75 protein-coding genes, 3 tRNA genes and 1 riboswitch are annotated in these 86,457 nt (G+C 39.3%); of the genes, 47 read left to right on the top strand and 31 right to left on the bottom strand.

Annotation, left to right across the window (positions count from 1 at the left end):
* The first annotated feature begins 331 nt into the window (after positions 1-331).
* Both J5X91_RS08785 and J5X91_RS08790 read left to right on the top strand, forming a co-directional pair.
* Positions 332-955: a DUF6088 family protein gene (locus J5X91_RS08785; RefSeq protein ID WP_208834439.1), complete on the top strand. Its 624-nt coding sequence runs from the start codon at positions 332-334 to the stop codon at positions 953-955.
* On the top strand, positions 952-2,004 hold the full coding sequence (locus J5X91_RS08790; protein WP_208834440.1) for a nucleotidyl transferase AbiEii/AbiGii toxin family protein: 1,053 nt from the start codon (positions 952-954) through the stop codon (positions 2,002-2,004). The genes J5X91_RS08785 and J5X91_RS08790 overlap by 4 nt, the downstream gene beginning before the upstream one ends.
* 340 nt (positions 2,005-2,344) lie before the next feature.
* On the opposite strand, the gene J5X91_RS08795 is transcribed toward J5X91_RS08790, so the two are convergent.
* The 6 genes from J5X91_RS08795 to J5X91_RS08820 form a co-directional block, all read right to left on the bottom strand.
* Positions 2,345-3,499 (bottom strand): site-specific integrase, encoded by a 1,155-nt coding sequence (locus J5X91_RS08795; RefSeq protein ID WP_208834441.1) that lies wholly within the window; start codon positions 3,497-3,499, stop codon positions 2,345-2,347.
* A 263-nt stretch (positions 3,500-3,762) separates the two neighbouring features.
* Entirely contained in the window at positions 3,763-5,049 is a 1,287-nt protein-coding gene (locus J5X91_RS08800; protein WP_208834442.1) for a hypothetical protein, read from the bottom strand.
* 10 nt (positions 5,050-5,059) lie between these two features.
* Positions 5,060-7,837 (bottom strand): site-specific integrase, encoded by a 2,778-nt coding sequence (locus J5X91_RS08805; RefSeq protein ID WP_208834443.1) that lies wholly within the window; start codon positions 7,835-7,837, stop codon positions 5,060-5,062.
* The gene (locus J5X91_RS08810) at positions 7,830-9,407 is read right to left on the bottom strand and encodes a hypothetical protein (protein WP_208834444.1); all 1,578 of its coding nucleotides are present in this window, start codon (positions 9,405-9,407) and stop codon (positions 7,830-7,832) included. The genes J5X91_RS08805 and J5X91_RS08810 overlap by 8 nt, the downstream gene beginning before the upstream one ends.
* 13 nt (positions 9,408-9,420) lie before the next feature.
* Positions 9,421-9,894, bottom strand: a complete 474-nt coding sequence (locus tag J5X91_RS08815; RefSeq protein WP_208834445.1) for a hypothetical protein — start codon at positions 9,892-9,894, stop codon at positions 9,421-9,423.
* Positions 9,895-10,784: 890 nt separating this feature from the next.
* Entirely contained in the window at positions 10,785-11,177 is a 393-nt protein-coding gene (locus tag J5X91_RS08820; RefSeq protein WP_197108480.1) for a hypothetical protein, read from the bottom strand.
* Positions 11,178-11,611: 434 nt separating this feature from the next.
* Here J5X91_RS08820 and J5X91_RS08825 point away from each other — a divergent pair, with 434 nt between their 5' ends.
* Positions 11,612-12,058 (top strand): antitoxin Xre/MbcA/ParS toxin-binding domain-containing protein, encoded by a 447-nt coding sequence (locus tag J5X91_RS08825; protein ID WP_208834446.1) that lies wholly within the window; start codon positions 11,612-11,614, stop codon positions 12,056-12,058.
* A gap of 345 nt (positions 12,059-12,403) precedes the next feature.
* Here J5X91_RS08825 and J5X91_RS08830 read toward each other — a convergent pair whose 3' ends face one another.
* Complete coding sequence (locus J5X91_RS08830; RefSeq protein ID WP_208834447.1) at positions 12,404-13,336, bottom strand: LysR family transcriptional regulator; 933 nt, start codon at positions 13,334-13,336, stop codon at positions 12,404-12,406.
* A 130-nt stretch (positions 13,337-13,466) separates the two neighbouring features.
* Between J5X91_RS08830 and J5X91_RS08835 the strand changes: the two genes are divergently transcribed.
* From J5X91_RS08835 to J5X91_RS08855, 5 genes are all read left to right on the top strand, one after another.
* Complete coding sequence (locus J5X91_RS08835) at positions 13,467-16,166, top strand: TonB-dependent receptor (protein ID WP_244363802.1); 2,700 nt, start codon at positions 13,467-13,469, stop codon at positions 16,164-16,166.
* Positions 16,167-16,225: 59 nt separating this feature from the next.
* Positions 16,226-17,074, top strand: a complete 849-nt coding sequence (locus tag J5X91_RS08840; RefSeq protein WP_208834449.1) for an N-formylglutamate amidohydrolase — start codon at positions 16,226-16,228, stop codon at positions 17,072-17,074.
* Positions 17,075-17,076: 2 nt separating this feature from the next.
* On the top strand, positions 17,077-18,468 hold the full coding sequence (locus tag J5X91_RS08845) for an AbgT family transporter (RefSeq protein WP_182684074.1): 1,392 nt from the start codon (positions 17,077-17,079) through the stop codon (positions 18,466-18,468).
* Between the two features lie 670 nt (positions 18,469-19,138).
* The gene (locus J5X91_RS08850; RefSeq protein ID WP_208834450.1) at positions 19,139-19,345 is read left to right on the top strand and encodes a hypothetical protein; all 207 of its coding nucleotides are present in this window, start codon (positions 19,139-19,141) and stop codon (positions 19,343-19,345) included.
* A gap of 386 nt (positions 19,346-19,731) precedes the next feature.
* Positions 19,732-20,568, top strand: a complete 837-nt coding sequence (locus J5X91_RS08855; protein WP_208834451.1) for a hypothetical protein — start codon at positions 19,732-19,734, stop codon at positions 20,566-20,568.
* A gap of 375 nt (positions 20,569-20,943) precedes the next feature.
* Here the strand turns inward: J5X91_RS08855 and J5X91_RS08860 are convergent, their stop codons facing one another.
* The 4 genes from J5X91_RS08860 to J5X91_RS08875 form a co-directional block, all read right to left on the bottom strand.
* Positions 20,944-21,087, bottom strand: coding sequence for a helix-turn-helix domain-containing protein (locus tag J5X91_RS08860; protein WP_244363804.1), 144 nt, complete (start codon positions 21,085-21,087; stop codon positions 20,944-20,946).
* A gap of 163 nt (positions 21,088-21,250) precedes the next feature.
* Positions 21,251-22,195, bottom strand: coding sequence for a hypothetical protein (locus J5X91_RS08865; RefSeq protein ID WP_208834452.1), 945 nt, complete (start codon positions 22,193-22,195; stop codon positions 21,251-21,253).
* Positions 22,196-23,340: 1,145 nt separating this feature from the next.
* On the bottom strand, positions 23,341-24,087 hold the full coding sequence (locus J5X91_RS08870; protein ID WP_208834453.1) for a hypothetical protein: 747 nt from the start codon (positions 24,085-24,087) through the stop codon (positions 23,341-23,343).
* Between the two features lie 1,056 nt (positions 24,088-25,143).
* On the bottom strand, positions 25,144-25,410 hold the full coding sequence (locus tag J5X91_RS08875; RefSeq protein WP_208834454.1) for a hypothetical protein: 267 nt from the start codon (positions 25,408-25,410) through the stop codon (positions 25,144-25,146).
* Here J5X91_RS08875 and J5X91_RS08880 point away from each other — a divergent pair.
* The 7 genes from J5X91_RS08880 (at position 25,409) to J5X91_RS08910 (ending at position 36,033) form a co-directional block, all read left to right on the top strand.
* Positions 25,409-25,666, top strand: a complete 258-nt coding sequence (locus tag J5X91_RS08880) for a hypothetical protein (protein ID WP_208834455.1) — start codon at positions 25,409-25,411, stop codon at positions 25,664-25,666. The genes J5X91_RS08875 and J5X91_RS08880 overlap by 2 nt on opposite strands.
* A gap of 270 nt (positions 25,667-25,936) precedes the next feature.
* Complete coding sequence (locus J5X91_RS08885) at positions 25,937-27,916, top strand: Calx-beta domain-containing protein (protein WP_208834456.1); 1,980 nt, start codon at positions 25,937-25,939, stop codon at positions 27,914-27,916.
* 819 nt (positions 27,917-28,735) lie between these two features.
* Complete coding sequence (locus J5X91_RS08890; RefSeq protein WP_208834457.1) at positions 28,736-32,467, top strand: ATP-binding protein; 3,732 nt, start codon at positions 28,736-28,738, stop codon at positions 32,465-32,467.
* A complete protein-coding gene (locus J5X91_RS08895) occupies positions 32,460-33,092 on the top strand; it encodes a hypothetical protein (protein WP_208834458.1) in 633 nt (210 codons plus the stop codon). Before J5X91_RS08890 ends, J5X91_RS08895 begins: the two co-directional genes overlap by 8 nt.
* Positions 33,092-34,339: a hypothetical protein gene (locus tag J5X91_RS08900; protein ID WP_208834459.1), complete on the top strand. Its 1,248-nt coding sequence runs from the start codon at positions 33,092-33,094 to the stop codon at positions 34,337-34,339. The genes J5X91_RS08895 and J5X91_RS08900 overlap by 1 nt, the downstream gene beginning before the upstream one ends.
* Positions 34,326-35,198: a hypothetical protein gene (locus J5X91_RS08905; protein ID WP_208834460.1), complete on the top strand. Its 873-nt coding sequence runs from the start codon at positions 34,326-34,328 to the stop codon at positions 35,196-35,198. The genes J5X91_RS08900 and J5X91_RS08905 overlap by 14 nt, the downstream gene beginning before the upstream one ends.
* Complete coding sequence (locus J5X91_RS08910) at positions 35,191-36,033, top strand: WYL domain-containing protein (protein WP_208834461.1); 843 nt, start codon at positions 35,191-35,193, stop codon at positions 36,031-36,033. The genes J5X91_RS08905 and J5X91_RS08910 overlap by 8 nt, the downstream gene beginning before the upstream one ends.
* Before the next feature lie 169 nt (positions 36,034-36,202).
* On the opposite strand, the gene J5X91_RS08915 is transcribed toward J5X91_RS08910, so the two are convergent.
* Positions 36,203-37,570: an MFS transporter gene (locus J5X91_RS08915; protein ID WP_208834462.1), complete on the bottom strand. Its 1,368-nt coding sequence runs from the start codon at positions 37,568-37,570 to the stop codon at positions 36,203-36,205.
* A 367-nt stretch (positions 37,571-37,937) separates the two neighbouring features.
* Entirely contained in the window at positions 37,938-39,362 is a 1,425-nt protein-coding gene (locus J5X91_RS08920) for an MBL fold metallo-hydrolase (RefSeq protein ID WP_089367730.1), read from the bottom strand.
* A gap of 286 nt (positions 39,363-39,648) precedes the next feature.
* On the opposite strand from J5X91_RS08920, the gene J5X91_RS08925 reads away from it, so the two are divergent.
* Complete coding sequence (locus J5X91_RS08925) at positions 39,649-40,815, top strand: nucleotide sugar dehydrogenase (RefSeq protein WP_011327154.1); 1,167 nt, start codon at positions 39,649-39,651, stop codon at positions 40,813-40,815.
* 129 nt (positions 40,816-40,944) lie between these two features.
* Here J5X91_RS08925 and J5X91_RS08930 read toward each other — a convergent pair whose 3' ends face one another.
* Together J5X91_RS08930 and J5X91_RS08935 are read right to left on the bottom strand one after the other, a co-directional pair.
* Positions 40,945-41,949, bottom strand: a complete 1,005-nt coding sequence (locus tag J5X91_RS08930; RefSeq protein WP_208834463.1) for an acyltransferase family protein — start codon at positions 41,947-41,949, stop codon at positions 40,945-40,947.
* Positions 41,950-42,243: 294 nt separating this feature from the next.
* A complete protein-coding gene (locus J5X91_RS08935; protein WP_182684086.1) occupies positions 42,244-43,170 on the bottom strand; it encodes a manganese-dependent inorganic pyrophosphatase in 927 nt (308 codons plus the stop codon).
* A gap of 119 nt (positions 43,171-43,289) precedes the next feature.
* Between J5X91_RS08935 and J5X91_RS08940 the strand changes: the two genes are divergently transcribed.
* The 3 genes from J5X91_RS08940 (at position 43,290) to J5X91_RS08950 (ending at position 45,132) form a co-directional block, all read left to right on the top strand.
* Positions 43,290-43,796 (top strand): hypothetical protein, encoded by a 507-nt coding sequence (locus J5X91_RS08940; protein ID WP_208834464.1) that lies wholly within the window; start codon positions 43,290-43,292, stop codon positions 43,794-43,796.
* A 26-nt stretch (positions 43,797-43,822) separates the two neighbouring features.
* Positions 43,823-44,632, top strand: a complete 810-nt coding sequence (gene mutM / locus J5X91_RS08945; RefSeq protein ID WP_208834465.1) for a bifunctional DNA-formamidopyrimidine glycosylase/DNA-(apurinic or apyrimidinic site) lyase — start codon at positions 43,823-43,825, stop codon at positions 44,630-44,632.
* Between the two features lie 152 nt (positions 44,633-44,784).
* Complete coding sequence (locus J5X91_RS08950; protein ID WP_208834485.1) at positions 44,785-45,132, top strand: four helix bundle protein; 348 nt, start codon at positions 44,785-44,787, stop codon at positions 45,130-45,132.
* 224 nt (positions 45,133-45,356) lie between these two features.
* Here J5X91_RS08950 and J5X91_RS08955 read toward each other — a convergent pair whose 3' ends face one another.
* Genes J5X91_RS08955 through J5X91_RS08965 form a run of 3 tightly spaced genes read right to left on the bottom strand, consistent with a single transcriptional unit; the run spans position 45,357 to position 47,799 of the window.
* Complete coding sequence (locus tag J5X91_RS08955) at positions 45,357-45,857, bottom strand: DUF3299 domain-containing protein (RefSeq protein ID WP_011327159.1); 501 nt, start codon at positions 45,855-45,857, stop codon at positions 45,357-45,359.
* 11 nt (positions 45,858-45,868) lie between these two features.
* On the bottom strand, positions 45,869-47,116 hold the full coding sequence (locus J5X91_RS08960; RefSeq protein WP_179807851.1) for an ABC transporter permease: 1,248 nt from the start codon (positions 47,114-47,116) through the stop codon (positions 45,869-45,871).
* Positions 47,113-47,799 carry an ABC transporter ATP-binding protein gene (locus tag J5X91_RS08965; protein WP_182684089.1) on the bottom strand — a complete coding sequence of 229 codons (687 nt, stop codon included), beginning with the start codon at positions 47,797-47,799 and terminating at the stop codon, positions 47,113-47,115. The genes J5X91_RS08960 and J5X91_RS08965 overlap by 4 nt, the downstream gene beginning before the upstream one ends.
* Positions 47,800-48,159: 360 nt before the next feature.
* On the opposite strand from J5X91_RS08965, the gene J5X91_RS08970 reads away from it, so the two are divergent.
* The 8 genes from J5X91_RS08970 (at position 48,160) to J5X91_RS09005 (ending at position 56,231) form a co-directional block, all read left to right on the top strand.
* Positions 48,160-48,450 (top strand): helix-turn-helix transcriptional regulator, encoded by a 291-nt coding sequence (locus tag J5X91_RS08970; RefSeq protein ID WP_041454642.1) that lies wholly within the window; start codon positions 48,160-48,162, stop codon positions 48,448-48,450.
* Positions 48,440-49,735, top strand: a complete 1,296-nt coding sequence (locus J5X91_RS08975; protein ID WP_208834466.1) for a type II toxin-antitoxin system HipA family toxin — start codon at positions 48,440-48,442, stop codon at positions 49,733-49,735. The genes J5X91_RS08970 and J5X91_RS08975 overlap by 11 nt, the downstream gene beginning before the upstream one ends.
* A gap of 149 nt (positions 49,736-49,884) precedes the next feature.
* A complete protein-coding gene (locus J5X91_RS08980) occupies positions 49,885-50,988 on the top strand; it encodes a phosphoribosylaminoimidazolesuccinocarboxamide synthase (RefSeq protein ID WP_208834467.1) in 1,104 nt (367 codons plus the stop codon).
* Positions 50,989-51,109: 121 nt separating this feature from the next.
* Positions 51,110-51,787: a methylamine utilization protein gene (locus J5X91_RS08985; protein WP_208834468.1), complete on the top strand. Its 678-nt coding sequence runs from the start codon at positions 51,110-51,112 to the stop codon at positions 51,785-51,787.
* Entirely contained in the window at positions 51,780-54,095 is a 2,316-nt protein-coding gene (locus J5X91_RS08990) for an EAL domain-containing protein (RefSeq protein WP_208834469.1), read from the top strand. Before J5X91_RS08985 ends, J5X91_RS08990 begins: the two co-directional genes overlap by 8 nt.
* A complete protein-coding gene (locus tag J5X91_RS08995) occupies positions 54,082-54,915 on the top strand; it encodes a DUF3034 family protein (RefSeq protein WP_208834470.1) in 834 nt (277 codons plus the stop codon). Before J5X91_RS08990 ends, J5X91_RS08995 begins: the two co-directional genes overlap by 14 nt.
* Positions 54,915-55,334, top strand: coding sequence for a group 1 truncated hemoglobin (locus J5X91_RS09000; protein WP_179807844.1), 420 nt, complete (start codon positions 54,915-54,917; stop codon positions 55,332-55,334). Before J5X91_RS08995 ends, J5X91_RS09000 begins: the two co-directional genes overlap by 1 nt.
* 66 nt (positions 55,335-55,400) lie before the next feature.
* A complete protein-coding gene (locus J5X91_RS09005) occupies positions 55,401-56,231 on the top strand; it encodes a sulfurtransferase (protein WP_208834471.1) in 831 nt (276 codons plus the stop codon).
* Position 56,232: 1 nt separating this feature from the next.
* Here J5X91_RS09005 and J5X91_RS09010 read toward each other — a convergent pair whose 3' ends face one another.
* Positions 56,233-56,583 carry a DUF5522 domain-containing protein gene (locus J5X91_RS09010; protein ID WP_208834472.1) on the bottom strand — a complete coding sequence of 117 codons (351 nt, stop codon included), beginning with the start codon at positions 56,581-56,583 and terminating at the stop codon, positions 56,233-56,235.
* Between the two features lie 42 nt (positions 56,584-56,625).
* On the opposite strand from J5X91_RS09010, the gene J5X91_RS09015 reads away from it, so the two are divergent.
* Positions 56,626-56,946, top strand: coding sequence for a hypothetical protein (locus J5X91_RS09015; RefSeq protein WP_208834473.1), 321 nt, complete (start codon positions 56,626-56,628; stop codon positions 56,944-56,946).
* A gap of 213 nt (positions 56,947-57,159) precedes the next feature.
* Here the strand turns inward: J5X91_RS09015 and J5X91_RS09020 are convergent, their stop codons facing one another.
* On the bottom strand, positions 57,160-58,128 hold the full coding sequence (locus J5X91_RS09020; RefSeq protein WP_192532545.1) for a class 1 fructose-bisphosphatase: 969 nt from the start codon (positions 58,126-58,128) through the stop codon (positions 57,160-57,162).
* Between the two features lie 154 nt (positions 58,129-58,282).
* Here J5X91_RS09020 and J5X91_RS09025 point away from each other — a divergent pair, with 154 nt between their 5' ends.
* Both J5X91_RS09025 and J5X91_RS09030 read left to right on the top strand, forming a co-directional pair.
* Positions 58,283-60,712: a zinc-dependent metalloprotease gene (locus tag J5X91_RS09025; RefSeq protein ID WP_208834474.1), complete on the top strand. Its 2,430-nt coding sequence runs from the start codon at positions 58,283-58,285 to the stop codon at positions 60,710-60,712.
* Between the two features lie 210 nt (positions 60,713-60,922).
* Positions 60,923-61,696, top strand: coding sequence for a YggN family protein (locus J5X91_RS09030; RefSeq protein WP_011327175.1), 774 nt, complete (start codon positions 60,923-60,925; stop codon positions 61,694-61,696).
* Positions 61,697-61,863: 167 nt separating this feature from the next.
* On the opposite strand, the gene wecB is transcribed toward J5X91_RS09030, so the two are convergent.
* A complete protein-coding gene (gene wecB, locus J5X91_RS09035) occupies positions 61,864-62,979 on the bottom strand; it encodes a UDP-N-acetylglucosamine 2-epimerase (non-hydrolyzing) (RefSeq protein ID WP_208834475.1) in 1,116 nt (371 codons plus the stop codon).
* Positions 62,980-63,120: 141 nt separating this feature from the next.
* A complete protein-coding gene (rsuA, locus tag J5X91_RS09040) occupies positions 63,121-63,819 on the bottom strand; it encodes a 16S rRNA pseudouridine(516) synthase RsuA (RefSeq protein ID WP_089367748.1) in 699 nt (232 codons plus the stop codon).
* 59 nt (positions 63,820-63,878) lie between these two features.
* Between rsuA and zapE the strand changes: the two genes are divergently transcribed.
* Entirely contained in the window at positions 63,879-64,988 is a 1,110-nt protein-coding gene (gene zapE, locus J5X91_RS09045; RefSeq protein WP_208834476.1) for a cell division protein ZapE, read from the top strand.
* 181 nt (positions 64,989-65,169) lie between these two features.
* On the opposite strand, the gene galE is transcribed toward zapE, so the two are convergent.
* On the bottom strand, positions 65,170-66,183 hold the full coding sequence (gene galE / locus J5X91_RS09050; RefSeq protein WP_089367750.1) for a UDP-glucose 4-epimerase GalE: 1,014 nt from the start codon (positions 66,181-66,183) through the stop codon (positions 65,170-65,172).
* Positions 66,184-66,457: 274 nt separating this feature from the next.
* On the opposite strand from galE, the gene J5X91_RS09055 reads away from it, so the two are divergent.
* Positions 66,458-66,949: a DUF3016 domain-containing protein gene (locus tag J5X91_RS09055; protein ID WP_182684102.1), complete on the top strand. Its 492-nt coding sequence runs from the start codon at positions 66,458-66,460 to the stop codon at positions 66,947-66,949.
* A 79-nt stretch (positions 66,950-67,028) separates the two neighbouring features.
* Here J5X91_RS09055 and J5X91_RS09060 read toward each other — a convergent pair whose 3' ends face one another.
* Positions 67,029-67,319, bottom strand: a complete 291-nt coding sequence (locus J5X91_RS09060) for a hypothetical protein (protein ID WP_011327181.1) — start codon at positions 67,317-67,319, stop codon at positions 67,029-67,031.
* A gap of 168 nt (positions 67,320-67,487) precedes the next feature.
* On the opposite strand from J5X91_RS09060, the gene J5X91_RS09065 reads away from it, so the two are divergent.
* A complete protein-coding gene (locus tag J5X91_RS09065; RefSeq protein ID WP_089367752.1) occupies positions 67,488-67,697 on the top strand; it encodes a hypothetical protein in 210 nt (69 codons plus the stop codon).
* Positions 67,698-67,705: 8 nt separating this feature from the next.
* Here the strand turns inward: J5X91_RS09065 and epmB are convergent, their stop codons facing one another.
* Complete coding sequence (gene epmB / locus J5X91_RS09070; protein ID WP_179807836.1) at positions 67,706-68,719, bottom strand: EF-P beta-lysylation protein EpmB; 1,014 nt, start codon at positions 68,717-68,719, stop codon at positions 67,706-67,708.
* 41 nt (positions 68,720-68,760) lie between these two features.
* Here epmB and efp point away from each other — a divergent pair, with 41 nt between their 5' ends.
* Both efp and epmA read left to right on the top strand, forming a co-directional pair.
* Positions 68,761-69,327, top strand: a complete 567-nt coding sequence (gene efp, locus J5X91_RS09075; RefSeq protein ID WP_011327184.1) for an elongation factor P — start codon at positions 68,761-68,763, stop codon at positions 69,325-69,327.
* 59 nt (positions 69,328-69,386) lie between these two features.
* On the top strand, positions 69,387-70,361 hold the full coding sequence (epmA, locus tag J5X91_RS09080) for an elongation factor P--(R)-beta-lysine ligase (RefSeq protein ID WP_182678887.1): 975 nt from the start codon (positions 69,387-69,389) through the stop codon (positions 70,359-70,361).
* A 141-nt stretch (positions 70,362-70,502) separates the two neighbouring features.
* Here the strand turns inward: epmA and J5X91_RS09085 are convergent, their stop codons facing one another.
* Complete coding sequence (locus J5X91_RS09085; protein ID WP_208834477.1) at positions 70,503-72,602, bottom strand: TonB-dependent receptor; 2,100 nt, start codon at positions 72,600-72,602, stop codon at positions 70,503-70,505.
* A 102-nt stretch (positions 72,603-72,704) separates the two neighbouring features.
* On the opposite strand from J5X91_RS09085, the gene J5X91_RS09090 reads away from it, so the two are divergent.
* The 8 genes from J5X91_RS09090 to J5X91_RS09125 all read left to right on the top strand — a co-directional run bounded on the left by J5X91_RS09090 (position 72,705) and on the right by J5X91_RS09125 (position 80,392).
* Complete coding sequence (locus J5X91_RS09090) at positions 72,705-73,106, top strand: acyl-CoA thioesterase (RefSeq protein ID WP_208834478.1); 402 nt, start codon at positions 72,705-72,707, stop codon at positions 73,104-73,106.
* Between the two features lie 122 nt (positions 73,107-73,228).
* Positions 73,229-73,627 (top strand): META domain-containing protein, encoded by a 399-nt coding sequence (locus J5X91_RS09095; RefSeq protein WP_041454338.1) that lies wholly within the window; start codon positions 73,229-73,231, stop codon positions 73,625-73,627.
* 162 nt (positions 73,628-73,789) lie between these two features.
* A riboswitch (TPP riboswitch) is annotated at positions 73,790-73,902 on the top strand.
* A 172-nt stretch (positions 73,903-74,074) separates the two neighbouring features.
* Positions 74,075-76,027, top strand: coding sequence for a phosphomethylpyrimidine synthase ThiC (thiC, locus tag J5X91_RS09100; protein WP_011327189.1), 1,953 nt, complete (start codon positions 74,075-74,077; stop codon positions 76,025-76,027).
* A gap of 57 nt (positions 76,028-76,084) precedes the next feature.
* The gene (locus J5X91_RS09105) at positions 76,085-77,086 is read left to right on the top strand and encodes an FAD-dependent oxidoreductase (RefSeq protein ID WP_208834479.1); all 1,002 of its coding nucleotides are present in this window, start codon (positions 76,085-76,087) and stop codon (positions 77,084-77,086) included.
* 7 nt (positions 77,087-77,093) lie between these two features.
* Positions 77,094-77,288: a sulfur carrier protein ThiS gene (thiS, locus tag J5X91_RS09110; protein ID WP_011327191.1), complete on the top strand. Its 195-nt coding sequence runs from the start codon at positions 77,094-77,096 to the stop codon at positions 77,286-77,288.
* A 5-nt stretch (positions 77,289-77,293) separates the two neighbouring features.
* Positions 77,294-78,085: a thiazole synthase gene (locus tag J5X91_RS09115; RefSeq protein ID WP_011327192.1), complete on the top strand. Its 792-nt coding sequence runs from the start codon at positions 77,294-77,296 to the stop codon at positions 78,083-78,085.
* Positions 78,086-78,096: 11 nt separating this feature from the next.
* Positions 78,097-79,623, top strand: a complete 1,527-nt coding sequence (thiE, locus tag J5X91_RS09120) for a thiamine phosphate synthase (protein ID WP_208834480.1) — start codon at positions 78,097-78,099, stop codon at positions 79,621-79,623.
* A 22-nt stretch (positions 79,624-79,645) separates the two neighbouring features.
* The gene (locus J5X91_RS09125; RefSeq protein ID WP_208834481.1) at positions 79,646-80,392 is read left to right on the top strand and encodes a HesA/MoeB/ThiF family protein; all 747 of its coding nucleotides are present in this window, start codon (positions 79,646-79,648) and stop codon (positions 80,390-80,392) included.
* Positions 80,393-80,560: 168 nt separating this feature from the next.
* Here the strand turns inward: J5X91_RS09125 and asd are convergent, their stop codons facing one another.
* Entirely contained in the window at positions 80,561-81,427 is an 867-nt protein-coding gene (gene asd, locus J5X91_RS09130; RefSeq protein ID WP_041454339.1) for an archaetidylserine decarboxylase, read from the bottom strand.
* 15 nt (positions 81,428-81,442) lie between these two features.
* The gene (rsgA, locus tag J5X91_RS09135; protein WP_011327196.1) at positions 81,443-82,501 is read right to left on the bottom strand and encodes a small ribosomal subunit biogenesis GTPase RsgA; all 1,059 of its coding nucleotides are present in this window, start codon (positions 82,499-82,501) and stop codon (positions 81,443-81,445) included.
* A gap of 122 nt (positions 82,502-82,623) precedes the next feature.
* Here rsgA and orn point away from each other — a divergent pair, with 122 nt between their 5' ends.
* The 4 genes from orn (at position 82,624) to J5X91_RS09155 (ending at position 83,737) form a co-directional block, all read left to right on the top strand.
* Positions 82,624-83,169 (top strand): oligoribonuclease, encoded by a 546-nt coding sequence (gene orn / locus J5X91_RS09140; protein WP_058372577.1) that lies wholly within the window; start codon positions 82,624-82,626, stop codon positions 83,167-83,169.
* A 175-nt stretch (positions 83,170-83,344) separates the two neighbouring features.
* Positions 83,345-83,420, top strand: a tRNA-Gly gene (locus tag J5X91_RS09145).
* Between the two features lie 37 nt (positions 83,421-83,457).
* Positions 83,458-83,533, top strand: a tRNA-Gly gene (locus tag J5X91_RS09150).
* A gap of 128 nt (positions 83,534-83,661) precedes the next feature.
* Positions 83,662-83,737: transfer RNA gene (locus J5X91_RS09155), tRNA-Gly, on the top strand.
* 291 nt (positions 83,738-84,028) lie between these two features.
* On the opposite strand, the gene J5X91_RS09160 is transcribed toward J5X91_RS09155, so the two are convergent.
* From J5X91_RS09160 to J5X91_RS09170, 3 genes are all read right to left on the bottom strand, one after another.
* The gene (locus J5X91_RS09160; protein ID WP_208834482.1) at positions 84,029-84,457 is read right to left on the bottom strand and encodes a secondary thiamine-phosphate synthase enzyme YjbQ; all 429 of its coding nucleotides are present in this window, start codon (positions 84,455-84,457) and stop codon (positions 84,029-84,031) included.
* Positions 84,454-84,921, bottom strand: a complete 468-nt coding sequence (locus J5X91_RS09165; RefSeq protein WP_208834483.1) for a chemotaxis protein CheX — start codon at positions 84,919-84,921, stop codon at positions 84,454-84,456. The genes J5X91_RS09160 and J5X91_RS09165 overlap by 4 nt, the downstream gene beginning before the upstream one ends.
* 63 nt (positions 84,922-84,984) lie before the next feature.
* Positions 84,985-85,422, bottom strand: coding sequence for a transcriptional repressor (locus tag J5X91_RS09170; protein WP_208834484.1), 438 nt, complete (start codon positions 85,420-85,422; stop codon positions 84,985-84,987).
* Between the last annotated feature and the right edge of the window lie 1,035 nt (positions 85,423-86,457).

Below are 86,457 nucleotides of genomic sequence, written 5' to 3' on the forward strand. Positions count from 1 at the left end.
ACGCTATAGGTAACACGTTTCAATGAAATCGTACTCGTACGTGACACCGTTAGATAATGCTCGGTGTAATTGACGCTGCTCTACTGCGTATTTATCACTTAATAGTCGATAAAAAGAAACGGCTTATCATAATTCATTTTTAGCCATTAAAAAACATCGACATACATCTGCTCATGTTATCAAAGAATAAAATTCTATCCTTTTAATCCTAAAACAAGATTTTAAAACCAGTAGTCGCCATGTCCATCCTGACAGTGATGGTCTTGCAACCCATGCTATATATAGGTTATAGTTATCTAGTGCTTTTGTTTTTGTCAGTTTGGAGGGTTGTATGTCAGTTTCAGCTTTAGTCGCTAATAGAGTGTCTCGTATGAGGCGAGGAACTCCATTTTCTATCGAGGGCTTTTATACCCTAGGAACGACTGCGTCTGTACAAAAAGCAATGAGTCGTTTGGCCAAAGAAGAGAAAATAATTCGTGTGGCTAAAGGCATATACTCTCGCCCAAAACCTCTAAAGAGCATTCCGTCTATTAAGATGATTGCTAAAGCAGAAGAAGTTGCTAAAACTTGGGCACGAATACATCATTATAAAATGGTTCCTCAAGGGTTAGAAGCTGCCTATAGATTAGGGATGCAAACACAAGCACCTATGAAATCTATCTATTGGACAACAGGGCCAACACGCGAGTTTAAGGTTGGAAATGAGGTTGTACAAGTGCACCATGTTGCTAAAAATAAATTTCAATGGGCTAACAAGCCTGAAGGTGCGTTATTTAGAGGATTGCTCGCACTATCTCCTGAACATACTTCAGAGTCATCGTTAAGAATAGCTTTAATACGCTTACAGTTAACTAAAGGTGAAGCATTAAAGGTCATTTCTAAATTACAAAAAAACGCAATGCTAGCATTGTGGAAACATAAACTCGAGAACGTAGAGCGTAGTCTATTTCCATGAATATATTTGAGTTATATGCTGATAAATCTCGACATGAAGAGCTAAGCGAAATATTAACTTTTGGTGCTCAACATCATCCCAAAGGTTTGGCTGCTAACTTTTTAGAAAAAGATGTTTGGGTTACGGAAATTCTTCGACTCCTCTATGACGAAAAGTTATTAGGGGAATTTTCAGTAGCATTTAAAGGTGGAACAGCATTAAGTAAATGTTGGGAAGCTATTTCTCGATTTTCAGAAGATATTGATTTATCAATCCACTGGGCTGATCTATCTGGGCTTACTGAAGAAGAAGAGTTAGACGAATGGCTCAAAAGTACTAAAAGTAGAAGTCAAAATGATAAGTTTAGAAAAACTCAGCAAAAGCTATTACTAGCTTGGAGTGAAAATTTAGTTACTATTCTTAACGAGCGATTGTCTCAGTATAAAATTGAAGGTTTGTATGCGGAGATAGAAGGTGATTCAAGAGGTGAGAAAATTGATATTCATTTTCCTCGAGTTACAAGGGGGACGAATGATTATCAATTAGATCATATTCTTCTTGAGTTTGGCGGTAGGAATAGAGGAAAGCCCACTAACACCATCGCAGTTGATTGCTACTTGGGTCACACTCCGGGGCTCGAAGGATTAGTATTACCCCAAGCGCATGTAAATGCCTATCAGGCAGAGTATATTTTGTGGGAAAAACTGACAGCCTTACATCAATTTTGCACTCAAAACAGCTCACCTAATCCAGACAGGTTGGCTAGGCACTGGTATGATGTGGATTGCTTGTTAACTATGGCATTTGCAGATCCTCTAAATTCTGAAACGGCTAGAAACGATGTTATTGAAATGAAGAAACATCGATGGGCTAGTCTCGGTGTTGATTACGAGGGAATTCTCACAGGGGATATTTTGTTAACACCTGATGATGAAAGGCTTGTTGATATCGAAAAAGATCACGAAAATGCGATCAAAGGAGGTATGTTTTTTACAACACCAGATTCATTCCCAGTGATACTTAAACGATTGAGACTTATTCAAGACAAAATTACCAAGAAATTTAAATAATTAGAGTAACAGAGGGAAGTGTGTCTTTTTAGCAATGTCAGTCTAGTTTTTGGCAGCAGCATTTAGGTACTGTGGTATAACAAGTCTGTGGTTCATACTTTACATAACCTACTCTTTGTGGATCAGACATTGGCCATCCCCAACATTTAAATATGAGCGGTTAACGTGCAGGTCCAATCAAATCTGATCGTTTTACCAATCAAAATATTAACTCAACACATTAACCTAATTCGTTTTATTTGCGCTAATAAAAAGTCTTTTTTCCATCAAATGTTACATCGTTTTTGAGTGAGTGGTAACACACGGCTTTGCAAGTTTATGTGTGGCCGTTTCAATCGCTTTACGCAATCCCGCGTTCAATCATCATTTCATTAAACGCAAAACCATCTTGCCTTGACGCATTGGCAACATAAGGTGCGTATACGTCAAACAATAAACGTGTATCGCTATGCCCCAGCATATGAGATATGTACAGCGGGTTTTCATGCGCTGCTATATGCAGTACAGCAGCGGTATGGCGTGTTTCGTAAGGGCGGCGACGTGCAAGCCCCGCTTTATTAAGTGTGGGGTACCACAGTTGAGTGCTTACAAAGTGGGTATCAAGCGGTTTACCTTTGTGAGTAAACACAAATTCACTGGTTGTTTGTTTTTGTAAGCGTTTAAATAGCGAAAAGAGTGTATTACACATTTTTAAGTCGCGGCGAGACTTAGGTGTTTTTACATCCCCGAGTTCACCATTCACCCAATTGTGACGAATACGAATAAGGCGATGATTAAAGTCGATATCTTCCCAGCGCAGGCCGTGTATTTCACAGCTACGCATACCGGTCCAAAATCGCACCGTAAAATAATCGCGCCATTGTGTAGGAGTACATTCTAAAAAGCGTTGTACTTCATCTGCGGTTAGTGGCAGTGAATTGGCGCGTTCTTCTTTTAAGGTTTTATAGCGGCGTAATGGGTAAGTAAAGTCATGCTCTTCGGCGGCTAAACTTAAAATAGCCACAAACGGCCATAAAATACCGTTAATGCGTTTATTAGAAAGTTTACGGGCCCCTTTGGTATCGCACACCATTAAGCTTTCGCGAAAATAGTCCACATTAGCCAGCTTGATCTCATTAACTAATATATTGCCAAACTCAGGAATAAGGTAACGGTCGAGGGTATTACGTACCACGCTTTGATAGCTGCTTTTCCATTTTGCTTTTTGGCGATCGAACCATTCATTCGCGTAATCGTTAAAAAACGGATAAAGGCGATCGGGATCTTTAGCCCGTTGCAAAGCTTCAAACTTAGCGACCTTTTTACTTTCAGGAAAATAATCACGGTACTGAAACGTATCTAAATCAATCTCAGCATTGATTTTTTTAAGCGTTGCATTGGCTTTTTTAATATTAACAGGGGTCGCCATGAGCTTAGTGCCTTCACGAAAGCGCTGCCCATAAATGTGTAAATCAAATTGAATACGCCCATTGGGGCGAATGCGAATGTGAGCCATAATGGCCTCCATCAGTTAATGGATCTATAAATAGATCTATCCCTCACCGATGGAATTCGTTAGAATTGGATCATCGGCTGGATTCGGTTAAAAGCGGTGCAGCCGGTACGGGGTAGGGAGGTTGCCGCCTCTTTACCCCAACTGCTTATTTTATCTTCAGTTACACCAATACCATACACTAAGTACGAAATCACGCAACTGATTAGAATTTCATTATTAAAATATAGCAAGTGCTGTCTATTTGTCCAGTGTTTTGTTGTTTTTTAATATTCATCACATTCCTCCATAACATCAGCAAATAAATCCTTTTGTACTTCTTGTTTTATGTTCTGTGTATTTGTATCGCCTTGGTTTTGATATAACTCCTCAAGTAAAGCTAACACGTGAGATAGTTGGCTCTCGTCTTTCTCAATTGGAATGGTGCGATGTGGCAACTTGTTCTCAAGTGAAAAATACACGCCTAATTTACGTTCGCCGTTTTCGTATTTAAGAATGTCGAGTCGCGTACTCTTGGCTTGTGTTAAGTCACCGATATTGATGCCTAATAACGCTTTTGGTGAAAAACGATAGAGCGACTCGCTATTTTTTGCTTTGCTACACGTTTTAGTTAAAGTGATTGGCTGTATAAATTCATAAGGGGGTGTAATAAATGCAATGGCGGCTTTATTATTGCTTAAGTATAAGAGTGCATTATCCGCTTTTTTAATGGTTTTATACTCAGCTAAGCAGTGTCTAACTTCCGTTTTAAGCCCATAGAAATTTACTATAACATGTTTTTCGTTAGTAAATTTAAGAGGCTTCTTTGCGAAAAACTCTTCAACGCCGGCCAATGAATAAGTGAGTGTGGTTTCAGGCGTTTTAAAAGTGAGTAACTCACCCTGCTGGGCGACTTCGATTTCATCGCCATCTGTAGCCTTACATAAATTATCAAGCTTACGGGTAATCTCCTCTGTCAAAACCATAGAAATCGGTAATTTTAGGTTGTCAGGGAAATGCATTTCTTCAACATCGCCATCACGTTGTATTCGACAATGTTGTTTATCTACGTTTACTTCTAAAAATTCAAAAGGCATTGTTTCAGTTGACTCGTATATAACGCGCTCCATAGCGGCTTTAGAAGCGGTTGAAGTTGGGCGCTGTGAACTCTCTTTAAGGTAAGTTAAATGCGCTTCATATACAGCGACACACTCACACCGACGCAGTGCGTTTTCGTTGCTTTTAGTGTCTTTATGGATTAATTCAATAGAGGTTGCACTTGAAGACAAGGTATGAACATTTAATTCAATGTCTTCATTTACATTAAAATAGTATGGGAGCTGCTTTGCAAAGCTGCCGTCAATAGAAAACTGCACGTCTTTTATATGTGTAGAGGACGTATCAAGCGTAAATACACAATGTGAACATAAAGGATGTTTACCGGTTATTAATGTAATAGAACCTTCTTTTTTACTTATTAATATGGTTGCTAGGCTATCAGCATAGTGGGTATCTATATTCTCAGTTATGTTTTTGAGTAGTGCTTTTTTGTTACCAGAAATAATAATTTTCATGTTTTTTACCTTATTGAAATAATTGAATAAATTCTTGTGAAAATTTGATCACACTAGGTGAAAGTGTCGTTTTTGGTGTTAAATTAATAGTTAACATTGTTTCTCCTCTAGCATGTTTAGTAATTTGAATAGCTTCATTTTTTTGAGCGAACTGTGCTTTAAGCAGCTGTTTTTGTCGTTCGTTTTTGAGTTTTCGATTAACAGAAAGAGTAAATCGAAAACTCAACCAGCCCCAGTCGTTATGCCTAAACACGGTGGTAAATGCGTGTGCATTTTTGCTGTTGCAGGCAAGCGAAATTTGTAATGACTGCTCATCATCAGAAAGTACAACGGGAGGTAAGTTTTTCAGAGCTGTGCGCTGCTTTTTACTTATTGGTTTAATGTGATGCTTACACCCATGGCCCCAAATAAAGCTGAGTGCATATAGGTCAAGCGCTTTACTATAGAGCATGGCTTTAAATATAAAACCGAGTAACGTGTGTTCACTGTTATGAATTGACGTTTGCCAAGTTAAACTGTGGTCAGCTGTTAAGGGCACATGTTTTGATTTAATAGCTTTAACAAATACAGCTTCGCCAAGCTGACAATCACTCAGCACTATTGGCTGATTGCGTTTTTGCCCCAGAGTTTTGTTGGCGTACTCAGGGTTAAGCTTAAGTAATATGCGAGAAAGATCACTAGAGTTAGCTTTAAGATCAAGCAAATAACGCAGTTCACTGTGGGTGTATTCGCGTTGTGTATAGGGTGAATGAGCACGGCTAATAATAGGCAGTAGCCAATCTATGTCATGCAAGTATGACCAGCGTGTAGTGCCATAATAAATATGGCCAATTTGTTTACCCATTTCATCCAAAAAAATGGCATCATTTACTTCGTCAACTTTTCGTCCTTCAAACCAATAATCAAAGCGAGTAGCCACTGACGTACTCGATAGCACCTCTTGTTCAAGAGGTGTTTCCCCACGTAAATTGTCGGGCGTATAGTTAACACAATGCAATATTTGCAGCATAAATATATGTACGCCACTGTGGCGAAGGTGATGAAAGTTAAGGTGTGTACCAAACAAAAGTCGTAAAGCACGTGACACAGGTAATAAATAATAAAGTTGTCGCGAATGATACTTCTCACCTTCAAAGCCTAACAAAGGCTGTTCGCGCGGTGAGCTTTTTTTTATTTCAAATAGATATTTGAATAACGAGTGATACTGCTTAGGAAGTGTAGTGTAGACCATGCGCGTAGTGCCGCTTTTAGTATTACCCTCAGGGGTATTGGTAACAGTTATCGTTATAAGGCCAGTACTTGGCTTAAATCGAATATCTTTACGGCGTAACCTTAGGACTTCACCACGGCGCAGCATAGCGTAAAACCCTAGCAAAGCAGCAATCACACAGAATAAACTTCGAAAAGGGTGGTGAGTACCATTGTCGATAAGCGTTTTTACCAGTAAATCGCATTCATCAACGCCTAAACGTGTGGGGCTCACTGATGGTGGTATTAACGGACTATTGAAGAGAGATAAATCAAGCGTGTCTGTTTGTTCTTGGTGCTTTAAAAATCGTAAAAAATTATAAAATGTTACCTTCACTATATCTGAGTCTATTGAGTCATAAACAGTCTCAGCCCACTTATTAATGGCTTCTTCGTTAATTGCATCAGCATAAGACAAAGGGAAGAGTTCAAGCTTACTTTTTAGCGAGGTATAATTTTTAATTGAACCTAAGGCAAGATTTGCTTTTTTAACCCCACCGAACACGATTAACTGTTTAGTATAATTAAACAGCAAGCGCGGTAAAATATTAGCTGCATCCCATGAAGGGGGCTCTACAGCATTCGGATTTTCTGAATGCTTGAGTAGTATTTCATGAGGCCAATGAATTTTAGTTCTTGATTTTTTTAGTGAGTTAAACCACTCGGTATCCCAGTTAATAGCATAAATATCCTTCGCTTTTATTATGGATGGGCTAATGTCAGGAGCTATACCGACATGACGCTCAGGATAGGCTAAATCTTTTATAAAAATAAACGGTAGTTTAAAGCGAGTGTACCAGCTTATTTGAAAACGCCTTGGCCACTCACTTTGTTTAATTTCAGGCAACCCTTCCTCTTCTAACCACTGAGTTAAGTGATTATATAGCCTCGTCACTGTTATCTTTTCAGGGGATTGTGCATAATAATCATGCAATAGTCGGTAGCATATTATTGGAAGATGGTAATGCGTTACTTGTGGCTTATCAGTACCACATTCAAAGTGCGTTACAGCAAGGCGCGGATTGTGTACTTCATCCGTGATTGAATCAGTGTTGTTTAAGATTGCACAAATATGGACTAACGATAAAGGCGCGATTTCAAACCCTATCATTAGTGCAGTAAAGCACGATGTTAATGGCGGCCTTGTAGCAAAAAAATGCGCTTTATGCTGTTGGTAACGAATAAAAATTTGCTGTGCATGCGCAGTACCTTTTGTAAGGTCATCAAAGTACTCGTGATCTGTATCTATTATCTTGTTTTCTAGTTCTTCAGGCAGTTGCCATTGGCATTCATTTCCCAAATAAAAAAGAACGCCCTCAAGTGCCTTTTGATAGACTCGTTGCTCTCCCGTTGGGATAGTCTTAATCTTTTTATTGATTATGCTTAGCTCTCTATGATCTAAACTAGGCGTTTGTGTATTCACCACGGGTAAATTATTTAATACCCATAAAATAGCCTCCTGCGTCGTACTGTATGGCCAAGCATGCACTAAGTAATTGTCTATTTTATTTGCTTGTTGCTTTAAGAATTGTTCAGACATAAATAAACTCCTTCAAACGAAGGCGCTGCGGAAGCATGTTTAAATAGTCCTTCATTAAAGCAAAACGTCTTGGCGATAACCTGTCACTTCCGAGGCGCTCCCCCAGATTTTCATGGCCCATGAGACGATCAATATCGTTATCGAACAGCTTGTCTGAAAACATATGAGTATTAGCGCAATGACAATAAAAGTGACGCAATTGGTAAGGCACTACACCAGGCCATAGTTGATGCATGAATAAGCGAAGCCCACGACATGTGAGAGCTATCGGTACATTGTTTTGATTACACGTATACCAAAGCTCATCTAATTTAGTGTGTATGTTGAGCTGTGTACGAATAACAGACTGTAAGGATAAGTAGTGTTCAATCTCTTGCTTCAAGTAATCACAAAGTATCAGTTGTCTAAGGACGCCTTTGTCTTTAATGAAGGTTATATCACCACCTGAATAATAATCTGATAAAATACTGATACCATGTGTTGGCCTTGCACCGGCAAGAACAATAAACAGTAATGCAATACGGTAGGTTGCTTTATTGTAGTAATCGCGTAACGCAGCTTGATTGGCTGACGACGATTTTTTGCTCGGGCCTTTAACAGAAATACTCTTTTTGGCGTCTTCAACTAAGTTATGTAGCTTTTGGAAAAAATGGCTTACATCGTTATCATCTAGCGATCGACGGCTACCTATTAAAATAGCGGGAATACGCTTTTTATTAATGCCACTTTGTGTGGTATCAAGTTCAAACTGACTTATCTCACCCGGCTGCGATAAATAGTCAGCCTTTTTTGTAAGCTCCTTAATCAGGTTTAAAGAAAAACCTTTCAAGTAAAGCTCAAAATGTGAGTGAAATTTAGCATTCCTTGCTGCGTCAATGAGACGCGATAAGTATCGATTATGTGCTTCAAATAGTTTATAGCGGATACGGTCACTATTAAGTTGTTGGTAATACATAGCGCTTCTATGATGAGCTTGATGGTCTACAATAAGTTGTTCTCTTACAATTGCACCCAATGTATTGTCTGCCTGGGCGCATTTTATAAAGTAATTTTGCAGACTATCTTTACGTACACGGGGCTGGCTCTGTAATTTATTAGGTGTTTTCCAAGGCTTAGACATTAACTCGAACAAGGTTGTTTTGGCTTTTAGCGTTAAAAAAGGAATATGGTAGGTTTTTTCGGTAATAAACGTTCGAAAAAACTGATTTAGGTAAGTGGGTATAGGCTGCCACAGATACGTAGTTTTATTTTTATCCTTGCATTCACGGGCATATTCTGTCCACGATACCGTGCCGTCATTGTAGTTACGAAATGCATATTGACGACACGGGCTAGCGCCGGAAATCTTCACGAAATCAGGAATATCACTAGGCTTATTAATGACACGCCAGTTCCCTGTTAACCACATAAATAGTGCAACAACGGTTATTGCAGGACGTGTTTTAACGTCTACTTTCGCTAATTTAGCCAACAAAATAGCGAGCGTTGTTGCATATGGCAGCGCATCTGGATAACAGCCACCAGCATTTTTTAAACGGTTACTTCTTGCAATGTGAGTGAATTTACTCATATCGACTTCTCCATTACCGAAAAGTAGACGGTGAGGTATTAGCTAAGCTTGCCAATATTGTTTTTTTAGGAGCGTGTATACCGTGCGCTTTAAAACAGTTAAGCCGGTGTTGAATATTGGTATTCAAGCCGTTTTTTAAATAAAGCGTTACAGCGCAGTTATATAGCAAGGTAATCCTTAGTACGTGCTCAATAACATCTGCTGGGTAAATATGTACCTTTAAGATAAGCTTTTTACTTAAAGGATGGGCTCTAAAGCGCTCTAGTATTCCGCTCGATGCAAGTGTCAGGTAGCAATTATCATTAGTATCAGGGGTCACTGGGAGTGGTCTTAAATCTAATAACGTTTGTATTACCTCAATGGGTAACTCACTAATGCACTGGTTTACTTTTAAATCCGTGACATCATTTTTAATCAGCTCTCCTAATAGTGGATGAGTTTGTAATTTTGCCTTAGCAAACGGAATAGCTTTTTGTTTGTGTTTCATTATTTTCCCCGTAAATTTAATCTAAACTGGCAACCTGTTTTAGGTTGCTTCTTCGTTATGCTCAAATTTGAAACTACACTTATAAGCACTTTTCTGAATCAAAAAACTGCATTTTGGTCATTTAAATGGACATTTTTTTTCAAAAGGTGCTTTTTTGTATTATTTAAAGTTAAATAAACCTTTTTTGTAATATAAAAAACAATGCTTAAATATTGTTTTTTGTTTTCTTACTGGTTTATTTGTATTACTCATTAATATATGGAAGAAGCTCTTAAAAAAAGGAGAAAGTGATTATTTCGACAAATAGTTCACAAGCATGCTCAAATAGCCCACCCCTTTTTTTACATTATTCAAAGTTAAAGAAACCTTTTCTGTATTTCATAAATTTACCTTTTCAATTTTTATTGATTAACGTGTTCACGCTTAAATCATGATAAAACTATTCTCTTTCCGCTGTGGCGATTAACTCCTGCTTTGTAGACCTACTTATTGAAGTACTGGAATAAACATCCATAAATGTTTAAATGACCAAATAGCTAAAATGTGAATAAGAGGAATCGTAAAGGGATTTTTTGAATGGGTCTAAAATTAGAGCCCCCCTTTTTGTACTCTCTAAATTTCGCGTTTAAAAAAAATTGCTTTTTTATTGGGTAATTTAATTACATTTCAATTGGTTAGTTTTTTATTGTTTTTTAATAAAAAACTGTTTTTTTTGATTTTTTAAGAGTTAACGACACCGTTTCACTTTTTTAAAAGCAGGTGAGGTGTTTTTTATATTTAAACGCGGATCAATAAATCTATAAATGAGCCTTCTCAGTTATTAGTTAATGCAATAACCGGGAAGGCATTCACGGATCAATATGTCTACTATTTAAAAAAACACGTCAGCTTTAGAAAACATCGCCATCATAAAAAGGCTGGCCATGGTAAATAGTGTTATCACCTGCGTAGATAGCATTTTGATCACTCATTGCTTTCACAGTATTAAAATTCAAATGGCAACTCTCTATTATTGGCCAACCCAGTTCATGGCTAACAATCATGAGCTGAACATCACTTTTCTCTTGAAGTTCAGTACGAATAACACCAAAAAAGTGCTTCATGTTAATACTGTCCGCGCAAGCCAATATGTGAACACTCTCAGATGCAAAAGCTGCTTTAAGGTATTCAATAAGTGGGGGATGGCTACTAACAATGTTTATCATAAAATGCGATGCATCACTGTTAGTGAGGCAATGTTCTATGGCTGTTTTTACACCTACTTTTTCTAATTCGATATTCATTTTAAAACTCGCTATTTGCTTAATTGAATATTCAAAATATCAAAGACAGATATCCTTTCAGAAAAAGTACTAGTTAGTTAAGCTGTTGTTTTAAAATTATTTTGTTTTTTATGAGTGAAAAAAGCTTTTTAAGGGATAAGGTAACAAAGTAAAAAATTCCAGCAGAAAAAGACCGTGTCACATTGACTATTGCTTTATACGAAGCAGTCTGAGCTAGGTGCTTGGACACAGGGGAGGGCTCTCGCGGGCATAAAAAAACGGTGGTTTTGTAGTTTAATAGGCTGGTTTAATGTTACAACTGAAGAGCAAGGTAGTTCTATTAATGATAATTTTTCTAAAGTACGTCTGAACCAGAGCCAAGCAGGCCGACATTGTAGCGTTACACAGCTGTCACTATAATCAATGATAGCTCTATAAATTGAGGTAAGTTACAGATGAGAACAACTAACCAAAATAGGGGGCAAAACCCAGACTTTATCGCTGTTGTTACATGTGGGAAGTTAACCATTCGCTCAAACCCGCTTGCGGAAATTGAAATAGCGCAAACCGGTCTTACAACAGCAGGTCTTCGTGCATTTGCTAACTTGATGGGCTGGAATATGAGTGATATTGCAAAAGCAACAGGGACAACCGAGCGGACGTTAATTCGCAATAAAGAAAAGCCATTAAATAAACAGATCAGTGAACATGCATTAGAGATAGCTAGACTATCTGGGGTCGGGGTGGCTTATTTTGATGATGTTAAACGCTGGAGCCAGTGGCTAGATACGCCTCATATGCAGTTTGATAATCACCCTCCGCGCGCGATGATAAATACAATTCGCGGCCGTGAATTGATACACCGCATCATTACCGGACTGCAATATGGGTTTACTGCGTAAAGGGTGGAACTGGTGGTTAGTGACCTCAGGCTAACCGGTTATATTTACTACTTTTAATTATATACAGCTAGAAGTAGTAAGCATGAGGGTGTAAGTATCTTTGTGTAGTTTATGTAGGCTAATGTCCGTATTCACACCTACACTAAGTAGAGCCGTTACATTGAACGCGCTTAGCGCTCAATAAGAGCAAATAAAGTTTGGAGCCAATCGGCTAAGATAATTGTAGTGAAGCCGGCCAAGTTAATTGACGCTAGATAGTTTTTTAAAATGCTCGCAATCACAATTAAGTTATTTTTTTATAATCACACTTTAAAGTGTTTGGTTGGTCAGAAATAGCATTATTGTTTACTTTTTACTTAACCCATAGCTATCCATGAACTGACTAAAATGTACTTTGCAGTGATTATAAAATGTCTGAGTCAGCCTATTCATGGGGGCTGATGTAGAAGTAATAAAACCATAAACAATTTCTATTTCAGGCTTAAAAGGGATAAGTTTTAAGTCATTATTTTGAAACTGTTGTGCTATCAGCTTGTTTACAATCGAAATCCCCACCCCATGTTTAGCCAATGTACAAGCCGTGGGTACAGTATGTGTTTCCACTCTTACTTTTAAGCGAACATTGCTTTGTAAAAATGCATGCTCAATTCTCCTACGCGAATGTCGTCCTTGTCCAAGTAATACTAGGCTTTCATCACGTAAATCTTCAGGCTGAAGTTCTCGAGCATTAGCAAAAGGATGGCTACTTGATACCGCGCACACTAGATTACTACTAATTATAGGTTCACAAAGTAAATTATCATGATTTTCAGGAAGCTGTATAAAACCACAATCGAATGCTTTATTTGCAACTAACTCACAAGCCCTAGCAGGACTGTGACTATCTAAGTTAATTTTTACATTTGGGTGATCTTTTAAAAATGATGCAACGGCTTCGGCCAAAGGTCCCGCAACAAAACTGCTAGGAGCAACAATATTGAGATGGCCTACATGCGATTGATGGATATTTTTTGCTAGTTGTTCCACTCGGTACACACTTGCTAACGACGTTTCTACTTGCTTATGTAAGGCAACTGCTTCATCAGTAGGAAATAAACGTGCTTTCTCTCGATAAAATAAAGAAAAACCAACTTTACTTTCAAGCTGTGCAATAAGTCGACTAATACCAGGTTGAGTTAAGCCTAATAATTTAGCAGCCCCTGTTGCAGAGCCTGTTTTTATTACTGCGTCAAACGCTTCCAAGCTGTTCAAAGTAATTTTTTGTTGGTTCTGTTGCATATCATTCATAACGAATTGTTATAGCCTAATGATTAAAAGATATAATATTGCATACACTTTAGTAGATAGTAAAGTCTAGGTTAATAAAATGATAACCTAAACTTTTGGAGCTCAACCTATGGAACGTTTAATGTTTAAGCAATCCGTAATATCACTCGCCATTGCTACAGCATGCCTAACTGCGAGTCATACTGTATCTGCCGAAGACGTAACGGCAGAAAAAAGTGTCGAAAGAATCGCGGTAACTGGTTCGCGTATTAAACGCCAATCTGCGACAGCAAGTCCAATACAAAATATTGATTTAGAGGCATTAAATGCTAATGGTTCGCTCTCATTAGGTGATGCATTGCAAGAACTTCCTTCAGTTGGCTCCAGCTTAAATGGTAATGGCTCAGCAGGCTCTAGTCACGGTTCATCTAGTTTAAATTTACGTAATTTAGGTGCTAACCGCTCCTTAGTGCTTGTTAACGGTCATCGCTGGGTGAATGGTGCCGGTTCACGCGGCTTTCGTGATTTCGTTGATATGAATACGATTCCTCAAGCAATTATTAAACGCGTAGAAGTACTTCAAGATGGTGCTACAGCTATTTATGGTGCAGACGCTATTGCCGGTGTAGTGAACCTGTATACCTATGATGACTATGAAGGACTTGAAGTAAAAACTACCTATGGTGAAACAACTAAAAGCGATAGAGAAACGTTCAATATTGATATTTTATCTGGTGTCAATATTAACGATGCCAACTTAATGTTCGCTGCAAGCCATGTTGATCAAAAGCCTATTTATACACAAGATAGAAATATAACCGCGGTTCCATTAAATGGATTAACGTCGGCGACACCAGAAGGGCTTTTTTTCGAAGATAATTTAGCGACAGTAAACGGTCTTACTCCTTCTTCAGCGGGGATCACTCGCGATCCAGGCAAGGACGGTAATAATATTGATAACTGGCGTAAAGTGAATAGCGATGATACCTATAATCGTTATTACAATAACTATGTAACAGGTCCTAGCGAGCGTTCTTCATTATATACACAATTAGTTATGCCAATAGGCTCAGTAAACTTTAAAGCTGAAGCGCTGTATAATTCACGTGAATCAGATCAACAGTTTTCACCCGCACTATCTCCGATCCGAGGAAGTCGCGGCTTTGTTATTGCTGATGACGCAAGGGTAAACCCTTTTGGGGTTGAGTTCTCTGGTAGCGACTTCAAACATAACGCTTTCTTTATGAATAATGGCTATCGAGTCAACGAGCAAAAAGTTGAAACAACACGATTTGCTATTGGATTAGACGGTGAACTGTCTAATGATTGGTCATGGGATAGCTTTGCATCATGGGCAAGTAATAAAGGCGAATTTACTTCTAATAACCAAATGAATTTAGATAAGCTAGCATTAGGCTTACGTGCATGTGATACGACAGGCATTGATGCCGATGTGACAGACTTAGTTTCAGGTTGTGTGCCAGTAAATATTTTTGCCCCATTGACCGACGACATGGTTAACTATATAAACTTTACTGGCCATGATAAAAATGAAGCTAGCCAGCTAGACTTTACCGCAAATATTACCGGCTCTTTATATGAACTACCCGCAGGCTATATTGGTGCAGCTTTCGGTATTGAATACCGTAAAGAAAAGGGCGAAGACACGCCCGACAGTATCATCAACTCAGATCCACGTATTAATACTTATAGAACAACCACATCTTCACCTCGTGAAGGGACTACCGGTGAATACGACTTAAAAGAAGCTTATGCAGAGTTTAGCATTCCTCTTCTTGATGATAAGCCTCTCGCTGAATATTTAGAGCTGAGTTTAGCGGTACGTTACTCAGATTACAGTACGTTTGGTTCGACTACCAATAGCAAAGTTGGCTTACTTTATACACCCTTTGAGCAACTTACTTTACGAGCAAACTGGGCTGAAGGCTTCAGAGCGCCTTCAATTTTAGAACTTTTTGAAGGTGAACGCTTAACTTATAAAGCAGTTAATGATCCTTGCTCTACTGATAATAATTTAGCAGGTTGCAGCGGTGTGCCAACCGATTATTCGCAGCCATTTAGCAACGTACAAGTAACAACAGGCGGTAACCGTCAGTTAGTACCTGAAACTTCAAAGAACAAAACCGTAGGCTTGATTTACGAATCTAACCTTATTGAAAACCTAAGCTTTACTTTAGATTGGTATGAGATCGAAATAAATAACACTATAAGTGAGTTTGGTGCGCAAAATAACCTTGATTTATGTGCTTATCAAAACAAAAATTGCGACACCATTACGCGAGATAGTAGCGGTGAAATCATAGATATTTTAGATGGCCCGGTTAATCTTAATGCGACACGTGTTTCAGGCATTGATTTTGTCTCATATTACACGTTGCAAACAGACTTTGGTGACTGGTCGTTTAATGCGAATGCATCAAAATTAAACACTTTAACTGAATACTCGACCCTATCCGATGGCTCAATAGAGCAGGAAGATTTAGTAGGCACTGCAGCATCACGCGAATCTTACCCTGAATGGCGCGGTACTTTCTCAAGTACGTGGAAATATAATGGATGGACAGCTAATTATAACCTTCGTCATATCGACTCTACGACTGAGCAATTTCTAGGAGAGCCTCGCGGTATAGGCTCTGTGACCTATCACAATATCTCTGGTGGTTATCAGTTTGCAAACAACCTTAGTGTTAAATTAGGGGTTAATAACCTTGGCGATAAGCAGCCACCTGCTTCGTTAACTAATTTAAATATTAACTTTGATCAAAATACCTATAATCCAGTTGGGCGTTATATGTATTTGCAACTCACTTACTCACTTTAATGAAAGTCGTTAAGCCTGCTCTTGGGCAGGCTATGTTTATATAACTAGGAGATAAATTTATGAAGTCGGCTTTCAGTTTGTTAACCCCAATTGAGTCAGAAGAAATACCCTTAGTGTTTGATTCACCACACAGCGGAATTCATTGTCCCGATGATTTTAATGCACAAGTACCCTTAGAGTTTATAAAGTCGGGGTGGGATGCCTTTATAGATGATATTTGGCAACCCATTACTGAAAAGGGAGGTTACTTATTGCATGCAAATTTCTCACGTATGTATATAGATCCAAATCGTGCGCCAGATGATATTGATCCCGCATTATTAGATAAGTCATGGGATCGATGTAAACCAACTAAATACAGCGACCGTGGCATGGGCTTAATTCGTCGTTACGCCTTACCCGGAAAAGCCATGTATGATAGAAAGTTAACGCGAGAAGAAGTAACCCATCGTATTGATCATTACTATTCGCCATACCATACCCAACTGCAGACTTTATTAGATGATTTATACACTCGACATCAAGGTGTATGGCATGTTGATTGTCACTCTATGAAGTCAGTAGGGAATGGCATGAACATCGATGCGGGTATAGCACGTCCTGACATAATTTTAGGTGATAAAGATGGCCAATCAGCAGACCCTGAATTTGTAAATGTGATTGCTCAAGCATTCACTCATAAAGGTTATAAAGTGGTAAAAAATACACCCTATAAAGGCGGATATTTAGTGAGTAATTACGGTAATGTCGCTGCAAATCGCCACTCTGTACAAATCGAAGTAAATCGTGCTTTATATATGAATGAGAAAAAATTCGAAAAAAATGAAAATTATGAGCAATTTAAGCGTGATACCTCCTTTGTGGCTCAACAATTAGCTGCTTATGTGTCTGCTCAAGTAGGTAAATAATAATGAGCGAAAATAATTATAGTAATGAAAAGAAGGGCTTGAACCCTATTATCATACTGTTAGGTATCTTGTTTTTAGCTACGCTACTTACTTATATTGTTGACTCTGGAGTATATGAAAGAGACGGCAATATGGTAGTTGCCAACAGTTATAATATTATTGACAAAGATAAGTCGTTATCAAACCTATTTAATTATCAAGATGCGGATTTAGTAAAAGCCGAACCGGTGAGTATTATTGGTACATTTATGGCGATCCCTTCAGGCCTTGAACAAGGCTCAGGGTTAATATTTATGGTACTTATCATTGGTGGTATGTTTGGTATTCTTACAAAGGCGGGTACGATAGATGCAGGGCTTGAAAGGTTACTGAGCTTAGTACAGGGTAATATTTATGTGCTCGTTATTCTGCTCATGATCGTATTCTCCGCAGGCAGTACGTTTTTAGGTTTAGCATCTGAATATTTACTTATAATCCCACTCATGGTTGGCATGGCCAACCGATTAGGGTTACCTAATATTATAGGCTTCGCTATTGTATGTGTGGCAGTAAAGGCAGGGTATTTGTCATCGGTGACAAACCCATTGCCTTTAACTATTGCTCAACCTCTACTCGGGCTACAGATTTTCAGTGGTGCAGGCGTAAGGTTTTTATTTTATCTAGCATTTTTAGCTGTCGGTATTGGCTTTGTGCTTTTTATGATCAAGCGTCAAGGCTTTAAAAATGAGCAAGTACATTTTCATAGCGAAAAACTATCAACACGCCATGTCATCATATTACTTACTCTTACCAGTGGTATTGCTTTATTAGTTTATGCATCAACACAATGGTATTGGAAACACCACGCATTAAGCGCCTATTATATTGCACTTAGTATGGTGCTTGCTGCTATTTCAGGTCTCAGTGCAAACCAAGCTGCGCAAGCGTTTGTAGACGGAATGAAAAAAGTGTTGCTTGCTAGCATACTCATTGGCGTAGCAACTGCAGTTGCTGTGGTGCTAAAGCAAGGCATGGTTTTAGATTCAATTGTACATTTTTTAATGTCATTTATAGGTGAAGGTAATGCTTACTTCGCTGCGACAGGCATGTTTGTATCACAATTAATGCTAGATTTTCTAATTCCTTCAACGTCGGGGCAAGCAGCCGTAAGCATGCCTATTTTAGGGCCAATCGGTAATTTAGCAGGCGTATCTGAGCAAACAACGATAGTCGCATTTTTGTTTGGTAATGGTATAACCAATATTCTTACCCCTACCTCAGGCACTTTATTAGCCTACCTAGCCACCGCACGAGTTGGATGGGGCGAATGGGCTAAATTCATTTTTCCACTTTGGCTAATTTATATCGTGCTTGCTATTGTATTATTGCAAGTGTCGGTGTTCATCAACTTTTAAAATAACACGCGCTAAACATTCAACTATTTTTTGATAATGGTTGAATGTTTAGTTCAATGAACGTGTGATTTATTAGTCGGTAAGCTGTTTAAATCCATGTTGTAATAGCCTAAAAATCAAATCTACAATTTTATCTAAATCTTCCTCAACAAAAGATTCGTAACTCACCTTTACTAACATATAAATACTACACAATAACGTACTTAGTTTTGTGACAGCTAATACACAGCATTGTTATTTTTGTAATTACAGAAGCTGACTTAGGTAATAAGTCACCAGTGTCAAACGAAAGATTTGCTATTGTTGAAGCATTAGATGTCACGAATCCAACTGTACCAACGCAGTTTTCAGCGGGGCCGACTGCTACTTTAGCAGTAGTATTAACAGTGAGTTGAGCTTTAGAATCCATCACAATCATCTTCAACATGCCTTTATTGTATTTAAAAATAAAACACTAACAGACACGTAAAAAAGTGACCGACAAATTCCCTTGGTAATTAAGATACGACAAAGTCGCCTGGTGTTAACAAGATTCTCTTAACAGGACTCAATCAAATCTGACAGTCGCATATGTGCCAAAATCAGAAGTTCAAAGTAACCGTTTACACAAGTTTAATTTTGCAAAATCTGCTATAATTTGAGTACTCCCTTGGGCCAGAGTTAGAATTTAATGACTTTAAAATCAATCAAATCTAAAAATGATTTTGAAAATGCGATCAAGCGTTTCGATGAGCTTTTTGATTCAGCAGAGCCTAATACTCCGGAAGGAGATGAGTTTGTTTTACTCAGTGAACTAATCGAAGATTACGAGTTAATCAACGTTGTATTAGAGAGAAAAAATCAAGAAGAGATAAGCGTTGATTTAGCTGAACTATAATCTTCGTAGACACTGTCTCTTAACTGCATGCATTCTGTGCTTGTAATTGGCCGTAAAAATTGGCTGTTTTTAAATACATCGCGTGGTGCTAATGCTAGTGCAATACTCTACAGTTTTGTTGAATGTGCTAAATCATCCACTGCCTTGGAATATCAAGCAAGGCTAGACGCCTTTCCCCATACGCTTACGTTTTAGCTGTTTTAAAGCTCAGATCTAAACTGTGCTGTAATTAAATTGTTTACGTCTTGTTTGTTTTTCATGCTAGTGTTCGGATTCGGTATATAAGGAAATTTCAAAGGGAATCATATGAAATTCAACAAAAAAAGCATATCTATTTCTCTGCTTGCCGCATCTACGATCATGATTGGTAGAATTGTGAGTTTACTATGAAGGTGGCAACACCTTCTATTTTATTTATGAGAAATACTCTTTTAAAAATTTTACTCGCCTTAACTGTGTGCTTGACGTCATGTAAGACTGTAGTGTTGAGTGATTTACAAGAAAATGAAGAGGTTTTTCGTACTAGAAAAATTTATAACAGTAAGTTTGAATTCATCTCGATAAGAAAATCCCAAAAAAGCAATGTGTTAAAAGAGAAAACTGATATTTCAAAGTACCAATTAATTTTTTCAAATTTAAATGAAAGAGTTGAAATAAGATTTTTAGTAAAAGATAAGTCTTATGCTAGATTACATGATAATTTCACTGAAAAAGCTTTTAGTACAATAATTCCAAATTATTTTCCATTTGACAATCATTTTAAGGTTGATTTGTTTTTCTTAGAAAATAATAACTATTTTTTAAAAGATGAAGTAGATGTGCATGAAGGAAGGATAAAACTTTTCTTTAATATTTCTGATAGAGAAACAAAAAATGAAATTGGAAATCGACTTATGAGAGCGGTTTCTATTGCCTACCACGAACTTTTCCATGTTGATTCAGCGATGAAAAATTTAACTATGCCACTAGTTGATGAAGAGGTGAAAGCAAGTACAGTAGAACTTTGTTCACTATTCTATATGCCATCATTTAGTAAGTTGACATTAAATAAAGATAACTTTACTAGACAATATTATAGTTATTTAAATAGAAATTTAGAAAGATCAAAAGATGGTTTTAATTTGGCTATGGGTAAGATATTAAAAATAACAAATAAAAAAGTTATAACGCAAAAAGATTTAATTGATAATAAAAAAATAAAAGCTTTATGTAATGACCTGTAGATTAATGATAATTATCGGAACAGTTTTTATTAGCCTGTTCTCATATGCAGAGGCAATGGTTAGTGAGGCCTTCTTAGTGCAACTCAGAAATGGCGACAACTAACTTGAAAAACTCCGACAGTAAACATAAAGAAGGAGGAAAAAAGGTAATGAGTTAGCCAGCTTATTCCAACTTTATACTAGCTCGGTAATCCCCCCGTGTGTTCTTGCTATACATTCGATCAAGTAGGTCTTTGCTAACACTCTTATATATAAGGACTGGCGTAATGCAATGAGTCGTTTCATCGTTAAATTTGAGGAACGCCTAAGTAAACATATTTAATGATAAAAACGAGCAGTTACACAGAATCCGTTACAGGCTCAGATTTGTACTCATTATTCATCCTCTGAGAATATATTTTCAATTTCTGAAATTGTTGTTTTATTAATGCCGGATATTACTGAAAGCTTTTGCTGTGTATAGCCTAAAGCCTTTCTACTTACGCTGACTTTCTTCCCTATTTCGATTCTGTTAGCCATATAATTACCAATAAAATTTATTATGCAGTCGGCATAATGTATCTGAAACGTCATGGTTAGCTACATGGCTAACATTTGATTAAGTAACTCTTTTGTTGGCTATATGGCTAACTTAAGGTTCAGTTAGAAGTCCCCCCTTTGATTCGGTAGGGGACGATACCACTTAAATAATAGGCTTACTTTTAACATTTGAGTCGAAATACAGCTTTACACCATTGACGTACGAAAAAGAAGCTGGGAGAGTAGCCCTTAAATCTTTACCTGAATTTACATCATATATAAGCGGCGAGTCGTGGAATACGGTAGCAACAGGTAGTTTTGGTGCAGTTAACAACAAAGTATACAATACTGTGTTTGGGGCGCTTGCCTCATGAATAACAATATAGTGGCCATTTAAAACCCCCGCGATCGAAGATGTAAAACCAATCGAACACCCAGTGTCAATCGTGTTAATTTCATCCGTGGGATTTACTATGATTTTTTTCCAAAAACCAGATTTAGCACTTTTAGGATTACCTTCTGTATGAAGGAAACTGTAAGCTTTAACGCACTCATCGCCAGAGTAAACAATGTAGTTATCAGACAGTATTCGTTTATCTTTTTGGAAAAATGCCCCGTGATAATTAGCGCCATCTATTTCGCCCATCGCTTTTTCAAAATAACCACCAAGCCTTTGCTGTACAAGGTATGCGGCATCAACGGGTTTCGTTATATCTAATTGCTCAACAGGTACAAAATCTACAATGTAAGGCCGCCATTCACGCCTTTCATTGGTATTAGACGCAAGAACACTGTTCCCTACAGCATTAAGAACGCCACCATAAAGAAATCCTGTCACAGCAGATAAACCAGTATTACTTCTGCCTACCCCACTGCTTAATGGGTCAGCAGAGTCATTTATACCACGGCCTACACCTGAGTTATACCCTAATTTAGCAAGGTTGAACGGCACACTATCATCGTTATTCCACCGATAGACTTCTGTACTATTAATGGTTAAAGGTATTGGATCGTTAGGTTCTAAAATATCCCAGCGGTAAGTTGAAGTTGATTTACAACTACTTAGAAGGGCTAGCGATATAACTGCGGTAAGTAATGTTGTTTTCATTTATTAATTTCCTTTTTGTTTTTTACATATAGTAACAATAACTAATCTTAAGGCTACACCTTGTGTGGCTTATTGTTCTAAAAAGGGCCAATCAACGAGAGGTCAGCTATGTATGAACACTGGTATTTTTGCACGTGTGACACTGACAATTCACGCAGATATGCTTTCTTTTGTCCAAAAAGTAGGTAATTGTTGAGTTTAAATGGTCATCCATGCAGATTACAGGCATTTTTACATGAGTAAAGTGGGTGCTTTTACGCATAAAAAACAGGTGCTGTACGCTATAAACCACTTTTATTTCACTAGGCCGTTTAAAATAGGTCATCTATGTATAAATATTGAGCTTTGACCTTGATGATACAGATGCCTTTCGCAGGCACACTGACTTTTTACCTATTAAATTAGTGCTTTACGCTAATGTCATTAGGTCATTACAAACGGTCATTTATGCAGAATACTGGTATTTCTACATAGTTATAATGGTGCTTTACGCTATAAATCTTATCAGTATCATTGGGGCGATTAAAATCGGTCATCTGTGTATAAATATTGAGTTTTCACCTTGATGATACAGATGCCTTTCGCAGGCACACTGACTTTTTACCTATTAAGTTAGTGCTTTACGCTAATGTCACTGGGTCATTGCAAACGGTCATCTATGTAGAGAATTGATGTTTTTACATGAGTAAAACAGGCATTTTTACGCATAAACACTCGCGCTTACGCATAAAAACCGGTGATTTCACGCTCTAAATCTCTCTCATTTCATTAGGTCTTTATAAGTGGTACATCATGTATACATATTGATTACTTACATGAGTAACATTGGCGCTTTTGCGCAAAGCACCACGCTATACCTATCGATTTCACCCCATTTGGGGCGTTTTTTAGCGCGTCGAACGCTGAGTATTCACTTTTACATTAAGATTTTACTGGTTGCTGGTGAACGACGATAAAATCGCTGACATGAGAGCGCCAAACCTACTCACTGGTTGTTAGCTGTTTGGCTCTATTATTATCGATGTTGACTTGTTTATCATCAACATCGGTATGAACTTGTGCTTTGTAATAATAGTTTACGAGGTATCAGTATTTGATAGATACGCTGCATAATGCAACGTATCTATAATTTTGAAGTGCTTTAATTAAGAGTTAATTACTTTAGCTATTTTCGCTTCTACGCTTTTGATAATTGAAGCAACATCAATCACGTTATTATTTGATTTTTGAGTTTGTACTACTGCATTTACCACTACTTTAGAGCCGTTTCTGTATGGGAATGACTCTACTAGCATAACGACTTTAGCGCCTTCAACGTCAAGCATGTAATAATCATCTAAAGCAAGCTTAGAGTTACTACCGTAAATACGGAAATTTTTACGTGCTTTGTTCATTAAACGATCAAAGTTTGCTTTAACCGATTGAGAAGGGTATTCAGAATTTATTTCAAACTTAGTTTTAAACTGAGTATTTGATAGGTAGTCAACAATATCCATACTAGGAACTGGAAAAGGAAGTATTAAACCTTGTTGATAAGAGGACATCTTAACAGGCTGATAAGTAACAATATTTGATTCTGAAGTGCGTTCAGTTGTCTCGTTAACTGTGTATACAGCGCCAGATCCTATCGTTCCATTATGAGTACGCTTTTCAACAATAACATTTCCACTCTCATTGCCAAACTTGATGCTGCCATACTTAGTACAACCTTTATCACCATAGCTTTCACATATATTATATGTGTTAAAGCTAATATCGATTGGTTGATTTAGTGGTAGCTTGTAGCTAACAGCGGGCAAGTTTGTGAGTGGAACATCTGCTGGCGGTGGCGTCGATTTACACGCGACTAATGCTGATGCGAATAATGCGACTGTAATTACTTTTTTAAACATTTTCTATCCTTTTTTAGAGTGAGATCCTTACACTTCCTATGCCTTGTATTTTTTGAACAAAAAACTACAAGGTTCTAACGCATTAAGAAGTAAAAAGATTCTAATAATATTCCTTAGTAACTTCAACTGATATTGTTGGTTTTAGTTGGTAATAAACGATGAGAGAAGAATCTTAGCGCCGGTTTGCTGATAGCTTTGTTTTTCTTCGTTGAGAACTTCACTTTTTGACTCAATTATTTACGCCAAACAAAGGCTTTTAGTTACCGTTTTTTACTTTTTTATACGCTAAAGAACGTCGAGCACTGAGTCTTTGCATTCACTATTTCACCGATTGCGCGAGATGAGACGACTAAATAACGTACTTAAGTCATACCTAAACTTGTTCCTGGTTGTCATTTTAACGCGTAAAATTAGCCTTAAATTTGGTAAAAAATTGCCTTACCACATAATAAAAAAGTGTATTTTTTCACATTTTCATCTCAGCTTTTTAGCTGCTAACACCCTATAAAATTTCCATATTGAGACACGGTGAATCCTTTTTTATGGGCATTAATTGATACGTCGGTATATTAAAAAGTGAATTTTTACACTTTTTTATCTCAGACTTTTAGTGTGTTAGCGTGTCGTAAATGGCCATATTGAGACACTTTTCACTCGCATTTTTCACGATTAAAACTGTCTCAAATGTTAAAAATCAGACGTTTTTGTGTCTCATTTAAAAAGCTAAATCGCGCGCAAAGCCTTGCTGTGTAAGGGTTTTAGGGGAGGGTGGTGAAATCTTCTAATAGCGGGAACTATTGGTTTTCTTTTTTGTTTTATTTCAATGGTTTATCGTTAAAAAGAGCTGTTTCATTACTGTTTAAAGTAAGGTGGTTTTATTGTAAGCGATTGATTTTAAATGATTTGATTGTAGGTGGGCGGTCAATTCGCACCCTTGTTTAAAACGTATCCATGCAGAGCGCTAAAATCGCCCCCGCTATGCACATCATAAACGCTCATCTGAGATTCAAAAAAATGTTAATAACTCTCATTTACACAGAAAGAACTGATAGCAAGTCAGTGGGTGTACATTTTAAAAATAGGACCGTACCTAATCCAATAAATAGTTAGCACATCATGCAGTGGGTGTGAGTACACTGGGATTGCAAACAGTGTTGGTGCTTTGGTTAGTTCTTCAATTACTAACTGCCCCCAAGGATGCAGATATTCCTGGTTTGTTTCAGGTGCTGCAACAAATAGCTGCCCCAGTGGCTCGGTGACAGCAGGTAGTAGCGCTGCACCATCATGTTCAATGACAAGTAATGTAGAAAATGAAAGTACCATGACAGGTGTAGTGAGATTAACAGCAACAAATACGATATCATCTACGTATAAAGATGATGATTCACAGTTATACCAATGGCAAAATACAACGCAGAATGATCTATTTAAGTATGTAACATCGGGTTGTTATGTTGATACATTTAGGCAAGATAAAGCAATGGCATCATTTTGTGGTGCAATAGTAAGAAACACTACAAAAGCTGTATTTAGTGCTGGTGACCATCAGCCGATAGTAACTTTTCATTTAGGAATATAAATGATTGGCAAGTGAGCTGGGCTGGTGATTGTGTTTCAAGTAGTGAGCAATGCGTGATAAATAACTTAGGTAGGCCATCAGGTAATGATAAAAAGTTCACCTCTACAGTCACAATAAAACACATACCTAGTGGGCAGGTAAGAACACAAAAAGTGACGGCAGTCATAAGCAATGACCTATAGTGCAAGGCTTAAACTGAACATGGTCTTTTTCTGCGGCTTTATTTTAAAAATATATGATGGATACGAATTAAATAATTAGGAACTAAAAATGAAACTATTAAAAACCGTTACTTTACCACTTTTAGCTGGTGCCACTTTTTTTGCAACAGCAAGCCCTGCAGACATTCGCTCGAACTACGAATCAGAAAACACTTTGCAGCAGCACTTACCTACGATGTATGGGTTTGGCGGTATTAGCGCTGTAAAATCTAATTCAGTTCCCAGTGTGGAGTTAGTTGTATTTTACCAACCAAGCTATGCTTCAACATTCGGAGAGTATAACGTATACAACCGCTCAGTTGATTTCGTTAACACACTCAACGAAGCTTTATTAACTCATGGTTTGGAAGGCTATAACGTCACTATTAAAGATATTGTACCCGTTGAATCAGTCCCAGATAGCGCACCTTATGTGGATGTTGTGGAAGATGGTGTAGTTGTTCAAGATGGTGCAGAGTACTTGTTTTCGTTGGCTGCCCTAAATGAAAATATAATGGTGAATGGTGAGCTAGAAAAAAGCCCAGAATATGAGATTTATCAAAATAAATGGAAAGCTGATTTAGTGGTTTACCTTCGTGAGCAGCGTGCTGGTGATCCACATTTGGGCCTTGCAGGTATAGGCGGGGAGTACTCAAGTGCAGTTGATATTGGTGGGGATTCGACCAAGCAAACAATAGTTGCGCATGAAATTGGTCATAATTTTGGGCTTGATCACGAAGAAGATAAAGCAAATATTGGTCCTGAGTACGCTCGTGCTTGGCAGTGTGGTGGTAAGCAAACGATGATGTATTCTTCAAGCCCACAAGCAGCTACACTGCGTCACTTTTCAGATCCAAACATTACAAATGGAGGTCAGGCCTGTGGTGATGAAGGTAAGGCATATAACGCAAAGGTTCTAGTAGATAACTACGCAGCCACATCACAAAGGCGTGAAGGTGTAGTTGAGTCAGGAACTGTAACTTTTAAAGATGTTTCATTTAGCGGTAATGAGTCAGAAGGAGTAGCAATAACACTTATTCGTAATGGTGATATTTCAGTGCCTGCGAGTGTTAAGGTGTTTGCTGAAAATGGATCAGCACTTTGGGGCGAGGACTTTACAACGTCATTTGTATTAGCTGAGTTTGAAGCAGGTCAAACGCAAGCTGAAATAGTTTACCCATTTGTTAATGATGGTGTTGATGAAGGTGTAGAAACATTAAAAATGCACCTAAAATACCCTTATAAACTAGCAGTGGGTGCGCAAAGTGAAGCCGCAATTACATTGCTAGATGGTGATAGCCAAGGTGCGGGTGGTGTAGTGTCAATTTACGGCCCTTCAGAGCTTGAAGAAGGGAAAGAGATTGAGCTAACTATTACGCGTGCTGGTGGCGTGGGTGAGATTGTTGTTAACGTTAAAACACAAAGTGATAATGCGGTTGAAGGTACTGATTATATTCCACTTAATGAAAATATCATCTTCAAAGAAGGTGTAGTTGAGCAGCAAGTATCAGTTACAACGCCATCTAATGATGTGGCAGAGATAGATAAAACAGTAACCGTAACTATTGCGAGTCCTAATGCAGGTGTCGAGTTTGATGTAAGGTCACATGTAATTACTTTGATTGATGATGATGCTAGTGGTGCTGGTACATTTGATATGCAAGGCAATAAGACTGTATCGGAAAGTGCTGGTAGCTATTCATTAACCATAAAGCGTGAAGGTGGCTTTGCAGCAACCTCGGTTAAGGTGACAAGTTCAGTAAAAGGTGTAGACACGGTTACAACGGTTGCATTTAACCAAAATGAAACTGAAAAAACAGTGGCGATACCATTCACGGACAATAACGTTGATGAAAGTAATTACCAGATGACAATTAACTTATCTAGTGATGATGCGGGTGCGCTGATTAATACATCGTCACTTGTAGTAGATATTATCGATAATGACTCTGCGAACGCTGGTAATGGCGAATCAAGCGGAGGTTCACTTGGCTTCTTATTTTTACTACTTGGTGCAGGTTTAGCAGGCAGGCGTAAACTTAAGAAATAAGAAACGAAAAAAGCCAAGTCTCATATGGGACTTGGCTTTTACTGTCGTAGATTTTTTTGTTTTATTTCAATTGCTTACCTGGTTTAAGGTAAGCATCTAGCCAAGTGCACCTGCAAGTAACTCGACAAAACGATTAAGCTATTTCCGAATTTCAATTAAGAGGTAGCTATGAGAAAAACACGTAGCCTTGAGCAGTAGCGTAATATAATAGAAGAGCAACAATCGAGTGATTTAACTATCACTGAGTATTGTCAGCAAAATGCTTTATCAAAAACAACTTTTTATGCCGTAAAAAACAAGCTAAAGGTATTACCTGACAATTTTGTTCGCGCCAAAATCACTAAACAACCTGACGTTATCAAACCGCAACAGCCGATAACCTTCACTATTTGGGGTATTTTTCTTTAAATTTCAATGGCTTATCCGTTTTAAGTCGTGTTGTATTACTGTTTAAAGTAAAGCGGTTTAAATTTAAGTAATTGATTTTAAATGGTTTGATGTTGATTTAAGGCCCGTTCATGCCCCCATTAATAAATAGCCAACAAAGAGCGCTAAAATCAACGTCTCATATAGTCTCACGTGAGACTGATTACAAATGAGAGGTACGAGGTGTCATGTTAGAAACATATGGGTTACACAAAATGTTAGGCATCTTATGTGGTTACAGCACCAAGGGTGCTACGATCAATGAACTAACTAAGGACATTAGTCAGAGCTAAAAATTGTCGAGTAATTACACTGTTTGAATGAACAGTTTTTAACCACTCTGTTTTGATGTACATTAAAACAATGTACTCAATTGGGCTTTGGTGAATCAACATGGAAACGGGTTTAGTAGAAATATATCTGCATCATTCATACTTTAAAGGAAGATTAACGGGGGTTGAATGCTTAGGCCATACAAATAATACAGGGGGTAACGGGGCTGGTAAAACGACGTTACTTAGTCTTATACCGGTATTTTATGGTATCGAGCCCAGTAAGGTGGTAGATAGGGCTGCGGGTAAAGTCTCTTTTGTAAATCATTATTTACCAACAAAAAAATCCATGATTGTTTTCGAATATAAAAAAACAGGGAGCTCTAAGTGCGTTGTTCTATATCGCTCAAACGACTCAATAGCATATAGGTTTATCGATGCGCCAGCCAGTGAAGCTCTATTTGGTCAAGCAATGTTAGATGCATTGCATGACTGTGGTAACGCAAAAGAGTGGTTAAGAAAATATGTATCTAACAAGTATGATGTTTCAAAACAAATATCGACGAGTATTGATTATCGCTCAATCATACAAAATGATAAGCAACGCTTAAGAACACGCCGAAAAACAGAAGGTTCACTTATCCCGTTAGCGCATCAGTATTCCTTATGTTCAAGTGACTCTCAAATGAGGCATATAGACTCATTGTCATCAGTACTCATGCGTCATGATAAGCTTTTAGCACAATTTAAGTTGATGGTTGTTGACAGTTTTTTAACTGATCAAATTGAAATAGGTGAAGCGCCTTATCACAAAGAAGATATGGAGTATGTTAGTAGTATTGAGACGTTAATTGAACTGGAAAAGCACAAAGATAAATTTTCAGAATCAATTGCTCAATATGAGGCGTTAAAAGAGTCATGGGGCTACTTGCTTTCATACCAAAGTAAGCTGAAAAATGAGCTATCCGCCAATGTTAATCTGCTTGAAGAACAAAGCCTCAAGAGAAAGCAGCTTAAAATTGAAAAAAGTGAACTCTTTAAAAAATCCCAAGAGCAGCTATCACGTCTTAACTCAGCATTTGGGAAGGACTTTAATAAAGCCGAAACTAAAAAGAGTTTAATCGATAGCATTTATGATGCGCGTGAAAAATGGGATACAGAAATCGACATTGTATCCAAAATAGCTGAATACGAAGGTTTAAGCTTTTTAGAAGATAAAGCTGAAAAAGATGCAAAGCATTTTAAAGCATTACTAGAGTCTGTTCACACTGAAAAGCAGGCTTACGATGCTGAAGTAAGTAAACATGAAATGGAAGCAAATCGAGAAGAGTTAGCGTTAACGCAAAAGATAAGTGAACTCCAAGAAAGCTTATACCAATTTGAGCTCGAAATGCAGCAAAAAGAGCTGGAAAAGAGTGAGCAATTCAACCAAAAACAACACGTGTTTAAGGAAGAACGAAATACCCAAAGTAAAGCATTATTGGAAGCAGTTCATTCATTACAGATTGAGCATCAAAAAGCGAGTAATTACACACACGAGGAGCAGAGATCGTTAGATAACCTTAAGAAAAAAGTAGTGGAATTAAATCGCTTTTTAATTAATGAGCTTTATGTACAGCAAAAGAATGCGCAAGAGCAACTAGATAATAAAAAACAAGAAAGAGAAAAATTATTAGCCCAGCGAAAACAAAAAAATAATGAATTAGACAATAAAAGAAATAAAAGAATTGAGATCACACACCGATTAACCCCAGAGGATGGTACTGTTCGCAGTTATTTAAACCAAAATTTAAAAAGTTGGCGTTCAACAATTGGTAAAGTGATCAGGCCAGAGTTACTCACGCTCAAAACATTATCGCCTGGTATTGCGGATGCTTCAGAGCACAGTTCTTTTTATGGTGTGCTTATTGATTTAGAGAACATACTACTGCCAGAAGAAGCGCAGTCTGATGAAATATTAAGCCAACAGCGAGAAGAAATAAGTCGTGAAATTGATAATTTAGTTAAAGATATTAAAGAGATAGATAAAAAGATCTCAACTTTAAATAATGATGTGAATACTATTGGTCTAGGTATCGGCAAACTGCTTCGAGATGATCAAAGGTATAAAGACGATATTGGTAAGTTTGAACTACAAGAAAAAGCAACAATACACACCATTAATAAGGATGTATCTAGTCGGTTGCGAGCTCTCGATAGTCAAATAACGCAAGCCATTGAAGCGCAACAGCAGTTTGATGACGCGACAAAAAAACGTGAATTAGAAATTCGTCATCAGTATCAAGAAGAACTTATTGCCTTTAAAGCAAATGCCTCTGCAGCGCACTCGCAAATGGTTGAAACAATTGCAGCGAAAGAAGACGCTATAACGGTGGTTAAAAATGACTTGAAACAGCGTTTAATTGAACTTAAAGATGCATTTAATTGTGTACTAAGAGATAAGGATATTGACCCAAAAACGGTTCAAGTCGCCAAACAACGACAAGTGGAATCCCAAGCGAAATACACCGAGGTAAAAGCGTTCTCGCACATTATTGCTGATTATAAGGCATGGGAATCGTCTACTTGGCGTAAAGTTGAATCATATGAGTCAGAGCTTGCATTGCTCAATAAAAGTATTTCACAAATTGAAAAAGAAATAACAACAGCGACTGAACAGTCCAAGCGCACTATGGATGATAAAAATTCAGTATTAAATGAGTTGGATAGAGCAATTGAAAAACTAGAGCAGATGAAGTCTGCGGTTGATTCTGCTTTAGAAGACATTGAATTACACAGTCAATATATCCCAGTGGGCCATCAACCTGCTCAATTAGATGATTCAATACCAATCGAGGTGATGATTCAGTCAGCTAAAGAGTCTGTAACGTCTATTAAAACACTTAGATGGAAAATTAGCTCTGCGGTTAAAAAAGTAGGCGAAATATTATTAGTCACAGGGAAATCAAATAATAAAGTCCTTCATATTTGGCGCAGTATGGAAGAGCAGCGCATTGCTATATCGGCGCATGAAAAGTTCAGTGAAGACCTTTATATTGAAAGCGTAGTCGATGTCAAAGTGTTAATCGAAGAGTCAATACCCGATATAAAAGCCGTTATTTTGGAATCAATAAAAACGGTTGGTGAAAGATATATCCGCTTTTACCAAGCACTCACAGGGTTAAAGAAAAAAGTAAAAAATGTGTCTGCTAAGTTAGTTAAAGAAATCAATACTTCAAACAATTTCAATGCATTAGATGATATTAAAATTGAGCTTGTTTCAAAGGTTGATGAATTTGATCTTTGGTCTGAGTTAATCGCATTCAATAGGGTTTGGGAGCGCTGGGGGGAGCTAGGCAAAGATAATTTACCTGAAAAAGATTTTGTAACAACTTTCTCCAGTGTTATTTCTGAACTGAAAGGCAGCAAAATTTCAAGCTCCATTGAGTCTTTAGTGGATATTGATATTTCTATGATAGAGAACGGTCGATTAGTAAATATAAGAACGGATGCAGACTTAAAGAGCATCAGTAGTACGGGTATTTCAAAGTTAGCCGTCATTGTTGTTTTCTGTGGAATGACGCGCTATTTGTGTAAAGATCATAACATCACGATTCATTGGCCTCTAGATGAACTCGGTGAGCTGTCGGATGAAAATGTTATGCTTCTTTTTGATTTTATGGATCAGAACAATATTTCACTATTTTGCGCGCAGCCCAATCCATCGGTTGTACTATTGAGATACTTTACTTCTAAAAATCATGTGGATAAAAATTTAGGTATAAAGAAATATGTATCTAGAAAAACAAGCAAGCAAAATCCTCTGATCACCAGCAGATCAGAGCAAGGTGTAGGGAGAGACGCTAATGTCTAGTCGTTTTGAACACTGTATTGAAGCATTACTAAATCAAAATATCGTCTGTGAGGTATCAAATTCAGACTGTTTTTCATATTTAGATACGCCAGAGAATGAAGAGTCAGTAAATAATTTCCTTCACCGTATTGGTAGAAAGGTTGCCAGAACGAGAGATCGCAAAGGGTTTTATTGCGTGTTCAGTTCGATTGAAGATAAAACAAAGCGAAATGCTGTTGAAAAACACTTTGAATATATCATTATCAATTTAGAAGGGTTAATTGACTGGTTACGTTTAGTTCGTAATGCAGAGCATGAATCAAGGCCGATAGAAGCAGGCATGAGAATTAAAGAATCTGAATTACTTGCTGCGATAGAAGAGTCATCATCACTTAAGTTGCAGTTAGAGAACATTGCACATAAGTTTAAAAGGGCACAAAACTCGACTGAAACGAAAACGAAACTGCGTTCAATATTGCAACATTTAGTAGATGAAAAGTACCTGACTTCAATAGGCGGCAGCGGATCTGTCTATATAGCCACGGCAAAATGGTCATTAATTTACGATCAACTAGAGTTTATAAAACTATATGAGGGCATCGAAGGCGAAAGTGATGGTAATGAAGAACAAGCGGAGTTGTTCTAATGGGAAGAAAAGAAGATTCAAAGGCTGCCATCAGAGCCCTCAATAAGCATATAGATGTTATCGATGAGTCTTGTTATATCGCAAGAGGTCAAATTGAAGACTTGCCAGAAAATGAGCAAGTGATTAACTCTTTGAGCAAAAACCGATTAGCCTATTATTTAGATGAGTCACTTGGTGTTCAGTTACACAGTAAAGTCCGTGGGTTATTAGACCATGTCACAAGCAGGCACCGGTTTAGAGAAAGGCATGGCGCTTTTTCAGGGTTGATAGAGGACCTAGAAAATACCATCCAAAGTTATAAACAAGCTAAAACTCGCCGTTATAGTGATGGTGAGCGATTCTTTGATGAGATACGTGAAACAGTTATGGAGTTGATGGATACGCTAACAGACACCGTTAATATGTTTCATCACATTATAGGTGATGAGTTTAGTGTCGTTTGCGACATTGATGAAAAAATTAAACAAACATCTCGTTGTAAACAAGAAATAACAAAGTTAAACCATGTGTTCAATCAGTTAAGCGTCGATAAAATGAATAGCTGGGTAGGGGTTGACCTTCAACTTGAAAGGTTGCTTATGAAAGTTTTAAAAGCCCATGTCGATAAATGCTTAAAAGATTTAGCAGCGAGTAACCGTAAATTGGTTAAAATGCTAGATAAACTGATGAAAGATAAAAGTGCTCAACGATTAAATAAATTAATTGATTCGTTTCATGGTAAATACACATCAGAGCCAGGTTATAGACCCGATATATCCTCTTTTTTGAATTTGCCTGTTTGTGTATCTATTGCTGAAAAGTTACCTTTAGGTGGCTATGGGGATTTAGATAGTGCGAGAGATGAAGAGCTATTGATAGATGCGTCTTTATCTGCGCTAAAAAAATCTGGAAACACGCCTAATCAATTAAATACCGAGGATGAAAGCGTTGTTATTACGGATGAGCGAGGTGTTGAACTTGATGAGAAAATTGATTCTCTGATTGAAAATGTAGAATTCTTTTTTGATGCATTATTCGATAGTGAACACACTGACGATCTCTCTGCGATAAAGGCATATTACCAACTAAAAGTTGCCTCAAGCGTTGAAGATTGGATGTTGATGATAACGAGCTACTTTGAAGCTCAACGAAAATCCGTTTTAAAAATTGCACACGTGCAGGAGTTAAGAGAAATAACCCCTCCATTCGATGGGACTGTTTATGTCACAGACATAATTTTTAAAAAGGTCTCAAATGAAATTAGATAAAAAGACCGTGCGGGCTGCTCAGCGATTAATTCAAAAATCTCCGCGAGTAGTTAATGAGTCTGCTGTTCTTAAGACGATAGTAGAAGAGCTGGACATAGCAGATATCAGAAATAAGAAAATTTATTTTACTGCTGAAAATTTGGCTTACATTGAAAAGTACTTTGATAACGCACTCGAAGCACCATTATTAACTATAGACTTAGATGTTGATACTCGGTTAATTGCAGCTAAAAAGCTGAAAAATGAAAAATGGGCGAGAGGAGGCGTCTTTGATGGGATGTTGTCTATGGCAGGTAAAGCGCCGATCCCCGTTATTGGTTCAACGGTTCATGTTCAACCAGGCATCGTTTATTCAATGCGTTATGAGAAACTAGATATTACTAAGATTCATACATTATTGATTGTGGAAAATGGTGAGCTAATAACAAACTGGGATAAAGTCATTCCTCATCTGCCTAAGGAATATCAAAATGCACTTATCTTATTTAAAGGCTATGGTGAAAACCAAAATCACCTTAAAATAATGCTTAATGAACTCAACCCCAGTGTTAATGTTGGTATCTTTTTTGACCATGATGCTGCAGGTATTGATATGGCTTTGAAATTATCTCAATACTGCTATATCGACATAGTTGTGCCGATATTCTTATCTGACAGTATTTTAATGAAATCAAAAGCTGAAGAATTCGAAAAACAGTTTCCTCAGTTGTTTAGAAGAATCAACTGTCAAAAAACACCACCACAAATTAAATCCATATTAGAAGATATGCAAAAGAGAAAGTTAGCAATTACACAGGAGCACCTCATCACTCATAGTACTTCTCTTGGTTTAATAAAAGGCGTGAAATATAATGATTAATGGGGGCTTAGGTACAAAAGGATCCAGATTAAAAGCTATTGAAATGTTTGCTTATTGGGAAGGTGTAGTAAATGCATCGACTTTAGCGAAATTGTTTAAAGTTACCATTAGTAATATTACTAAAAGCTTAACTGACTATAGGGAGCTATACCCAGGTACACTCATCTACAATAAAAGCTTAAAAAGGTATGAACCCGCCGCGTCTTTTTCATGCAATTATATCGATGGCTCGTGGCAAGAGTATGCAGCCTTTTTAAGGATCAATAGCCAAGTGTATAAGTCTGATTATTGGGGAGCGTTGGCAATAGACTTTGGCCCGTTATATACAGGCTCTGTTGATCCTAAAGTTGTCAGAATGATTACCCAAGCTATTACTAAAAAGCAGGCTGTTAAAATTACATATTACTCACTATCTCAACCTGCCGGAAAAGAGCGAATAATACACCCAATAGCATTAGCTGATAGCGGAGTGCGCTGGCATTGTAGAGCATTCGATGAATTTAGAAGTGAATTTAGGGATTTTCATCTAGGTAGAATAACGCAGGCAGAGTTATTTTCATCTTCGACCATTGATGCTGAAAAAGACACTGCATGGATGACGTCAGTTGAATTACATATCGCGCCGCAACCGAGTTTAACGTGTGAGCAAAAAAATGTAATCATGATGGATAAAGGGCGGGGCGAGAGCTTTTCAGTCAAAGTAAGAGCGGCTATGACTGAGTATTATCTCCAGTTTTATTTAATAGAGAAACACGTTAGAGATAGCAACCCTTTGGAAAGACCTTTGTATTTAAAAAATTATGATGAGATTAAACCGTGGTTATTTGGCGGGTGAGTATCGGAGTTTTTCAAGTTAGGAAGGCGTTCATAATTCTGTGTCAGGCTAAAAATGAAATATCTAACACGTCAACTATTCGAACATTCGAAATGGGTCGATAATTGCGACAATGCCAGGCTCCAATTAAGGATGGGCATTGTCCATTTCTATTATTTTTAAACACAATTTAAGCTCGACCACGCAGTGCAGAAATACAGCTTGCTAGAATTACAAATCCTAAAGACATTTTAAACGCCAATGAAATAGTACTCATTAATGCGGGGCTATTTTGCGCTGAAAAAGTGCTGTCTCCAAGGTAATACTGCACAATTAAGTTGATTAAGCTCATACCAAATAAATTACCAATCGTGCGTGACAAATTCATTGAGGAAGACGCAACCCCTAGCTCACTTTTATCTACGGCGCCCATAATGGCATTGTTATTTGGGGTTGAAAATAAGCCAAAGCCAATGCCTAGCAATAACAGTGAGCCGCTAATATAAGTTGTGCTTGAGTTCACCGTTAGTAGAGAAAGTAGAAAAAAGCCAACCATAACAATGACACAGCCTAATGTAGCAAGTAAGCGCGGCTGTATTTTATCGGCAAATTTACCTGCCAGTGGCGCCATGATAGCCATTGACACCGCTTGGAGTAATACGATTTGCCCTGCATGTGCGGGGCTTAATCCTTTAATATATTGCAAATACAAACTTAATAAAAAGGCCAGTGAAAAGTTACTGGCATACATTAAAAAGGAAGTGGACAAGGATAGGCTGAATACACGACTTTCTAAAAACATTTGCACTCTAATGAGTGGTCGCCTACTGCGACTTTGATGAACAATAAATAACATCAAAAAGGTGATTGAAAGTAATGTTAAAAGCCAGCCTGACATACGTGGTAAATCACTTAACCCTAATACTAAGCACAGTGCGAAAAGCGAGAAGATAACGGTGCCCCACCAGTCAAACGGTGATTTTTTATCGTTTTTCCACTCACCCTGTAAAAACAATTTAATGGTAATGAGCAGCATAAGTACCAGTGGGATCTGCGAGTAAAACACGGCGCGCCATCCCCACATTTCAGTGAGCCAACCACCCATTGCCGGGGCTGCGCTGAGCCCTATATACACACATGCCGCAGAGGTGCCCAGTGCCATCCCTCGTTTATTATCAGGTGTGACAGAGGTTATGATGGCAACGCCGATACCAAAAATCATGGCGCCTGCGGCTCCTTGTATAAAGCGCCAAAAAAGCACCCACTCAATCGATGTTGCCAGCGCACACATAAGCGAGGCCAGCGCATTTAAGGCTAAACCAGAAGCATATACGCGTTTGCGGCCATAGTTGTCTGCTATTTTTCCGCACGGTAGCATAAACATGACGCTACTGAGTAAATACAAGGTGGGCATCCACGCGATCATTTTCGCGCTCGCATTTAAATCTTCAGCGAGATTTGGGATAGCTATGTTAACGCCTGCCATGCCAAGTGGCCCTATAATAGAGCCGCTACAAACGATAATAAGTGCAATGGTAGTCGGGGGAAGTTTAAACAAGAAGAGTCCTTTTATTTACTAGTCTTAAAAATGATACGTGTAGATATTTGCTTGTAAAGGCTTTGATGTCGTTGAGAGCGAAGCGATGCCTTTAGTTCAATATAATTGCGTGATTCCCCCAAACAGGTGATTATTTACCAGGTTGGCATACTTGCATCTGGCTCAGAGCATCATTCCAGAGAAAGCGACAGCGCTTATATGTGCTACGCATTATGACTAAAAAAGGGAGGAAGATCTTTATGATTTGAAAATTAAAATGTTCAATATTAAATGCTGTTTAATAAAAGTTTTCATTGTGGATAATTGAACGAAATGGCAGCTTTACACACTGTGTACTAAGACTTCATTTACCTATGGTTAATTTTTATTATTTAGCGATTTCCACGAATGTTTTTTCTCCTAAAATTTCGCGATATTTATTTGCGAGCGCATTTTTCGCATCATCATCGCCATGCACTATTTTTATATGGTTGGGCTTTTTACGCATGCCGGTTACAAATTTTATTAACCCATTTTGATCTGCGTGGGCGCTGTAGCCGCTTATAGTGTGTACTTTGGCGTTTATGATAATGCGAGTGTCGTTTACAAATACATAGCCGTTACGAGGGCCATAGGTTTGTATATCATGCCCTAATGTGCCGCGTCCTTGATAGCCTACAAACAGTATGTCGGTGGTTTTGTCACTTAAAAAACGCGCTAGGTAATTTACAATGCGCCCGCCGGTGCACATGCCGCTGGCGGCTAAAATAATGGCGGGGGTTTGGCGAGTGGCTAAGTAGTTAATAATGGCCACATGCTCTTTATGAGTGTCGATTGTAGTTAGGTTTTTAAAGTCGAGCGGGTGGCGGCCTTTGGCAACTTTGCGTTTGGCTTCAGCGTCCCATAAATGTTTAAAATTTCTGTACTGCTCAGTAAAATTTGCCGCCATGGGGGAGTCTAGTATTACGTGTATGCTGTGCCATGGTGAGTTTTTAGGTGCGCTGTGAATTAACTGCTCTAGTTCGTAAAGTAGCTCTTGAGTTCGACCTATACTAAACGCGGGCACGAGTACTACGCCGTTATCGGCAACCGCACCTTCGATTACTTTTTTTAATGTTTGAGTACGCTCTTTACGCCCTTGATGGTTTTTATCGCCATAGGTCGATTCAATGACTAGAGTGTCGGCTTTATACGGCGGCTTAGGTGTGGGTAATAGGGGAGTATAGGGCGCGCCTAGATCGCCAGAAAACACCACGCGATGCGTACTTTTACCTTGTGTGTTGTTAGGAGTGGTTTTAGTGCTTTTGTTCTCAAGAATGTCAATTTCAACATAGGCTGAACCTAAAATGTGCCCTGCTCGCTGAAACCGTGCTTTGGCTGTTTGGGTATTTTCAGCATTATTAACGCTTGGATTGATAGGTAAGTTAAACCAGGTTTTAAAATCAACCGCAACAATACGCTTGGCTAACAAGCTTAAACAGGCAGCAATTATTTTAGGATCGCGTGTTACCCCTACTTTTAATGCATCCTCTATCACCAGTGGTAATAAACTGGCCGACGCTTTAGTGGTGTAAATAGGCCCTTTAAATCCCGCAGCCAATAAATACGGTATGCGCCCCACATGATCAATATGGCAATGAGTAACAATTAATGCCGTAACATTAGTTATATCAAACCCAATAGCTAAATCAGTTTTTGAATCCTCCCCCTGAAATAGTCCACAATCAATGAGTATTGATGTGCTGTTATTTATCACTAGTTCATGGCACGAACCGGTAACGCCATTAACAGCCCCATGATGCAGTATTTTCATTGTTCGTCCTTGTATGCTTAAAAAGGGCGGTGATCTACTTTTAGCCGTAACTTTCAATTAAAGATGAAGCAGCTTTTAAGTGTTTTAACGTATTGTTTGTAACAGCTTAGTTTTAATTAGTTTAAATGCAAGGGTAGGTAATGGGTTGCGATTAGTTTTCAGTTAGAAATAAAAATAAGGGCAGAGTGTGTTGCTAGTGTGTTTTTTGCACTTTTCAATTTGCCTATAATTTAGCCTTAACTATACTTTTAGCTGATATAGAATATTTTAAATATTAGGGATGAATATGAAGGTAACAGTTGTAGGTACTGGTTATGTTGGTTTGTCGAACGCCATGTTACTAGCCCAGCATAACGAGGTTATAGCACTTGATATAGATGAGCAAAAAATAGCCCTTTTAAATAATAAGCAATCGCCGATAGTCGATTTTCATATAAGTGAATATTTACAACGAGATGATATAAGTTTTACTGCAACAACTAATAAAAGCATGGCGTACTGTAACGCTGACTTTATTATTATAGCGACCCCTACCGATTACGATACCCACACTCATAATTTTAATACCAGCTCTGTTGAGGCCGTGATAAACGACGCTTTGGCTTATAATCCACACGCGGTAATAATTGTTAAATCGACAGTGCCAGTGCGTTTTACGCAGCGGATGAAAGCGCAGCTGGGCGTAGACAATATTATATTTTCTCCTGAATTTTTACGTGAAGGTAAGGCGCTTTACGATAACCTACACCCATCACGCATTGTGGTTGGTGAGCAAAGTGAGCGTGCTGCTGTATTTGCTAATTTACTTAAGCAAGGGGCGATTAAACAAGATATAGCAGTGTTGTTTACTGAGTCGACCGAAGCTGAAGCCATTAAATTATTTTCAAATACCTATCTTGCAATGCGGGTCGCATATTTTAACGAACTTGATACGTATGCCGAAGCGCATGGATTAAATAGTAAACAAATTATACAAGGGGTTGGACTTGACCCTCGCATTGGTAATCATTATAACAATCCATCGTTTGGCTATGGTGGCTATTGTTTGCCAAAAGATACCAAGCAGTTATTAGCAAATTATAAAGACATACCCAACAATATGATTTGCGCTATTGTTGATGCCAATACCACACGTAAAAATTTTATAGCGGATTCAATTATTAAACGAAATCCTAAAGTCGTTGGAATTTACAGGCTCGTTATGAAAACGGGATCTGATAACTTTAGAGCGTCTGCTATTCAAGGGATCATGAAGCGAATTGCAGCCAGTAATGTGCAAATGGTGGTGTATGAGCCAGAGCTTAAAGAAGATGTTTTTTATAACTCTCGCGTTATTAGAAACTTAAATGAATTTAAACAAATATCTGATGTAGTTGTTTCTAACCGTATGGTTGAAGAGTTGAGTGATATTACAGATAAAGTATACACACGCGATTTATTTGGTAGTGATTGAAAGTGAGGCGGTTAAAGATAGAGATTAATAGTTGCTTTCAGGTTTATACTTCGCTTGGGTTAAAAGCACGCGAAATAAATTCGCGCCTATTAGGGTAAGTTTGAGTATTACTAAAATGGAGCGCTATCTTTAGCCTGTTCTATCTTGTTTACTGTATATATTCTCTACATTGAAAATGAATCTGGTTATGTTTAAGTAATCAAATACCCTTGCTGAAAATAAACACAATACTAACGTTATAACTGTAACGATAAGCGATTGCATGATCCCCGTAGCATCTAAGACTAAAAATAAATTATTTAAAGGTTTCATGACGACAATAAAGAGTGCATGTAAAACTAATATAATTAGAGTGTTTCGGCCAAGGTATGCCATTAAGTTTGTTACATAGTTATCTTTAAAAATAATAAACAAAGACCAAAAGAACGATGTGAGCAGTAAACACCATATAACTTCTGAGGCGGAAAACAGATTATATATATCGATAAGCCAAAAAGTGTTTCCTAAATAAAACAATACTACAAGCAGCAAAGACAGTTTAAAGGGGAACGAAAAGCCATCCGGGTACAGCTGCTTAACTATAATTCCGAGTATAAAATAGGTAACAGTTCTAAATGTTATAACCCCGAACTTGGTCATAATTAATAAGATAAATATAGAGATAAGCAGTGCGATAGCAATGCTTTTAGTATCAGAAGAGAATCGAGCTGTTACATATCTTGAAAAGAGAATTGAGAGTTGAATAACGATTAAGGAGTGAAGAAACCAATATCCTCCAATTGGGTTTAAAAAGATGATACGAATAAATTCAGATATTGTTTTTGGGGCCACGTTTGTTGTTTTAATACCTAAGTACTGAACAAGTATTAAGCCCACTAAATATAAAAAAATAAAGATGAGGTAGGGTAACGCAATTCTCTTTAAAATCTTTAGCGCACTGTTTTGAATATTAGCGTTAAAACTAAAAAAGTAACCCGATAAAATAAGAAATAATGGCATATGAAACGTGTATATAAAGGCTTTCACTGTATAAAGACTACTTGTAAAAGAACCTATATATGAAACGTGACCAAATACCATCAATAAAATGCACATTCCTTTAATTGCATCCGGGCTATTATCACGATTTATCATTATTATTTTTCTCACTCATATTTTGTTGTTTTAAGTTAGTATAAGTTAGCCGACATTGAAGAATTTATCTTGTGCTTATTAAAAATAGCATAAAGAGTGAGTTTCAGCGATAAAGTGCTGTTTTTGGCTTGGAGGTGAACTTTAAGGGGGCGGTCGGTTTCTGGTTAGAGTAATGTTTGTTGATAGTGTGACTTTATAGCATTTGATTACTACGATTTTAAATAAAAACACCGCGTTTATTTAAACGCGGTGTTTTTTTGAAGTCTGATTGCTGACCTCTAGTATCTGCTTACATTATACTTTTTGAAAAGCATCTTGTAGTGGTGGTACTACTTGCTTTTTACGGCTCAGTACGCCGTCTAGCCATACTTTTCCGTCTGCTGGTTTTTCACCATAAGCTTGCTCTACTAGGTTTGCGTCGTCTGATGCAATTAGCATTTCTGAGCCTTCTTTCATGATGTCGGTAAGCAGTAAAAATACTGAGTGGCGGTTACCTTCAGTTTTAAGCTTGGCGATATCGGTCGCTAAATCAGCTTTAATATCGTCAAATACTGCAAGGTCGATCACTTCTAGCTGGCCTATACCTACTAGGTTGCCGTTCATGTTAAAGTCTTTAAAGTCGCGCATAACCAGGTCGCGTATAGGCGTGTCGGCAACTGCCGATTTAACGCGAAACATCTCCATGCCGAGCTCTTTAGGATCGTCAATACCGGCTATTTCTGCTAGCGCTTCAACACATTTAATATCGGCAGTAGTGCACGTTGGCGATTTAAAAATAACGGTGTCGCTTAAAATAGCGCACATCATAATACCGGCGATGTTTTTAGGGATTTCTACATTGTAAAAATCGTACATCATTTTAATTATGGTGTTTGAACAACCTACAGGGCGGATCCAGCACTCTAGTGGTGCTGATGAGGTTAGGTCGCCAAGCTTATGGTGATCTACTACGCCGACTATGCGAGCTTGGTCTATATCATCGGGTGCTTGGGTTTTTTCTGTGTGGTCAACAATATACACATCTTCGCCGGCGTAGCTAAGCTTTAGCTCTGGCGCTTCGAAGCCAAATTTATCAAGAATAAATTGAGTTTCTGGTGAAACTTCACCAAGACGCGTTGGAATGGCTGGTTCATTAATTTGGTTTTTTAAATAAGCGAGTGCAATTGCGCCGCATATTGAATCTGAATCTGGGATTTTATGGCCCACTACATACATTGACATTGATGAAACTCCTAAAAATTTGCGCGTATTCTAACAAAGTATAGTGGATTTAACATATAGACAGTGTAATTAAGTTTTGGTTACACTTTAAACTATTGAGCTAATTAGGAACATCGAGCATGCAATTAAGCCGTAAAGGTTGGAACAACGTTATTATTTTTTCGATGTTGATTATGATCTTCTTTTTAAATGGTTGGCACAAAGATATTGGTGGTAGTAATAACGAGCCGGTACTGCAACCAGTGTTACCAATACAAAGTTTTGTATTAACGTTGAGTTTTGTTGATCAAAAAATTGAACGTATAGGCACAAGCTGGCGTACAACCGCATTACAAACTGATGTGCCGCTTACTTGGCAAGGCACGGAGCAGCAGTTAGGCGAACTGGTTAACGTGTGGCAAAGTGCTCAGCTTATGTCGGTTCATGAGTCAGTTGTTTTTAATCCTAATGCGCCCCTCTCGGTAGCTACCTTTGAACTGGCGGGCGAACCATTACCTTGGGTGTATTTGCTTTACAAGGACGATAGCCAGTATTATTTACTCGAAAAAAATAGCCAGCGTGTATTTGCGCTTGATTTAGCTGTAGTTAAACAGTTGTTTCCTAGCTCAACCCCGAGTGAACAATAATCTTTATAATAAAGTGAGTGTATTGAATGCCTGAATTACCAGAGGTAGAAGTAAGCCGCATGGGCATAACCCCGCATGTTTTAAATCAAGTTGTTACTAAGGTAAATATTCATAATGGCAGCATGCGTTGGCCGGTGCCAGACGATGTATATCAGCTAACAGGTTTAACCGTAACGGGCGTTGAGCGCCGCGCAAAATATTTGTTATTACACTGTGAGTTAGGCTCTACTATTTTGCATTTAGGTATGTCGGGCAATTTACGTGTAGTAAGTGCTAACGAGCCACTTAAAAAACACGATCATATAGAATTTATTTTTGCTAACGGTAAAGCGCTGCGCTTAAACGATCCGCGCCGCTTTGGTTGCTGCCTATGGCAAGCGCCGGGCTCAGTTCATAAGTTACTGGCAAAGCTCGGGCCTGAGCCGCTTACTGACGAGTTTTTTGCGAAACAGGTGTATCAGCAATCGCGCAATAAAAAAGTGCCGGTAAAACAATTTATAATGAATAACGCCATCGTCGTAGGGGTCGGTAATATTTACGCTAATGAATCGTTATTTAAAGCGGGAATAGACCCTCGCCGCGAAGCCGGTAAAGTATCGCTGAAAAGTTTTGAAGCGCTTATTCCTATAATTAAAGACACGCTAGCCGCGGCAATAACCCAAGGTGGCACTACCTTAAAAGATTTTGCCCAAAGCGACGGGAAACCGGGTTACTTTGCTCAGCAACTTTTAGTGTACGGTCGCAAAGGGCAACCTTGCTTGGTGTGTAAAAGCGAATTACAAGAAGTTAGGTTAGGGCAAAGAAGTACTGTGTTTTGTAGGAAGTGTCAGAAGTGAAGGGCAGGTTATAGGTATCAGGAGTCAGGTGTCAGGTAGAGATAAAAACAAGGTTACAGGGGGGGGGGAGGTGTTAGTTTTAAATATTTGTATTTTGTTAATTAAAAACTAAGCTAATTTAATCAAAGTATCTGTACAAGGGTGTCAGAATGATGAATTTTGAAAACTTAGATGTTTGGAAACGCTCTACCCGTTTAAGTGCAGATATTTATAAAACCCCAACATTGAAAAAAGACTTTGGCTTTAGGGATCAATTAACGCGATCAGGCTTATCTGTCCCTAGTAATATAGCAGAAGGAATGACGCGAGATAGTGATAAAGAAAAAGTTCGCTTTTTAGATATTGCGCGTTCTTCGTTAGCTGAAGCTCGAACACAAATTTATATTGCCATAGATATAAATTATATAGAATCGGATGTTGGTCGGGCTTGGTTAAACGAAACCTTTGAGTTATCAAAAATGCTGACAAGCTTGATATCTAAAATTAAAACTCGAATTTGAAGATGACAAAATGGCTTTAGTTTAGAGAGAGCTAAAGCCAAGCTCTGAGTTTAAGTTAGATGCGCGCGAGCAATTTACTACTGCGTTTATTTAATTCAAAAACGTGGAATAAGTACACACTTATCAGAGTGGTATTTTTATCATTTTGCTGACACCTGACACCTGACACCTGACACCTGACACCTGACACCTGACACCTGACACCTGACACCTGACACCTGACTTTAAAGCTCAAACGGGGCTACGCCTACGGCTTTCATTGTGTAGCCTACTTGGGCTATTTCGCCTGACCATGTTTGGGTGCTAATTACACCAGTCACTACTATGGCGTCGTATAGGCTGTCGATGGGGACTCCGCCTTTAATGGTTACATGTACTATTTGATTTGGCGGCGGCGGCGGTACGTGTATACAGGCGCCAAAATAAGGAACCAGTAAAAACTCGGTAATTACTTCACTGTCGCCTTCAAGTGGTACTACAAAACCCGGTAGGCTTACCGATTTACCATCAAGTGCTTTTACTACAGGTGCGTTTAGATCTGGTTGAACCCAGTTTTGTTCACTGCCTTCGTGGTTAGCTTGCGCTTGGGTGTTTATTTGCATATGACCTTGTGGAATTAGGTCTTCCCAAAAAATTTCTTTGGGTGGATTTGCACTACTAACAAAGCTGGTTAGTATTAAGCTTACCAAGGCGATGTATTGAAAAGTTGTTTTTAAAAACGTCATGATTGTCCTAGTTATATTTTTATACTCATGCCATCGCTGAGTGAGTAAAAGTAAGCGCGAGTAGCGGGAATTAAACCAATAATAAATCCTGCAATCATAATAACGCCTATAAGTGTGAGTTCATAGTAAGAGAGCATGGCAATATTAATGCTAATACCAGCGTGACTTTGTAAGTAACCTGCGCCAAAAAACATCAGCGCATAAAATAATACACACCCAACTATGCAGCCGAGTAAAGTGGTAAGCAGTGACTCTATGCTAATGAGCGTAAATAGTTGCCATGGCCGAGCGCCTACTGAGCGTAATATGGCAAGTTCTCTGCGGCGCTGATTAAGATTAGCTAGGAGCGTGGTTAACATGCCAAGCAAGCTAATAATGACTACCACAACAGAAAATAGCAGCAGTATTTTTTCAACAATAGCGAGCATTTCCCATAACTCTTTTAGTGTTACTGTGGGCATAATACCCAGCAGTGCTTCTTTTTTATATTGGTTTATATTGCGCCTAATTTGCAGCGTGTAAAGTGGTGAGTTAAAGCCCATTAAAAACGCAGTAATTTGTTTTGGGTGGCCAACTAAGTTGCTATGTTCCTCGTGCTCATGTTCGTCATGCTCTGCACTATGGCCACCATGGATTAAATCGATAGCGGCCAGCGGTATATGCAGCGTTTTATCTACAGGGGTGCCGGTGGCATTTAAAATACCGACCACTTTAAACGGGTTGTCATCATGATGATGAAAGCTGGTGCTGCCCATACCATGAGATATAACAATGCTGTCGCCCAGTTTATAGTTTAATTTACTCGCTACCTCACTCCCCAGCACTACTTGGTTAATCGTGTTAAATGCGTGGCCTTGCTTAAAGCTCAGTGGCTGCTTTTTGCCAAACCGATAATAATTAAAGTAATCAAGGGTGGTGCCTAATACTGCTTGGCCTTTGTGGCTGTCGCCAAGGCTTATTGGAATGCTCCACTTTACGCCGCGTTGTCCGGTTATGTATTCATAACTTTGCCAACTCACACCATTGTTAGTGTGGCCTATTCTAAATACGGACGAGAGCAGCAATTGAATATCGCCAGTGCGCGCACCGACAATTAAATCGGTGCCCGAAATAGTATTACTAAAACTGCTTTTTGCGTCTATGCGTACCCGTTCAATGCTTAGCAGTAACATGACGCTAATGGCGATGGTAAGTAAGGTTAACAGCACGCTACTACGACGGTTTAATAGGCTTTTATAGGCGAGTTTAATTAAGATCATGATGCTGCCTGCAAATTAACTAAATCGATGCTGCGATTAAAAAGTGGTTGCAAACTTTCGTCGTGGCTAACAAATACTAAAGTACTGTTGGCGTGCTTAGCTTGCTCAAACAGCAGTTTTATAAAGCTTTGACGGTTGTTGGTGTCGAGCGCCGATGTGGGCTCGTCGGCAATAATTAGCTCTGGGCTGCCAATAAATGCACGCGCGGCAGCCACACGTTGTTGCTGGCCAATGCTTAATTTACCCACATCTTGATGATGTAAATGTTGCGCTAACCCTAAGGCATTAAGCAATCTTGCGGACTCTGCGGTTAAGCAGTGTGATTGCTGCAGCGCCCGTTGTTGGCGCTGCTTTGAAAACTGGCAACCCAAGCTTACGTTTTCCAGCGGCGTTAAATAGGGGAGCAAATTAAAATTTTGAAAAATATAACCAATATGATCCGCTCTAAATACATCGCGCTGAGTATTACTTAGGCTGTTTAAGTTTTTATTTAAAATACTTACTTCACCGCTGGTGGCGGTATTAATACCCGCTAATAATGCCAGTAAGGTCGACTTACCACAGCCACTTGGTCCATGTAAAAACACATGCTCGCCTTGCTTAATGTTCAGCTGGTTAATATTAAGTGTGGGGCTAACTGCATTTTTATGCCATTTAAATAACAGCTTAGAAAGTGTGATCATAACAACTTAATAGTTAAACATTTATAGTTGTGATGTTAAGCGATAATAAAAGGGAAAGGAAGGAGGGGCGCGTTCAGTGGTTATATTTCAGCGGCCAGCTTAATATTAGCCAAGCATTGAGCTAATCAAACCCTTTACGCATGGCTTAAAATATAAGCATTCATATAATGGGTATGAAAGAGAGTAAATGAAAAGCAATACAGTGATACTAATAAACCCAATAGCTAAGGAATCATTTGCATTTGAGAATCGAAGTATATTAACTTAATACAAATAATTGGACGCTATGATGTCTTTTTTCTTTTATTTTAGTCTTTTTTGGGTATGGTGGTGTCTAATTGTGTTTTTAGGGCTGCAGTTATCAATTATTTATTATTAAGTGAAGGCGATGTGCAACTTGCTTTTGCAGCACATTTACAAGCGCTTCGAAAAAAAGCTAAATTGTCTCGAGAAGCTTTAGCTAAGAAAAGTACCGTACCGGCTTCTACAATAAAAAAATTTGAAGTTACGGGACTCATTTCATTTAGGCAGCTATTACTTTTGTGGCAATCATTAGACGACTTAACTCGTTTATATGATTTAACAAAAGATCTTCCTCAAAGTAAAGATGCACCAACGTCTATAGAGCAGGTTTTGAAAAATGGTCTTTAAGCCAATAAATAAACTAGAAGTTAAACGTACGCTATCTGATTCCACAGAATTACTTGTTGGTGTGCTTGCTCAAAATCGGCAGGGTGTTTATTTTCAATTTGATCAAAACTACTTAGATCAATATAGCAACCTTTCACCATTTTCATTGTCCTTTAATAGGGATGTGCAATTAGCACCTAAAAGCCCACACAATGGGCTTCATGGAGTTTTTTCTGATTGTTTGCCTGATGGTTGGGGATCATTACTTCAGGACCGTGTTTTTAGACAAAATAATATAATGCCAAACTTCGTTACTGCAATGGACCGATTATCGTTTGTTGGCCATTCTGCTATGGGGGCATTATCTTTTACACCAGAGGCTAATTATAATATTCCAAGTGAAGAGGAGCCAGGTCTAGCTGAATTAGGCCAACAAGCTCAAGCCATTTTTGATGGGCAAACAGAAACAGTACTTTCGGCATTGGTTGCAGCTGGTAGCTCTGGTGGTGCACGTCCTAAAGCTCAAGTATATTTTCCTGAACATAATATAGAAGAATGTAGAACTCAGCCTAAAATTGGTGATGATGCATGGCTGATAAAATTTACATCCAAAAATTTGTCTTTAGGCCATGAAGAAGGATTGTGCGAAGCTGTGTATTTGGAGTTAGCAGATAAAGCTAAATTAAGCCCACCTGAAAGACTTTTGGTAAATGCACCTGAAGGCACTGGAGCAAAACAATGGCTGGCATTAAAGCGATTTGATAGATTTAAATTACCAAGCAATAAAATGGGCCGTAAACATATGCACAGCGCATGTGGTTTATTGGATGCTGACTTTCGTGCACCCACATTAGATTATGAAGATTTAATTAAAGCTAGTCGTGTTTTATGCAAGTCTCCTGCTGCTGGGCAGTTACAGTTTCGCCGAGCTATATTCAATTTGTTTAGTTGTAATCAAGATGATCATTCAAAAAACTGGGCATTTCTTCAAGAAGATTCTGGCGAGTGGAACCTAGCTCCTTTTTACGATGTTACTTTTAGTCCTCATCCGTTTAATGAGCATGCAACTTCGTTTGCAGGATATGGGAAAAACCCTCCAATAAAAGCAATTCAAAAGTTAGCCTCTGCGGCTGGGTATGCAAATTGGAAACAAGTTCAGATTATAATCTCTGAAATTGCAGACATTGTTTTTAGCTTTAAAGACACAGCTAAAACATTTGAGGTAAATAAACAGACTATTCAATTGATTGAACAACAACTTGATAATACTTACCGCATAAATAAACAGTTATGCGGGAGTCTTTAATAATCCTTAAACCTAAATAGTAAATCACTAGCTAAAACCGGCTCATTAGCCAAAGCGATTGAGCTTTTTATGACTCTGGATTATTATGTGTGGCTTATAACCCCAATCCCATACTTTGCTCTTTGAGCATGCCTAACCCCGGAGATAGCATGACTAGCTATAAAGTTTTAGACGTAAACGATGATTTACCTATTCGTACCAAAGGTGACGTACACAGTGGTAAAGTACGCTCGGTTTATTGGCTAACCGACGCAGACAGCAAACGTTTAATTAGCGAAAAGGGCTATAAAGTACCAGCCGATACTGAGCTGGCAATTATGGTTATTTCCGACAGAATTTCAGCTTTTGATTGTATTTGGCAAGGCGAAAACGGTTTAAATGGCGTGCCAGGTAAAGGTATAGCGTTAAACTCGGTGGCTGCGCATTGGTTTAAGTTATTTGACGAAGCAGGACTTGCGGGTAATCACATTGTTGATATTCCGCATCCGTATGTTTGGATTGTACGTAAAGCCAGTACGGTAAAAGTAGAAGCCATTGCCCGCCAATATATTACTGGCAGCATGTGGCGCGACTACGCTAAAGGTGTACGAGACTTTTGTGGTATTAATTTACCAGAAGGTTTAACAGCTAATCAAAAGCTCGATAAAGTATTAATTACTCCCTCTACCAAAGGCATTATTACTGGTGTGGCAGATATTCCCCCAGTTGATGATGTAAATATAACGCGTAGCAATATTACTAATAACCTAAGCGTATTTAACTTTAGAACGGCAGATGATGTAGCCCAATACGAAAAGTTATTAGTGGAAGGTTTTGAGCTAATAAGTGGCGAGCTGGCTAAGCTTGGGCAAATATTTGTAGATACCAAATTTGAATTTGGCTATGTAGAAGATATAAATGGCGCAGAGCAGCTTATTTATATTGATGAAGTAGGCACGCCTGATTCATCACGTATTTGGGATGAGGCATCTTATCGCGACGGTAAAATTGTTGAAAATTCAAAAGAAGGCTTTCGTCAGCTGTTAATTAATAACGTGCCAGAGAGCGACGTATTACTTAATAAAGACCGCATGGATGAGCGTGAGCAACTAGCTAAAAATTATATTTTACCTGAGTCAGTAATGCTTGAGGTGTCAAATACCTACGTGGGCATTGCCAGTAAAATTGTAGGCAAAGAAATTGTTATTCCTGCTGATCCGCGCCAAGAAGTAATTGCTATTTTAGATGCCGATTATGGATTAATTATAAAATAACACGACTAAAGTGCTAAAAAATGAATGCTAAAATGTTTATTTTTAGTGACTGAACTATATTTCTTGCAATTGGTGCTCGTCTCTAATTAACTGAACTTAAAATTAATATTTGAGTATGGTTATGTTTGAACGAGCATTGCAAGTTTTTGCAAAAAAACGTTATTTATTCGCTTTAAGTGTGCTTTTTAGCCACGCTGCTATTAGCGCAAATATTGATTTAGTAATAAAAGATCAACACGGTGTGGTATTACCTAATGCCATTGTTGAAATAGGCCAAGCAAACACTGCTTTTAAGCCTGTAAATTCAAGTATTAAAAAGCTCCCCGTTGCGGTAATGGATCAGGTAAATAAGCAGTTTTTACCTGAGCTACTTATTGTACAGCAAGGGCAATTAGTTAACTTTCCTAATAGCGACAATATTCGCCATAACGTGTATTCGTTTTCAAGCGCTAAATCTTTTCAATTAAAACTCTACTCAGGGCAACCCAAAGAGCCAATTGTTTTTGACACCCAAGGTGTTGTGGTACTAGGCTGTAATATTCATGACTCTATGGTGGGTTATATTTATGTGGCTAAGAGCGAGCAAGTTTATAAAACCGATAAAAACGGAGTTGTAAGTTTGCCTATTACTACGCAGCCGTTACAAATAAGTGTGTGGCATGCGTTGCAAACTGCGCCTTTAGAAAATAAAAAAATGATGAATATAGAGCCTCAAGCTATTTTACCTATAACTATAAACACTTCCTCGCCAGCACCACGTAACACCTTTGGCAGTCAGTTTAAGGGCGGTAATGACTAATAATTTACGAAACCGTATAACCATTTTATGTGTTGGTTTGGTGTTATTAACCACTGTGGTAAGTTTGCTGAGCTTTTGGTGGTCTACGAGTAAGTTTCAAGAAGAAAAAGTCAATCAAGACATAAGCGTGGCACAAAATGTTTATAAACAATATTTAAACTCAAAAGAAAACCTACTATTAACTGCTGCTAAAGTACTCACCTCCGATTTTGGCTTTAAACAAGCGGTTGCTACGCGTGACGCTGCTACTATAAGCAGTGTGTTATACAATCATAGCCAGCGCATAAATGCCGATTTAATGCTGCTGTTAGATTTGTCGGGGCAGTTAATATCAACCAATAATGATGAAGACAACTTTACCGATAACCTGCAGCCTTTAATGAGCGAGTTATTAACTAACGCAGAGCGCTCTAGTTTTGTGGTATTAAATGGCCAACTGTATCAGGTTATTTTACTGCCAGTTAAAACCCCGCGCACCATCGCTTACAGTTTAGTAGGCTTTAAAGTAACCAGTAATGTAGCTTCAGAGCTTAAAAGCCTAACCGGTATGGAAGTAAGCTTTATAGCGATCGCAGACAGTGTAGTAAAAACCTCATTTGTAGCCCCTCCAGCAAACTTTCGACCAGTTAATTATTTTAATAGCAAAACGACGTCGCGCTTTTTTGGTGATTATTTAGTGTATAAAAATCGCGAAATTGAGCTATCGGCACTGCAAGCTCACCCGGTAATAATTTTACTCAGCGCCGATTTAACCCAAGGCTATCGCGATTTTGAGCAGCTTTTTTTTACGCTTATTGTTCTTGCCATACTTACTTTGCTAGTTGGGGTAGTAACCAGTAGTTTATTAGCAAATAACTTAACTACACCACTGTCGCAATTGGCTGTGGTGGCTAAACAATTTGCAAAGGGTAATTATAATTTTGAATTTAAAGGCAGCAAACAAAGTAGTGAAATAGCTACGCTAATGGATGCTTTTCATAACATGGGTAGCGATATAAATAAGCGTGAACAGCAAATTAGTTACCAGGCTCGCCATGATGCGCTAACCGGCTTTTATAACCGCTCGGCTATGCTAGAAGTGCTAGCTACACAATTAAATAAAAGCACTGCACACACGCTAGTTGCTATCGATATTAAAGGCCTGCGACATATAAACGATAAGTTAGGGCCACGTATTGGCGATGATTGTTTAAAGGCGGTGGCAAAGCGTATTAGTGAATTCTCAGATGAGTTGGGTGGCTTTCATGCGCGTATTGGTGGCGATGAGTTTTTAACCGTGTTTCCGGCGGGGGCAGTGAGCGAATTTAAACGCGGTATTATTGCTTTAATGGCGCAGCTCCAAGCAAGTTACACCATTCAAAACTTAAAAATAAACTTACGCTTTAGTGTGGGTGTGGTGCAATATCCGCTACACGGTGAACAAGCTGAGGATCTAATTCGCCGAGTACTTATAGCGGTAGATAGCGCAACTAGTCATCATCAAAATATTCATTACTATCAACAAGGCGAAGACGAAGCGCATTTAGAGCGCTTAGTTATGCTTGATGAACTTAAGCAAGCTATAAGCGATGATGACGGCCAGTTATTTATGACCTATCAGCCAAAACTAAATATGAAAATACAAAAGGTTGATAAGGTAGAGTCTTTAATTCGCTGGCAGCGTAAAGATGGTAGTTGGGTGTCGCCTGAGGTGTTTATTGATTTAGCCGAACAGTCGGGATTAATTGTTGAGCTCACTGCCTGGGTGGTTAATACCGTTATTGCACAAGTTGCCGCTTGGCAGCAAAAAGGCATACATTTACAAGCGGCTATCAATGTATCGGCACAAGATATTGCGTTTGCGGGGTTTCATTCGTCATTAGTACGTACTTTAAAAAAGCATAAGGTTAACCCTGCGTTGATCACCATTGAGCTCACCGAGCGCGATATGATCGAAAATGAAGAAAAAGGCATAATTGCCCTCGAAAACTTAAAAGCTATTGGGGTAAAAATATCGCTTGATGATTATGGCGTAGGGCAAACATCGTTAGGGCGTTTAAAAATGTTGCCAATTGATGAGCTTAAATTAGATAAGTGCTTTATTTTAAAACTAGATGAATCGCAAAAAGATCAATTTATTGTGCAGTCGAGTATTACTTTAGGGCATCAATTAGGGTTTTCGGTAGTTGCCGAAGGAGTAGAAACTGTAGGTACTTTAGCGCTACTTAAGCAGATGCAATGCGATCACGCCCAAGGTTATTATTTAAGTCGACCATTAAAAGCTGATCAATTAGAGCTATGGTTAGAGGAATACGATGGCGTACATTAAGTGTTTTATGGCGGGGGTATTACTCACAGCCAGTTTTATTACTGCTGCGAGTAGCGGTAAATTATTAGCTACTCCAGGGGTGTCTCAAGTTGAGGGGGCTGGTGGCGGTGGCCTTGTCCCGTGGGCGCAACTTGCTGGGTATGCTAGTGAAGATGAGGTTTCGGTTAATGGCTTTTGTAGCCGTGCAGATGTAACCGACTATACGTTAGATGTATGTGGCGCACAGCTTAATTTGTTTAATCGCGTTGAGCTTAGCTATGCGCAGCAAGAGTTTGATGTACCCGCGCTGAGTACGCAAATAGAGCAGTCGATAACTGGTGCTAAAGTTCGTTTATATGGCGACATTGTTTACAGTAATTGGCCACAAGTAAGTTTAGGTATGCAGCATAAGTCGTTAGACGATGGCACGGTTGCAAAGCTAGTGGGTGCACAGAGCACCAGCGGCACCGACTTTTACTTAGCGGCAAGCAAATTACACTTAGGTGCTATTGCAGGATACAACTGGTTTTGGAACGTGACCACCCGTTACAGCAAAGCCAACCAACTAGGGTTACTGGGTTATGGCGGCAATAATGCCAGCAATAAATTGTTATTTGAGGCAAGCACAGCGATATTTTTAAGCCGTGAAGTCGCGTTAGGTGTTGAGTATCGTCAAAAAACAAATAACCTAGGATTAGGCGAGCAAGATTGGAAAGATGTGTTTGTAGCTTGGATGCCAAATAAACATATAAGCGTAACCGCCGCCTACTTAGATTTAGGCAGTATAGCTGGAACAAGCGATCAAACCGGTTGGTACTTATCGGTGACAGGATATTGGTAATGAGAATTTTTATACTATTTTTATTGGCTACAAGTGTATTAGCTGGCTGTAGCAGCAAGCCTAAACAGAGTTTGTATCAGCAAATAAATGGTAATGCCGGCATAGAAAAACTAGTGGATAGCTTTATTTATCAAATTGGTAATGACAGGCAAGTGTTTCACTATTTTGAGCACAGTAACATTACTCATTTTCGCCAAGGCTTTATAAGCCACTTATGCGCGCTAACAAACGGCCCGTGTGAGTATAAAGGTGACTCTATGGTTGCTATTCATACCGGCATGAATATTAATGAAAAAGATTTTAATCATGTAGTCGATCTGCTAATTAATGCGATGGACGAGCAAAGTATACCCCATCCAGTACAAAATAAAATAATATCGAAAATGGCACCACTGCGCAGTGAAATAATAAAGATTTAAGAGCTGTAAAGTGGCAGCGCTCAGCTGTTCACTTTTAAAAAAGCAGCCAAACCTTGAGATAGATAAATGAAAAATATAATTACCAATGAGCAGCTTTATACGCAATTAAATGATCCTGCATTAATATTATTTGACGCGGGTATGCTGCGCCCGGGTTTAACTGGTAACTACGTTGCTAAAGCTGTGCTGCCCAACGCGCAGCGCTTTGATATTAAAAATGAACTAGCAGATCGTTCTAACCCGTTACCTAATACTTTGTGTAGTGCAGAACAATTTACTCAAGTGATGCAAAAAGCGGGAGTGAATCACGATTCACTCGTGGTGATTTATGAAGATGCAGGGTTATTCAGTGCAGCTAGAGCTTGGTGGATGTTTAAAGCCATGGGATTTAATAACGTTAAAGTCCTCAGTGGCGGTTTAGCTAAGTGGCTTGAATTCGGGCTTCCGGTTGAATCAAACTATACACAAGCATCACTAAAAGGCGATTTTATTGCTCAATACCGGCCTGATTACTTTATTGATAAAAAACAGGTGCTAAGTGCTACTAAGGATGCCAATACTGTCATTTTAGATGCGCGTGCTTATGAGCGATTTACTGGCAAAAGTAGTGAGCCAAGAGCGGGTATGCGCAGCGGTCATATTATTAACAGTTATTCGCTACCTTTAACTAGTCTATTAGAAAATGGTGAAGCAAAATCACTCGACTTTATACAGGCAAAGTTTAGTGAATTAGTAGGTAATGCAACCCACTTACAATTTAGCTGTGGCTCTGGCGTTACTGCCTGTGCGCTTGCGCTGTTTGCCGATGAATGCGGCTATAGTAATTTAAGTGTGTACGATGGCTCGTGGAGTGAATGGGGCGCTGATAACTCACTGCCTATTGCTGTGGGTGGCTAATTTAACTATAAGGGCAATTTTTACAACCATTTTTGCAGCAAGTACCACGCTTTAAAAAATACCACTTACTAAACACCATGTAATTGTTCTGCATGGTGTAATCTAACCCTTCAATTAAATTATCATTGCTTCTAAATTGTTTGGCGAAAGCTATTTGGGTTTTAATTGGCTGAGTATATATAGTTTCTAAATAGCAATTAATTTTAGCAAGAGTACATGATCGGCATAAGCAGCTAGTTGCTGTATCATCGAGTGGTAAAATAGCGGGTAACTTGTTGCACCAACATGCTGATATGTCAGTCACATTACAGGTAAGAGCAGTATTACATTGCGTGCAGTTAATTTGGGTCATTATTTTACTTTTAAATCACGGTGAGCGCAGAATAACAATATTATGGATATACAAAAAGCATTAGCGCAGTTTATTACCTTCGGGCCAGAAAAAGACGAGGCTATTGCTGTTATTGTATCTGCGGCAGCAGCAAAACAGCCATTATTTACCCTAAGTACGTCAATCATACTAAATGTGTTTGAGCGTTGTTTACATAATGAAATAGTACTTGATGACTTGGAACTGTGGGCGAATGTGATTGAAGCGCGAGATGATATTGATTGCGCTGAATGTGAGGGCGTTATTTATGCACTTAGTAACAGTGAGCAAATGGGCGAGCTTAATTATGAAAAGCTTGCCAAATTAGCCACGCTTTTACAATAGTAAAAGCGTGGCTAATTTTTAGTCAAGTATTAAAGGTACGAGATCTCAGGTGTTGATAAAATACCGAACCGTAGGCGGGAGCTTACCTCGCGCATTTTATAAATTTAACAAGCGCGGCATAAAGCCCCGCCTTGTATCTACGGTTAACTTAAACACCGCGCTGGCTTAATTCTCGCCTAAAATCTGATACCTAAAACCTTGTATTTCTATTTATTACTTATGATATCCCAAGCAGGTTTCTACTTCGTTTTTTGAGCCTAAAATTACAGCTACGCGCTGGTGAATGGCATTAGGTTGTATGTCCATAATGCGCTCGGTGCCAGTTGAGGCAATCCCGCCAGCTTGCTCTACTAGCATGGCCATAGGGTTTGCTTCGTAAAGCAGACGTAGTTTATTTGGTTGGCTTGGGTTTTTGGTATCGGTTGGGTAGGTAAATAACCCGCCACGGCTTAATACGCGGTGTACATCGCCTACCATTGCAGCAATCCAGCGCATATTAAAGTTTCGAGCGCGTGGGCCAGTGTCGCCAGCTACAAGGTCGTTAATGTAGTTTTGCATAGCCGGTTGCCAATGGCGTTGGTTTGACGCATTAATAGCATATTCATTGGTATCTGCTGGTATTTTTGCAAAATCTTGAGTTAATAAAAAGGTGCCGTGCGTTTTATCTAGGGTGAAAAAGCGGGTGCCTTTACCTGTCGTTAGCGCCAATATAGTCGATGGGCCATACAATACATAACCTGCCGCTACTTGATTAATACCCGGTTGCATAAAAATACTTTGATCAGTAGGATCTGCGCCTTCAGGCGCTTTCATTACTGAAAAAATAGTACCTACTAACGAGTTTATGTCGGTGTTTGATGAGCCATCAAGTGGGTCAAACGCTACAATATATTCTGCATCAGGATTACCAGCAACTGTGTAGTCTTCTTCTTCAGAGGCGATGGCTTTTACGTAGCCCGATTCCAATAATATATCTTTAAGCAGTTGGTTGGTTAAAACATCAAGCTTCTTTTGAGTTTCGCCTTGAATATTCTCGTCAAGTGTTGAGCCTAATACACCCGATAATTCGCCTTGGCCAACACGAAATGAAATTTCTTTACATGCGGCTAAAATAGTTCTGATCAAAGAGATTAACTCTCTTGGGCAACCATCTTCAAGTAATACTGGAGGAAGTCTACGCATTCTATTTTCCTGATAACGTGATTAAACTAATCATAATGTGAGAGGGATTAGTTTGGAGCGCTGAAATTCGTCTTAAATAACTGTATTGTTTAAATTCCCCCCTATAATGGGGTTACCTAATCGTACTTAAAACGCCAATAACAAAGATAAGATTATGCAAAAAATAAAACTACTAGGTTACATTCTCTTTACTGTGTTGCTCACTATGATAACTCAAGCGCACGCAGCAATTAAGTCTATTGATGAATTTACTGGAAAGATGAATCATTTTCCGGGATATTTTTCATTTTTTTACGATACCGAAAACGGCAAGGTTTATTTAAAAGTAGATAAACTAGAGCAGCAATTTTTGCTACAGCAAAGCTTGCCAAATGGCTTGGGCTCTAACGATATAGGGCTTGATAGAGGGCAGCTTGGTAATACACACTTAGTGCAATTTGAGCGCTTTGGCGACAAAGTAATGCTACGCGCTGTAAATACTTACTATCGCGCAAATACCAGTAATAAAGCCGAGCAGCAAAGTATTAATGAAGCGTTTGCATCAAGTATATTAGCGGGCTTTAAAGTGGTTGCGCAAAATAAGCGGGCGCTATTAATCGATTACACTCCGTATTTACTTAGTGATGTACACGGTGTAAATCGAACCCTGGCAGCGACTAAACAAGGTAACTTTAATCTAGACGAATCGCGTAGTGCAGTTTATATGAACCGCTCCAAAGCATTTATTAATAATACAGAGCTTGAAGCTGTGCTGACCTTTGCCGGTACTCAACCGGGTAAGTTTGTGCGTGAAATAAGCCCCGACGCCTATTCGTTAACGGTGCATATGCACCATTCACTAATTAAATTACCAGACGATAACTACACCCCGCGCAACTTCCATCCACAATCGGGTTTTTGGAGTATTGAGCATAAAAACTATGCTGCAGCACTTGGTGAGTCTATGTATGTGCGATATATACCGCGCCATCGGTTAACTAAAAAAGATCCGAGTTTACCTATTAGCGAGCCCATTGAGCCGATTGTTTATTACCTTGATCCTGGGGTGCCGGAGCCGGTAAAAAGTGCATTGCTTGAAGGTGCACAGTGGTGGGATGAAGCGTTTAGTGCAGCGGGTTATAAAAATGCATTTATAATAAAAGTACTACCAACAAACGCTGATCCTATGGATATTCGCTACAACGTAGTGCAGTGGGTGCATCGTGCTACTCGTGGTTGGTCGTATGGCAGTTCGGTAATTGATCCGCGCACCGGCGAAATAATAAAAGGGCATGTAACGCTTGGTTCATTGCGCGTACGCCAAGATATTTTAATTGCAGAAGCGCTGGCTGCGCCTTACTTAAACGGCAATGAAATAGCAAAAACACTACAAGCTATGGCACTTGATCGTATTAGGCAGTTAAGTGCCCACGAAATTGGGCATACTTTAGGTATTTCTCATAACTTTGCCGCTTCAGTGGGCGATAGAGCCTCGGTAATGGATTATCCGCATCCGCTGCTTAGCTTTGATGAGCAAGGCAAGCTTGATGTATCACGCGGTTATGCTACGGGTATGGGCGTGTGGGATACACAAGTTATTAAATACGGCTACAGCGACTTTACTAATCAAAACGAAGCAGCAGGATTGGCAGCTATTTTAAAAGAAAACAACACAAAAGGGCTCGAATTCATATCAGATAACGACGCCCGCGCTGCTGGTGGTGCGCATCCAACAGCTCATTTGTGGGATAACGGCGCAGCACCAAGCGAAGAGCTATTAAGAGTACTAGAAGTGCGTAAGCAAGCACTCGCACAATTTGGTATTCATAATATAAAAACGGGTGAGGCGTTATCGCAATTAGAAGAAAAACTAGTGCCCTTGTATTTATTTCACCGTTACCAAGTAGAGGCGGTGGCTAAACTAATCGCAGGGGTAAATTACGAGTACGAAGTACGTGGTGATAAACCTGTAAAAGGCGCGCAAGTGGTTGCTAAACAAACGCAACAACAGGCGGTTAAAGCTATTTTAACCACGCTTGAGGGCAGTAATTTAGTGTTGCCAGAGTCGATACTCGCACTTATTCCGCCAAAAGCGTACGGCGAGTCTAGAACACGCGAAAGTATAGTGGGGCGCACTGGTTTAACCCTTGATGCTATGGCGTTACCTGAAGTTGCCGTGCAGCATAGCTTATCGTTATTACTAAATGCACAGCGTTTAAATCGCCTTGCGCAACAACAAGCACGCAGTGATGATTTTTATAGTTTAGATGAGTTACTTTTACAGCTTTATAAGCAGGTTTTTGTGGCATTGCCATCCAATAACATGGTGGCAAAGATCACTCAGCGAGTGCAATTTTTAAGTGCTAAAACAATGGCTGATTTAGTGGCCAGCGATAACGTAAGTCCAGAAGTACAAGCACAACTGCGTTACTATTTAACTAAGCTAAAAGATGACTTTGAACAAAATTCACTACTAAGCAACACCAGTATAGGTGAAAGCGCGTTTAAACAATATTTAGCTGAACAAGTTAACCTGTTTTTAACCACAGGTAGCTGGCCAGATAACTTTAAAGCATTACCAATCCCGCCAGGTTCGCCAATTTAAAAGGATCGCTTTTAGCAATAAAGCAGCAGACGGCTTTTAACTAAGAAATTAAAAAACACCGCGCTTAATTTAAACGCGGTGTTTTTTTGTATTACTCATTGCATAGGTTAAATACGCAGGGCTGTCTTTGTTATTGTGTTACTTTTGCTTGCATAAAGTTGTTTTTTTGTTAATCTACCCGCCTTCTGTTGTGGCTATTTTGAGGTGTTTATGGCGTTTTTATCTCGTTCGATATTGGCGTTGTCTGTAGCACTTTTAAGCAATAACGTATTTGCGCAAAAGCAGTGTGATGTAGAGCTTCGTCACGGTTTAATCATTACTGATGATATTATTCGCATTGTTGATAAAGGCCAAACCCGCGTACAAATTAATAATAATAACCAATTGTTTATCCGTGGCTATTGGATTGACTTAAGTGATGACGAAAGTAAAGTCCTTGAGCAGTTTAGCAGCGGTATTCGTCAAACTGTTCCTGAACTCGTTAACTTAGCCACCGATGGTGTTAATTTAGGGCTCAGTGCAATTGAGCATGTTGTTGAAGGTATGACAGATAAAGAATCAGAAGTGCTTAAAACGCAATTGCAGTACGTTGAACGTGCGTTAATGGATAAGTTTAAACGCGGCGATGATTTTTTCTTTATTGCGCCGCAATCACTTTCCAAAATAGACGACTTTTTCACTAAAGATATTAGCAAAAAAATTCACTCGGCAGTGCATGGCTCCCTCGGGGCTATTTTAATGTCGTTAGGCGATGCATTTAAATCGCGCGAAGGTAATATTGAAGATCGAATGAACGACATGAGCCAACGCATGGATATCATTTCTTCAGAAATAGATAAATCACTCCAAGAAAAAGCCCGCCAACTCGAACTTAAAGCCGCGGAATACTGCGAATGTTTAAATGCCCTTGATGTAACCGAATCCCGCCTTCAGGCCATAGTACCTGGCATGGTGAACTTTGACTTAGTGCAAATAAAATCTTAAAAATTAAAAGCTGGCATTAGGTTTCAGGTGTCAGTAAGTAATTAGCCAAGCACGCATTTACAATTAGGCCTCGTAGTTGTGAACTACCCAGCGACTAAAAATCACTGGGTTTTCTCGCCAAGTTATCGATAAATTGCTTAGAACCTAGTGCCTAGCGTCTTCAACTTTTAACGCGCTAAAATATCACATATACGTTGGCATGCATTGCCGTCACCATAAGGGTTGTGAGCGCGACTCATTGTTTTATATGCAGCATCATCAGTTAACAACTCATTTAATGCTGCGGTGATCTTAGCTACATCGGTACCAACTAATTTCACTGTACCTGCTTCAACTGCCTCTGGGCGCTCTGTGGTATCACGCATAACTAATACAGGCTTACCTAAACTTGGTGCTTCTTCTTGAATGCCACCTGAGTCAGTTAAAATAATATGAGCACGATTCATCAAGTATACAAATGGCAGGTATTGTTGTGGCTCTATTAAATGTACGTTATCAACATCTTTTAAAATGCGCTTTACTGGCTCTTGTACATTCGGGTTTAAATGCACGGGATAAAGTATTTGCGTATTTGGATGAGTTTTTGCGGTTTGCGCTAATGCTTCGCAAATTCGCTCAAACCCACCACCAAAACTTTCACGGCGATGGCCTGTAACCAAGATAAGCTTTTTATTTTCATCAAGCATTGGGAATTGCGATGCGAGTGTATTGCTTAATTCTGCATCATTTTCAATTTGTTGTTTAACCATTAATAACGAATCAATTACTGTGTTACCCGTTACAGATATGTTTTCAGCCGCGTAGTTTTCTTTTAATAAGTTAGCTTTTGAATTTTCGGTGGGTGCTAAATGGTACTTTGTAAGTGAGCTGGTTAATTTACGATTACCTTCTTCTGGCCAGGGTGAGTAAATATTACCTGTACGCAAGCCTGCTTCGACATGACCTACTGCGATTTGCTCATAATAAGCCGCCAGACTTGCTGCAAAAGTAGTCGCTGTATCGCCATGAACAAGCACTACATCTGGCTTAAACTCTCTAAGTACGGGCGTTAACTCTAGCAGAATACGACTGGTTACTTCTGGTAGTGTTTGGCCCGCTTTCATCAGGTTCAAATCGTAGTCAGGGGTTATTTTAAACAGCTCAAGTACTTGGTCTAGCATTTCACGATGCTGCGCCGTTACACAAACTTTAGCTTCAAAGCGGCTATCGTTAGTTAATGCATGTACTAGCGGCGCCATTTTTATCGCTTCTGGGCGGGTGCCAAATACGGTTAATACTTTCACTGTTATATCCTTTTAATAAATTAGAGTCTCGAAGCTCTGTTATGCTCGTTATCTGTGTTAAAAGTGCTGTGTTAAAAGTGCTGTGTTTTTAGGCTGCCTTATCTTTCGTTACTAATACTTGATTGAAGCCTAAAAAATTCCTTAGAGTTTAATCTCTTCAGCTGTTAACAAGCGGTATTCACCCGCTGCTAGGTTTTCATCTAGTTTAATATTGCCAATTTGTTCGCGGTGCAATTCAACCACTTTGTTGTCTACAGCGGCTAACATGCGCTTAACTTGGTGGTATTTACCTTCACAAATAGATAAACGTAAGCCGTAATTAGCGAGGCGCTCTGCTTTTGCCGGACGGGTTAGAGCTTTTTCGTTATGTAATTGTACCCCTTCGCGCAGTGCCTCTAACGATTCGTCAGTAATGGGCTCTTGGGTTTCTACTAAGTAGGTTTTAAATTTATTGTTTTTAGGAGACGTTATTTTATGCGACCAGTCGCCATCGTTGGTTAAGATAACTAAGCCAGTGGTGTCAATATCGAGGCGGCCTGCTACGTGAAAGTCGCTCATATTTGGCTCGTCAATTAAATCGAATACCGTTTTGTGTAGTTCATCACTATTGGCACTTACATAACCAACGGGTTTGTTTAACATGAAGTAGCGTTTACCTAAAAATACGAGTTGTTCACCTTGAAAAACTACTTCGTCTTGCTGCTTAATTTGAAAATCGAAAGCAGTGACCACTTCACCATTGACTAGTGCGGCTTGGCGTTTAATGCTGGCTCTGGCTTTTGAGCGTGGCAGCTCTGCTAAATGGCTAATAAATTTATCTAGGCGGCAAGGGAATTTCATTGGGGTTCACATTTTGAGTCGGCTACAATGGACGCGATTATAACGGATAGTGAAATACCATGACAGTGCAGGACACACAAATAATAAGCCTTTACCAAGCTAAGGTTGCATCGGGCGAGCTTAGCTTCGATGCTGCGCAAAATAATGCCGTACAGGCACTTAATTCGCTTAGTGAACAATTACAAATACAGTATAGCTGGTGGCAAAAGTCACCACTCATAAAAGGTGTGTATTTGTATGGGCCGGTAGGGCGTGGTAAATCAATGCTAATGGATTTATTTTATAGTAATGTGGCTATAAGTAAAAAGCAGCGGCTGCATTTTCATCACTTTATAGCGCAGGTACATCAGCAGTTAGGGCAGTTACAAGGGCAAAAAGATCCGTTAATAATCATAGCTAAAAATTGGGCCAAAAATATTCGGGTGCTATGTTTTGATGAGTTTTTTGTTAGCGATATTGGCGACGCTATGATTATGGCCCGGCTGTTTGATGCGTTATTTAAACAAGGTGTAGTGTTGGTGGCTACTTCAAACGCAAAACCAGAGCAGCTTTATTATAATGGCCTACAGCGAGCACGGTTTTTACCTACTATAGATTTAATTAATAATTATTGCGAGATAGTAAATGTAGCGGGAGAGGAGGATCATCGTTTTCGTTATGGTAAAAATAGTAGTCATTACTTTATTAATTTACCCAGTGATGACTTTAAAGCTAAATTTTTAACGCAGTACCCGCAAGCATCGCACAGTGGCAATATCATGGTACACGGTAGAGCGCTGCCTTATTTATTAAAAACAGCAAATGCCTTAATGATTGATTTTATGGCGTTGTGCTCTGGCCCGCGTAGCGCTAACGATTACATGTTTTTAGCTCAGCAATTTTCTGTGTTATACGTGGCAAATGTGCCAAAAATGGGCGTTGGCGCAACCGGTAAAGTAATAGTGCACGGTATAGAGGACAGCTACCAGCGTGAAAAACAAACTCTAGACGAGCACTTTTTTGATGATGAAGCACGACGCTTTATTGCTTTGGTAGATGAGTTTTATGATTGCCATAAGTTACTGGTTATAAATGCACAGGCTGATATAGACACCTTGTATCAAGGTAAAAAACTAAGCTTTGAATATGCACGAACGCAATCGCGTATAGTCGAAATGCAAAATTGGTAAAAATAATAATCGTACTAGGAAGTAAATCAGGGCTAGGTTCTAGGTTAAACTCTAAACCTTAAACTCTGAGCTTAAATTTGAACACGTATATCTTTATTGAATTAAATAAATGACTTACTCCAATCATAATTAACATGCCCCTATAAAAATAGGGACATATTGATTATAGGTATATGGTTTTCTACTTATACCCATTTGGGTTATTTGACTGCCAGCGCCAGGTGTCTTGCATCATAGTATCGATACCGCGCATCGCTTGCCAGTCTAGTTCATTCAGGGCTTTTTCAGGAGCTGCGTAACAAGCGGCTATATCGCCTGGACGACGTGGTGACACTTGATATGGTACTGCTTGCCCACTGGCCTTAATAAAGGCATTCACCATTTGCAGTACTGAATAACCGTTGCCTGTACCTAGGTTATAAACCAATGCACCGGTGTTTGTGGCAATTTTATTCAGCGCTTTTAAATGTCCTAAAGCTAAGTCGACTACGTGAATGTAGTCGCGCACGCCGGTGCCATCTACTGTGTCGTAATCATCGCCAAATACGGCTAGTTGCTTGAGCTTGCCCACGGCAACTTGTGAAATATACGGTAATAAATTATTAGGGATCCCGTTCGGATCTTCGCCAATTAACCCCGATTCATGCGCGCCTACTGGATTAAAGTAACGCAAAATAGCAAAGGCAAAGCGCTCGTCTGATTTTGCGATATCTTGCAACATCATTTCAACCATTAACTTTGATGTGCCATAAGGGTTGGTGGTGCCACCAACAGGAAAGTCTTCTTTAATAGGTAAGCTTGCTGGGTCGCCATAAACGGTTGCAGATGAGCTAAATACTAACTTAAATACACCCGCATCGCGCATCGCATCAACTAGTGTTAATGTACCTTGTACGTTATTTTGATAGTACTCAATTGGTTTTACAACCGACTCACCCACCGCTTTTAAGCCAGCAAAGTGAATTACGCTATCAATAGTATGCTTAGCAAATACTGAGTCTAAAAATGCTTTATCGAGAATATCACCTTGGTAAAAAGTTACTTCTTTACCGGTAATTTTTTTAACGCGCGTAAGTGACTCTGATGATGAGTTGCTTAAATTATCAATAACAACAACATTACTGTTTTGTTGTAAAAGTTCTAAAACAGTGTGCGAGCCAATATAGCCTGCGCCACCGGTTACTAAAATAGTCATGAATGCTCCGTGGATACCTTTTATCAATAATGTTGATTGCACCATAAATTGCGATATTTTACATGCATTATCTGCTTTATATACGCTGTTATTTTAAAAAAGCTAGATTTACATATTTGATTACATTTTGAACGCTTTAAATAACACTTATGTCATAAGATTAAGTTATAGTTAATAAACAGCTGTTAAAATGAACTCAGTTATTTAGGTGTTAATACTGAGCATGCCCTAATTGCAATAATGTAATATTCGGCGCACCTTTTTGGAGAGTGATATGAATCCAGTAAACAAAATCGCAATGTTAATGTGCTTTGCACTACCAGCACTTGCCCATGCGGGTGAGTCGGCTATTAAATGGCATGATTTTAAAGACTATCGTGATGTACGCGAATCCAATCAAGGTAAAGCTTCGTACCATAAGCATATAGCGAGCAGTATTGAAGAGCATGTTGCTAAACTTGCAGAGCAATTGCCAAAAGACTACAAACTTAGCCTAGAGATTACTGATGTCGATTTAGCTGGCGATGTACGCTATGGCGGTATAAATGAAATCAGGGTGGTTAAGCCTATTTACTTTCCGCAACTCAAACTTAATTATTCACTTACTAATGAAAAAGGTGAGGTAATAAGTGCAGCAAGTGATGTAAAGCTTAAAGATATGGGCTTTATGGATAAAATTAAAATGGGCCGAGATGGACCTTTCAATTACGAAAAACGCTTACTTACAGAGTGGTTTGGTGAGGAAATATTACCGAAAGTTGATTAACTGAGCTTTACAAAAACGCCGCTAAATAGCGGCGCTTTTAATGCTTATAGAATAATAAACTTTTTAACTAAAGTTTACGTTACTTAAACGTAGCTAACAAAGTAAGTAGTTGCTGTAATTTAATAACGGTGGTTTTAAGTTTTTCTTCATTAAAACCGTCACTAGATAAGCTCTCTACGTCGGCTGCTACATCAAGCACATATGGCTTAAAGCGTTTAGCTTCAAAGGTAAAACCTGAGTCGGCTGTAAAGAGTGCTTTAAATTTGCCGTGACCTTGCTGTTGTAACTCGTCGAGTTTTTTGTCAGCATCAAGCGCCTGTCGGTAAACAATTTTTAAGTTAGCGTTGAGTTGTTCAATAATAGAATCCATGGTTTTCCTAAAGCTTTGTATTGAGTTGCCGATAATTTATTATGTAGCATGCGTATACTGTATATGTTACTTGGATTATATTTAAAAGTCAGGTTTTTAGCACTGTGCCTTGTTTAACTCCTTTTAAATAATTGCACAACAAACACTGATTAAAGGTGGATTAATTTTATGAATATATCAGGTGGAAATTTACCGGTAATGCCAAGTTCAAGCCAAGGCGGCGAAGTGTTGAGCGCTGCATTGTCTAAAAAACAGCAACTAGCGGATGGCGCAGCTGCATTAGCACTGATTGAGGGGGCTGCGCAGTCATCCAGCGCGCAAACACCGACTAAGTCGGCGACTGCAACACTGGGTAATAACGTAAACATTTACGTTTAAATACGGCTTTAAATTAACTTAAGATCGATTGGTGTTTTACTTTTTTCACCGCCAATCTCTCTGACTAATTTAGGCACTAAAAAACCAGGTAGAGCTTCTAACAGTTCTGCCATTATTTTAATTGCTTGCTCCTCACTAATGTCAAAGTGGCTCGCCCCTTCTACCTTATCTAGCAAATGTAGATAATAGGGCAATACATCGGCATCAAATAACGCTTCACTTAAATTCACTTGTGCTGCAGTTGTATCGTTCACGTCTTTTAAAATAACCGCTTGATTAAATAGCACTACACCTACTTGTTTAAGCTTTTGCATTGCGGCTTTAAAGTCGTCGTCTATTTCGTTGGCATGGTTTATATGATTAACAAACACAATTTTTAATGGCGTTCTTGCAAGTCGTTCGCATAACTCATCGGTAATGCGCGCCGGAATAACCACCGGCAGACGGGTATGAATTCGCATGCGTTTAATTTGTGGTAGTTGCTCAAGCTCATCTAAAAACCAACTAATGGCATCGTCTTTGGCCATGAGCGGATCGCCACCACTTAAAATCACTTCATTTATATTATTGTCGGATTTTATATAGCTAAGCGCATCTAGCAGGCTACGCTTATTAAGTTGGTTTTCTTGATACGGAAAATGGCGTCTAAAACAATAGCGGCAATTTACTGCACAACCGGTTTTAAACATTACTAAAACACGCGATTTATACTTGTGTAATAGCCCTGGCTGCTGGTTACTTTGCTCAAGCAGGGGATCTTTATTAAAACCACTTTTAGTTAAGAATTCTTGATGGCGCGGCATAACTTGTAATAATAATGGATCGTTTGCATCGCCTTTACGCATTTTTTTTATAAATGGTATTGGCACACGAACTGGGAACAAGCTACGAGCTTTTATGTCGTTATCATGGACTTGGCTCGATAAACCGACCATTTCTAGCAACACTTTTGGGCAGGTAACTACATTTGCTAATTCTTTTTGCCAGTTTTTATGCAAATTTGCTTCATTTCTTTGTATCATTGGCACGTAGATTACTCGAAAAAATATAAATAGAGGAAACGATGGCGAATTATAGCACCAACGAGTTCAAGGGCGGCCTAAAAATTATGATGGATGGCGAGCCTAGTAGTATCATAGAAAATGAAATGGTAAAACCTGGTAAAGGCCAAGCGTTTAACCGTGTTCGTATCCGTAAACTTATTTCAGGTAAAGTACTTGAAAAAACCTTTAAATCGGGTGAATCTGTTGAAGGTGCTGATGTAATGGATACTGATTTAGCGTATTTATACACAGACGGCGAATTTTGGCATTTCATGAATAACGAAACATTTGAGCAAATTGCTGCTGACGAAAAAGCGTTAGGCGATGCGGGTAAATGGTTAGTTGAAAATGACGTGTGTACAATTACATTATGGAACGGTAATCCTATTGTAGTAACACCACCTAACTTTGTTGAGCTTGAGATCACTGAAACTGATCCGGGCCTTAAAGGTGATACAGCCGGAACTGGCGGTAAACCTGCAACATTAAGTACTGGTGCTGTAGTACGTGTTCCACTATTTGTACAAATAGGCGAAGTTATTAAAGTAGACACCCGTAACGGTGAATACGTAAGCCGCGTTAAATAATTTTAAGCGTCGCTTTATAAAATCCTAGCTTAAAAGCTGGGATTTTTTTTGGAGAAAATATGTCAGTAAATCTTTGGGCTCCCAGTGCAAGTATTGCAACACTTAAGCAGCGAGCTGTTATTTTACGCAGTATTCGCGAGTTCTTTTATGCTCGCAATGTAATGGAAGTAGAAACCCCCAGTTTAAGCGGAGCCAGTGTAACCGATATACACTTAGTGAGTTTTAACACTCGATTTGTAGGCCCAGGGCACGCCAGCGGCCTTGAGCTATATTTACAAACCTCTCCAGAGTTTGCAATGAAGCGCTTGTTAGCGGCGGGCTCAGGGCCTATATTTCAGTTGTGTAAAGCATTTAGAAACGAAGAAGCTGGCAGCCATCATAATCCTGAATTTACTATGCTGGAATGGTATAGACCAGGGTTTGACGAATTTGCATTAATGGCTGAAATAGATGAGCTAATGCAGCTTATTTTAGATGTTGCGCCGAGTGAACGGTTAACTTACCAACACGCATTTGAACAAGTACTTGGACTTGATCCACTCACTGCTAGTTTAGAGCAATTACAACAACTTGCCTGCGAGCAAGGGTTTGCTGATATAGCTAAAAATGAAACGCATAGAGATACTTTACTGCAGCTTTTATTTTGTATGAAAGTAGAGCCAACAATTGGCCAACATAAGCCGTGTTTTGTGTATCACTTTCCGGCATCGCAAGCAGCACTTGCACAAATTTGTGAGCATGACAGTCGCGTAGCAGGGCGGTTTGAGCTGTATTATAAAAATATGGAATTAGCTAATGGCTTTAACGAGCTAACTAATGCGACAGAGCAAGCTAAGCGTTTTAATGACGATAATGAATATCGTAAACAAAATGGCTTAAAGCAAGTACCAATGGATAAGCATTTAATTGCTGCGCTTGAACATGGATTAGCGCCTTGTGCAGGGGTAGCGCTGGGCATAGACAGGCTAGTAATGTTAGCCACGCAAAAGAGTAATATAAAAGAAGTTATTGCGTTTGATGTGACAAGGGCTTAAAGCAACTTAACATGCAGGGGGGCTGTCAGTTAGTAACTAACCTCTCGCATGATCAGGATCTACGACTACCACATAAAAAACCGCGTTTATTTTAATAAACGCGGTTTTTTTAACTGAGTACTAAAAGCTGTCAGCTTTATTTTATAAATTAAGTGTAAAAGTAACGCCAGCTACACGTGGTTCACCAAGTTGGGTGTAGGTATGATCAGCGTAACCATCAAGTGGGTTGTTGCCAAACTCAAAACCGCGAGTAGGTACTGTTTCGTCAAACACGTTACGTGCCCAAGCGCGTACAGCCCAGCTATCGGCTTCATAACCTAAGCTTACATTCACTAAATTACTGTTTGGTGCTTGCGCATTATGGCTATCTGAGAAGTAATAATCGTCTTTGCCTTCAACGCCTACCATGGCATAAAGCTCGTTGGTAAGGTTGTAACGGGCACTCAGTGCGTATTGATATTTAGGTGACTGTGCTTGGTCGCGACCGTCTTGGTTTAAACCCGCTTTAGTTACAAATTTATTTATTTTAGTATTTAAATAACCAGCACTACCGCTAATAAGTAAATCGTCGGTTAGCTGGTAGCTACCTTCAAGTTCAAGGCCATAGTTACTACCAGAGCTCGCGTTATCTACATAACCGGTAAACTTCTGATCTTGTACTTGCCACGACTTTAATTGAATGTTGTCGCGGTGCATATAAAATGCAGCTAAACGCAGAACAAATTTGTCATCAAGGGATGATCCCTTAACACCAAACTCACCGCTCCATAAGTATTCTGGATCAAAACTGGTGTGTTGTTTAAAAAATTCAGCATCAAGGTTTAAGCCTTCATCTTTGGCTTTAGCGAGTGCTTCTGAGTTAATACCGCCTGCTTTATAACCACGGGTAATGCTGGTGTAGATCATGGTGCGATCAATTACTTGGTACTCAAGCGCTATTTTTCCGCCAACCATAATGTCGTCGGTATCTTCAATAAAACCGTTATTATCGGTGTAATCACCTTGGTATTGCTCAACACGTAAGCCAGTAATTAAGGTGGTTTTAGGCCCAATAGGAGTCGCTAATTGGCCATATACTGCCACGTTATTGGTTTCATACGTTGAGTTAAATGGGCTAGCTAACCAGGTATATTGGCGTTCTAAATCTACGTCGCGGTTTTGATAGTAAAGACCTGCAACCCAGTTGCCGGTTTTGCTTTTAAATTGTAAATCGACCCCTTGATCATCGCGATCGCGGCTGTAAACATCAGTTGAGCTGTAACCATCAGGGTGCAAACCGGCGGCGCAAAGCTGTGGTTTACTCGGATCGTTACATACCCAATCTTCATCAAAGCTATAAAATAATTCACTGTCGACCGCCGATAAGCTTAAGTTTACGTCAAATAAATCAAAGCCCGTATAAGTGTTATTTAGACCAATAGCGTAACTTAATTGGTTATCTTCACCGGGTTCATCGGCAACGCTGTTACGGCCGTTATCAAGTGCGAATGTGTCGTAACCGTTGTTAATGTCAATATAGTGTAGATTTAATTCAGTGCTTAAATTGGCAGTTATTTGGCTGTTTAATTTAAAGCGTGCTACTTGCTCGTCTTGCCCTTGAGTTGGCTTATTTAGGTATAGGTTATCTACATAGCCGTCTGATTTTCTACGAAAGTAGCTAACACGAGCGCTGGTATCGTCGGTTAAACCTGTACTTGCAGCAAGACCTGCTTCGCGGCTGTTGTAAGTGCCTGCACCTACTTGTAGTTTTAAACTAGGATCGTTTGTTGCTTGCGCCGATTGCATTTGGATCATACCTGCCATACCGTCGGCACCAAAGCGTGTACCTTGTGGGCCACGGTAAATTTCTACTTGGTCAATATCAAATAATAATGCACTGCCACCAAGGCCTGAGTAGTTAATGCCATCAATAACTAAACCAACCGAAGGGTTTATGGGGTCAACAAACTGTGAACGTAGTCCTACGCCACGAATTTGAATATAACGACCACGAGAAGCTCCAGAAGCAAAATTAATATTGGCAGTACTCCCAAGCATTTCATCTAGGTAGGTTGCACCTCGTAAATTAACTTCATCTTCGCTAAATAAGCTGGCGCTAGCACTTAAGGTTTGAATGCTTTCTCGTTGAAAATCACCAGTAACAACAATGCGTTCTAGATCTGTATCGTCAGCGTTGGCGGTAACTGATGCACCAAACAGTGGTAATAATGCGGCGGTAATTAAAGACAAACGTAAGTTCATTAGGTTACTTAACTCCATTTTAGGGACTTGCATGGTAGCAATTATTTCAGTACATGTGCTATAAACGCGGCAATTATACGTTAAATAATTTGGATTACGAATATGACCTTTACAGTAGACTTTAAAGTGCGTGACTACGAATGCGACCTACAAGGCATTGTAAATAATAGTGTGTATTTTAATTACTTAGAGCATGCGCGCCATGAATTTTTGCATGCACATGGGGTGGATTTTGCTCAGCTTGCCAAAGATAAAATTAACCTGGTCGTGATGCGCAGCGAAATGGATTATAAACAGTCATTATTACCGGGCGATGAATTTTATGTAGCTGTAGAGCCACAACGTATTAGCCGACTTAAATTTGCTTTTAAACAAACCCTGATCCGTAAACACGATGAGAAAATAATGCTTAATGCATTGGTAATCGGCACAGCTTTAAATGAAAAAGGTCGGCCATTTTTACCAGCGCAAATAGATAATTTATTTAAAACGGATTCTGCATAAAAAATCGCATGATTATCAAACGATATCAGAATAAAATTTACACTTTAAACATGTATTTTTAACGGATTAACTTGTTAAAAATTGTTATTATTACAGTAATTAGACAAATAATTAGTAATAACATGAAATTAGCAGCAATACCCATGCTTATAATCGGTTTATGTGTTGGTTGTGCATCAACGCAAACGGTTACCTCAGAGCAGCTTAAACATACTCAATGGCAGTTATCACGTATTGATGGCCTAGCTATTCCGCCTTCGTTTAATGCGTCGGTGGGTTTTATTGAAGCACTGCAAGTCAATGGTTTTGCTGGCTGCAATAAATTTTTTGGGGAAGGTGAGCTGGACGATAGTAGCTTAACAGTTAACAAAATAGGGATGACCCGTAAGTCGTGTGGCCAACAACTTGATAAGTTTGAGCAGCAGTTACTACACGCACTGCAACAAGGCGCGCAGCTTAAAATGCAAGACCAGCAATTGGTAATGCAGGGCGAGAAAACATTTGTATTTATTGCGAAATAAAAAACGCCCTCTTGCAGGCGATTTTTAACTGGCGTACACTCAACGCTGATTTGCTAGATACTATTCGCAAATTAATAAATTACAAATACCAATTTGATACCCAAACAACTTAGCATTGCAGCTGCAGTTATAAGTGGCAAAGGTATATTTAATAATTGGTATTAATACTTGTCGGAGTGCCTAACTAAATAATTAGTTAAGGCTGAGATCGCGAAAGCGGGATCCGTGAACCTGATCAGGCTAATACCTGCGTAGGGAACAAGCTGCCTAAAATAGGACGCTTGTGCGTCTTTTTTTATGCGTACAAGTTATACCATCCGGTATTAAGTTCTGTTGGCTGCCAAGATTGGCTGTGACAGTAAACTGCTTAACCAATCTACGATCCAATGAGGCATTTTGCCTTCTCAATTCTTCGCACAAGACAACCCATAAACTATGAGGTAAGTCATGTCGAATACTGCAAAAAAATCATCGCGTCGTGAAACGCGAGCCGCTGCATCTGAATATATTTATAACTTAACGGGACAACCGTTTCCTAATTCGCACAAAGTGTATGTTGAGGGTACGCAAAACAACATTCGTGTAGGAATGCGTGAAATAACCCTAAGCGATACTTATATAGGCGGCAGTGATGAAAATCCAGTGTATGAGCCAAACGAGCCGCTACGTGTTTACGACACATCAGGCCCGTATACCGATCCAAACTTTAAGCTTGATGTACGCCAAGGCTTAGCAAAGTTTCGTGAGCAATGGATTGAAAGTCGCGGTGATACCGAGTTACTTGAATCCGTTACTTCACGTTTTACGCAACAACGTATGGCTGATGAAGGGCTTGATCATCTTCGTTTTGAGCATTTACCAAAAATACGCCGCGGTAAAGCGGGTAAAAATGTCACGCAAATGCATTACGCTCGCCAAGGTATTATTACCCCTGAAATGGAATACGTAGCGATACGCGAAAACATGGGTCGCAAAAAAATTCATGCTGAACTATTAGCCGCGCAGCATAAAGGCGAGTCGTTTGGGGCCAGTATTCCTGATTTTATTACGCCTGAATTTGTACGCGACGAAATTGCGCGTGGCCGCGCTATATTACCCAACAATATTAACCACCCCGAAACCGAACCTATGATTGTAGGGCGTAACTTTTTGGTAAAAGTAAACGCTAATATAGGTAATTCGTCGGTAAGCTCATCGATTGAAGAAGAAGTAGAAAAAATGGTGTGGTCTACTCGCTGGGGCGCCGATACCGTTATGGATTTATCAACTGGGCGTTATATTCATGAAACTCGCGAATGGGTAGTACGTAACTCGCCTGTACCTATTGGCACAGTTCCTATTTATCAAGCGCTGGAAAAAGTAAACGGCGTAGCGGAGGACTTAACCTGGGAGATTTTTCGCGATACGCTCATTGAGCAAGCTGAACAAGGCGTCGATTACTTTACTATTCATGCAGGTGTGCTACTGCGTTACGTACCAATGACCGCAAAACGAGTAACCGGTATTGTGTCGCGCGGTGGCTCTATCATGGCAAAGTGGTGTTTAGCGCACCATAAAGAAAACTTTTTATACACCCACTTTGAAGATATTTGCGAAATTTTAAAGCAATACGATATTTGTTTTTCGCTTGGCGATGGCCTGCGCCCAGGCTCGATTGCTGATGCCAACGATGAAGCTCAGTTTAGCGAATTGCGCACCCTAGGTGAGTTGACTAAGTTAGCCTGGAAACACGATGTACAAGTATTTATAGAAGGCCCCGGGCATGTGCCAATGCATATGATTAAGGCTAATATGGATGAGCAACTTAAACATTGCGACGAAGCACCGTTTTACACTTTAGGCCCGTTAACTACTGATATTGCACCTGGGTATGACCATATCACCTCAGGTATTGGTGCGGCCCAAATAGCATGGTACGGCTGCGCTATGTTGTGTTACGTAACACCTAAAGAGCATTTAGGTTTGCCAAATAAGGAAGACGTAAAAGAAGGTTTAATTACTTATAAAATTGCTGCCCATGCCGCCGATTTAGCAAAAGGTCACCCCGGTGCGCAAGAGCGTGATAATGCCCTATCAAAAGCGCGCTTTGAGTTTAGATGGCATGACCAATTTAATATTGGTTTAGACCCTGAGCGAGCCCGCGAATATCACGATGAAACACTCCCGCAAGAGTCGGGTAAAGTAGCGCATTTTTGCTCTATGTGTGGCCCTAAGTTTTGCTCAATGAAAATCAGTCAAGAAGTACGCGAATATGCAAAAGATTTAGAAGCGCGTGGCATTGACCCTGCTAATGCTGCAGATACGATTACAATAAAAATGATTGATGTAGAAGCACAAATGAAAGCTAAATCGGACGAGTTTAAAAAAACCGGATCAGAAATATATCATAAAGCGATATAAATCAGCTTAAGGTGTTGGGCTGCGGGCAGCGAGGGCTCGCAGCTAAAAGGAACTTTTATGTTTTACAATATAGCGGTAGTGGGGTTTGGTTTAACCGGTAGGTTGGCGGCGCTTGAGCTGAGTAAGCAACACCGAGTTACTGTATTTGAGGCAGATGATGAGCACTCTCAAAACAGCGCAGGCAAGGTGGCTGCGGCTATGCTTGCTCCTCTTGCTGAGTCGGTATTGTGCGAGGCTGATTTAGCTTTAATGGGGTTTGATTCTATAAAGCGTTGGCCTGGGATTATTGATGAGCTTGATAGTGAGGTTTTTTTTCAGCAGCAGGGCACATTAGTTGTCGCGCATCAGCAAGATAAAGGCGATTTACAAAGCTTTGCTCAGCGGCTAAAACCGTTAGCTAATTATACCGGGGAGTCGGTGAATTCCCAGCAAATTGAAATGTTAGAGCCTGAGCTTGCTAATCGTTTTAGTCAGGGATTATTTTTACCCTGTGACGGGCAAATAGATAATCAGGCATTTTATCAAGCCAGCTTTACACAGCTCAACAAACGCAAAGTAAAGTTTGTATTTAATCAACGGGTAACGATTAGCGATAATAAAATTAATAACCGAGAGTTTGATTATATTATTGATTGCCGAGGGCTTGGCGCAAAAGATGACAAGCCTCTGCGGGGCGTACGTGGAGAAGTAGCTAGGTTATACGCGCCAGAGGTGAGTTTAACGCGACCCGTGCGCTTAATGCATCCGCGTTACCCCATTTATATAGCGCCTAAACCCAATAATGAATACGTAATTGGCGCGACTGAAATAGAGTCGCAAGATACAGGCCCAGCCACAGTGCGCTCTGCTTTAGAGTTACTTTCGGCAGCTTATACGGTGCACAGCGGTTTTGCCGAAGCGCGGCTATTAAATATTCAAACAGGATTACGCCCGGCATTTAGCGATAACCGCCCACAAGTAACACACGTTGGGCGAGTTATTAGCATTAATGGCTTATATCGTCATGGTTACATGTTAGCGCCAAGTTTAGTGGCAAATGCCCTTTTATGCATAGAGTGAAAATTAAATGAACATAACAATTAATGGTGAGTTAATAGCTATTAGCAGTAATAAGCTCATTAACTGTTTGCAAGATTTTGGTGGTGTTGCACCATTTGCGGTGGCGATTAATGGTGAGTTTATACCGCAAAGCCAGCATAGCGATTATCAATTAACTGAGGGTGATAGTATTGAGCTGCTCTCGCCGATTCAGGGTGGATAACAGCTATGCCAAATAATGACTATTTAACTATTTATGGTGAGCAAATAAAAAGCCGATTACTAATAGGCTCGGCGCTTTACCCGTCGCCTGCAGTGATGAATGAATCGATTGTTGCATCGGGCGCTGAAATAGTCACGGTGTCGCTTAGGCGTCAGCAAAGTGCGGCTGCGGGTGATGATTTTTGGCAATTAATAAAAAATACTGGGCTTAAAATTTTACCAAATACAGCAGGGTGTCATAGTGTTAAAGAGGCCATTACGCTTGCTAAAATGTGCCGTGAAGTGTTTGCTACCGATTGGATTAAGCTTGAACTGATAGGGGACGATTACAACTTGCAGCCCGATCCGTTTGCACTGCTAGAAGCAACTAAAATACTGATTGATGATGGCTTTAAAGTATTGCCATATTGCACAGACGATTTAGTGCTGTGCCAGCGTTTAAATGCTTTAGGCTGTGAAGTATTAATGCCATGGGGTGCACCCATTGGTACAGGTAAAGGCTTGTTAAACAGTTATAATTTAAAAACAATCAGAGAGCGCTTACCTGAGGCAACGTTAATAGTGGATGCTGGTTTAGGTTTGCCCTCGCATGCCTGCCAAGCACTTGAACTAGGGTATGATGCAGTATTATTAAATTCGGCGATTGCCGGAGCGGGTTGCCCTATAACCATGAGCCGAGCATTTAAAGCCGCGGTAGAGGCTGGACGTTTTGCATATAACGCCAAAGCAATGCCTGAAAAAGACGTTGCAGCCCCTTCAACCCCGACTATGGGTATGCCATTTTGGCATCAAGAATAAGTGAGACGAATATGAATAACGTAGTATGGACAATCGCCGGCTCAGACTCGGGCGGTGGCGCAGGTATTCAAGCCGATATAAAAGCAATGCAAAGTTTTGGTGTGCATGGGTGCACTGCTATTACAGCACTGACTGCGCAAAATAGTTTAGGTGTTGAGGCAATTAATGCCGTATCAACCGATATTATTGAATCGCAGCTTTTAGCGCTCGAAAAAGATATGAAAGCCAAAGTAATTAAAATAGGCATGCTGGCAAATGTGCAGCAAATTCAATTGATCAGTGAACATATAAGCCATTACAAAGCTAAATGGCCAGTGCCGCCTGTTATTGTTTACGACCCAGTAGCTATTGCTACTAGCGGCGATTTATTAACAGAGGAAGACACAGTTAGTGCGATTAAAGAATGCTTATTGCCGCTGGTGGATGTAATAACCCCAAATACGCACGAAACCCAGTTATTAACTGGCGTGTACTTAATTGGTCCTGCGGCAATAAAAGAAGCTGCCAATAAGTTATTAAGCTGGGGCGCAAAAGCCGTGGTTATAAAAGGCGGGCATTGGGATTATCCAAGCGGCTACTGTATAGATTACTGCATAAATAATTTCACTCAAAAAGGCGAAGAATATTGGTTGGGAAATGAAAAAATTCAAACGCCACATAGTCATGGTACAGGCTGTAGTATGGCCTCGGTTATTGCTGCTTGCTTAGCAAAAGACTACCCGTTAAAAGATGCGTTTATTTTAGCTAAAGCTTATATTAATCAAGGATTGAAAGTAGCGGTGCGCTACGGAGAAGGAATTGGCCCAGTAGCACAAACCTCATTTCCAACCAACTTAGCCGATTACCCCCAAGTAATAGAAGCGGGCAGTTGGTTAGGTGATGAACTCGATTTTGACGTTCCGCTTGATTTTAATATGGCTGCAGATTTTGCACCCTGCGAAAGTAAATCATTAGGTTTATACGCAGTGGTTGATAGTGTTGACTGGCTAGAAAAGTGCTTACAACAGGGCGTTAAAACTGCGCAGTTACGAGTTAAAAATAAAGATGATGCACAACTTGACGAATTAGTGGCAAAAGCGGTGGCACTGGGAGAGCAATATAATGCGCAGGTATTTATAAACGACTATTGGCAACTTGCAATTAAGCATGGTGCATATGGTGTGCATTTAGGCCAACAAGATCTAGAAAGCACTAATTTAGCGGCGATTAAAAATGCAGGACTTAGGCTGGGGCTTTCTACTCATGGCTTCTATGAAATGCTCCGCGCACATAATTACCGACCAAGTTATTTGGCATTTGGCGCTATTTATCCTACCACTACCAAAGATATGACAGGGCAAATACAGGGACTGGAAAAGTTATTTAAATTTGTCCCCTTGATGCAAAACTACCCAACAGTGGCAATTGGCGGTATAGATTTAAAGCGCGCCAGCCAAGTTGCTAAAACAGGCGTTGGTAGTGTGGCTGTGGTACGTGCAATTAGCGAAGCCGATGATTATGTGCAGGCAATAAGTGCGTTACAAGCGGCAATAAATTAAAGTGGGCCAGGTTAATAGCCAAATGAATGAACTTAGCGATAAAGAAATGCTGCGCTATAGTCGCCATATATTGCTTAAAGAAGTGGGACTTGCAGGGCAGTTAAAGCTTAAGTCGGCAAGTGTTGCAGTAGTAGGTGCGGGCGGCTTAGGCAGCCCCGCATTACTGTATTTAGCTGCTGCGGGTATTGGTAAGCTTATTTTAATTGATGATGATGCGGTTGAGCTTTCGAACTTACAGCGTCAGGTGCTGTATAAAGTGAATCACTTAGGGCAAAAAAAGGTGGTTGCGGCAGGTAAAGTGCTCGCAAGTCTTAATAACCAAATTACTGTAATTACTCACGCCGAAAAACTGACTCAAGATAATAGCGCAGCACTACTCAATAATGCGGATATTGTGTTGGATTGCAGTGATAACTTTACCACTCGCTACAGTGTTAATCGCTTTTGTGTACAGCATAAAACCCCATTAATCTCCGGTGCGGCACTGGCAACAAAAGGGCAGCTGATTAGCTTAGACTTAAGAAATGCTAATAGCCCGTGTTATGGCTGTATTTTTCCACAAAGCGATATTGCGCCGCTTATCAATTGTGATAGCGCCGGAGTAATTAGTCCGCTGTTAGGTATTATCGGCTCAATGCAGGCGCAGCTGACACTCAATATGTTATTAGGTCATTCTAGCGATTGTGTGTTTATGAGTATTAATGCACTCACTTTGCAGCAGCAACAATTTAAAGTGGTGAAAGATATCGACTGTAAGGAGTGTAGGTAAAGCCACGGTTTCAGGTGTTAGGTATCAGGCAGAGATCAGCCAAACTCGGTATTTAAGCAAACTATAGGCGAGTTATTTTCCACCGCGATTGAATTTATAAACTCACTGCAAAATAAAAACCCCGCGTTTATTACCATAAACGCGGGGTTTTTACCTGATATCTATATCTTAATCATCAATTTTGGCAAACGGGGTGCCTAAGCGGGTCACTGTTTCAGGAAGTTGATCATCAAGAATATCCGCTTTGTCGTCGCCCCAAGCAAGTACCACGGTAGAGCCAAGTTTAAAGCGGCCCATTTCTTCACCTTTTTTAAGGCTAATAGCGTTTTCGCCCTTGGTTGGGTAGTTCCAGCTAAATACATCGCTACCAGCTGGTGGTGTTACTGTACCCGCCCAAATAGTTTCAATGCTGGCAACAATAGTTGCGCCAACCAGTACCATAGCAAGTGGGCCTATTTCAGTTTCAAAAATAGCAACCACACGTTCGTTACGTGCAAACAAGTTAGGCACGTTTTGCGCAGTCAGCGGATTTACTGAAAATAAATCGCCTGGTACGTAAATCATTTTACTTAATGTGCCATCAATTGGCATATGAATACGGTGGTAGTCTTTTGGCGCTAAATAAATAGTTGCAAACTTACCGCCTAAAAATGGGGTTGTATCGTCTTTATTACCACCAAGTAGTGCTTGTAGGCTGTAATCGTGACCTTTAGCTTGAATTAGTTGGCCGTCAACAATATCGCCTAATTGGCTAATTGCGCCATCTACTGGATGAATAATAATGTCGCTGTCTGCAACTATTGGGCGTGCGCCATCTTTTAACGGACGGGTGAAAAACTCGTTAAAGCTTTCATAATGAGCAGGATCTGGGTGTTTAGCTTCACTCATATCTACTTTGTATTGCTTAATAAACAGTTTAATTAACGTGGTTGTTAACACACCCGCTTTAGCAGCGGCTAGTTTTCCTACTACGCGTGAAATAAAGTGTTTTGGCATTGCGTACTGCATTGCGATTTTAAATTTATCTAAACTCACTGGTTGTTTCCTAAATTATACGCGAGGCGCGCGAGAGCCTGCACGGCCATCGGCCATTGTTTCTAAAATTCTGTGGTAGCTGTCAAAGCGCAATTGCGAAATTTTGCCATCAGCTACGGCTTCTTTAATTATACAGCCCGGATCGTTTAAATGTTTACAGTCTCTAAATCGACACCCGCCTATAAATTCTCTAAATTCTTTAAAGCACCAAGTTACACGATCAACTTCTAAGTGCCATAAACCAAATTCACGTATACCTGGTGAATCTATTAAGTTACCGCCGCTTGGTAAATGATGTAGGCGAGATACCGTGGTGGTATGTTGGCCTAAACCACTGTTTTCAGAAACTTCTTTAGTTAGAATTTCAGCATCTGGAAGTACGGTATTAACTAAAGTAGATTTACCTACGCCACTTTGACCAACAAAAATATTGTTTTTTCCAACGAGTACATCTTTTAATTCGTCAATGCCATCGGTACTTATATTACTAACCAATAAAACTTTGTAGTCGAGCTTGCGGTATACATCGAGTACTTTTTGTATTTCACTAAGACCTTGCGCATCTATTAAATCTATTTTATTTAGTACTAAAATAGGCTCTATACCCATATCTTCGCAGGCTATTAAATAACGGTCGATAATACTTGGGGTAAATTCGGGTAGTACTGCTGACACCATTAATATTTGGTCAATATTAGCAGCTATTACTTTTACACCGTCGTAAAAATCAGGGCGAGTAAGTTGTGAGCGACGCTCTTGCGTGGCTTCAATTACACCAGCTAAATCGCCTTCGCTTACTTTAGCGCGGCGAAACAGTACTTCATCCCCACACACTAAATTAGACACAGTGCGGCGTATATTACAGCGTAGTACTTCGCCGCTTTCAACTTCCACATCGGCATGTTGACCAAAACGACTGATCACAATAGCGCTTTCTACTTGGCCTAAATTATCGGTTTGCCATTCTTGCGCACCTTTTTTAGCAGGCCTTGCATCAGCACTGCTTATACGCTTTTGATGATTAGCCTTGATCTGACGAGACTGGCCTTTACTTAATTTTTTTTGTTTTGCCACAGGAGGCCTATAACCTTAGTTTAAATGTCGACTTAGCTAAAAAATGCTTTAGCTCGACGTATGATGCTAATATGATATATCGAAATGCGCTGGATCTAAAGGAAAGCACCGCTTAGGTAATTATGAATATTAATAAATCAAACTTAATTTGGCTCGATCTTGAAATGACCGGACTCGAACCAGAGACCGATAAAATACTCGAAATTGCGACCGTTGTCACTGATGCTGATTTGAATATATTAGCTGAAGGGCCAACTATTGCCATTCATCAAAGTAATGAGTTACTTGATAGTATGGATGAGTGGTGTACCACTCAGCATGGAAAATCGGGTTTAACAGCACGCTGCAAGGCAAGTACTTATGACGAAGCCTATGCGGTTGAGCAAACAATAGCCTTTTTAAAACAATGGGTACCTGCAGGTGCATCACCGATGTGTGGTAACTCCATAGGGCAAGATCGTCGCTTTATGAATAAATATATGCGCGAATTGGAAGACTTTTTTCACTATCGTAATCTAGATGTAAGCACAATTAAAGAGCTCGCGCGTCGCTGGAAACCAGAGGTACTTGCACAAGTGAATAAAAAAGGCTCACATCTTGCGCTAGACGACATTAAAGATTCGATTATGGAATTAAAGGTCTATAGAGAAAAATTCTTTAATTTATAAAAAACACTTGCAAACACACTGTATTATTGTAGAATCCTGCCCCGCTCAAGACGATAACCCACGCGGGGTTAGTGTGTTTGAGTTGTTTAAATATAAAGCAATACTAGCTCAGTTGCTAGAATGTTGAACGCGACTTGTCGCGCAGCAACGGACGAATTACTGACTACTTTATAATGCGGCACTAGCTCAGTTGGTAGAGCGCGACCTTGCCAAGGTCGAGGTCACGAGTTCGAGCCTCGTGTGCCGCTCCAATTTCTAACCAAAAGAAATTGCAGTGTTGAATAAAATGCGGTACTAGCTCAGTTGGTAGAGCGCGACCTTGCCAAGGTCGAGGTCACGAGTTCGAGCCTCGTGTACCGCTCCAATTTCTAACCAAAAGAAATTGAAGTTATTTATATGACTAGAAGTAAAAATGCGGTACTAGTTCAGTTGCCAGAATGTTGAACGCGATTTGTCGCGCATCAACGGACGAATTACTGACTACTTTTAAATGCGGTACTAGCTCAGTTGGTAGAGCGCGACCTTGCCAAGGTCGAGGTCACGAGTTCGAGCCTCGTGTACCGCTCCAATCTTTTATATCTATTAAAAATATCCCTAAATAAAAAGCCATAAAAAAAATTCTTATTTTAAATACAATCTTTCTCTATCTGATTTCATATGCAGTGAACTACCCAGCGACTAAAGAACACTTGGTTTTCTCGCTATGCATTCGATAAAAATTGCGTTAAAGCCTTTAGTAATTTGCAACGATAGTTACTCGCGAAGGGCAAGTTCTTTACCAATAAAGTGATGTGTTTTTACTGTGGTAATTAATGGGCGTGCGGCGGGAGTGAGGTTTAAGCTTTGATGAGGCGACTTGTTAAAACAACTCGCCCTGAATGGTTGCTACAATTCGCCTAGTACCACCGCTGTCTCGATGTTCACCTAAATAAACACCTTGCCATGTACCTAAAGCTAAATAGCCATTTGTAATAGGGATGCTTAACTCACAGCCTAAAATACTGGTTTTTATATGAGCTGGCATGTCGTCGTCACCTTCATAATCGTGACGATAATAGGGTTGGCACTGCGGAACAAATTCATTAAAGTGGCTCTCCATATCCATACGTACAGTAGGGTCGGCATTTTCATTAATGGTTAGGCTAGCTGAAGTGTGTTGGATAAATAAGTGCAGTAAACCCACCTTATAATTTTTGAGTTCGGGGATTTGAGTGAGTATTTCGTCATCAATTAAATGAAAGCCTCGAATACGAGGCTTTAAAGTTATGACTTTTTGTTGCCAACTCATAACTTATCGAAACTCACTTCAATATTGGCGTTACCCGCATCGCAGGTAAATGGCATGAGTATTTTTTTACCTTGGCTTTTATGGGTAATTGTATGGTCTTTACCAGATACAACTATTGGAGTTGCCATATCAAAGTCGAAACCTTTTTGACCCAATAAGTTTTTAGCGCCACCTGTAACCATATTAGTAATTTCGCCTACCATATCGGTTACTTCTTCATTTATACTATCCGGACGTTCGCCAAGCATACGCTCCATGATAGTTAGTGCTAACTGCTTATCAAAAGTTATTGAAAAAGAGCCTCGTGTTTGCGGACCAACCATTCCGATCAGGCCTGATACATCGCCACAGGCTTTCTCATCAGTTTTAATGCGTGGCTTACCTGGCTTTAATTGTGTTTGAGCCATTGTACTTAATACATTGATCAAAGAAGATAAAAAAGGGTTGATGAACTCTACATTCATATAAATTACTCTTAAATTGGTGCTAAAAAATAGCTATATAAAATGTTTATATAGCTAATAAGACTAGGCTGCTCTACAAGACTCACACCTTCCATGTGCTTCTATTGTTTGCGCCGATACAACAAACCCACCTTCCGCAGCTAAGCTATTTAGCTCATGCGAAATAACGGTTGAATGCAGTTCTTTAACAAAACCACAGGTATCGCAAATTAATAACTGTACAGGATGAATATGATCAAAATGATGGCACAACATAAATGCATTGGTGCTTTCAATTTTATGAATAAAACCAAGCTCAGCCAAAAAATCTAATGCACGGTATATCGTGGCAGGTTTAGCGCCAGTTTCTGTTACTTTTAATTGCTCGAGCAAATCATACGCGCCCACACCACGTTGCGCACTTGCAAGTAAACGAAATACCTTTTCACGGATAGGTGTAAATCGCGCACCACGGTTGTCACATACTTGTTTTGCTTTACTTACGAGTGATTCTATATTCATCGTTCTCTTATCCTTATGCTACCTTGATATAATATCACACTGTATTTAAGTTGCAGTGTTTAAATTAAACGCGTTTGTTAAAGCTATTCACTAAGGCGTATTTATCTTTCGGGGTTAAATTTGTAGTAGCACGTTTAATTTTAGAGAGGGCGCGTTTATAAGTGTGGTTATTCTACATTGATAGGTGGTAACGCTTGTTTGGATATTTGCTTGTAGTAAATGAGCAAGTAAATAATACCTATAATAATAGCCTCAGTGCTATATGGTAAAATAATGAAGGTCATTAGTTTTAAACTGCATTAAAAGTACGTTAGGTTTTCTCTAATTTCTAATTACTCAGGTTATTACTTATAAAGAATTGCATGATTTTTAGTTTTGTTTACTATTTGTGCATGCTTAATATGCGTAGCGTAATAAGCACACTTTATATTACCCAAACAATCGAGTGGTGCTTAAATTATGCACTGCTCAATACCAGCTTAGAATGTAAAACCAAGTCGAGTTACCCAAAATGCAGATGGTTTAGTATTGTTTTTAATCGTTTGGTTTAAATATCAAGCGAACAGCATTTTATTTTAAGTTTTCTTTAAAAAACGCTTGCGTAAAACTGGCTGCGCCCTATAATGCGACCCCACTGAGACGGCAGACAGCAACGCTTAGCGAGGCAAGAGTCAATCAGTGAGTCGAGTAAAACTTAAGTTTAGATTTTTATAAAGTTTACATTTAAGTGTTGACAAAAAAATAGGAAAGCGTAATATGCGCAGCCCTAGCGAGATAAAGTTTTACTTTATTGTCGCAACGTTCTTTAACAATATAAAGCAATCATCTGTGTGGGCACTCGTACAGATTGAGTTCTAACAGCCAATCTACTTACTCTTTATGGGTAATTAGCGAGGCAAACAAATTAGAGTCTCAATTGAAAACTGAGTGACCAACAGAATAGTTATTTCGGTAATTATTCGGCACAGTCAATTCAATATCGAAAGATATTAAAATAAATTCAGAATTCATTGAGCTGTCGAAAGACATAAAACT

The sequence above is a fragment of the Pseudoalteromonas sp. K222D genome, from assembly GCF_017653575.1.
In the GTDB taxonomy this organism is placed as follows: Bacteria; Pseudomonadota; Gammaproteobacteria; order Enterobacterales; family Alteromonadaceae; genus Pseudoalteromonas; species Pseudoalteromonas nigrifaciens.

Coding starts and splice junctions, on each gene's coding strand:
- J5X91_RS08785 (WP_208834439.1), top strand. CDS start 332: ATGTCAGTTTCAGCTTTAGTCGCTAATAGAGTGTCTCGTATGAGGCGA.
- J5X91_RS08790 (WP_208834440.1), top strand. CDS start 952: ATGAATATATTTGAGTTATATGCTGATAAATCTCGACATGAAGAGCTA.
- J5X91_RS08795 (WP_208834441.1), bottom strand. CDS start 3,499: ATGGCTCACATTCGCATTCGCCCCAATGGGCGTATTCAATTTGATTTA.
- J5X91_RS08800 (WP_208834442.1), bottom strand. CDS start 5,049: ATGAAAATTATTATTTCTGGTAACAAAAAAGCACTACTCAAAAACATA.
- J5X91_RS08805 (WP_208834443.1), bottom strand. CDS start 7,837: ATGTCTGAACAATTCTTAAAGCAACAAGCAAATAAAATAGACAATTAC.
- J5X91_RS08810 (WP_208834444.1), bottom strand. CDS start 9,407: ATGAGTAAATTCACTCACATTGCAAGAAGTAACCGTTTAAAAAATGCT.
- J5X91_RS08815 (WP_208834445.1), bottom strand. CDS start 9,894: ATGAAACACAAACAAAAAGCTATTCCGTTTGCTAAGGCAAAATTACAA.
- J5X91_RS08820 (WP_197108480.1), bottom strand. CDS start 11,177: ATGAATATCGAATTAGAAAAAGTAGGTGTAAAAACAGCCATAGAACAT.
- J5X91_RS08825 (WP_208834446.1), top strand. CDS start 11,612: ATGAGAACAACTAACCAAAATAGGGGGCAAAACCCAGACTTTATCGCT.
- J5X91_RS08830 (WP_208834447.1), bottom strand. CDS start 13,336: ATGCAACAGAACCAACAAAAAATTACTTTGAACAGCTTGGAAGCGTTT.
- J5X91_RS08835 (WP_244363802.1), top strand. CDS start 13,467: ATGTTTAAGCAATCCGTAATATCACTCGCCATTGCTACAGCATGCCTA.
- J5X91_RS08840 (WP_208834449.1), top strand. CDS start 16,226: ATGAAGTCGGCTTTCAGTTTGTTAACCCCAATTGAGTCAGAAGAAATA.
- J5X91_RS08845 (WP_182684074.1), top strand. CDS start 17,077: ATGAGCGAAAATAATTATAGTAATGAAAAGAAGGGCTTGAACCCTATT.
- J5X91_RS08850 (WP_208834450.1), top strand. CDS start 19,139: ATGACTTTAAAATCAATCAAATCTAAAAATGATTTTGAAAATGCGATC.
- J5X91_RS08855 (WP_208834451.1), top strand. CDS start 19,732: ATGAAGGTGGCAACACCTTCTATTTTATTTATGAGAAATACTCTTTTA.
- J5X91_RS08860 (WP_244363804.1), bottom strand. CDS start 21,087: ATGGCTAACAGAATCGAAATAGGGAAGAAAGTCAGCGTAAGTAGAAAG.
- J5X91_RS08865 (WP_208834452.1), bottom strand. CDS start 22,195: ATGAAAACAACATTACTTACCGCAGTTATATCGCTAGCCCTTCTAAGT.
- J5X91_RS08870 (WP_208834453.1), bottom strand. CDS start 24,087: ATGTTTAAAAAAGTAATTACAGTCGCATTATTCGCATCAGCATTAGTC.
- J5X91_RS08880 (WP_208834455.1), top strand. CDS start 25,409: ATGACAGGTGTAGTGAGATTAACAGCAACAAATACGATATCATCTACG.
- J5X91_RS08875 (WP_208834454.1), bottom strand. CDS start 25,410: ATGGTACTTTCATTTTCTACATTACTTGTCATTGAACATGATGGTGCA.
- J5X91_RS08885 (WP_208834456.1), top strand. CDS start 25,937: ATGAAACTATTAAAAACCGTTACTTTACCACTTTTAGCTGGTGCCACT.
- J5X91_RS08890 (WP_208834457.1), top strand. CDS start 28,736: ATGGAAACGGGTTTAGTAGAAATATATCTGCATCATTCATACTTTAAA.
- J5X91_RS08895 (WP_208834458.1), top strand. CDS start 32,460: ATGTCTAGTCGTTTTGAACACTGTATTGAAGCATTACTAAATCAAAAT.
- J5X91_RS08900 (WP_208834459.1), top strand. CDS start 33,092: ATGGGAAGAAAAGAAGATTCAAAGGCTGCCATCAGAGCCCTCAATAAG.
- J5X91_RS08905 (WP_208834460.1), top strand. CDS start 34,326: ATGAAATTAGATAAAAAGACCGTGCGGGCTGCTCAGCGATTAATTCAA.
- J5X91_RS08910 (WP_208834461.1), top strand. CDS start 35,191: ATGATTAATGGGGGCTTAGGTACAAAAGGATCCAGATTAAAAGCTATT.
- J5X91_RS08920 (WP_089367730.1), bottom strand. CDS start 39,362: ATGAAAATACTGCATCATGGGGCTGTTAATGGCGTTACCGGTTCGTGC.
- J5X91_RS08925 (WP_011327154.1), top strand. CDS start 39,649: ATGAAGGTAACAGTTGTAGGTACTGGTTATGTTGGTTTGTCGAACGCC.
- J5X91_RS08930 (WP_208834463.1), bottom strand. CDS start 41,949: ATGATAAATCGTGATAATAGCCCGGATGCAATTAAAGGAATGTGCATT.
- J5X91_RS08935 (WP_182684086.1), bottom strand. CDS start 43,170: ATGTCAATGTATGTAGTGGGCCATAAAATCCCAGATTCAGATTCAATA.
- J5X91_RS08940 (WP_208834464.1), top strand. CDS start 43,290: ATGCAATTAAGCCGTAAAGGTTGGAACAACGTTATTATTTTTTCGATG.
- mutM (WP_208834465.1), top strand. CDS start 43,823: ATGCCTGAATTACCAGAGGTAGAAGTAAGCCGCATGGGCATAACCCCG.
- J5X91_RS08950 (WP_208834485.1), top strand. CDS start 44,785: ATGAATTTTGAAAACTTAGATGTTTGGAAACGCTCTACCCGTTTAAGT.
- J5X91_RS08955 (WP_011327159.1), bottom strand. CDS start 45,857: ATGACGTTTTTAAAAACAACTTTTCAATACATCGCCTTGGTAAGCTTA.
- J5X91_RS08960 (WP_179807851.1), bottom strand. CDS start 47,116: ATGATCTTAATTAAACTCGCCTATAAAAGCCTATTAAACCGTCGTAGT.
- J5X91_RS08965 (WP_182684089.1), bottom strand. CDS start 47,799: ATGATCACACTTTCTAAGCTGTTATTTAAATGGCATAAAAATGCAGTT.
- J5X91_RS08975 (WP_208834466.1), top strand. CDS start 48,440: ATGGTCTTTAAGCCAATAAATAAACTAGAAGTTAAACGTACGCTATCT.
- J5X91_RS08980 (WP_208834467.1), top strand. CDS start 49,885: ATGACTAGCTATAAAGTTTTAGACGTAAACGATGATTTACCTATTCGT.
- J5X91_RS08985 (WP_208834468.1), top strand. CDS start 51,110: ATGTTTGAACGAGCATTGCAAGTTTTTGCAAAAAAACGTTATTTATTC.
- J5X91_RS08990 (WP_208834469.1), top strand. CDS start 51,780: ATGACTAATAATTTACGAAACCGTATAACCATTTTATGTGTTGGTTTG.
- J5X91_RS08995 (WP_208834470.1), top strand. CDS start 54,082: ATGGCGTACATTAAGTGTTTTATGGCGGGGGTATTACTCACAGCCAGT.
- J5X91_RS09000 (WP_179807844.1), top strand. CDS start 54,915: ATGAGAATTTTTATACTATTTTTATTGGCTACAAGTGTATTAGCTGGC.
- J5X91_RS09005 (WP_208834471.1), top strand. CDS start 55,401: ATGAAAAATATAATTACCAATGAGCAGCTTTATACGCAATTAAATGAT.
- J5X91_RS09010 (WP_208834472.1), bottom strand. CDS start 56,583: ATGACCCAAATTAACTGCACGCAATGTAATACTGCTCTTACCTGTAAT.
- J5X91_RS09015 (WP_208834473.1), top strand. CDS start 56,626: ATGGATATACAAAAAGCATTAGCGCAGTTTATTACCTTCGGGCCAGAA.
- J5X91_RS09020 (WP_192532545.1), bottom strand. CDS start 58,128: ATGCGTAGACTTCCTCCAGTATTACTTGAAGATGGTTGCCCAAGAGAG.
- J5X91_RS09025 (WP_208834474.1), top strand. CDS start 58,283: ATGCAAAAAATAAAACTACTAGGTTACATTCTCTTTACTGTGTTGCTC.
- J5X91_RS09030 (WP_011327175.1), top strand. CDS start 60,923: ATGGCGTTTTTATCTCGTTCGATATTGGCGTTGTCTGTAGCACTTTTA.
- rsuA (WP_089367748.1), bottom strand. CDS start 63,819: ATGAAATTCCCTTGCCGCCTAGATAAATTTATTAGCCATTTAGCAGAG.
- zapE (WP_208834476.1), top strand. CDS start 63,879: ATGACAGTGCAGGACACACAAATAATAAGCCTTTACCAAGCTAAGGTT.
- galE (WP_089367750.1), bottom strand. CDS start 66,183: ATGACTATTTTAGTAACCGGTGGCGCAGGCTATATTGGCTCGCACACT.
- J5X91_RS09055 (WP_182684102.1), top strand. CDS start 66,458: ATGAATCCAGTAAACAAAATCGCAATGTTAATGTGCTTTGCACTACCA.
- J5X91_RS09060 (WP_011327181.1), bottom strand. CDS start 67,319: ATGGATTCTATTATTGAACAACTCAACGCTAACTTAAAAATTGTTTAC.
- J5X91_RS09065 (WP_089367752.1), top strand. CDS start 67,488: ATGAATATATCAGGTGGAAATTTACCGGTAATGCCAAGTTCAAGCCAA.
- epmB (WP_179807836.1), bottom strand. CDS start 68,719: ATGATACAAAGAAATGAAGCAAATTTGCATAAAAACTGGCAAAAAGAA.
- efp (WP_011327184.1), top strand. CDS start 68,761: ATGGCGAATTATAGCACCAACGAGTTCAAGGGCGGCCTAAAAATTATG.
- epmA (WP_182678887.1), top strand. CDS start 69,387: ATGTCAGTAAATCTTTGGGCTCCCAGTGCAAGTATTGCAACACTTAAG.
- J5X91_RS09085 (WP_208834477.1), bottom strand. CDS start 72,602: ATGAACTTACGTTTGTCTTTAATTACCGCCGCATTATTACCACTGTTT.
- J5X91_RS09090 (WP_208834478.1), top strand. CDS start 72,705: ATGACCTTTACAGTAGACTTTAAAGTGCGTGACTACGAATGCGACCTA.
- J5X91_RS09095 (WP_041454338.1), top strand. CDS start 73,229: ATGAAATTAGCAGCAATACCCATGCTTATAATCGGTTTATGTGTTGGT.
- thiC (WP_011327189.1), top strand. CDS start 74,075: ATGTCGAATACTGCAAAAAAATCATCGCGTCGTGAAACGCGAGCCGCT.
- J5X91_RS09105 (WP_208834479.1), top strand. CDS start 76,085: ATGTTTTACAATATAGCGGTAGTGGGGTTTGGTTTAACCGGTAGGTTG.
- thiS (WP_011327191.1), top strand. CDS start 77,094: ATGAACATAACAATTAATGGTGAGTTAATAGCTATTAGCAGTAATAAG.
- J5X91_RS09115 (WP_011327192.1), top strand. CDS start 77,294: ATGCCAAATAATGACTATTTAACTATTTATGGTGAGCAAATAAAAAGC.
- thiE (WP_208834480.1), top strand. CDS start 78,097: ATGAATAACGTAGTATGGACAATCGCCGGCTCAGACTCGGGCGGTGGC.
- J5X91_RS09125 (WP_208834481.1), top strand. CDS start 79,646: ATGAATGAACTTAGCGATAAAGAAATGCTGCGCTATAGTCGCCATATA.
- orn (WP_058372577.1), top strand. CDS start 82,624: ATGAATATTAATAAATCAAACTTAATTTGGCTCGATCTTGAAATGACC.
- J5X91_RS09160 (WP_208834482.1), bottom strand. CDS start 84,457: ATGAGTTGGCAACAAAAAGTCATAACTTTAAAGCCTCGTATTCGAGGC.
- J5X91_RS09165 (WP_208834483.1), bottom strand. CDS start 84,921: ATGAATGTAGAGTTCATCAACCCTTTTTTATCTTCTTTGATCAATGTA.
- J5X91_RS09170 (WP_208834484.1), bottom strand. CDS start 85,422: ATGAATATAGAATCACTCGTAAGTAAAGCAAAACAAGTATGTGACAAC.